The organism is Bradyrhizobium sp. WSM1253 (genome assembly GCF_000244935.1).
In the GTDB taxonomy this organism is placed as follows: domain Bacteria; phylum Pseudomonadota; class Alphaproteobacteria; order Rhizobiales; family Xanthobacteraceae; genus Bradyrhizobium; species Bradyrhizobium canariense.
In genome coordinates this window covers 6,422,686-6,538,028 of record NZ_JH600073.1, presented here as the reverse complement: position 1 = coordinate 6,538,028, position 115,343 = coordinate 6,422,686, and the positions used below count along the sequence as shown (strand labels likewise).

Genomic DNA, 115,343 nt, shown 5'->3' with positions numbered 1-115,343 from the left:
CAGAAGCTCGCGCATCGCGTCGAACCGCGTGCCAAAGCCTTTCCAGTCGCCGGACTTCAATCGTTCAACGGCCTGATTGTAGCGATCGAGCGCCTCCCGGGCCTGACTTGCCGACGGGCGTGTGACAAGCATTTCCTCCTTCGAGCTAGACACCGGCCGCATCGCGCCAGGCTCGATGAACAGCGCTGACAAGGCCTCGTCGAGCGTCTCCTTCATCACCACATGTTCACCGTAGGCTGCGATCACGCGTTTCAGCTCAGGCAGGTGTCCTTGCTGTGCCCGCAGATAGAGCGGCGATACGTAAAGGATCGAGTTCTCGATCGGAATCGCAAGCAAATTGGCACCGCGGATCACCCGCGAGCCCATCTGATTCCACAGCGTGAGCTGTTGCGAGATCTCCGTATTCTGATTGATCCGCGCCTCGATCTGGAACGGTCCGTAGACGAGCTTCTCCTTGGGGAATTCGTAGACAATCAATTTGCCATAGTCGGGCGCGTCGCAGCGCGCGGCGAGCCACGCGATCATGTTGTCGCGGCGGCTCGGTACCATGGGAAGCATGAGGAAAAATTCGGCCTGCGGTTCGCCGGGCAAGCGCATGATGATGTAATAGGGTGTCATCGTCGAGATGCCGTCGCCGCCCGGCTGGCGCGGGAATTGCCAGAGATCCTCGCGGTTGTAAAAAACGTCGGCCGCCTCCATGTGGTAGGCTTGGTACAGTCGGGCCTGAATCATGAACAGGTCTTCCGGATAGCGAACGTGCTTACGTAAGTCCGGCGGCATCGTCGTGAACGGCTTGAACAAGTTCGGAAAGATGCGCTGGTAGGTCGCTGCAATCGGGTCGCCTGAATCAATAAGGTAGAAGTCGACAGTCCCATTATAAGCATCAATGACAACCTTCACCGAATTGCGAATGTAGTTGAGATCGAGCCCCTGTGCGGGCTCTGCATACGGGAAATAGGCGTTCGTCGTGTAGGCGTCCTGCATCCAGAACATGCGCCCACTGCTGACGACCAGATAAGGATCATGATCGAGCCTGAGGAAGGGCGCGATCGTGCTCACCCGCTCCTTGATATTGCGCCGGATCATGATCCGGCTGTCGATCGTAATGTAGCCTGAGAGAAGCAGGTTCGGATCGTTGAAATAGTAAGCAAACAGCATTCGCGTGGCCATTGCCCCGATCGAGATGCCACCGGTGCCGCCATAGGCCGCATAGGCGTTCTCTTTCCCCTTCGGATAATCGAACTCCGGGATGCTGCTCTTGACGACGACGTAGTCGTCGGTCTGCTCGCCGAAGTAGATGCGCGGCTCGTCGATCCTGGGGCCGACGTCTGCGACAGGAGGAATATTCCGCAGATAGAAGATCGGCAGTCCTTCGGCGCTCTTGCGTGTGACCGGACTCATCACCGCGCCATTGCCGTGGGTGAACAGCACGTGGCGATTGACCCAAGTCTGGGCGTTCGGCGGCAGCAGGGAGGACCGCAGTTCGCGGGCCGAGAGCATCACGCTCTGGTAGGAGCCATCGAGCCAGTAACGATCGACGTCGAGGTCATGGAATTTGTAGTAGGTGCGGATTTCCTGCAGTTGCGCGTAGGTATCCGACAGCGGCAGCCAGTCCCACAGCCTGATATTTTCAATTGTCGCCTTGTTGGCTTCGAGCGCCCCGGGGGTAAGCTTCTGCTCGGCGGTAAACGGCCTGGCTGCGATCTGATCGAGATTGTATGCCTGCCGGGTGAGCGCGATGTTGTGTTCAATGTAGGGCTTCTCCAGCTCCAACTCGCTTGGTTTGACGAAGAACTGCCGGAACAGCCCAGGGACGACGCCGGACAGCACGAACGTACCGGCGCTGACGAGCACAATCGCCACGGCCGGAAGCCGGTAGGTGCGAACCCGGATGTTCGCCCAGGCGGTAAGCGCCGCGATGATCGAAAGTCCGATCATTAGCCACAACGCCGGCAGCCCCACATGCACGTCGGTGTAACTTGCGCCGACGACGACGCTATTGTCGCCGTAGAGCAGCAGATAGCAGTCGAGAACACAGGACCAGGCTTTTACCGCGAAGAGAAAACCAAGCAGAGCGGAACCATGAGCGATCGCTGTCGGCGATATTGATCGACGGTGAACGTCGTATTCGATGTCGCCGTGCACCCAGTAGATCGCCGCGGCGAAAAGCCCGCTCAGAACGAGCGCGAGGATCATCCAGTTCTTGATGAGGATATAGGCGGGCAGTGAGAAGAGGTAGAAGCCGATGTCCTTGTTGTAGAGCGGATCGTCTGCGCCGTAGGGCACCTGATAGACAAATCGCAGGAAGACGCCCCAGTTGCCGGCCTGGGCTGCCGCAACAAGAAGAGCGAGCAAAGCCGCAACGCCTGTGATCAACCAGGGCCACGACAATCGATCGCGCGCAAGCACAAGCAGATCCGGCGGCGCGTTGCCCGCGGCGCTCCACGACGGAGCGGCGACGAACTGCGTCGGCCGCTGTCGGGCAGAGCGTAGCGCGAGCCATCCGTTCAGCCAGAGGATGACGGTGGTTCCGATCCAGACTGCAAGAAAGACGACGGCTTCGGCGCCGATTGTGGTCCAAAAGACCTGGAGATAACCGATCGAGGCAAACCACAGCCAGCCGACCAGGAGGTCGCTCGCGAGCGCAAGCAGGACGAGGCAAATCCCAATGACGACGGCCGCAACAATCAACCCGACCATGGCACTTTGCCTCGGTATCTTGCCTCCGGGTCCAGTAATCCCGATCGTCATGGTTTCATTATAGCGGAAATGAGAGACGCCCGCCCGCCCGATTCGGGATTAGCGCCTCGAGGCGACGACAGGGCTGCCAGAACCTGCATCGCCGCCATCGCGGCAGCGCAAAGGGGCGAGGTCGGCTGAAGCAGCCGGCGCTGCCAGTCGGTCGTCAGGCAACATGGCGCTCTCGAAGCCGCGCCGCACCGCATCATATCGTGAAATAGCGCAACTTGGTTCGCCACCCTGTATAAAATTGCGAACCCGTATATAATTGCGGATGGAAGACCCGTGTTGGGTCTATAGGCAGCCGCCCATCCTATGGCGAGAGTCTGCCGGGGGTGGATGGTTTGCATCCTGCATCGGAGGTGATGTCATGGCCATTGCTCCCACGCTCCAGAAATACCTGGCCGCTGAAAACATCCAATACGAGCTGATCCCGCACGAACTCAGCATGACGTCCACGCGAACGGCTGAGACCTGCCATATCTCGGGCGACCGCCTCGCCAAAGGCATCGTGTTGCGGCGCAACGGCGAATACATGCTGGCCATCTTGCCCGCATCGCATCACCTTCGCCTGTCGGACCTGAGGACAAGTCTCGGCGACAATGTCCACATGGCCGATGCAAGCGAGATCAATCGGCTGTTCAGTGACTGTGCACACGGTGCCGTTCCTGCCGTCGGCAAATGCTACGGGTTGGATATCATCGTCGACGACAGCATCGAGGCACAGCCGGACATCTATATGGAAGCCGGCGATCATGAGACGCTGCTTCATATGGGTCACGCGCAGTTTGCGCGCCTGACGAGCAACGCACCGCACGGGCGTTTTAGCGCGCACGACTGAGGAATTTGCGCACCGCCCAATGCCTTTGCAATCCTGGGCGGGAACGCGGTTCGCGACGTCGCTGTTAAATCGTTGGGAAGGGTGACGGCGACAGCGTCGGCGTTTGTCTGCCGGATCGCCAAGGAGTGATGCTTTCTCCTGCGACACCGCACCCGATCGGTTGTACAGTTCAGAAAATGGGGGCGCTGCTGCATTGCATCAACGCACCTGAAACCCAGGAACGGAGACTCGCCATGAAGGTCAAAGACGTGATGCACAAGGGTGTCGACTGGGTCAGCCCTGACACCCCTATCACCGAACTTGCCAAATTAATGCGGGCGCACGACATCGGCTGCATTCCGGTTGGCGAGGACGACAAGCTGGTCGGGATGGTGACCGACCGCGACATCGTCTGCAAAGGGCTCGCAAGCCACAACTTCGATGCCGGCCGCGCGACAGCGCGCGATGTGATGACCGAAGGCATCCATTGCTGCCGGGAGGACGATGACCTCGCGAAGGCGATGCATCATATGGAGAAGCTGCAGGTCCGCAGGCTGCCGGTGATCAACAAGAGCAAGCGGATGGTCGGCATCATCAGTCTGGGTGACGCCAGCCATTCCGCGTCCGGTGATGTGCTGACCGACACCGTCAGGAGTGTTGCGGCGCATCACTGAAGTAGGGCCAGGGCCCCTCTCGCGATCACCGCTCGGTCCGACGTTGAGCTGAGCCCGAGCCATGCGTTTAACAAGGACCCATCGCCCGGCGCGAAAGCGGCGGCCCGACGTGCTCTACTTTGCGTCGGTGTGACCGCAAAATGATAATAATGCGGACACGGCGCGGCAAATGGAGGACGCGATGGCGTGGCGTGACGACAAGGCCCGCGCAACCCTGATCCGCGACGCAGCAGGCAGCGTGCCGCCGGGAAAGAGCTCCCGGGCCTTTGCCGAGCCTCTGTTCGGCTACAGCAATATCGAGGATCTCGACAATTACGATGCCGCCTCGCTCGCCCTCCTGGCGGAGCACGCCTGGGAGCATGTACAGCGGCGCACGTCGGGCTGCGCCGATATCCGCGTGGTCAATCCGACGTTGCCGAACGGGCGCGAGATTTCCGTGCTCGAGATTCTCAACGACAACATGCCTTTCCTGTACGACTCCACGATGGCAGAGCTCGCCGAGCAGGGTATCGAAGTCACACTCGTCGCCCACCCGATCATCGCAGTGGAGCGCGATGCTGAGGGCAAGCTGCTGCGCTTCTACGGCGAAGCACTGCCAGAGGGAGCAAGGGGCGCACGCGAAAGCCTGATTCACCTCCATATCACCCGCCTGGACGCCGACGCCGATCGCCAGAAGCTGATCGACGGACTCGCCAGGGCGTTGAACAACGTCCGCGCCTGCGTCACCGACTGGCGCGCCATGCGTGACCGCGTCGAGGAAGCGATCAAGACGTTCTCTTCCAATCCGCCGCCGCTGCCGATCGACGAGGTCGCCGAAGCCAACCAGTTCCTGCAATGGCTCTGCGCGGACAATTTCACTTTCCTCGGCGTGCGCGAATATCGCTTCTCGCCCGACAGCGATGCGTCGGACGACATCACGACCGGCGAAGGCCTCGGCATCCTCCGCGATCCGGATACGAAGGTCCTGCGACGCGGCAACGAAATGGTGGTGATGACATCGGAAATTCGCGAGTTCATGCACGAGCCGACGCTGCTGATCGTCATCAAGGCCAATGTCTCAAGCCTCGTCCATCGCCGCATCCGGATGGATTATGTCGGCATCAAGCTCTATGCACCCGACGGCCGGCTCGAGGGCGAATTGCGCGTCGTCGGCCTGTTTACATCAGGGGCCTATACCCGCTCGGTGCGGCAGATCCCTTATGTGCGCCACAAGGTTTCGCGGGTGCTGCAGCGCGCCGGCTTCGACCCGAACGGCCATTCGGGCAAGGCGCTCATGCATATCCTCGAAGATTATCCGCGTGACGAGCTGTTCCAGATCGACGTCGACTCGCTCTACAATTTCGTCATCGAGGTCCTGATCCTCTACGAGCGCCCACGCGTCCGGGCGCTAGCGCGCGTAGACAAGTTCGATCGCTTCGTCTCCATCCTCACCTTCATTCCGCGCGACAAATACGACACCGACGTCCGCACGCGCGTCGGAGCCTTCCTGTCGCAGGTCTACAAGGGGACCCTGTCGGCTTCCTACGTATCGTTCCCTGAAGGCGCGCTTGCGCGCGTCCACTTCATCATCGGGCGCTATGAAGGCAAGACGCCCGTCGTCGAGCGCGCCACGCTCGAAGCCGGGATCAGCGCCATTGCCGCGACCTGGGCCGACAAGCTGAAAGCCGCGCTCACCGCGTCGACCGACGGCATGCGGGCGCGCATGCTCGCCAACCGCTATGCCCAATCCTTTAGCGGCGGTTATACCGAGGTTTTCACAGCGGAGCAGGCCATCGCCGATATCGCGACCATCGAAAGGCTGACCCCAGCCCGCCCGGTGACGATTTCGGTGCACCGGGACAAGGGCGAGGACGATCCCAGGCGCTTCGGGCTGAAGGTGTTCTCCGACGCCGCACCGCTATCGCTATCCTATCGCGTACCGGTGATCGAAAACCACGGCCTGCGCGTGGTCAACGAACGCACTTATCAGATCGTGCCCGGTAACAGGCCCGAGCCGGTCTGGCTGCACGACATGACGATCGAGACCAGCGACGGCGAGCCGATCGAGATCAGCCCGGACTTCAGCCATCGCCTGGAAGCCTCGATCATGGCGGTGGTCGCTGATCGCGCCGAATCCGACGGATACAACGCCCTGATACTGCGCACGCCCCTCGGCTGGCGGGAAGTCTCGACCATCCGGGCACTGTCGCGCTATTTGCACCAGATCCGCGCCCCCTTCACCCAGGACTATATGTGGGAGACCTTGCGCAAGAACGCCGGGATCACAGCCAACCTCGTCGCGCTGTTCCAGTCCCGCTGCGATCCGCGCCTTGACCTTACCGATCGCGAGCGTTCGGCGCGCGAGACAACTCTCCTTGCCGAGATCGAGGAGCAGCTCAAATCCGTCACCTCGCTCGACGAAGACCGCATCCTGCGCCGTTTCACCAATCTGGTGCAGTCGACCATCCGCACCAATCTGTGGCAGATCGGCGAGGATGGGCATCCGCGTCCGGTAATCTCCTTCAAGTTCGACGCGCGGCGGATCGACGATTTGCCGGCGCCGCGACCTCTCTACGAGATCTTCGTCTATTCGCCTCGTGTCGAAGGCATTCACCTGCGCTTCGGCAAGGTTGCGCGCGGTGGCTTGCGCTGGTCCGATCGGCCGCAGGATTTCCGCACCGAGATCCTCGGCCTGGTCAAGGCCCAGCAGGTCAAGAACGCCGTGATCGTGCCGGTCGGCGCCAAGGGCGGCTTCGTGCCCAAGCGCCTGCCGCCGCCTTCCAATCGCGACGCCTGGCTCGCGGAGGGCACCGAAGCCTATCGCATCTTCGTTCGCTCGCTGCTCGAACTCACCGACAATCTCGACGGCGACATCATCGTGCCGCCCGGTTCGACCGTGCGGCATGACGGCGACGACCCCTATCTGGTCGTCGCCGCCGACAAAGGCACCGCGACCTTCTCCGACATCGCCAATGCGATTTCGGCCGAAAAGAACCATTGGCTCGGCGATGCCTTCGCCTCCGGCGGCAGCCAGGGCTACGACCACAAGAAGATGGGGATCACAGCGCGCGGCGCTTGGGAAGCGGTCAAGCGCCACTTCCGCGAGCTCGGCACCGATATTCAGACCATGCCTTTCACCGTGGTCGGCGTCGGCGACATGTCCGGCGATGTCTTCGGCAATGGCATGCTGCTCTCGCCGGCGACAAAGCTCGTGGCGGCTTTCGACCACCGCGACATCTTCATCGATCCCTCCCCCGATCCGACGATCAGCTTCGCCGAACGCAAGCGCCTGTTCGACCTGACGCGATCAAGCTGGCAGGACTACAACAAGTCGCTGATCTCGCAAGGCGGCGGCGTGTTCTCGCGCACGCTCAAGGCGGTCCCGCTCGCACCGGAAGTGCGGAGCCTGCTCGATCTCGACAAGCCGCAGGCTACGCCGTTCGAGGTGATGACCGCGATCCTGAAAGCGCGCGCCGACCTTCTATGGTTTGGCGGCATCGGCACCTATATACGCGCATCGGGAGAGAGCGACGATCAGGCCGGTGACCGCGCCAACGATCCGATCCGCATCGCGGGCGCCGATGTTCGCGCCCGGGTGATCGGCGAAGGCGCCAATCTCGGCGTCACCCAGCGCGGCCGCATCGAAGCGGCGCAGAAGGGCGTCAAGCTCAACACCGACGCCATCGACAACTCGGCCGGTGTGAACACGTCCGACCTCGAGGTCAATATCAAGATCGCGCTGGCGCGCCCCGAACGCGAGGGACGCCTCAGCCCCGCCGACCGCAACAGCCTGCTAGCTACGATGACCGACGAGGTCGGCACGCTGGTGCTGCGCAACAACTACCTGCAGACGCTGGCGCTCTCGCTCGCCGAGCGCAAAGGCGTGGCCGAGACCGGCTTCCTCACCCGCCTGATGCAGTCGCTCGAGCAGCGCGGTTTGCTGAGCCGCTCCGTCGAGTTCTTGCCGGACGACGCAGCGCTCACCGAGCGCACGCGGCGCGGCCAAGCCCTGACACGGCCGGAGCTTGCCGTATTGCTCGCCTACGCCAAGCTGACGCTCTACGAGGACCTGCTCCTCACCAGCGTGCCGGACGATCCTTATCTCGCCCGCAGACTGACCCTTTACTTCCCGCGCGAGGTTCCCGACAAGTTCCCGAGCGCGGTCGAGCTCCATCGTCTCCGACGCGAGATCATCGCAACCAGTCTCGTCAATGCCGTGATCAACCGCGGGGGCCCGGCCTGCGTCGTGCGCCTGACCGACGAGACCGACGCCGATATCTGGACCATCGTCATGGCGCAGGTGGCGGTGGACGCGATCTACGAGCTCAGGCGGCTCAATGACGAGATCGACGCGCTCGACACACGTATCGACGGGCAGTTGCAGCTCAGCCTCTACGCGGCGATCCAGGACCTCCTGCTCTCCCGCATGGTCTGGTACGTGCGCAATGTCGATTTCAAGGACGGGCTGGAGGCCGTTGTCGCGCGCTTCGGCCAAGCTATCCGCCAGATCGTCGCCGGGCTCGACACCACCCTGCCGACGGACTTGCAGCCCGCACGTGCCAAGCGTCGGCAGGACCTGACTGATGCCGGCGTCCCGGCCGGCCTCGCCTGCGAACTCGCCGATCTCGACTTCCTGGTCTCGGCACCGGATATCGTGACCGTGGCGGAGCGCACCAGCCGCAGCATCAGCGATGCCGCCGCGACATTCTTTGCCGCCGAGGCGAATTTCCGGCTCGACCGGATCATTGCCGCCGCGCGCAGCGTGCTGGCAAACGATTATTTCGAACGTATGGCCATCGATCGCGCCGTTGAGCAGATCGCTTGCGCCGAAAGAAGACTGGCAGCGCATATGCTGGCAACCGGCCAGTCCGGCCAGCAGGCCGTCGAGACCTGGCTCGCGGCTCACCCCGAAGCGACGCGCATCCGCCGCTCGGTCGAGGAAATTGCCGCCACCGGACTGACGCTCGCCAAGCTGACTGTGGCCGCGAACTTGCTGGGGGATCTGGTCAAAGCCTGAGGGCGTGCGAGGCAGGGATGTGAAATTTGGCCGGCGAAACGGAGGACTCCCATGATCCACGCGACTTGCCATACCGCCGATAATCTCCGCTGCATCGAGTTCGATGCCACAACTTGGTTCAACGAGGCTGACGCTCCGAGCATTATCGATTTGGCCCAACGAGGATGGGTCAGCACGGCGATTGCAGAGTCCCTTGAGCGCCGACGAGGATACGAACGCTTGCACGACCTCGTTGAGTATGCAGCAAAGCGACTGCAACCGGAATCCCAGGAGCACCCAACCTGGGAAACTTTCGAATGCGTCGTCGATGGACCCGACGCCGTGGCCTGGCTCGAGAAGAACCGGCTCGAAATTGTGGCGAGTATCCGCTAAGCCACGGGAAGCGCAGCAATGGCGATGATCGATTGGCGACGTCGTCAGCGAAACGGCAATGGCGCTCCCTAGCTAGAGCAACCGGCCAAGCGTGCTACGCAGCATCCTGTCAGTCGTGGCTTAACCCACTCACAGGGCCTGGCATAGCCCCGCGCCCCGCATGCGCCGATGCACGCTCGGGAACCTTATGCTCGAATCGGGCCGCTGTTAGATTCAATCTGCTGTCGCAGCGATCTCATTCTGTTCTCTTAGGACGAAATACCTTGATCCACCGCATGGTATTACTATCCACCACAAGCACGGAGTAAGAACCCAACGCATGACGCAAGAAATATTTTGGCGCGTCACGGCCTCCCGTTTGGCGGTGCCAAATCGGTGCCACGCGGTTTCGGTTTTAGGAGGAAAGCGTGCTTGCGGGCCCATCGCTTGAGAGTGGTCGGCGCACCAGGGCTCGAACCTGGGACCCGCTGATTAAGAGGCGTATGATTTATCTGTAAGATCAATGGCCATTCCGACAAAAGACTCGTTGAACGTGCATTAAATCCACAATTGGATTTCCATTTGTCGGAATGTCCCGGTACCAAATACGCGCAGCACGCGACAGGACGAGGCGTCGGGGGTTCGAGTCAGGAGACCGCTACATGGCTGGGCCCACTACTGTGGAGGCGCTGTTCTCTTACCGGAGGGCAGCTTAACTCCCGGCCTCGCACCTTGATAGCCCGCCAGAAGCCGCCGTTCTCGCGCGGTCCACGCACGTCCATGCGTCCACGTGAAATTCACGATTCCGACGGAGCCGCAGCCGGTCGCTCTCGTCGAACGACAGGTTGAGTAGGTGGCGACGCGGTCGAACTGGCGCGCTTTTTCGAAATACTGGCCTCCGATAGATTGTCTGCCGAGTCATCGATTGCCTCCTCCGAAATCCGAAGGGACTCGCGATGAAGGCGTTCAATACGAGGCTGCACCGGCGCAAACTGCCGAACATCGTGGCATTTCGGCATTGGTGTCTTCGGAACCGCGACCGAACGGCAAACAATGCCGCACAAACGCGCGAAAATGATCCGATAACGCCCATTGGAAGCTGAAGCATGTCTCAGTCGGTACACGTTCACGCCTTTCGCGATCTTCTGGACGACAGGGGCGTCGTTGACGATCCAGCGCGGATCGCGGCCTACACAACGGATCAGCGCCAGCTCTTCACGGGCTCGACGTTTGCCGTGCTGAAGCCGGCGACGACAAAGCAGGTCGCCGACATTGTACGGCTGGCGGCGCACCACGGTATCGGAATTGTTCCACAAGGCGGCAACACCAGCTATTGCGGCGGCGCGACGCCGGATGCCTCCGGGCGCCAGATTGTCGTGAGCCTCGAGCGGATGGACCGGATCCGCGAAATCGATCCCGTCTCCATGAGCATCTCTGTCGATGCCGGCGTCATCCTGAAGAACATACAGGACGCCGCGGCGGCTGCCGGACTTCTGTTGCCGCTCAGCCTCGGAGCGGAAGGCAGTTGCAGGATCGGCGGCAACATCGGCACGAACGCGGGCGGGCTGTCGGTCGTCAGGTACGGGATGACGCGCGATCTGCTGCTCGGAATCGAGGCGGTGCTGCCGGACGGGACGGTGGTGTCCGACATGCGCAAGCTGCGGAAGAACAATACCGGCTATGACGTCAAACAGTGCTTCGTCGGAAGCGAGGGGACTCTCGGCATCGTCACCGGCGCAGTGTTGCGTCTCGCGCCCTTGCCGACCCGCCGCGCTACTGCTTGGCTGAAGCTCGCGAGCGGCGCGCCGCTCGCTGAGCTTCTCGCCCTGGTCCGTCGCGAGTCCGCGGATCTGCTGACCACTTTCGAATTCATGGCGGCCCGATCCATCGCGCTCGCAACCGCAGCAATGACCGACCCCCCCTCGCTTGGAGCGGGCCCAGCAGGCGCCGTCCTCGTCGAGTTCGCCTCTTCCTCACGTCATCTCGATCTCGACTAACTGATGGAAGCCGTTCTGGCCGAGGCGATAGAGTCCGGATGGATCGAGGACGCATTGCTGGCGCAGAGCGGATCGCAGCGGACCGCGATGTGGCGGCTCCGCGAGACCATCCCCGAGGGCGAGAAATGCCGGAACGGATCGGTCAAGCACGACATCTCGGTGCCGCTTTCGTCTATTCAACACTTTCTGGATTTGGCCGGTTCGCAGGTGCGATCGTATGACGCCGACCTTGAGCTGTCCGTCTATGGCCATGTCGGCGACGGTAATCTGCACTATAACGTGCTCGTTCCTCCCGATGTCGACCGACTGGAGTTCACCGAGCGGATCGAAGGCAGCCTGTCGCTGCAACTCTACGACACGGCCGCGGCGCTCGGCGGCACGTTCAGCGCGGAGCACGGCGTCGGTCGTTTCAAAAAGCACCTTCTGGAGCGATACGGCGATGTTGGGCGTATCGCGGCGATGCGCCGGATCAAGACCGCCTTTGATCCGGCTGATATCATGAACGCCGGCGCAATCGTTCGTCCGCTGGGCGAGACGTCTGCCTCTTGAATCATCGGCGGCGCGCTGGCGATCTTTCGTCGCGGGTCGAACGGTGCATCGTCGGCTGGGGTACCTCGATTGCCCAAATCGCCTTGTCCTTAAAGAAAGAGCCACTCCGAAGGAGTGGCTCAGGTTGGGGAGGAATTCCTGATGCCGTCGCGTGAGCAGCTTGAGGTTTCTTCGTAGAACCTGACGAACTCGACCAACTCCTACCGTTTTGCGTCCATAAGCCGGCGGACTTGACGGCGCGGAAACATGGAGTCCCGCTCACTCGTCTGCCGGAACCTTGGCTTCGCTCGGTACGCGTCAGCCTGACTTCCGGCTCGATCTTCAGATGGCGGAGATGTTCAGCTTCGAGCCGTCAGTCAGACGCGACAGCCGGAACGGTGCAGGATCGACGCAAGGCGTGTCGTTGACGAGAAGCTGTGCGGCCAGATAGCCGAGCCCCGGGCCCAAACCGAAGCCGTGACCCGAGCAGCCCGCCGCGAGGACGAGGCCTTCCACCCCGTCCACCTTCGACACGACAGGCACTGCATCAGGCGTGCAATCGACGAAGCCGCCCCAGGCGCTATCGATCTTGATTTCGCCGAGTTGGGGGAAGGTTTTCCGGACACTCTTCACCACTTGGTTCACCAGCCATTTCAAGGGCGGAGGATCCAGCACGCGATTCTGCTCGAAGATCCGATCGTTGTTGGTCAGCAGCGCCGCCATTGAATCCGGCCCCGAAACGAACGATTGGCCGACACCAATCCTGACGTTCTTCAGGCGACGCAAGAACTGCGGCATGAATTCCCGGCTGTACCTGATCGCCTGGGGCGTGATTTCGAGGTTCGCCTTGCCGCTGATCGCAAGCGTATAGCTGCCGTCCAGTCGGCGCGTGATCGTGCAGTAGGGTGTCGAGACCGCCTCGCCGATGTTGATTGTCGGGGTAGAACGCAGCGCGGTCTGCCGGATGCTCGCTTGGGGGAAACTGATTCCGAGCGGCCGAAGGAAGCGCGAGGACCAGGCGCCGGCGGCGCACAGCACCGCGCTGGTTCTGATATAGCCCTTCTCCGTGTGCACGCCTGCAATCTTGCCATTGGCCAAGTCGAGCGCCCGCGCGGCGCATCCCTGGTGGATCGTGGCGCCCAGAGTTCTGGCCCCCTCGGCGATAGCCGGCGCGGCCAGCGCAGGTTCGGCCTTGCCGTCCCGCTCCGAATAGGTCCCACCGACCCATTTGCCGCGCGCTTCGGGGACGCGCTCGGCCACCTCCGCCCGGCTCAGCACCCGGGTGTCGACGTCGTACTCCCTGGCGAGCTCGCGCCACTTTTCCCAGCCCGCGAGCACAGCCTCGTCGTGGGTCGCATAGACGAGACCGCAGCGCCGAAATCCTAGGTCCCGATTGATATCGCGCGTGAGCTCGTCCCACAGCCGCATGGAGAGCACCGAGAGCGGCAGTTCGCGCCGGTCGCGGTTCTGCTGGCGGCACCAACCCCAGTTTCGGCTCGATTGTTCACAGGCGACGTGGCCCTTCTCGAGCAGCGCCACAGAGAGGCCACGCTTCGCCAGGTAATAGGCGGCCGTAGAGCCGAGGATGCCGCCGCCGACGATGACGACGTCGGCCTCGACCGGGAGACGCTCATCGCTGTGAATGCGCTCGACTTGGGGCGACATGTTCCAACGAACCTCAGCTGCCAAGAATGCGGAAGCAAAGTTCCGATCAGCCCTTCATCGCATCGTGCGCGCGATAGAATGTGCTGAAATCACCTAGAACTTCGCAAGATGTTCGGGTTTTTGAGCGCTTGTGCGATACGAGCTGCTCAAGCGCGATCGTCCCAGTTCGGCGCAATGGCGACGCGACCTGCTTGTCCACGGACACCGGACCGCTTTTCGATGCCCCAGCAAAATGGACCCAGACCGTCGCGATTGGGTCGGCGACACCGGGACGAGTGATGTCCTGAACCACGAGCGTCGGGCGTTTGTTCCGATCGCAGGCAGACGGTCTAGCCTTCGAGGTCGTGAGCGGTGCCGGCATCCATGGATGTGCCGGGTTCGAGCAGCACGACCTCGCAGATGTCGTCCAGCGCGACAGGGCAATGCTCTACCCATGCGGGACCACGATGAACTCGCCTTGCTCGATGATCTCGTCCCGATCGCGGAACTTCATCAGCAGGCGGCCCTTGTGCACGAGGAAGAGTTCGTCACCGCTCCTGTGAAAGCGCCAGGCGAACTCGCCCGCGAACTTGGCGAGCTTGATCTGCATGTCGTTAATCTGACCCGCGATCTTCGAAGACCAAGTCTCCTTGAGCTGCCCGAACGAGTTGGCCAGGTTCCTCTTGTGGAGTGGGGAGAGATGTCGGTTCAGGGAGGCCACGTCACGAATGATGGCCCCAAGCTGGCGAGCGACGTCCTTGTCGTCGGCCGGATACTTGCCGTCCAACGCGGCCGTGCCGATAGTGAAGCCGGCGGCTCCTGCGTCCTTCAGGATGGCGATCCGCTCAGGCGTATCAATCGAGCCGGCCACATAGACGGGCTTGGGCACCGCCGCGCACACCGCTTTGATGAGGGCCGGGACGTCTTCCTTGGAGCGATAGGCGAGCAGGTCGAGGCCATACACGCCCTCCCGCAGGGCGAGCGCCTTGGCGCTCTCAACGATCTCCTCGATGCTCCCTTCGAGCACGCTCGGGTGACCGGTAATGCGACCCGGGAAGGGGCAGTATTGAATGCCGGTGCCAGCAAGGATCGGCAGCACGTCGTCAAGACGTGTGCCGCCGAGCAAGACGTCGACGCCGATTTCAACCGCCGCTTTCGCCGAAACGATCTCACTTTGCCGGTCGAGTGAGACGACTTCGAGATAGGAGGTGGCGCCGTCTGCCTTGATGACCTGGTTGAGAACTTTGAGTCGATCGATCGGCAGGCCGATGTCCTTGAAACCGATGTGGCGAACGCCAAGGCTGAGGGCGGTCTTGAGTTGTTCAGAGGCGTCCTCGACGGTGCGATCGTTGCGCGTGAGCATGAAGATGAAGCGAAGGCCCATTAGACTACCCCTTCTTTGGTCTTAATTTGCGCGGCGACGAGCCTTCGCGCGTAAGTCAGGGCGGTCTCGAGACTGCCGGTGTCGGCGATGCCTCGGCCTGCAATGTCGAATGCCGTGCCGTGATCAGGGCTTGTACGGACGAACGGCAGGCCGAGCGTGATGTTCACACCCTTTTCGAGGCCGAGATATTTCACCGGGATCAGGCCCTGATCGTGATATTGGGCCACGACCACATCGAAGCGGCCCTTGCGGGCCTGCATGTAGACAGTGTCCCCGGGCCAGGGGCCACTGGCGTCGACGCCCTCGGCGCGGGCTGCTTCGATCGCAGGCCGTATGATCTGGATTTCTTCGTCGCCGAAGAGACCACCTTCGCCGGCATGGGGGTTGAGCCCTGCGACCGCAATGCGCGGCGCCGCGATCCCGAGGGCCTTGCCGCCCTCATTTGCGAGCCGGATCGCTGACATCTGGGCATCGAAATCCGCTTGGTCGATGGCCTTGCGCAGCGACGTGTGGATGGTGACGAGAACCGTGCGGATATCGTCGTTCGCCAGCATCATCGCAACGCGCTTCGCACCACCATAGTCGGCGAGGATTTCGGTGTGCCCGGGATAGCGAATGCCCGCGTTTGCCATCGCTTCCTTGTTGATCGGTGCGGTGACGATGCCGCTGACCTTGCCGGCCTTGGCTGCCGCGACGGCGGCGACGATGGCATCGAAGGAAGCTTGGCCGGACATGGCGCTGACGCTCCCGAGCGGAGGCGGCGCGATGATTTGCGTCGCCTCGACAACCTCAATGGACCGCGGCTCAGAGCGCGCCTCTTCAGGTCCGGCGATACGCCTGACCGTCAGCTCGAGGCCCAGACGGTGGACGATATTCTCCATCACGACGTAGCTGCCGAATACGACCGTGCCTTCGCCGGCTTTGGCCAATGTCTTCGCCACGATCTCCGGGCCGATGCCGGAGGCATCGCCCATTGTGATGGCGAGGGGAGCGGATTGGGTCATGATACAACCAGTTCTGATACCGAGGTGCCGAGGCGGAGCTGCGTGATCGCACGACGCAGCGTATCGTCGTCGCCAAAGCCGCCTGCCTTCATGGCGATCAGTAGCTCTCGTCCATCTCCGAGGGACGTGCGGCCAAGCGGAAAGCCCGGCTCGAGCTCTTGCAGGATCTCGAACTCATAAATGTCCAGGCCATCCAGGATCGCCTCCATGGTGTCCCCGCCTGTGGCGATCACCATGTCGAAACGCTCGTCGGCCAACCGTCGAGCCGCAGTTTGGGCAATGTCGTGCAGGACGGATCCGGGATCATTCATCCGTTCGATCGGAGCCCGCAGCAGAGCGATTCCAGGCTCCATTGCAATGCAGTCGGCCTGACGATGGCTGCGCGGATTGGCGCTGCCGATAGCAACAAGAATGTCGCCACAAACCGTGACGGTCACGTTCGACGCCACCGCAAGCGGCGCAAGACGCTTCGCCAGAGCAAGGGCCATGCCCGGAGAGCCCACCCATAGGATCGACTCCGGATCCGGCAGGGCGGCAACTTGTTTGTCGAGATCGGCCTGTGTCGCAGCATCAAGGATGACGACGCTTCCAATGGAGGCCGGAACGAGCTCAGCCAGCCGAGAATGTCGCGCAGGATGGACGGGGTCGCGACCGTATTCGGTCTCCGCGACAGGAATGCCGCCCACAAGCTGAATGCCGCTGACGGTTGTACGCCCAGCGCCGGGGAACGCCGGTGCAAAGACCAGCATCTTGCGGCCGCTTGCCACGAAGGCCGCTTCCATCTCGGCCGTCACATGCCCGCGAAGAGTCGAGTCCACGGTCTTGTAGAGGACATCCCGTGAAGCGAGCTGCTCGGCAAGTTCCGACACCCGCTGTGCCGCTTGCGAAGCTGGTACCGATCGCGATCCGCTATCGACGGCGATGATCTTTGCATCCTCTAGCGGCCTCCGACGTCGGCCGACAACGGCTCGCAGGCACCGCTCGACAAACGGACCGGCCCCATCGGCGGCGCTGGTCAGGTCATCGGCCAGAATACCGATTGTGTATTCGCCATTGGTTCGCATGGATCAATTATGCCAAGCTAATCCAGCATGAAAAGCGATAGTTTTTGCGCTACATCAGTGATATCAGGTCACCAATGAGGCGATCAGAAATACCTTCGTTGGACGACTTACGTGCGTTCGAGACCACTGCGCGGCTGGGGTCGGTTCGGCTTGCCGCGAACAGCCTTGCCTTGACCCATGGGGCTGTGAGCCGCCGTATCACCAAACTCTCGGAAGACCTTGGCTTCAAACTCTTTGAAAAAAGCGGACGTGGCTTGCGCCTCACGGCTTCTGGAGAAGTGCTCAACCTCACCCTCGGCCGTTTCTTCACCGAGCTGGCGACAACCGTTGAGAGCTTGCGTGCTGCCAACGCACAGCAGAATTCCCTCGTTCTCTCATGCGAGCCTTCAGTCGCTATGCGCTGGCTTATTCCACGGCTTGCAAACTTTCAGGCCGTCCATCCTAACATCGCTCTACATCTCTCAGTCGCCGGCGGCCCCGTCGAGTTTCGCCGCGATCGGATCGATCTTGCTATACGTCGGCTCGACTTTGCGTTCCCAGAGGCGTGGCACGTCCGGCGCCTTTTTCCTGAAAGGGTAGGACCGGTCATGAGCCCTCAGCTCGCGCCGGTGTTTGCCTCAGGAAACTACATCGCCCTAGGTTCGAAGACTCGGGCGGACGCTTGGTCGCGGTGGCTTTCCACCCACCCGTCGGTGCGGCGCCCCACGGAGATACGCTTCTACGATCACCACTTCCTCATCGTTGAAGCAGCATTGGCCGGATTGGGCGTTGCCCTCAGCCCGCGGGTCCTTGCAACGGACGACGTAGATAGAGGGCGGCTCATCGCACCTGCCGGTTTCGATCCTGACGACAGCCACTATGGCCTTATCTGGGCGGGAGAAACTGAACTGTCTGGGAAAGCGAACTATCTTGCTTCATGGCTGCAGGAACAGTGCAATCTGATCTAATGATTTAACTTCGCGCTCCTCAAGGGCTCGGCGCTACCTTGCATGCAGCATCTTAGTTTTGAACGGCTCGCCCTAGAGGTAGCGTTTCATTGATAAAATCCGAGAACAGCCTTGGTCTCGAGATATTCTTCCATGCCTTCGCAGCCGTATTCCCTGCCGTTCCCGGAACGCTTGTATCCGCCAAATGGTGCGTTCGGATCCCAGTCGGGATAGTTGAGATGGACCTGACCGGACTGGATCTGCCCAGCCACTTTCCTCGCGGTGTCCATATCAGTGCCCTGCACATGCGCGCCGAGGCCGTAGACCGTGTCGTTGGCGATCTCGATCGCCTCGTCAACCGAATCGTATGGAATGATAGACAACACCGGGCCGAAGATCTCCTCCTGAGCTATCCTCATGTCGCGACGGACGTTCGAGAAGATCGTCGGCCGCGCATAGAGGCCGATCTGAAGGTCGTCGGGCCGCCCCGGCCCGCCAATGACAAGCTTGGCGCGTTCCTCCAGGCCGACGTCGATCATAGTCTGGACGCGCTCGAACTGCGGCCGGTTGGCGATCGGACCATGGGTCGTGCATTCCGAAAGCGGATCGCCGACCACTATTTCGGAAGCAGCCGCCGCAGCGAGAGCCTCAACCTCCGCCATCTGCGAGCGGGACACAAGCATGCGCGTCGGCGCGCTGCAGGATTGGCCGAGATTGCGGAAAGCGGCGCCGACGCCGAGTGGAACGGCCCGGCTCAGCTCGGCATCCGGCAGAATGATATTTGGCGACTTGCCACCGAGTTCCTGGGCGACGCGCTTGACGGTGGGCGCAGCCGCCTGCGCAACGAGAACTCCGGCACGGGTCGAGCCGGTGATCGAGACCATGTCGACCTGCGGATGCGACGCCAGACCGGTGCCCACGACGGGACCGGTCCCATTGACGAGGTTGAATACGCCGGGCGGACAACCGGCATCGTCCATCACCTCGGCGAACAGCAAGGCGCTCAGGGGCGACAATTCGCTTGGCTTCAACACCACCGTGCAGCCCGCCGCGAGCGCCGGACCGACCTTGGCTGTGATCTGGTAGAGAGGCCAATTCCAAGGGGTTATGAGACCACAGACGCCGATCGCCTCGCGCATGAGGGCGGTGCTGCCGCGCGGGCTGATGAAAGAATAGGTCGCGAGATTGTCACGCGCGACGCGGATATGTTCGGCGGCCAGCGGCACCTGGGCGCGGCGCGCATAGGTGATAGCGGCCCCCATCTCGCTCGTGATCGCCTGCGCGAACAGCTCGAGCCGCTCCAGGAGCAAACCATGGATCCGGTCGAGCAGCGCTGCACGCTCCGGAGCCGGCTTGCAAGACCAGCCCGCGAAGGCTCGTCTGGCCGCGGCGACCGCGTATTCCACGTCCTCGTCGTTTCCGAGCGCGACTTCGGCGATTGGCTGCTCGGCCGCCGGGTTGACGACGACCGCCATCGCCGATCCGCTGGGCTTGCGCCATTCTCCGTCGATGTAGAATTTGCCGAGGAAGCCGGCTTCCGTCAGGTGTCGAACGGCCGAGGTCATTGGAAGCGATCCTTGATCCGGTAATAGGCGCCGACCAGCGGAAGCTGGGCATGCGCAAATCGCCGCCCGATTCTGTTTCAGGTTTACCAGCCGCGCATCCGCGGCCACTGAGCTTCGATTGCGTCACTTCCTGCCGAGATGACATTGTAAAGTTCGTGCTGTGACGCCATCGCGCAGGCATGGTTGGGCAGAATCCTGACCTTCGCCCCGATCGTGATATGCGGGAGGGCTGCAGCCGATCCGGGCCTGATGGCGAGGATGCCGTGCTCCTGGCTCGCCTGCGCGACGATCAGGTTCGGATAGAGTTGGCCGGACAGATCGCAGACGAGACCGTAACCTTGGTCGACCCGCTGCGCCGCGGTGCCCCGATCGCGTGACAGTGCCATCCAGCCCGCATCGACCAAAATCCATCCCTTCTCCGGCTTCGTGCCGATCACGGTGGCGAGAACCGAGATCGCGATGTCGTCGGTCGTGCAGACACCGACGCCGTGCATCACCAGATCGAAGAACATGTAGACGCCGGCTCGCATCTCCGTGACGCCGGTCAGGTCTTCGGCGAAATAGGCGGTCGGCGTCGAACCGACACTCACGACCGGGCATTCATGCCCCGCCGCCCGCAATGTCTCCGCGGCCGCCACGGCCACGGCCCTTTCGTTCTCTGCGGCCGCAACGAGGGCATCGGACGTGCAAAGGCTGTAGGATTCGCCGGCATGGGTGAGAATGCCGGCGAGCGTGACGCCGGCCTCGGCCAGGGCCGCCGCGACGGCGATGAGCTTGGGATCGGTGGCGGTCAGCCCCCCGCGATGACCGTCGCAGTCGATCTCGATGAAGGCGGAGGGCGTCACGCCGGCGGCGCGAGCGGCCGCACCCAACATCGCCGCCTGTTCAGGCGAATCGAGCAGCATCTTGAGGTCGACGCCGGCTTGACGGAGACGCATCGCCCTTTCAGCGGTGTGCGGTGCCACACCCACGGCATAAGTCATGTCGCGGAAACCATACCGCGCGAAGTATTCCGCCTCCGCCAAGGTGGAGACCGTGATCGGCCCCGGCCCGACGGGATAGACGCGACGGGCGACCTCGATGGATTTCGCGGTTTTCATATGGGGGCGCAGCACGACGCCAGCCGCGGCCATACGAGAGGACAGACGGGCGAGATTGCGATCCAGCCGGTCTTTGTCGAGCAGGAGGGCCGGCGTCGCCAACGCGCCGACCGTCGCGGCTATTTCGCATGGCGCGGCGTTGTGGACATCGATCCCGCGCATATGCCAGCGTTGCATCTCAAGGTCTCCTAGCCGAACGACTGGTTGGCGACCGCGAACCTGCGCGCTGGCCCGGTCGATGGCGTCTGCGCCCCCAGGACCATGGTGGTGGCGTCGCTGACCTGCTGCAGCCCGATGCTTTCGAGCCAGTCCCCGAGCTGCGAGGACGCAGAGGTGTCGATCCGGACGAAGACACTCCCGAGGGGCGCGAGCGCGGCCTCGATCAATGCGCGCGCATCAGTCGGGCTCTCGGCAACCACAGGGCCGATGACATGCCCGCGGCCGAAGAGACGGGAAATGGCGTAGCCGCGGGGCGTGCCGTCACGCAAGAGGACGTAGCCGTCGCCGACCTCGATCAGGCGGTTCAGCATCTCGCGCCTCGTCCAGCCGGAGGCCTCGTGATCGAGCTCCACGATCGCCCCGAAGTCCGATGGAACCATCAATCTGACGTTTGCGAGCGGCGGCGTGTCGCGGCGCTGGCGAGGAACGCCATGATGCTGGTGCAGCATGCCGATGCTCGCGAAGCCGCGGCGTGCGTAAAGCGCAAGGCCCTCTGCCGTCGAATTCAGCGTGATGATCCGTGGTCGTGCCGCCGCGAGCAGCGCGTCCATCAGCCGGGCCCCGTAACCCCGTCCCTGAACGGCTTTCGAGACGATGATCATTCCGGCGGAAGCATGGGTGTCGCCGTAAGGCCACCACAGCGCGGTCCCTACCACAGCACCCGCACTCGTCACCACGAAACCGCGGCCAAGCTGCAGCGCAAATTCCCAATCCTTGAGCAGATACGGCCAAGACATCTCCTGCGAGAGCTTCAGCGCACCTTTCAGGTGCGCTCTCGCGAAAGGGATCAGGGCCACGTCTTCGTTCGCGCGATCTCCGGCCTGGGTAGCTGCGGTTGCCATGATGCGTCGACGTCTCTCGCTTGGGTTACCGGACTAATCGTCAGTGCCTGACACGGCGAGGTCCGTCTGACGATGTTCACACGAATTGCAGCGTACCTTGGCTCCGACAGCATTACGCGATCAGACTGACGCAAAGTTCGGCAGGGTATTGCATTGATGATACGGTAGAAGAGACAATCTGCTGTCAACGGCTCGTGCGCCAAGGTCAGCTTCGCGCCAAGACCCGCCGAACCCGTGAGGGCCGACCGCAACTTTACTCGCGTCCGCTGACACCGGTCGCCATCCTCAGGCGTGCTTGCAACGTCGCGGTCGCTTTTGCGTTGCGAACCTCGTCGCATGACAACTCCGTAGATATGGCCGAGGCTGAAACACTCCTCGATCCGAAACCGACCCTTCAGCACGTCGCACCCTGCACGACGTCGGCGATGTAGTTCTTCACGGCCCGTCCATCCGGGGGAAGGACTTTGACTCGCCTCGGCAGCCCTTCTAGTCCATCGAACCGTTGCGGACGATCTGGCTGCCGGCCTAACGCTTCCTTGATCGTCGAAGCGAATTTGATTGGCTGTGCAGTTTCGAGCACAAGCATCGGCGTCTCGGGGTTCGCATGCATGCGCCCGACCGCCACACCATCCGCAGTGTGAGGATCGATCATTGTGTTGTAGCGGTCCCACGTGTCACGGATCGTCGCCAGTCGATCGGCATGGGTGCTCCTGCCGCTGCGGAATCCAAAACGCGCCGCCGCCGTTACGAAGCTGGGATCACCGCTGAGGTCGAACGAACCGCATTTCCGAAGTTGGTTCTCAAACAGCGATTTCGTCCGACTGGCGTTGCGACCGAGTAAATCGAAGATGAACCGCTCGAGATTTGATGCCTTGGAAATATCCATGGAAGGGCTCGATGTTTCAAGCGTGTCAGCTCGGCTTCTGGCGCGATAAACGCCGGTGCGGAAAAACTCGTCGAGCACGTCGTTTTCGTTGGTCGCAAGGACGAGACGGGATATTGGAAGTCCCATCATGCGCGCAACATGACCAGCGCAGATGTTTCCGAAGTTTCCTGAAGGCACGGAAAAGTCAACGCCTGCTGACCTCCCTTCGGAGACTTGAAAATAGCCGGAGAAATAATAGACGACCTGCGCGACCAGTCGGGCCCAGTTGATCGAATTCACTGCACCTATCTTATATCGTCGTTTGAATTCCAGATCGCTGGACACACATTTGACGATGTCTTGGCAATCGTCGAACACGCCATCTATGGCGATGTTGTGGATGTTGGCGTCCTGCAGGCTGAACATCTGAGCTTGCTGAAAGGAGTTCATCCGTCCGAGGGGCGACATCATGAAGATCCGCACCCCCTTCTTGCCGCGCATTGCGTATTCCGCAGCGCTCCCGGTGTCGCCACTGGTGGCCCCAAGAATGTTCAATTCGTCGTGCCGGCGTGCCAGTTCGTACTCGAGCAGATTGCCGAGCAACTGCATGGCCATGTCCTTGAACGCCAGCGTAGGACCGTTCGACAATTCCTGGAGGTAAAGCCGCGTCTCCAGCTTTCGAAGCAAAACGATGCTCGAAGCTCCAAATATGTCGGGCGTGTAGGTCTTTTCGCAGATTGCCTTCAGGTCAGCGGGCGGAATATCGCTGACGTAGAGCGACAGGACCTCGAAGGCGAGGCTGGGATAGGACAAGGAACGCCATGCATCCAATGTAGCGGCGTCCACACGCGGGTAGGTCTCAGGTACGTACAGCCCGCCGTCCTCGGCGAGGCCTTCAAGCAATGTCTCGCAGAACTGTCTGCGACCTGAATGTCCGCGCGTGGATACGTAGTGCATCGATGCTCTTCTTTCGAGAGGCGGCAGTGCCGCCAGCTCCATGACCCGGGTTGTACCTTTGAGAATGCCCGATGGAGCTTCCAGCCGTCAGCGGCGGTCGCGCCACAGCGCGAAATGATCCTGCATCCGATATCCCCAGATCATGGCGGGCATGAACCAGGGATCGCCACGATAGAGCGGGATGGAGTCCGGCGGACGGAAGTCAAAGGCGGTGCGCGCCCGTTCGTGGTTTCCCATCAGCTTGTGGGCCGCGTGCATCCCGATCCAAGGCGCCCAGACGACGCCTGAACCGCAGAAGCCAGTGGCATAAACCACACCGTCCTCTTCGAAGATGCGCGGGAGCATGTCGCGATTCATCGCCACATTGCCGAACCAGCTGTGCGAAAGGCGAACATTCTCGAGTTCGGGGAAAAGGTTCACCAGCCCCTTGCGCAGCAGGAGCTTTGGAGCCACCGGGTTACCGACACGAGAGCTGTCGCGCCCCCCTAACAGGATACGTTTGCCGTCGGGCGATGGGCGGTAATAGAACCCGATCTGGCGGTTCTCGGTCATCATCATGCGTTTGGGCATCAGCCGCGCCATGACGTCAGGTGCGAGCTCCTCGGTTGCAATGATCCGGCTGCGAACCGGGACCAGCCTGCGGCGCAGGAAGGGAACGGCGCTATCAGTATAGCCATTCGTGCAAACCAGAACCTGACGCGCCTGCACCGAACCGGCCGAGGTCACGATGCGGAATCCGGAGCCGTCCCTCTCAATTGAGATGACGGGCGTGTCCGCATGAACCGCGACGCCCGAAGCGAGCGCCACGCGAAGCAGTTCAGCGTGAAACTTCGCCGGTTGTAGCCCACCGATATCCATCCGGACTGTTCCACCCCGGTAGACATCGGTGCCGATGTAACTGCGCTGCTCGGCATAGGGTACGGCGTGAGACTCGATCCGCAGCCTCTTCGCTAATACTTCCGCGCTACGCGCCATCGTGTCGTACTGCTCATATCCGAACGCGCCCTTGAACTGCCCGACCAGTCGGAAATCACAGGCGAGCCCTTCAGTCTTGATGAAATCGTAAAGGAATTCGCGGGCGATCTTGCCTTCGGCCTCGATTGCCAACGCCTTGTCTTCGCCGAAGCGTCGGGAGATCGCCGCGTAATCCGGCCGTATGCTTGCGCTGGTTATTCCACCGTTGCGCGTCGAGGCGCCCTCGCCCGGAGTCATCGCGTCAAAGGCCGCAACCGAGCGTCCCTCGCGCGCCAGCACCAGCCCGGCCGAAAGAGAGGCATAGCCAGCGCCCACGATCAGTACGTCAAGTTTCTTGGGAAGAGTCTGTTGAGGCAGCGACCTAAGTGGTGCGGCTTCCCACCAATAGGGCGTGTCCTTCTCTGCGGCTCTGGGCTCGTGCATGTCGCTGACTTCTCGGGTGTTAAAGGTGGCCTTGGATTACTGACAAGACGGATTCTGATCAGCCAACGCGGTGCTTGCGACGTCTACGCTATCAGGAGGTTCTGCCGGATAGCCTTCAACGCTGTCCGCTGCCTGCCACCTGGGCTCAAGCCGTCAAATGTGGTCATCTCTAACGTCAAGCGCATCGCGCAACCCGTCGCCGATGAAGTTGAAGCTGGTCACTGCGATCGTAATCGCCGCGCCTGGAATGATGGCAAGCCAGGGAGCGCTGGCCAGATATTGCTGGGCGCCGTTGAGCAGATTGCCCCAGCTGGGCAGCGGTGGTTGGATGCCGTAACCGAGGAAACTGATATAGGCCTCCAGAAGAATCGCACGGGCGACGGTGAGGCTTGCGGCCACAATGATCGGACCGGTGGCATTGGGCAGAATTTCGCGAAGCATGATATGCCTGCCGCTCAGACCGACCATGCGCGCGGCCTGGACAAACTCGCGCTCGCGCAGCGAACGGACCTCGGCTTCGACGATCCTGGCAACCTCCATCCAGCTCGTGACAGCGATGATGACAGTGATCATCATCGGACTGGGCCGGAGCGTCGCCGCCAACGCCAGCACGAGGAAAATCGAGGGGAAGGAAAGAAAGCCATCCACCGTGCGCATCAGCGCCGCTCCGATCCAGCCGCCGCGATAGCCTGCGGTCACGCCAACGAGCGTTCCGATCAGCGTTGACAACAACATCGCGGAGAATCCCACCAGCAGTGAGACGCGCCCAGCCATCAACAGCCGCACAGCCAAGTCTCGCCCCAACGGGTCAGTGCCGAAATAATGATGACCACTCAACGGAGGAGCAAAACGGGCGCGCATATCAATGTGGAGCGAGTCGTAAGGCAAGGCATAGGGGCCCAAGACGCACGCCAACACGAGCAGGGCGATCATCGCGAATCCGAGCAGCGCCAGGTGGTGGCGCATGAAGCGGCGCACCCCGCGGCTGTGCCACCAGCGAATTGGAGGGAGGTGGGCGGCGATGTCAGTCATAATTGGGACTCCTGTTGACGGCACGAGCCTGCGTCTTCAGCTGAGACGAATGCGCGGATCGACGAGTGCGACAAGGATGTCTGCGACGAGATTGCCAAGCACGACAAGGATGGCTGAGAATATCAACAGCCCCATGACCATCGGATAATCACTGTAGCCGAGGCTGTCGAGAAACAGCCGCCCCATTCCCGGCCAGGTAAAGATGGTCTCAGTGACCAACGCGCCGGTCAGAATGCTCGGCAACTGCACCCCAGCCAGCGTGATCATCGGCAACAGCGCGTTGCCGACGACATGCTTCAGCAGGATGCGGCGCTCACTCAGGCCCTTGGCGCGAGCCGTCTTGACGAAATCCTGGCTCAGCGCATCGAGAGTCGCCGTGCGCATGTAGCGGCTCCAGACCGCGACATGGACCAGAGACAGCACCAAGCTTGGCAAGATCAGGTGATGCAAGTAATCCAGCACCGATCCGTCGCCGATCGTGTACATGTTCCCTGCAGGCACCCAACCGAGCTTCAACGTGAAGATATAGATGCCGACGAGGCCGAACCAGAAGGTCGGGACCGACAGCGCGACCATGGCGCCGATCGTCGCGCAATAATCGAACAGGGAATAGCGGTGGGTGGCACCGCGGATCCCGATCCAGGAACCAATGGCAATGGCCAGTGCCGTGGAGGTGCCCATGAGCAGCAACGTCGCGAAGAGGTGACGCCCAATCACCGCCAGCACCGGCGTGCCGTCGCGGAAAGAGTGTCCCCAGTCGCCTTGAACCAGCCGCCAAGCCCAATCAAAATACTGAATCCACAGCGGCCGGTTCAGCCCGAGCTGCTCTGCCAGTCGCTCAATGTCCTTCTGAGTCATGCCGGGATCCAGCCCGAACTGCGCGAGAGGACCCCCCGGCATGAAGTTGAGCACCGTGAAGCCGATGATCGAGACGATCACCAACAGCACGATGCTCTGCGAAAAACGATTGAGCAGGAACCCGGGCATTCGAGTCTCCATATTAACTTGACAGCGGCTAGTCGGTCGCCGCCCTGCGCCTATCCGGGCCCCGGGCGGCGATACGTCAACTCGCCCAAGACCAAGCCAGCGCGTTCCAGGATTCAGTGCGCGTGTTGACGTTCGGCGCGACCCCGGAAATGCCTTTCTTGTTACCCTGGACCGCATTGATCTGGTACAGCGGAAGGAAGGGCAGGTCGCGACGAACAAGCTCTTGTACCCGACGGTAGATCGTGCGCCGCGCGTCCGGATCGAAGCTGCGAACCCCTTGATCGAGCAAGGCATCGACCTCTAGATTTGAATACTGCGCATTATTCGAACCACGCCCGCCCTTCGTTCTAATCGAACGCGAGTGCAAGCGATTGGTCACGTCCGGGTCAGCACCGATCAGATACGTGCTACCGACGATCACGGAATCGAATTGCGATTGCTGCCAGAACTCGCCCCACATCACGGCGGCGGGCAAGTTCGATATCTTCATCTCGACGCCCAACTGAGAAAATGTCTGCTGCAAGAACTGCTGCACCTGCTCGCGAAGCGGATCGCCTGAAGTGGTCGAGCTGGCAAAGGACAGGCGGACGCCGCTTTTGGCCCGAATGCCATCCCGCCCGGGCATCCAGCCGGCTTGGTCGAGGATCTGGCGCGCGCGGTCCAGATTGTATGCGTGCGCTGGAAGATTGGGGTTATAGTAGATGGCCTGCCTCGGCATGAAGGTCTCCGTCGGAGTCGGCACGCCGTAATAGAGCCCCTGGATAATCGATTCCTTGTCGATGGCTGCATAGAGCGCCTCACGGACTGCAAGCTCCCTGAACTGTGGACGCTCCAGATTCAGGTAAAAGGACTCGAATGAGGCCTTTGGGACCAGTGTCACAACTCGGTTCGCCAGCGCCTTGGCTTCCTCGTAATGGTCAGCTGTGATGTACGGCTGCCCCATCAGGTCCACGTCGCCGCTCTTGAACTGAGTGTAGAGGACGGTGAGGTCGGGAATGTATTTGAAGATCAGCTTCTCGATGTGAGGGCCTTCTCCGAAATATTCGGAGTTAGCCACGAGCTCGAGATGATCGCCTGCGACCCGCTGGCCCCACTTGAACGCGCCGGTGCCAACAGGCGCCTGGTTGAAGGCAGCGTTGTTTGGATTGGCCTCCTTCTCGAGGATGTGCTTGGGCACGATGAAGGTTTCGGTGAGGAACGACAGATAAGGCGCAAAAACCTGTTCCATTCGCCACGAGATCTCCGTGGGCGAGATCACCGTGATGTCGCGCACGAGGGCATGGCCGGCGGTGCGCCAACTCCGGAAGTCCGGGTTGGTGATCAGTTCGAGGGTGAACTTCACATCCTCGGCCGTGAAGGGTTTGCCGTCGTGCCAGCGGACATCATCACGCAAACGAAGGTGCCATTTGAGACCGTCCTCCGAAATGCCGCCGTTCTTCTGGTTCGGTACTTCGACGGCAAGGTTGGGCTGAATCTCGCCTTTTGGGTCGATCCGGAACAGCGCGTCAAAAACCGAGAAATGGACACCATCATCGACTTCAATGTGTACCATCAGCGGATTGAAGACTGTCGGCTCTTGTCCAAGTCCGACGACGATGCGACCGCTCGGTTTGGCGGGAGCCTTCTGAGCGAAGGCGGGCGTACCCAACAGGCCTGGTGCAGCGAGGCCGGCAGCCCCGGCCACCATCAATCGAAGTGCATTGCGCCGTGAATAGCTCGAGTCAAAATAAGCTTCCGTCATGACCTCTCCTCGTTCTTGGCTGTGTCCCGCCGGTGTTCATTGACTCCCGCGAGCGCGCGAGCGCCCCTTGGCTGCTCGCCGGGGATGGCAGCGACGAGCTCGCGCGTGTAGGCGGATTTCGGGTCCAGGAAGATCTGCGACGGCGGTCCGCGTTCGATGATCTGTCCTCGATGCATAACCGCAATTTCATCGCAGATCTGGCTGGCGACGCGCAGATCATGCGTGATGAAGATCATCGAGACGCCAGTCTCCCGCTGAATCTGGTCCAGCAGCTTCAGGATCTGGGCCTGGATTGACACGTCAAGCGCGGAGACGGCTTCGTCGGCGATCAGCAATTTTGGTTTGAACATCAGCGCCCGGGCGATGCCGACGCGCTGGCGCTGCCCGCCGGAGAATTCGTGCGGATAGCGTTCAAAGGCGCCTGAATCCAGGCCCACATGGGACAGAAGCTCACGCGCCCGCTCACCAGCCTCTCTGTGCGGCACGCCGTGCGCGACCGGCCCTACTGTGAGAATTTGCCCGACCGTCGAGCGCGGGTTGAGCGACGCAAAAGGATCCTGGAAGATCATCTGGATTTTTGGCCGCAGCGGCCGAAACTCGGCCTCGGTAAGCCCGGCGACGTCGCGGCCTTCGAACAGAATCGAGCCACCGTCGCTCTCCATGAGCTTGATCAGCAGCCGGCCGAGCGACGATTTGCCCGAACCGCTTTCTCCGACAACGCCTAGCGTGCGGCCCTGCGTGAGATCGAACGAGACACCATTGACCGCAGTCACGATGCGCTGCGTGCGGAAAAGCGCACTGCCGCTGCGATAGGTCTTGACCAGACACTCGACCTTCAGGATTGACGCCCTGTCGGCGGCTTCCAACGGATTGCGGTCCTTGCCGGTCAGGTGCGGCACGGCCGCGATCAGGCGGCGCGTATAGAGGTGACTGGGCGACTTGAGCACTTGCTCGGCACTGCCTTGCTCGACGCAATGGCCCTTCTCCATCACCACAACGGAATCGGCAATCTCCGCCACGACTCCAAAGTCATGGGTGATGAACATCACGCTCATTCCCTTGCGGCGCTGAATGTCGCGGATCAGTTTGAGGATCTGCGCCTGCGTCGTCACGTCGAGTGCGGTCGTCGGCTCGTCCGCAATCAGGATCGCGGGCTCAAGAGCCAGGGCCATGGCGATCATCACCCGCTGCCGTTGCCCGCCCGAAAGCCGGAATGGATACTGGTGATACATGAGTTGCGGATCGGGAAGACCGACTTCAACCAACAAGTCTATGGCGCGGCTGCGACGGGATTTCGCGGTCCCAACGTCGTGCGCTGCCATCACTTCCTCGATCTGCGCGCCCACGGTCATCAGCGGATTGAGCGCTGAGAGCGGATCTTGAAAGATCATCGAGACGACGCGGCCGCGAAGGTTGCGGAGCTTATCGGGCGAAATGGCTACGATGTTGGTCCCATTCAGGTCGATCGAACCCGAGGTAACACGTATCGCCTTGGGCAGAAGCCCCATGATCGCATTGGCTGTGACCGACTTGCCCGATCCGGACTCTCCAATGATGCACAGTATCTGACCACGCTTCAGATCAAAGGAGACGTTCTCGACGGCGTGAGCCCGCTCCATCCCGGCCGGCAAGCTCACGGTCAGGTCACGCACCGAGAGTGCCACATCTTCCGAAGCTACAGCCTGAGAGGCAGAGGCCATTTGAACAGTCTCCCCTTTCAACGGCGTTGGGTCGTTCTGCTGCGGATTGGCTCTTCGGCCATTGTTGCCGCCGCGACGATCGGACAGGTCGAAAATTCGCCGCTCATTTTGCCATTCCCTGTTCGGAGAGTGCGACATGATTCAAAGCTTGGTGCTCAACAGCAAAAAAAGCTGTCGCTCAAGCCAAAACATCGGACGAGCGGCCAACTCGATCACTGAATCGAAGTTCTTGGAGCTAACAGTCCCATCCAGCTTGATTGCTCTTGTGGAGGTCTGTTCCTGGACAAGGCTCATCCAGCTTCCCTTTAGAACTTCTGCCATTGATCGACATTGACGCGGCATTCGCGAGTTTGACTGCTTCAATCACCCCAGAGTCGCCGAAACGCGCCGTATGGGCAGCAGGAAGTTCTGAAAACGAAGTGCCATCTGGCATTTCAGTCTGCGCCGCCAAACGTCGGAGATCAATTACCGAACCGGACTAGATTGAGATTGCCGCCGCGACGAGAGAACTCTCAGGCGGCCTGTCTTTTACGCACAAGCGCACTATCGTTGTGCACGGCACGGCCGCACGCGCTCAAAGCTTGATGCCCTGGTGCTTTGGCGAATGAGGTGGGCGCCAGCGACGTGTTCTCACAATAATAGCTTGAACAGAAGTCGGCAAACCGCAGAATATTCCGTCTAATCACAAATTCCCGCAGAGCACCTGCCGCGAATGCTCAGCTACGATAGGTCAAACGCCGGGAGTCCTCGCTTCATGAGTGCGCCGCTCATCCATATTGAATCAAGCCCGTCTCTGCCTCAAGAGGCTGACGTCGTCGTCATTGGCGGCGGCGTGGTGGGCGTGTTCACGGCGTACTATCTCGCCCGCCGCGGCGTTAAGGTCGCCTTGCTCGAAAAGGGGCGTGTCGCCGCCGAGCAGTCCAGTCGCAATTGGGGATGGTGTCGTCAACAGAATCGCGACGCGCGCGAGCTACCGATTGCCACCAAGAGTCTCGATCTTTGGGAGACAGTAGCACAGGAGACCGGGGAAGACACGGGGTTCCGCCGCTGCGGGCTTCTCTATCTGTCGAATGACGAAAATGAGCTGACCGGCTGGGCGAAGTGGCGCGATTTTGCAAAGACGGTCGGCGTTACGACACAGATGTTGAGCACGAACGAAGCGAGCGAGAGAGGCAAAGCGACGGGCCGCAAATGGAAAGGCGGCGTATTCTCTCCAACCGACGGAACGGCAGACCCTTCGAAGGCTGTGCCCGTGGTCGCGCGTGCGATCATGACGGCTGGCGGCACGGTGCACCAGCACTGCGCCGCTCGCGGCATAGAGCTCCGTGCCGGCCGGGTGAGCGGCGTAGTGACCGAAACAGGCACAATCCGGACCAACACGGTGGTCATGGCAGGAGGGGCCTGGGCCTCTTCGTTCTGCAACCAGCTCGGCATTCGCTTCCCGCAGGCGTCCGTGCGCCAGTCCATTCTCGCCGTGGCTCCTGGCGCAGCCGGCCTGCCTGATGCCCTGCACACCGCACTCGTGTCGCTTACGCGACGTAGCAACGGCGGATACACTGCGGCGATCGGCGGGCGTGCGCGCGTCGATCCAACGCCGCAGCAATTCAGGTTCGCTCGCGAATTCGTGCCTATGTTCGCGCGACGCTGGCGCAGTCTCGCCCCTGGAGCATTCGAGGGCATGCGCCAAGGTCATGAATCCTTGGCGAAGTGGGCGCTCGATGAGACGACCCCGATGGAGCTGAACCGGACACTTAGTCCCCGTCCCGACATGCGGCAGATTCGGCTGACACATCAACGAGCTTGCGAATTGCTGCCTGAACTCCGTCGCGTCGCAATCTCCAATGTCTGGGCCGGTTATATTGACAGCACACCGGATGGCGTTCCCGCAATCGGTGAGGTGGGGGCGATTCCAGGCTTTATCCTTGCGGCAGGGTTCAGCGGCCACGGTTTCGGGATTGGCCCCGGCGCGGGGCACCTAATCGCCGACATCATTACGGGTACTGCGCCGATCGTCGACCCGCGTCCATACAGGCCGGAGCGGCTGAAAACGGGTGCCTGGGGCAAGGTCGCCGAGTTCTGAAAAGCAATCTCGCCGCCCGGTGGGAAAGGAAGCTGGTTGGTGCTATGACAGTGCGTATGACGCTGAAGCCTCAAAGCCTTGACGCCGCTATGGCTCCCATCTCATGGCATTGCTTATGAAGCTCGATAAGATCGACATCAGGATTTTATGCGAACTGCAGAAGAACGGGCGGACTTCCAACGTCGAGCTCGCAGAGCTTATAAACCTTTCCCCGAGCCCCTGCCTGATGCGCGTCAAGAGACTCCAGACGGAGGGCTTCATCACCGGCTATTCCGCCCAGATCGACGTCTCCAAGCTCGGACAAACTCTGACTGTGTTCGCCGAGATCACGCTCAAAAATCATCGCCAGATCGATTTCGCGCGCTTTCTCACGACTATCGAAAAGATAGATTCAGTCGTCGAATGCCATCTGGTTTCGGGCGGATATGACTACCTCGTGAAGTTTATCACAGCGGGAATCAGCGAATATCAGGCGCTGATGGAACGTCTCGTCGAGATGGATATCGGAATCGACAAATACTTCAGTTTTGTCGTGCTGAAGTCCCCGATCGTGAAATCCCATCTGCCTCTCGAAAGCATATTCAATAGCTGAAGAACAATCCTCCACCTCGGGGGGCATGGACAGATCGTCGCGTCGCGCTACGGCTCAGGCTTTTGCTGGCCTCGGAATGACAGGCGCAGTGATCATCATTTCATCGCCGCGCGGACGTCGCTGTCTTCGAGGGTTTGGTCGAGCGTCATGCGAGTTCGTTCGATGATGCCGTCGATGTCCCCATCCGTGCAGCAGAGCGGGGGCGCAAAACCCAGCACGCCCTGGGCAAAGGCGCGGATGACGAGACCGTTGTCCCATGCGCGGTCGAAGATGCGGCGCGCCGCGTCGGCTTCCGCCGGCAGGGGCGTCTTGCGCTCCTTGTCCGTGACGAGCTCGATTGCGGCCAGCATGCCGCGACCACGGACATCGCCGACAAGTGGATGATCTGCAAGCGCGCGAAGGCCCTCCATCAGGCGGTGCCCGGCCTTCCGGCCGTTTGCCAACAAGCCGCTTTCGTAAAGATCCAGGCACGCGAGTCCGACCGCTGCACTGACGGGATGTGCGGAATAGGTGTAGCCGTGGCCGACCGCCGTCCTGCCGGCTCCGTCCGCAATCGTATTGTAGACGCGGTCGGACATGAAAACGGCTCCCATCGGCACATAGCCCGACGTCAGACCCTTTGCGGTGGTCATGAAATCCGGCACGACGTCGTCTTCTTCGCATGCGAAAAATGGGCCGACACGACCAAAGCCAGTGATGACCTCATCGGCAACGAACAAAATATCGTTCTCCCGGCAAACAGCGTGCATGGCTTTCAGCCAAGACGGCGGTGGCACGAGGACACCCCCTGATCCCTGAATTGGCTCGACGTAAAAAGCCGCAACGCGGTCTGCGCCCAGTTCGGCGATCTTGGCTCGCAGGGCCGCAACCGACGCAGCAATGATAGCCTGAGGATGGGAACCGACAGGATTACGATAGGCATAGTGCGACGGAATTTTGTGCTGCCAGCTATAAGGTACCCCAAAGCCCGCATGAAAGGAGGGGATCGCGGTCAAGCCGGACCCTGCCGTCGACGATCCATGGTAGCCATGCTCGACGGAAATGAACTGATCCTTCTGCGGCGTACCCTTGGCATGATAATAGTACCGAATAAATCGGATCGTGCTGTCGACGGCATCGGAGCCACCCAGCGTGAAGTAAACATGGTTCAAATCGCCAGGCGCTAATTCGGCCAACCTGGCGGCCAGCCGGATGGCTGGATCGGAGCCCAACCCGAAATAGCCCGTCGCATAGGGCAGTTCGCGCAGTTGTCTCGTGGCTGCATCAACGATGCTGTCTTGTCCGTACCCGGCATTGACACACCACAGGCCGGCGAAGCCGTCGAGCAATTGATGGCCCGAGACGTCGGTCAGCGTCGCGCCCTTCGCCGATCTTAACACCCGCACACCCAAGGCCTCGTGAGTGCGATAGGATGAGACCGGGTGAACCAGATGCGCACGATCCAGCTCGATCAGCGAATTGCTCAACATGTCGTCCTCCATATCAACCCGAAGGCAGATTAGGATATCCAGGACGGCAGTTCCTCCCAAGCCGCGCCCGGATCGCAGGAGTTTTGACTTTCGTTGGTGATCGATGCCGCAGCTTATGCCGGAGCAGGCCCGGCGCATGACGGTGCTGCTCAACGCGAGCGGTTGCTTGGCGCAACTCTCTGCCAAAGCTTCGATCCGGTACGACACAATCTGCTTCCGGCTTCAGCGAAAGCGGCGCTTTATCTTACGAGATGCTCCTTATGATGCTTGTCGTACCGGCGCGCGGTGCCGAGAAGATTGGAGGATTCCACGTCATGACCAAGTTCCGACCGAAATATATCACTTTCGATTGCTATGGCACGCTGACGAATTTCGACATGGCCGGTGCGGCAAGGCGAGTCTACGGCTCCCGGCTTTCTGCCACGACGATGGCAAGTTTCATCAAGGATTTCGCTGCCTATCGCCTGGACGAGGTTCTTGGCGCGTGGAAGTCATACTTCGAGGTCGTGCATAATTCGGTAGAGCGCGCGTGCAAGCGCAACGGTGTCGTATTTCGGCCGGAGGATGCCCAGCGCATCAATGAAGAGATCCACACATGGGGTCCACATCCCGACGTCCCGGCCGGTCTGGCCAAAGTCGCCACGGAGTTACCGCTGGTGATCCTGTCGAACTCCATGAAGAACCTCATCATGTCGAACGTCGAAAAGCTCGGCGCGCCCTTCCACATGATCATCACGGCCGAGGAGACCGGCGCCTACAAGCCGCACATGAAGGGCTTCGAGTACATGCTCGACAAGCTGGGCTGCGGCCCGGAAGATATTACCCACGTCTCCTCGTCCTTCCGGTACGACCTGATGACGGCCTACGACCTGGGCATCAAGAGCAAGGTGTGGGTGAACCGCGGTCACGAGCCCGCGAACCCCTTCTATGAATACACTGAGGTCGCGGACATCGGCGGGCTCGCCGCCGCAGTCGGCTTGGAGCCCCTTCGAAGAAGCGCGTGAAGGCGTATCCTTTTCGGGCTCTTTCGCGGCACGTAGACCTTCGAAAATTTCAGTAGAGACTGTTGCGTGATGAATAAAGGGGGCGGTTCAACCGCCCCCTTTTTCTGTGTTTGAACTACTCATCCGACAGAATTGTGTTACTTCGCTGTTGAGGCATCATGCTGTTTATCGCGCGGACGCGGTCCGCCGCAAAATCGAAGAACCCTTCGATTCCTCTCCTGAAACCAGGAATCGTCCCCTTATTCCAATCCGCCGACATGAAGCGTTTTGATCTCGAGATATTCATCTATCCCGAGCTGGGATCCTTCGCGCCCCAGCCCCGATTGTTTTACGCCGCCGAAAGGCGCGACCTCGGTCGAGATCAGGCCGGTGTTCAGGCCTACCATGCCGAATTCCAGCGCCTCGGCAACGCGCCATGAGCGCTTGAGGCTTTCCGTATAGAAATAGGCGGCAAGACCGAAGGGCGTGCCGTTCGCGATCGCGATCGCTTCGTCCTCCGTCTTGAAGCGGAAAAGCGGCGCGACTGGTCCGAACGTCTCTTCTGAGGCCAAGAGCATGTCAGCCGTTGCCTCACCGAGCACGACGGGGCGGGCATATTGCCTACCTTCCGGCATATATTCGCTCTGCGAGATGATCCTCGCGCCCTTGTCCAGAGCGTCTGTGATGTGCCGCTTGATCTTTTCTATCGCCGCGCCATTGATCATTGGTCCGATTTCGACGCCTTCTTCGGTGCCGGCCCCGACCTTCATTTTCGCAACCCGTCTGGCCAGCTTTTCTGCAAAGGCATCGTAAATGCCCGATTGTACCAAAATGCGATTGCAGCAAACGCAGGTCTGTCCACCATTACGAAACTTCGACGCAATCGCGCCCTCAACGGCCCGGTCGAGATCGGCATCATCAAAGACGATGAACGGCGCGTTGCCGCCGAGCTCGAGGCTGAGCTTCTTGATGTTGTCGGCGGCGCCTTTCATCAGCAATGCGCCGACGCGAGTCGACCCGGTAAACGAGATCTTGCGAACAGTTTCATTGGCCATCAATTCCTGGCCGATTTCCGCGGGCATGCCAGTCACTATATTAATGACGCCCGCCGGGATCCCTGCCTGCTCCGCAAGTACGCCGATCGCGAGTGCCGAAAACGGCGTAAATTCAGATGGCTTGATGACCACGGTGCAGCCCGCAGCAAGCGCAGGTGCCACCTTGCGCGTGATCATGGCGCTGGGAAAGTTCCAGGGCGTGATAATCCCGCAGACGCCGACCGGCTCTTTCAGCACCAGAATGCGGCGATCGGCAGTAGGTGACGGGATGGTCGATCCGTTGATCCGGCGAGCCTCTTCCGCAAACCATTTTACGAAGGATGCCCCATAGCGGATTTCTCCGAGCGATTCAGCAAGCGGTTTGCCCTGTTCCAAAGTCAGCAAGAGCGCCAGATCCTGCTCATGCTGCCGCATGAGCTCATACCAACGCTCCAAAAGTGCCGCGCGTTCTGCGTGAGTAGTCTTCTTCCAACGTTTGAACGCATCAGCCGCAGCGTTGATTGCAGCCGCAGTCTCGTCACGCCCCATGTCGGGGATAGTGCCAAGGACGTTCTGGCTGGCAGGATCGATGACATCAACGGTCGATTTCGCGTTCGCATCCCGCCAGTTGCCGCCGATCAACGCCTGCTGGCGAAACAGATCCTTGTCCTTCAATGCGATCATCTTCTTTTCCCTTCGGGGCCAACCCCGCCATCACAGCGATGCGTAATCGGCTCATGTTCCTTGTCCACGAGCGAGTCTGCTCGACGTGAGTTCGACAAGCACGCTGTTGGATTTGCCATCGGTGAGATCGAATCTTCTCATCCGAGCAATACAGGATCGAACGCCGCATTTTTCATCGAGAATTAAGCGCCTGGCGGCGTTGAATCGCATAAGACGCGACTCGAAAAGCCGATTATTCTGGCAGCGCGCCTATATTAGGAGCGCACTTCGAGCTTTGTGCTCAGTCATAAGCGCAGACGTAGATCTTTCGCACGGTCTCGATCGTGCGCCAGATGCCGACAAAGCCCGGCTTCATCACAAAGCTGTCGCCGGCGCGGTAAGTCTTCGTCTCACCACCCTTTTCCTCAATTTCGATGAGACCCGAGATGATGTGGCAGAACTCGTAAGTGGTGCCCTTAATGGAATGGGTCTCGCCGGGCGTTGCTTCCCAGACGCCGGTCAGCACCTTCTCGGCTTTGGAGGCGTCCTGCGCCCAGGTCTTGAAGGATGGATTGCCCGAAATGAGCCGTTCCGGAACAGGCAAGGCGTTCTTTGGTGCGAAGTCCGGATCGGGATCGATAGAAATCAGAAGGGACATGACATCATCCTTGGTTAATAGCCGAGTGTTCGATCGACAAGCCCGATCGGATTTTTTCCAGCGCGGTGGCGCCGGATGTTTTCTACGACGGATTGTGCCGCCGAATGCGGTTGCGTCACGGATGCGATGTGCGGAGTTATCATCACCTTCGGGTGCGACCAGAGCGCATGGCCTTCCGGCAGCGGCTCGGGGTCGGTGACATCGAGCATAGCTGCTGCAAGGCGGCCGCCGTCGAGCGCCTCGATGAGTGCGGCCTGGTCGAGCTGCGGGCCGCGGCCGACATGCAGCAGTCGCGCTCCCATCGGCAAAAACGAGAAGAGTTTTGAGTTCAGGAGGCCGCGGGTTTGCTCCGTCAGGGGCAGAAGACAGACGAGAATATCCGTTCCTCTCAGGAAACTGCCCAGCTGATCGTCGCCATGAAAGCAGGTGACGCCCTCGACCACATTTTTGCTGCGGCTCCATGCGGCAAGGGGAAATCCAAAGGGCTTGAGGCGATCGATTGCCGCTTGCGCCAGCATCCCAACGCCCAGGAAACCCACGCGGCGTTCGGTCGCCTGTGGGGTGACAAGATCTTGCCACCTGCCCCTTCTCTGCTGCTCCCGATATGCGAGCATCTCGCGATGGAGCGCCAGCACGCCGAGCACGACGTATTCCTGCATCATGCGTATGATGCCATCCTCGACCATACGCACCAGCATCACATGGTCGGGTATGATCTCGGGCACGAACTGGTCGACTCCGGCACCGATGGAAAAGAGCACCTCCAAATTGCGATAACGCGAGACGTCGTCCGGCACTTTCCAGGTCAGCAGATACCGCACCTTTTCCGGGTCGATGCTTTTCCTCCCCTGGTAGAATTCCAGATCGGGGAGCTCGCGCGCAAATATCTGGCGGAATATTGCGCCCCGAGCGGCATCGGAATTGAAAAGAAACCCCATCGAGGGACCCTTCGTGTCACGCGGCGAGATGCTCAATGACTTGTTGGCGCGCAGCGACCTCGCCGGACATCTACAGCCTAGCGGCAAGCAGAAGCTTTCTCTGCCGAATCTCGGTGCGCTATATGCCGAACATTTCGAACACTTGTACCAAAACAGGTGAAACCTGCTGGCCTTCCGTGCAATGCTGCGGCAAACACGTTTGCTGTCGCAACTGGGCAGCAGGTTCATAAAGCACGCCAAGCCATAGACTTTGGCATTCCGCGAAGGAATGAACTGAGATGGGACGATCCGTACGCCTGAAGTCCTTCGAATTGGTCGCGCGCGACATTCGAGACGTTGATGTGAAGCTGCTCCACGCGCTCTCGATTGCGGTCGGCTGGCCGCATCGGCCAAAGGACTGGGATTTCCTGCGCCGCGCCGGTCAAGGCATCGTCGCTGTTGACGGCATCGGGCGCGTTTTCGGAAGCGCAATGTGGTTCCCGCACGGACGCGAATTCGCCACCATCGGCCTGGTACTCACATCGCCGCGCACCCAAGCACAAGGTACCGGCCGATGGCTTATGGAACAGGTATTCGAACGGTGTGGGGATCGGAATCTTACCCTGAACTCGACCGATGCTGCCTATCATCTTTATCTGTCGCTGGGCTTCACCAAGGAAGCGGTCGTGTATCAGTGGCAGGGAGAGGTCGTATCACCCCTTCCACCGATATCAGTTCTGGATGGCGAATTGAGATCGGCGTCAGCCGAAACACTCAATGAGATTGCAGCGCTGGATGAGCGTGCGTTCGGCACGAGCCGCCGGGAGCTGCTTGCTCTGCTTTCGGAAGGTGCGTCAATCTGTGTACTGCGCCGCGACGGCAAGACAGTCGGCTACTCCATGAAGCGCGAGTTCGGGCGTGGTCACGTGATCGGTCCCATTGTCGCCAGCAATGATTATGACGCGATCCATCTCACGGCCGTGCATCTTAAGGATCTCACCGGCCGTTTCGCCCGCGTCGATACTCGGGAGCAGACGGGCCTATTTGCTGATTATCTTCAGCAGAGCCGCCTCGCTATAAGCGAGACGGTCACAACCATGTCCAAGGGACGGCGATTCCTGAACCGAAAGGAAAACGAGCCGTGGGTCTACGGATTGGCCGCTCACGCGTTGAGCTGAGCTGAGAAGCAAATCGTTGATCGGCGCTGGTTTCCGACGCCGGTGCTCGCCCTTATTCTACAGGCAACGGCTTGGCGCCGATTCACGGAAATGGTTGAGGTCACTAATGTGCTCTCGCCAATTTGGCCATATAGGCTCAACAAAATAGCCGTCGTTTTTGCCGATGTCGCCTCGACCTGAAGAAGCTGACGAGGGTCTCCGCCGGAAAGAGACTCGCCGGCAACGTCCTTAAGCGCGCGAACGTACAAAATTGTAGGTTTGCCCTCATTAATGGATATGGCATTCTCGAGGTTCGTAAGTAGAGCAAAACCCACTGTTTGACCTGTGGCAGGAAAAATGGGCCGAAGCCTCGGCGGACCACCGGACCGGGGAGCGTCGCGAAGCGCCCCCGATAGATTCACATCGGGGAGGCGCAACAGCCGATACCGACCTTCGCTTCAGGTGCAAACCGAAGCTCCGCGCCTTCTACTGGACATTCATACCGAAGCGCGCAGACCATCGTGAAGCACTGCCGCGCCCGCAATGCGGCTCGCGCCGATTTCGGTATCGATAGGCTTGAATTGCAGGTGCTGAAGGACGGTATGAAGAGCTGAACGCAGACCGGTAGATTTCGTGTTACAGGTGGAGGGGCTTCGGTCCTAATTATCCGACTCGTCGCACGGCGTGCGACCATCAAAAGCGTCGCACGAGACCCGGCTTGTTCTGCGGAGGAATTTAAAAAAGCCCTTGCGGGCCAATCTCTTAAGGGTGGTGGGCGCACCAGGGCTCGAACCTGGGACCCGCTGATTAAGAGTCAGCTGCTCTACCAACTGAGCTATGCGCCCGAAAGGCGGTTAAAGCCTTGCGAGGCCGGTCGTTTAGCAAAGCGATCCGGGTCTGGCAAGCGATGGCACGTAAGTTTTCCAAGGCTATGACAAGGGTATGCCAAGGGCGTGCCCACATCCCCCAAAAAAGCGAAAAGCCGCTGGATTCCAGCGGCTTCGCCAGGGTTGAGCGGGGCCACCCTTGCAGGCTCAGAGCCGGCCCTCGCGGTCCCCGTCCGAGCCGCCGTCGCGGTCGAAACGGTCACGGTGGAAGTGGTCCATACCGCGCTCCATCATGCGGTCCATGCCACGCTCCATGAAGTGGCCGCGCGGGCCGTCTTCGCCACCGCCGAACGGGCCGCGGTGGCGGGTCAGCACGGCGAGGCGCCGCTTCTGGCCCTCGTCCAGAGTCTTGTAGAGCGGATCGGCGGCATCGGCGATCTTCTTCAGGGCCGCCGACGTCGCCCCCATGTCCTCGGCGCGCTGGCGCAGGCGGGCGACCGGATCTTCCGGCCTGTCGGCATCCTTGTTGGCGTCCTTATTGGCGTCCTTGCCGGCATCGCCGGGACCGGCATTCATCCGCGCATTGGCGCGGTCCATGCGCAGCTTGGCGAAGTCGCGCACGGCGGCCTCGACCGGCGGCCACAGCTTCTCCTGATCGGCGTTGAGCTTCAGCCCGGCATGGACGGCGGCGATCCGCGCGTCGACCATGGCGGCGCGGTCTTCCGGGTTCATGCGGATGTGGCGCATGTGCTCGTGCATCCACGGGCGATGATAGTGGGCATAGACCGCGCCCGAGCCGGCGATGCTGAGCACGGCGATGGCGGCGATGGTGAACTTCCTCATGCGAACTCTCCTCTGGAAGGATGTCGTGAGGATGGGCGCAGCGCGGCTTACGCGCAACTTACAACTTGGACAGGGAGCGCGTTCTTTCGAAGATGTAACGCTCCTGAATTTTCGTTCAGTCGCAATCGGAAATCATTTGCAACAAAAGGGGCTTCCGCGTCCGACCCGGAAGCCCCATTCATCATCCGTTCAAATCAGTTCGTCGTGCTCTTCGCTTCCTTCTGGAATTCGTCGATCAACGGTTGGCCGATGCGGCCTGCGGCGTCCTTGTAGACCGGCTCCATGGCCTTACGCATCGCCTCATCCTGCTCCGGCGTGAGCTTGATGATCTCGCTCTTGCCGCTCTTCCTGATCTCGGCGAGCGCGTCCTCGTTCTCCTTCTGCGACTGCGTATTGTTGAAGTCGGTCGCTTCCTTCATCGCCTTCGTCAGCTGGTCGCGGATGTCGGCCGGCAAATCGTCCCAGAACTTCTTGTTCACGATCACGACGTAGCCGATGTAGCCGTGATTGCTCTCGGTGATGTACTTCTGCACCTCATGCATCTTCTGGGTATAGATGTTCGACCAGGTGTTCTCCTGCCCGTCGACGACGCCGGTCTGGAGCGCCTGGTAGACTTCGCCGAACGCCATCACCTGCGGCAGCGAGCCGAGCGCCTTGAACTGGGCCTGGAGCACGCGCGAGGACTGGATGCGGAACTTGACGCCCTGATAGTCGGCCGGCGTCACCAGCTTCTTGTTGGCGCTCATCTCCTTGAAGCCGTTGTCCCAATAGGCAAGGCCGGTGATACCCTTCGGTTCGAGCAGCTTGAGCAACCTGGCACCGAGCGGACCTTCCGTCACCTTCCGCAGCGTCTTCAGATCGGGGAGGATGTAGGGCAGATCGAACACCTCGAACTCGCGGATGCCGAGCGGGCCGAACTTGGAGTTGGACGGCGCCAGCATCTGGACGCTGCCGAGCTGGAGCGCCTCGAGCTCTTCCTTGTCCTTGTAGAGCGTCGAGTTCGGGTAGATCTCGACCTTGACCTTGCCGCCGGTGTACTTCTCGGCGAGCTCCTTGAATTTCTCCGACGCCTTGCCCTTCGGCGTGTCGGTGGCCACCACGTGGCTGAACTTGATGATGATGGGCGCTTGGGCCGATGCCGGCCCGGTCAAGCCAAGAGCCAGGACCGCGATGGACGCAGCGATCGCGAAGGTGCGCATAATCTCTCCCTGTTGTTATTTGGGCCGCCCGGCGCACGGGTGGCCAATGCCGTTAGCATCAATACAGGTCGACATCACCAACTGCTATTGGCCGTTAGCAGGGCAGCCATTCATGGTGAACGCCGCAAGCACCGCCTCTCCCGCTTCCGGAAGAGGCGGTGGTCGCCACCTCAGCTCGCGGCGGCGGTCGTCACGGTGTCGCGCTGGCGCTTCATGACGATTTTGTTGAGTGCGCCGAGATAGGCCTTTGCCGAGGCCACCAGCGTATCCGGATCCGCCGCGCGCGCGGTCATCGCACGTCCCTCATGCGACAGCCGCACCGAGACTTCGGCCTGCGCGTCGGTGCCCTGAGTCACTGCGTGGACCTGGTACAGCTCGAGCTTGGCTTCGTGCGGCACCAAGCGCTTGATGCAGTTGAACACCGCGTCAACCGGACCGTTGCCCTCGGCCTCCTCGATCTTGATCTGGCCGTCGACGTCGAGCTTCATGGTCGCGCGCTGCGGGCCATGGGTGCCGGCGATCACGGTCAGCGAGGTCAGCTTGATGCGATCGTGCGAAGCCGCCATCTCCTCGTCGACCAGCGCCTCGATGTCCTCGTCGTAGATGTCCTTCTTGCGGTCGGCCAATGCCTTCATCCGTGTGAACGCGTCTTCCAGCTGGTTGGGACCGAGCTTGTAGCCCATCTCCTCCAGTTTGTGCACGAAGGCATGGCGGCCGGAATGCTTGCCCAGCACCAGCGAGGACTGCTTGAGGCCGACCATCTCGGGCCGCATGATCTCGTAGGTGGAAGCGTCCTTCAGCACGCCGTCCTGGTGGATGCCGCTCTCATGCGCGAACGCGTTGCGGCCGACGATGGCCTTGTTGTACTGCACCGGGAACGAGGTCGCCGCCGACACCACTTTCGAGGCGCGGGTCAGCTGCGTGGTGTCGATCTTGTTCCAGAACGGAAATTTGTCGTTGCGGACGTTGATCGCCATCACGATCTCTTCCAGCGCGGCGTTGCCGGCACGCTCGCCGATGCCGTTGATGGTGCACTCGACTTGGCGCGCGCCGCCGACGACGCCGGCCAGCGAGTTCGCCACCGCCATGCCGAGGTCGTTATGGCAGTGCACGGAGAACACCGCCTTGTCCGAGTTCGGCACGCGCTCGATCAGCGTCTTCATGAAGTGGGTGTATTCGTCGGGCGTGGTGTAGCCGACGGTATCGGGAATGTTCACCGTGGTGGCGCCAGCCTTGATGACGGCTTCGACGATGCGGCACAGATAGTCCATCTCGCTGCGAGTGCCGTCTTCGGCCGACCATTCGACGTCGTCGATCTGGTTGCGGGCGCGCGCGACCATGGCAACCGAGGTCTCGAGCACCTGTTCCGGGGTCTTGTTCAGCTTCACCCGCATATGCAGCGGCGACGTCGCGATCACGGTGTGGACGCGGCCACGCTTGGCGAATTTCACCGCCTCTGCGCAGCGGTCGATGTCGGCCGGATGGGCACGCGACAGACCGGCGATAACGGCGTTCTTGGAGCGGCGAGCGATCTCGCTGACCGCCTGGAAGTCGCCTTCTGAGGTAATTGGGAAGCCGGCTTCGATGACGTCGACGCCCATATCGTCCAGCATCTCGGCGACTTCGAGCTTCTCCTCGAAGGTCATGGTGGCGCCGGGGCACTGCTCGCCGTCGCGCAGGGTGGTGTCGAAAATGATGACGCGGTCCTTCTCGGACTTGTTCACGATGGCCATTTCGAAAATTCCTTTTGAGCTTTTGCGCCGTCAGTCTTCTGGGCGCTTGAGGTGTCCGGTGATCTCGACCAACCCCTGAGCGCCCAGGCGCATGGCGCCCAGCCGGCCCTCAGGGGCAAGTAAGAAGGAGCCCGCCAATCAGGAGAGTGGGCAGCAGCGCGGCCGGGATCGTGGCGGCGGCCAGAGCCACCTCCCCCGAAATCCCATCGATTTGGCCGCGAATCAGCATTGCCAGACCCTTTTGAGCCCTCAAATCCTCGGTCAAAACCGTTGACGGTTGGTTGCCGGGAGGCTCGATGCGCCGTTTCTAGACGAGAAATGGCCGCAACTGCAACGCCAAAAGATGGACAGAAGGGCTGACATGATCGCACCGCCGGATGCGTGGAAGGACCCGGTGCCGGTGTGTCTGCCCGATTGGACCAGGCGATACCGTCGAGCTACGCCGTACGGCGGGCGCGAGCCCTGCTCTCCCAGCGGTTCAGCATCTGACCGAGCTCGCCGGTGGCAACCGGCGCAGCCCTGCCGGCGATCGCGATCTCGTTGGTGTTGGCGGGCTCGTTGGCACTGAGCCAATCCGGCTCGCTGTACTCACGCCAGCGACGCGCCTCGGCTCGCCTTTTGCGGGAGACGTAGTCGCGGGTGAAATAGCCGGCCGCAAATGCAATCCCGAGCAGCAAAACCAGTACGACGACAGCGACCACAGTGAACTCCGACTTACGCCCCCGAATAACGTTCTGCCAGCATCGCGCAGGAGGTCAAGGCTTGACATTTCCCCCGCTTGGCAATGTCCCGCAGGCAATTCCGGTAAACCCCGTCACGCCGGATGAATTTGTCGTTTCCATGTTCGACGTTGCAGCGCTTTTGCCGCCCCGCTCTCGCTGAGGATGCGTACCTCCCCCTCGCAACCGTCATCGGACCGGACTAACCTTGCCCTGCTCGGCCGGATCAACCGGCTAGCCGAACATGACCGGGAGGATGCGATGACACGCCAAAAGCAGCGTGACCAGGATGCTGCGCTTTCACGACGAACGCTCGTTCAGGGACTTGCGCTCGGCGCCGCCACTCTTGCCGGCGCCGGCTCCGCGCTGGCCCAGACCGGACCTGCCGCGCCGCCGACGACGATCACCACCCCGCCACGCGATTTCGGTCCCCACGGCGCGCCGACCACCTATTTCTGGGACCCCGACGTGATCGCGGTCGATCCGTCCTTCAACGATCTCGCGCAGCCTAACACGGCGATCAAGCGTCTCTATACGGGCCTGCTGTGGGCTGAAGGCCCGGCGTGGAGTGCACAGGGCCGCTATCTGCTCTGGAGCGACATTCCCAACAACAGGCAGATGCGCTGGAGCGAAGACGACGGTCGCGTCAGCGTGTTCCGCTCGCCGTCCAATAATTCCAACGGCAACTCGTTCGACTTCCAGGGCCGTCAACTCTCCTGCGAACATTTGACCCGGCGGGTGACGCGTTATGAACATGACGGTACCGCGACCGTGCTTTGCGACAATTACAACGGCAAGAAGCTGAACTCGCCGAACGATGTCGTCGCCCATCCTGACGGCAGCTACTGGTTCACCGATCCGCCCTATGGCGGCCAGCTCTACGAAGGTGAGCCCGACGCCCCGAGCGGTCCGAGCAATTCCGGCGGCAAGCTCAATCCGCGGATTGGCCAGCCCGCCGGCTTTGCACCAGGCAAGCGCGAGCTGCCGACCAATTGCTATCGCATCGACCCTAGCGGCCGTGTCGACCTCGTCGTCACCGAGGAGCAGGTGCCCGACCCGAACGGGCTGTGCTTCTCGCCGGACTTCAAGAAGCTCTACGTCGTATCAACCGGCAAGGGACCCGGCGACACCGGTCCCGGCGGCAAGGATGAGATTTTCGTCTTCGACGTCGGCGGCGACAACAAGCTGTCGAACCAGAAGCGATTCAGCGAGTGCGTGATCGACGGCGTGAAGTGCGGGCCGGACGGCGTGCGCTGCGACGTCAACGGCAACGTCTGGGCCTCCAGCAATGCCGGCCGGGCCGTCGGCTACAGCGGCGTGACGACGTGGTCGCCGGAGGGCAAGCTGCTCGGCCGCATCCGGCTGCCCGAAGTGTGCGGCAACATCTGCTTCGGCGGCCCCAAGCGCAATCGCCTGTTCATGGCCGCGAGCCAATCGCTCTACGCGGTGTATACCGCCACGCAAGGCGCAGGCCCGGGCTGAGCCCGCGCGCGCGATCGCAAGCACGGGCGTCGGCGTGGACCGCCGGCGCCCGCGGTTCCCTGATCGCAATCAAGCTACGCCCCGAGCAAATCTCCGCCATCAATCCAACGAAGATTGAATCGCGCGGCAAAGCCGCAGCGCGGTGCGAAGGCATGATGCTCTTCGTTCTCGCGTCCGACTTGAACCGGGAGTTGCGCGATGCGCCGTATGCCAAACGACACCATCATCGTCAGCGTTGGGGACCAGCAATTTGTCACTGAGTTCGGGGACCCGGGCCTGCCGAACGACGGCCGCGGCGGCAGCGACAAGATGATCGCGACCGTCGATGGGAGCAACGCGGTCCTGATATTCGTTGGGGACGACCAGACCCTGCAAGGACATTCTCACGGCGGAAACGACCAGCTCGCTGCGACCGTCACAGGCTTCGGGGACTACGTGTTCCTGGACGGCGATGCGCAGGCGATGTCCGGCGACGCCCATGGCGGCAACGATGTACTTCATGTCGATGCATCGACATCGATCTACGCGACCCTCGGTGTTTTTGGCGACGCCGAAACCGCCATGTCGGCCGACACGAGGGGCGGCAATGATGTCGTCGTTGCATCGATGGGAAACAGAGCGTCCGGCACGTTCTGCGGAGACTCCGGTAGTTCCATGAGCGATCATGCGCGCGGCGGCAATGATATCCTCAGCGTGACCCAGGTCGGCAGTTACGGCGGCGCTTCGATATCGGGCGACGCCCTCGTCTCCATGAGCGGCGATGCGCACGGCGGCAACGACATCCTCATCTACACCGTCGGTGCCGCCGCCCAATCCGGAGGCGCGTCTCTGGTCGGAGACGCCGGCTACATGAGCGACGATACCCGTGGCGGCAACGATATCCTGATCGCTACCGTCGACGGCAACCCGGACTCCACGTCCATCGTGCTCGTCGGGGATGCCTCGAACATGTCAGGCAATGCGCGCGGCGGAGATGATATCCTCCTCGGCAGCAGCCGCGACGATCTGCTGTATGGCGATGCACAGACCTACGCTCCGTTCACGGCCGGCTCGATCACGGGCGGCAAGGACATGCTGAATGGCGGTCGCGGAAATGACCAGCTCTGGGGCGGACCGAACGACGACAGATTCGTCTTCAACAAAGGTTCAGGCCTGGACGTGATCAACGATTTCGACCAGGGCAACAAGGCTGTCGGCAGCACGGCGCGCGAGCACGATGTGATCAATTTGCACGATTACGGCTTCGCAGACTGGGCGGCGCTAAAAAGCCTGATCAGCGATGACAGCACAGGAAATGCGGTGATCCACCTGACGGCGACCGATACGATTACGCTGGAGGGGGTCCATACCGCGGATCTCCATGCGAAGGATTTCATTGTGTAAGAGAGCATTCATGCGCGTTGTGATCTGCGGCGGCGGCGTGATCGGCGCCTGCACCGCCTGGTTTCTCCGCCGCCGCGGCATCGACGTCGTCGTCGTGGAGCGGGCGGACGTCGCGGCCGCGGCGTCAGGCAAGGCGGGCGGCTTCCTCGCACGCGACTGGTGCGAGGGCTCGCCGCTCGATGCGCTGGCGCGACGGAGCTTCGCGATCCATGCGCAACTGCCGGACGAGATCGCAGGCGATTGGGGCTATCGCCCGATGAGCGCTTATAGCGGCTTCGTTGCCGCCGATGGCCATCCGCGCCGGGATGCACCGTCCGCGCTCGGCTGGCTCAGCAACGGCGTCATCATCGCGCAGCGCATCGGCACGATGGAGTCCACTGCGATCGTTCACCCCAAGAAATTCACCTCAGCCGTGATGAACGCGGCGCTCGCGGAAGGCGCCGAGTTTCGTCCCGGCCAGGTGACCGGCATCATGCGTGATGCAGATGGCACGACCGCGACAGGCGTCGAGGTCGACGGCCGCATCGTCGAGGCGGACGCCATCGTGATCGCGATGGGACCATGGTCGCTGCTCGCCGCGCAATGGATGAGCCTGCCCGCCGTCTACGGCCAGCGCAGCCCGAGCATCGTGTACGACACCGGCACGGATGCGCCGACCGATGCGCTGTTCCTGGAGTCTGAAGAGAATGGCAGTGCCGTATCGATCGAGGTCTTTCCTCGCGCCGACGGCAGCACGCATATCACCGCTCTCTCCGACATCGCGCCGCTGCCGCTCGATCCGGCTGCCGTGACGCCGGACCACGACGCGATCGCGCGCCTGCAAACCATGTCCGAGCGGCTGTCGCCGCGGTTCCGATCCGAGAGGATCATTGCGCGGCAAGCCTGCTTCCGGCCGGTGACACAGGATGGCCTGCCGCTGATCGGCAAGGTGCCGCAAAGTGAAGGTCTGTACGTTGCGACCGGGCACAATGTGTGGGGCATCCTGAATGCGCCCGCCACGGGCGAGGCCATGGCGCAACTGATCGCGGAGGGTGCGACACGCAACGTCGACATCTCAGCATTCGATCCGGCCCGCCTCGCGCCGCTCGATCCGTCGCTGCTGCAAGCGCGCTGAGCCGACGCGACGGCATCGCCATTCAGCGATCGGGTTGCTGTGCGCCTGCGATAGCTGCGCATGCCTACCGACGAAATCTGCATGCCTGCGCGTGAAACGGGTCCGACAGCTTTCCTGCCCGCTATTTGCGCAGCGCTAGACTTTAGTCCGTGCCTCACAATCCTGGACGCGGTTTCACTTGCCGAGAATGTCTCCGCCGGTATAGTCGCGCGCATAATGGCTCATAAGAGGCCTGTTAAGGGAGAGAACAAGATGAAGAAACCGCTCTCTGTTGCGTTGCGGATAACACTCGGTACCGCCGCGGCCGCTGTGTTGATGACGTCAGGCGCGGCACTTGCGGCCGACCCGATCAAGATCGGTGTGATCGCGGAAGCGCAGGCGATTGCCGGCGCCTCCATCCCCCAGGCGGCACAGCTCGCCGCCGACGAGATCAACGCCAATGGCGGCGTCGACGGCCGCAAGATCGAGATCGTCTCTTACGACAATCACTCGTCCTCGGCAGATTCGGTGCGCGCATTCCAGCGCGCGGTAAACGAGGACAAAGTCAACGCGGTCATCGCCAGCTACATCAGCGAAGTCGTGCTGGCACTGGAGCCCTGGGCCTCGCGGCTGAAGACGCCGTTCGTCACGCCCGGTGCAGCCTCCAACGAAATCAGCAAGAGCGTGCATGCCGACTACGAGAAGAACAAGTACACCTTCCACGGCTATTTGACCTCCGCCGCGCTGGCGCTTTCCGTCTGCGACGGCGCCAAGGACCTGCTGGTCGACAAGATGCACATGAAGACCGCCGTCATCATGAGCGAGGACGCCGCCTGGACCAAGCCGCTCGACATCGGCTACGAGGAATGCCTGCCCAAGATCGGGCTGAAGGTGCTCGACCACATCCGCTTCTCGCCCGATACCACCGACTTCACGCCGATCTTCAATAAGATCGAAGGCTCCAAGCCCGACGTGATCATCACCGGCATCTCCCACGTCGGCGTGCAGCCGACGGTGCAGTGGAAGAACCAGCAGGTGCCGATCCCGATGTTCGGCATCGCCTCGCAGGCCACCAACGAGACTTTTGGCAAGGACACCAATCAGGCGGCCGAAGGCGTGCTCTACCAGGGCGTCTCCGGCCCGGGCGTCGCGGTGACGCCCAAATCGGTGCCGTTCGCCGAAGCCTTCAAGAAGAAGTTCGGCAATTATCCCTCGTATGCCGGCTACACCGCCTATGACGAGGTCTACTACATCGCCGACGCGGTGAAGCGCGCGGGCTCGACCGACGCCGACAAGCTGGTCGCCGCGCTTGAGACGACCGACTGGGAAGGTACGATCGGCCGCGTCCAGTTCTACGGCAAGGACGATCCGTTCACGCACTCGATCAAATACGGCAAGGGCCTGATCACCGGGCTGATGCTGCAATGGCAGGGCGGCAAGCAGAGCGCGGTCTGGCCCAAGGAAGTCGCCAAGGTCGACATCAAGTTCCCGAGCTTCATCAAGCTCTCGAACTAGCAGGACACGCTCCCGGGACCAGCTCCCGGGAGCTTCCACATGCGGCCCCCGCACGTTGCCCCAGCAACATCGTCTCTCATAAATCAGATTGCCAACCTTAGATGCGTGCTTTCCAGATTCTGATCGATGGCTTTGCCATCAGCGCTCTCTATGCTCTCGGAGCCACCGGCTTCACGCTGATCTTCGGCGTGTCCGGCGTCCTCAACCTCTCTCATGGGGCCATCATGGTGGCCGCAGCGGTAGCCGCCTGGGCCGCCGCCAGCATCCTGAATGTCGGCACCTATGCCGGCGCGCTGATCGGGGTCGGTGTCGCCCTCCTCACATCCTTTGCGACCTATTTCGCGGTGGTGAAGCCGATCCAGGACTCCCGTCGCATCCCGAATGAAGAGAAGGAGATCTTCGTCCTCACCGGCACGCTGCTGTGGGGGATCATGATCCAGGAGGTGATCGCTTATTTCTTCACCAACAACGCCAAGACCGTATTGCCGATCGTCGAGGGCGTCGTCGAGATCCTCGGCGTACGCACGCCCAGCAACGAGATCTTTACCGCGATCGTGTGCTGCTTCGTCATCGCGCTGTTGTGGCTCCTGGTGAACCGCACCCGCACCGGCAAGGCGGTGCTCGCGGCCTCGATGAACCCACGCGGCGTCACCCTGCTCGGCCTCGAGCTCACCAACATCTACGTCGTGGTGTGGGCGATCTACGGCATTCTCGCCGGCATCGCCGGCGTGCTGCTCGGAATGTTCCTCGGCGTCAGCTCCTACAGCGTCGGACCGCTGACCGCGAGCGCGTTCTCGATCGTCGTGCTCGGCGGCCTCGGCAGCGTCTCCGGCTCGCTGATCGCGGCCTTTGTGGTCGGTTATCTCGAAACGCTCACGGCCTATCTGGTCTCGCCGGCCTACCGCACCATTCCGGCGCTGCTGCTGCTCGTGTTCGTGATGTACATACGGCCCCAGGGCCTTCTGGGGAGGCGCTGAGATGGCCAGCTTCTTTACGACCCGCCTGTTCTTCATCTCGCTCGCGCTGGTGGTGATCGCAGCCACGCTGCCGCTTTATGTCTCGGGCTATGTGCTCGGCTTGCTCACCGTCGCCTCTTACTTCGGCGTGTTCGCGATGGCGTGGGACCTGCTGTTCGGCTTCGCCGGCGAGGTCAATTTCGGCCCGACCTTCCTGATCGGCGTCGGCGCCTACACCGCCGGCATCCTGAATGCCCAGTTCGGCTGGTCGGTTTACGCTTGCATCGTGCTCGGTGCGCTCGCCTCCGTCATCGCCGGCCTCGTGCTGGCGCTGCCGGCGCTGCGGGTGCGCGGACCGTATTTCGGCCTGACCACGCTGGTCGCGGTGCTGATGCTGCAGAATTTCATCGTGGTGTTTGCCGACCTGACCGGCGGCGAGATCGGCCTGACCATTCCCGACGTCATCTCCATTAACGCCGGTGTCAATTACTGGATTGCGCTCGGCTTCATGACGATCTCGGCGGCGATCCTCTATGGCCTCTCGCAATCGCCTGTTGGCCTGGTGCTGCAAGCCAGCGGCCAGGACCCGGTGCAGGCCGGTGCGCTCGGCTTCAACATCGTCAAGCACAAGCTCGCCGCCTTCATCGTCAGCGCGTTCTTCTCGGGGTTATCAGGCGCGCTGCTGGTGTTCTATTTCGGCACCGCCTCGGTCGGCACCGTGGTCGACGTCGCGGTCGGCGTCAACGTGATCGTCTCGGCCGTGCTCGGCGGCCGCCGCACCGTGCTCGGTGCGGCGCTGGGCGCGATCTTCCTGATCGTCGCCGGCGAATTCCTGCGCCCCACCGGCGAGCTCGCAACCTTCATCGTCTCGGCGGTCGCGCTCCTCGTCGTGCTGTTCTTCCCCGGCGGCTTCCTCGGAGCGGCCCTCTCGCGTGAGGCGCGCTCGTGATGGATATGCGAACTTCAAACAGGGCCGTGCTCGAAGTCCGCGGCCTGACCAAGCGCTTCGGCGGGTTGACGGCGGTGAAGAACCTCGGCTTCGAGGTCAATAGCGGCGAGATTTTTGGCCTGATCGGGCCGAACGGCTCGGGCAAGTCGACCGCGATGAAGAGCGTGATGGGCATCGAGCGCCCGACATCAGGCGAGGTGATCTTCGAGGGCGAGGACGTTGCCGGCCTTCCCGCGCACAAGATCGCGCGCAAAGGCTTTGGCATGGTGTTCCAGCATTCGCGGCCGCTGAACCGGCAGACCGTGCTGGAGAACATCATGGTCGCGCTGCTGCCGGACAGCCTGTTCATGCTGTTTCCGGACAAGGCGCTGGTCGAGCGTGCCAAATGGATCGCGGACCGCGTCGGACTCGGCAACGTGATGAACCGCCGCCCGCCGACGCTGCCCTTCGCCGACCTGCGCCGGCTCGAGCTGGCCAAGGCGATCGCGCGCGATCCGAAGGTGGTGCTGGTGGACGAGCCCTTTGCGGGGCTGACGCGGGCCGAGGTTGAAATCTTCTCCGACCTGATCCGCAGTTTTCGCGACGAGGGCCGCGCGGTGATGCTGGTCGACCACAACGTCAAGAGCGTCGCGGCGCTGGTCGACCGCGTGCTCGCGATGTATCTCGGCGAGGAGATCGTCACCGGCAAGGCCGATGACGTCATGAAGAACGAGACGGTGCGGCGGGTCTATCTCGGCGGCGCCATCGAGACCCATGCGCGGCCCGAGACCAGCTTCAAGGACAAGGTGCCGCTGCTCCAGGTCGAGAATGTCAGCGTGTTCTACGGCAAGGCGCAGGCGCTGGAGAACGTCTCGATCCACGTCCACGAGGGCGAGTTCGTCTCGATCGTCGGCCTCAACGGCGCCGGCAAGACCACATTGTTCAACACCATCTCTGGCTTCCTGCCCTATACCGGTGAGATCGTACGCAACGGCGAGAAGCTGCGCGGCACGAGCCCAGCGAAAATCGCCCGCAGCGGCCTCGTGCAGTGCCCGGAATCGCGCGAGCTGTTCGGCGAGATGAGCGTGCGGGAAAACCTCGATCTCGGGGGGCAACATCTGGCCGACGACAAGCGCGCGGCACAGCTGGCCTGGCTGTTCGAGCTGTTCCCGATCCTGAAAGAGCGTCAGGGCCAGATGGCGCAAACGCTGTCCGGCGGCGAGCAGCAGATGCTTGCGATCGGCCGCGCGCTGATGATGCAGCCGCAGATCCTGATCCTGGACGAGCCGACGCTGGGCCTCGCCCCCGTCGTCCTCGAACTCTTGTCCAAGGCCCTCACGAGGCTGCGGCAGACGACGTCGATCACGGTGCTGCTCGGCGAGCAGAACGTGACCTTCGCGCTTCCACATGCCGACCGCGTCTATGTGCTCGAGCATGCAAGGATCGTCTGGGAGGGCGATCCCGGCCGCTTCGCCGCGGAGGCTGGCGCCGATTTTCTCTGATTCGCCCATACCAACAACAAAACAAGCAAAGGGAAAAACGACCATGCGACCATCCCCGAATTTGAGCAGCAGCTTCCTCCTCGCTTCCGCGCTGGCGCTGTGCCTCGCCGCTCCCGCCTACGCGCAGTCGAACGACCCGATCAAGATCGGCGTCATCGCCGAAGTGCAGTCGATCGCGGGGGCCGCGACGCCCGGCGGCGCGCAGATCGCTGCCGACGAGATCAACGCCAAGGGTGGCATTCTCGGCCGCAAGATCGAGATCGTGACCTACGACAACAAGAGCTCCTCGGCGGACTCGGTGCGTGCGTTCCAGCGCGCGGTGAGCGAGGACAAGGTCTCTGCCGTGATCGCAAGCTATATCAGCGAAGTCGTTCTCGCGCTCGAACCCTGGGCGGCGCGGCTGAAGATGCCGCTGATCACGCCCGGCGCGGCCTCGAACGAGATCACCAAGGCGATCCACAACGACTACGAGAAGAACAAGTACACCTTCCACGGCTATCTGACCTCGGCCGCGCAAGCCCAGCTCGTCTGCGACGCCGCCAAGGATCTCCTGGTCGACAAGCTCAAGTTCAAGACGGTCGCGATCATGAGCGAGGACGCCGCCTGGACCAAGCCGCTCGACGTCGGCTACGAGGCTTGTCTCCCGAAAGCGGGCCTCAAGGTCGTCGAGCACGTGCGGTTCTCGCCTGATACCACCGACTTCACGCCGATCTTCAACAATATCGAGGCCAAGAAGCCGGACGTGATCGTCACCGGCATCTCGCATGTCGGCGTGCAGCCGACGGTGCAGTGGAAGAACCAGCAGGTGCCGATCCCGATGTTCGGTATCAGCGCGCAGGCGCTGAGCCCGACCTTCTGGAAGGACACCAATGGCGCCGCCGACGGCGTCCCGTCGCTGGCGGTCGCAACGCCCGATGTCGCCGTGACCTCCAAGACGAAGCCGTTCGCGGCCGCCTTCAAGGCCAAGTTCGGCTCGCCGCCGGCCTATACCGGCTACACCGCCTATGACGAGGTCTACTTCATCACGGAGGCGATCAAGCGCGCGGGCTCGACCGATCCCGACAAGATGGTCACTGAACTCGAAAAGACCGACTACGAGGGCACGATCGGCCGCATCCAGTTCTACGGCAAGGACGACGAGTTTACCCACGGCATCAAGTCCGGTCCGACGACCGTTTCGGGTCTGGTCTTCCAGTGGCAGGACTCCAAGCAGGTCGTGGTCTGGCCCGAGAAGATCGCGGACGGCAAGCTGAAGTTTCCGAGCTTCGTGAAGCTGTCGCAGTAACCGGCCCGCTCTGACGTCGAACCCATCGCTCCGCGGGAGCGGTGGGCTTTTCTTTGTCTTTCGCAGATGCGTTGTGCGGCGCACCGCCTATCGACCTTGGGTGATGTTGACTTTCCGCCGCCCCGCTCCCCATAATTCGAAAAAGAATAACAAGACCAAATCATAAAACGGTTTTGAGGGAGGATAGGATGCCGACTTCACGCAGGCAGCTGCTGAAGAGCTCGGCGGCTGCCGCCGCCGCACTCAGCCTCGATTGGACACGCGCCCAGGCGCAAGCCGAGAATTTGCGCATCGGCCTGATCTACGACCTCACCGGTCCGTTCGCCGCCGGCGGCTCGGTCGCCTCGTCGGTCGGCGCACAGATCGCCATCGACCTCGTCAACGAAAAGGGCGGCATCGGCGGCAAGACCAAGATCGTGCCGGTCGCGGCGGACTCGCAGAGCAAGGCCGACGTCGCGATCAACGAGGCCGAGCGGCTGATCAGCCAGGAGAAGATCGACATCATCAACGGCGTCTATTCCAGCGCGCATGCGGTGCCGATGGCCGCGAAGGTCGAGCAGCAGAAGAAGATCCTCTGGATCACGACCGCGGTCTCGACCGCCGTGTTCAAGGACAAGAACCTGCAATATGTGTTTCGCGCGCAGATCCATTCCGATCAGTACGGCCAGGCCTTCGCAGGCTTCGTCGCCGAGCACGCGCAAGGCAAGCTCGGCATGGACCCGAAGGACGTCAAGGTTGCGCTGATTCACGAGGACGGCCCTTATGGCGTCGGCGTCGCGGCGGCGGACGAGGCCTATGCCAAGCAGGCGGGCATCCAGGTCGTGATGCGCGAGGGCTATTCGGCTTCCGCCCCTGATCTGTCGGTGCTTGTGACCAAGCTCAAGCGCGCCAAGGTCGATGTGATCTCGCATGCCGGCTACAACCCCGACATCACCCTGTTCCTGCGTCAGGCCCGCGAGAGCGGCCTTCGGTTCAAGATGCTGTTCGGCGCGGGCGCCGGCTACAGCCAGCTCGACAAGCTGCGCGCGACCTTCGGCCCCGACATCGATAATTTCTGCAACATCGATCCGGTGCCCGCGCAACTGCTCGATCCAGCCAAGCTTGCGCCTGGAATCGGCGATCTGACCAAGACCATGGTCACGCGCTACCAGGCCAAGACCGGCGCCACCGACGTGCCGCCGCATTGCTCGATGGGTTTCAACCAGACCTGGATCCTGCTCAACAACGTGCTGCCGGTCGCCAAGGAGAAGTACGGCAGCTTCGAGCCCGAGGCCATTCGCAAGGCCGCGCTCGACGTCGACATTCCCGCCGGCGGCACCATCCAGGGCTATGGCGTGAAATTCTTCCCGCCGGGCACGCCGCTCTCCGGCCAGAACGAGCGCTCGACCCCGGTCGTGATGCAAAATGCCGGCGAGCACATCTCGGTGGTGTGGCCGACGAACATCAGGACGCGGGACCCGGTGTTTCCGCTGCCGAAGGGATCGACCTACGGGACGTAGGTTCAAGCCGCGCAGACGGTGCGTCCCTCTCCCTTGCGGGAGAGGGTGGCTCGCCGCGAAGCGGCGAGACGGGTGAGGGGTTGTCTCCGCGAGCTATCCTCTTGCAGCTGCGTTTGCGGATAGAACCCCTCATCCGGCGCTTCGCGCCACCTTCTCCCGCAAGGGGAGAAGGATTAGCAGCGTGCCTGCGGCTGGGTCAGTGAGTTCACCGCGGCTCTACAACATCACCCGCCGTCCCTCCTCCGCCGCCCAATAGCCCGCGTAGTTCACCTTGATCGTCTCATATGCCAGCGCCAGGTCCGACAGCGGCTGGCGTCCCGTCGCGGCGCATTCCATGAAGTCCTGGATCTCCTGGAGATAGCCGCGGGTCCACTCCTCCTCGAGGCAGACATATTGCCAGCCGGTTTTGCGGTCGACCTTCTCGGTGATGTAGACCGAGGCGAGCTTCTCCTCGGAGGTTTGGTAGCTCATCAGATGATTGTTCGGCGTGATATTGGCAAACAGCGAGCCGCCTGACGTGTAGGTCTCGATCAGATTGCGCACGCCGCCCATGATCATGTCGCCGGAGAACACGGTGGCCTTGGTGCCGTCCGAAAATGTCGCGGTCAGCGTGCCCCAATCCTCGACGTCAACAGGATTGGCCTTGATGTAAGTACGCTCCTCCGGCTTGAGGACGGCCGTGACATTGCCGACATCGCCACTGACGCTGGCGACGCGGATGGTTTCACCGCGCGCCTTGGCCTCGACCTGCTTGAGATACAGCACGGCGGAGAGCGGATGGCAGCCCATTCGGATCAGCGAGCCGCCGCCGGTCATCGCCCATTGCGCGGCATGGACCGCATGCGAGCCGGAATGGCTCTCCTCGCCCTTCATGAACAGGATTTTGTCTTTCGTCGCCTTGATGATCTCCGCGGTCTTGGTCACTGCGGGTGCGTAGATCCAGTCCTCGGCATACATGAAGAGCTTTCCGGTGCGCTCGATCGCGGCACGCGTGGCGCCCATCTCTTCCAGCACGCGCTCATACATCAGCGCCTTCGGCACGTGCTTGCCGATCGGCTGCCGGTCGCCGTCGCGGCCGAAATAGCCGGCGAACGGCTTTTCGCAGATGACATGCTTGCCGGCCTGCATGGCGGCGACGATCATCCCCGCATGAAGATTGGGCGGCGTGCAGATGTCGATGACATCGAGCTCGCCGTCCGCGATCAGCTCGGCGAAGCTGCGATGGACCCGTGGGATCTGGTGGCGGTGTGCAAATTCGACGACGTGGTCGCCGCGCGCAGCGACCGCCGCGACCTCGACATCCACGCCGTAGACGCGCCGGAACGCATACATATGCAGCTCCGACACGAAGCCGCAGCCGACGAGTCCCACCCTGATCCTGGCCATAGCGCCCCCTGACCCATGCTTTAGGCAGCACTATAACGCGCTGGCAGGTCTATTCCACCGAGACCCGCACCACGCCGGCACTCATCATGCCCAGCGCCTTGGCGGCAGGGACGGAGAGATCGACGATCCGACCGCGGATGAAGGGGCCGCGATCGTTGACGCGGCATTGAATCGAGCGGCTGCCGTAGGACACCCTCAGCACGCTTCCGAACGGGCGCGTCCGGTGCGCGCAGGTCAACTCACCTTTCCCGGCTTTTCCGTATCCGTAATAGGAGGCAAGCCCGCTTTCGGCCTGGGCGAAGGAAACTGCAGAAAGCGAAAAAGTAGCAAGGCAAGAAAACAGCGTGGTCTGCGCTCGCACGGCACCGCTCCCGGTTGGCCCTGCCCCGCGCAGCAACGTTTGTTGGTTCCCGTGGGTTCCTGGGCCGCCACCGGGCTACGCCCGGCGGCGCCATCACACATTGTTACTATTTGTGAAAGACCAGCGTGCGGACTTCGATGCTCTCACGCGGCGCCGCGTCGGCCGGCGTGGTCGGATCGACGAACGCGGTGTGCGGCCCGAAGCGGGTGCGGCCATCGGTTGCGGAATCGTAGCACTTGAGCAGCAGCGCTTCGTCCGCCGTCATCTCGGGGAAATAGAACCAGCGATGGTTCGGATTGTATTTCACCGAGTAAGTCTCGCCGCGGCGGTTGGGATAGATCAGATCGGAGGCAACGAGATCGTCGGGCGCGACCGTCGTACCGTCGGCCATCGCCAGCGGCGAGTCGCGCAAGGGACCACGGATCGGCCGCCACAAATTGATCACCTGGACGCGGCCTTTCAGCAACTCCTCGGCCTCATCGGGCAGATGTTCGCGCACGCGGTTGGCGCCTGAGACGGCGGTCTGGTCGACGTGGACGCGCGTTGCCGGCTGCCGCGGTCCGCCGTCGCGAATATCCGCGGCGCCCTCGACGCGCCTGCGCACGGTGTGGTCGAAGATGACGACGCGGTCGGCTTTCAGCGTTGCGCGCAGGAAGGCCTCGACGGCGGGATAGTAGACCGCCCTCACCTCTTCGTCGTTGCTGAAGTCCTTCACTCGGGTTGGATGCCGCACCAGCGCAAAGCCTTCGCGGTCGAGCGAGAAATTTTGCGCGATCAGTCGCGCATCGAAGATCGGGACCTGATGCGGCTCCGGCAACGACGTGCTCTTGGGCTCGCCAGGCGGCGGATCGAAGGCATAGGTGCGCGGCTTGCCGGAAACCGGCGCGAGATAGTTGAGTTCGGCAGTGACGAAGGGAAGCGATTCGATTTTTGTTTCTTGCAGGCCCATGGCCGGTCTCCCGATGTGGTCGTCCGGATGATTTTTGACGGGAGGGTGCGTGCTGCAAGGGAGTTGGTGCAAATAGCAATGCGGGTGTTGTCGCTGGCATGAAACGCAGAACGAACGTTTCGCGAAATCCGGCCGGGTTGGAATGCGCTCTGCCCGCCTCACGGATGCTTGAGAGCCTTGTGAGATCTCGTGCCCCGGACGCAGCGCATCACGCAGTGGTACGCTGCTGAGCCGGGGCCTATCTCACCGGGAGCATCTGTGCGGCATGGGTCCCGGCTCTGCGCAGTAGCGATCTCGGCCGCCTCGAGCTTCTGCTTGATCAGACCCCAGTGAAGGTAGAGGTCGATTGCGCTCTGCTCGTCCGCGACCAGCCGAACATTTTCGCGCCGGCCAGCATGAGACGGATCATTCCGCCGCCTCGCCGCGAACAGCCTGGCGCTTGGCGATCAGCTCGCGCGTCAGCGGAATCAGCTCGCGGCCATATTCGATCGCATCGGGAAGCGGATCGAAGCCACGGATCAGGAAATGGCTGACGCCGAGGTCGTAATAGTCGCCGAAGACCTCGGCCACCTGCTCCGGCGTGCCGACCAGCGCGGTCGTGTTGCTGTTGGCGCCCGTGAGCTTTGCGATCTCGGTCCACAGCCGCTTGTCGATGCGGCTGCCCTGGTCGGCGAGCGAGAGCAGCCGCCGCGCGCCAGCCGTGGCATGGCCGTCGGCGGGCTTGCGATAGCCGGTCTTGTCCTGGAGCGCGGTGGCGCGCGCAAGAATCTCTTCCGCCTTTTCCCAGGCCTGCTTTTCGGTCGGAGCGATGATCGGCCGCACCGAGAGGCTGAAGCGCGGCGTCGGACGGCCCCGCCTGACGGCCGCATTGTGAACGCGCGAGGTGACGTCGCGCACCTGCGCATAGGATTCGCCCCACAGGGCAAACGTGTCTGCATGCTTGCCTGCGACGTCGATCGCCGCGTCGGAGCCACCGCCGACGAAGGTGTAGATGCCGGCCTTCTGCAGCGGCTTCACCTGCGAAAAACCGTTCTCGACGTTGTAGTACTTGCCGCTGTAGTTGAACGGCTTCTCGCTGGTCCATTCCAGCCGCACCACATCGAGAAACTCGCCGGTGCGAGCGTAACGCTCGTCCTTGTCGTCGAGCGTGTTGCCGTCTTGCCTCAGCTCGGCTGCATTGCCGCCGGTGATGACGTGCAGCGAGACGCGGCCTCCATAGAGTTGGTCGAGCGTCGCCAGCTGCCGCGCGAGCAGCGTCGGCGCGGTAAAGCCCGGTCGCTGCGCAATCATCACTTTCAACGACTTGGTGATCGTTAGCACATGCTGAGCGACCTGGAGCGCATCGGGCGTAGTCGAATGGAACGCCAGCAGCGCGCGGTCGAAACCCGCGAGCTCATGCGCCTTCGCCACCGTCTCGATATAGGCGGGATCGAGCACCGGACCCTGGCGCACGATGATCTCGGAAGCATTGCTGTTGGCGATAAAGCCGATGAACTCAATCGACATGATGTTCTCCCTGAATGTTTGGCGGAAGGCTAGAAGCCCAATGCGGCACGGCCGAGGCCGGTGCGCGTGGAATCGTCCTGCGGCGTGTGCACGCGGCCGCACAGGACGTCGCGATAGTGCCGCTCCAGCGGATTGGCGCGGGACAGGCCGTGATTGCCGGTCAGCGACAAGGCATCCTCGACCGCGGCGACGGCGTTGTTGGTCACGGTCAGCTTGATGACGTTGGACTCGGCCGCGGAAAGCGCGACACCGTCATCGAAATCACCGGCGAAGGATGCGATCAGCCGCGCATTGACGGCGAGCCGAGCCTCGATCGCGCCGAGGATCTCCTGCGCCCGCGGCAGGGTCGCAAGCGGCGCGCCCAGGCTGGCGGGCGCGCGCTGCTTCAGGAACGCGACTAGCCAGTCACGTGTAGCCCGCGCAACGCCATCATAGATCGCGGCGACGAAGATCGTGTGCACGGTCGCCTGCGCGACATCGGGTACGCGCCAGTCGGCCGGCTTGCGCACGTCGATCTCCGCATCGAGAGGAATCACGACGTCCTCGAAGATGACGTCGTGGCTGCCGCTGGCCCGCAAGCCGTGATGATCCCATGTCTCGACGATGCGCGTGCCCGGCAGGCCCGCCGGCACCAGGAACTGTCCGACGCGCGGCTCGGCTTCGTCCGTGCGCGCCCAGACCAGATACCATTTCAGGATCGGCGATCCCGTCGAATAGATCTTGTGCCCCGAGAGCCGCCAGCCGGTCTCGGTGCGACGTGCAATGGTCGCGGGCAGGCCGCCGCGCGCGGGCGAACCCAGTTCGGGCTCGACGCGGAGCGCGTTGACGAGCGAAAGGCCTTCGACGCTCTCGCGCGCAAGCTTGCGCGACAGCCGCGCCGGCCAGGTCGGGCTCCGTGCCATCACCAGATGGTTGATGTAGTGCATCGACAGCACCAGCGCGGTCGACGGATCGGCCTTGCCGACGATGCCGAGGACGCGTGCGGCATATCGCGCGCCCGCTCCGGCCCCGCCATGGGCCGCAGGCACCGTCAGCGACAGCAGGCCCGCCTCGGACAGCTCGCGAAAGTTCTCGAACGGGAAGCTGCCGGTGCGGTCGTGCTCGGCCGCCCGCGCGGCGAAAGCCTCGGCCAGCACCTCGGCACGTGCGATGTAGTCGGGCTCGTGATGGGCCGCGCGCCCCTTGGCGATCGAACTCACCATGTCGCGTCCAATCCGAGCAGGCCGAGAATCTGGCGGCGTAAATCGGCCAGATACGGATCGCCGCGATGGCGCGGATACGGCCGGTCGACGCGGATGTCGGCCTTCACACGCGCCGGGCGGTCGCTGAACACGATGACGCGATTGGCGAGCACCAGCGCCTCCTCGGCGTCATGCGTCACCAGCAGCGTGGTAAAGCCCTTGCGCTGCCACAGCGAGACCAGCTCGGCCTGCATGGTGATGCGGGTCAGCGAGTCGAGCTTGCCGAGCGGCTCGTCGAGAATGAGGATTTTGGGATCGTTGACCAGCGCGCGGGCCAGCGCGACGCGCTGCGCCATGCCGCCCGAGAGCTGGTGCGGATAGGCATTGCGGAAGGACGACAGCCCCACGAGATCGAGCGCGGCATCGACGCGATGACGCTGGCTCTTCAAGATGCCCTGTGCCTCCAGCCCCAGCGCGACGTTGTCCCAGACCGTGCGCCAGGGAAACAATGTCGGATCCTGGAACACGACAACGCGCGACGGGTGCGGTCGCGTGATGCGCGCCTCGTCCTCGCGGAGCGTTCCGGATTTGGGCTTGTCGAGGCCTGCGACGAGGCGCAGCAGCGTGGACTTGCCGCAGCCGGAGGGACCGAGCAGCGCAACGAACTCGCCCGGCTCGACGGAGATGCTGACGTCGCTGAGCACTGGCAGCTCGGCGCCGTCGATGTCGAAGGCGTGGCTGACCTGCTCGATGTCGAGCGCGGCGCCGGCGGCCGGGTGAGCGTCGATCTCAGTCAGTGCAGTCGCGGCTACCATTTGACGGTCCCCTTCTGCCAGACCAGCAGGCGATCGCGGATCGAAAACAGCAGCGTGATCGCGCCGGAGCAGAGCAGCGACATCACGATCAGCGCCGCATACATGTTGGCGTAGGCGGCCCAGCCCTGCGCCCATTGCAGGTACCAGCCGAGCCCGGCCTTGACGCCGATCATCTCGGCAACGACGAGCACGGCAAAGGACGAGCCGAGCCCCATGAACAGGCCGACGAAAACGTGCGGCAATGCCGCGGGAATCGCGACCTTCAGCACCAGGAAGGACGGCTTCGCCCCGAGCGTGCGCGCAACGTCGTAATAGGCGTTGCTCACACTCGCGACACCCGACCAGGTCAGCACGGTGACCGGGAAGCCGGTTGCGAGCGCGATCAAAAAGGTCGACGCGCTCCAGCTCGATGGGAAAGTGAAAAAGGCGATCGGCAGCCACGCGGTCGCCGGCAGCGGGCCAATGAACCGCAGCACCGGATGCACCCAATAGCCGACCGCGCGCGACCAGCCGATCGAGACGCCGGTCAGGAACCCGACCGTCGCGCCGATCAGATAACCGCCCAGTTGGAGCTTGACCGAGGCGAACACGCTGTCGAGCAGTTTTGGCAGATCGTCGGTGTAGACCTCGATGATCGACTGCGGCGGCGGGAAGAACGGCAACGGCAGCCAGGCGAATTTCGCCGTCGCGACTTCCCACAGGGTCAGGACAACGCCGAGCACGACGAGCCATGGCGCGCGCTGGCGTAAGGCGCGGCCCGCCGAGCCGAGGTAGTCGGCGCCGACGGTCCCGAACAGCGCGATGGCCGCGATGACAAACGCGGCAATGCCGAGCGAGTGGGTCCGCGACCAGTCGCCCACGTCCTCCCACCACAGGCAGGACAGGCCGAAGGCAATCCACGCCATACTCGCGAGAATGCCGGCACCGGATTCCCGGATCCAGCTCGCAAGCCACGGTGCGCGCGAGAGACGCGGCGCGCCGGAAGCAAGGCCGTCAGACAGCGAATACGTCGACATAGATGCGCTCCGCGAATCTGGCCGTGTCCGTGCTCTGCTTGAACACCTGCACGCTCTTGAGATCGTCGGCATAGGCCTTGAGCTCGCGCTTCAAGACTTCGCCGACGGGATGATGATGATGGGTATGGTAGCGCACCATGCCTTCGATATCCGCGAGCGACGCCGTCTTCGGCGCGTAAGGCTGGAACGATTTCGCCGTCACGGATGGATTCTGCGCAGTGAACATCGCGGCATCGAGCAGCGCCTGCGTCAGGGCGCGCGCGACCTGCGGCTCCTCGCGCACCAGGCTGCCGCGCAGGCCGAGAATGCAGCAGCTCTTGTCGCGATATTCGCCGTCGAGATTGGAGGCGACCTCCTTGTACTGGGTGTCCTTGAGCCAGAGATAACCCAGCGGGTCGGACGACAGGAAGGCCTGCACCTCGCCCTTCTCGACGGCGACGTTGAGAAGGTTGCCGGGATAGGCGCGCCAGTCGACATCCTTGTTCGGATCGATGCCTAGCTTGGCGAGCTGAATGGAGAAGAAATTCTTGTCAGGACCGCCGAGATCGCCGACCGCGACGATCCTGCCCTTGAGATCAGCGAGCTTGTTCACGCTGGAATCGGCGCGCGTCAGCACGCGCATGCAGCCGCCATGGGTGCCGGCGGCGATCTTGACGTCAAAGCCCTGCTCCAGCGGTTTCAGCCAGCGCAGCGCCATGCCGAGACCGGCATCGCTCTTGCCGGTCGCGATGGCCTCGAGCAACTGGTCGGTCGAACCGGAATAGTTGATGAGCTCGATGTCGAGATTATGCTTCTGGAAGAAGCCGTGCTCGATGGCGACCGGGACCGGGGCGAGACAGACCGCGCCGGCGTTCCAGGACAGTTTCAGCTTGCGCGGCGCACCGGTGAGCGCGGGCGCATCCGACGCGGTCCGGCACAGCGGAAACTCCGAGAGATCGACGCCGGGCGCGATTGCCCGTGGCGCAAATGCCTGTGCCGCACCGAAGGCGCCGAGCGGCGCGGCGAAGGCCGCAGCTAACCCCGCCTGGAGCAAATGGCGCCGGTCGAGCCTCGATCCGCCGTGCTTGTCGTCGTCGTTCATCCGTTTCCACTCCTGCACTTGCACGGCTCCGCCATCGGCACAACGGCTTGCGTTGCGCCTGTTCCATGCGGAGCTGCGTCGAGAGAAAATCTTTTCGCCGGCGCCTGCTGCGCCGCCTTGATGCGATGCGCAAATCATGCGGCGCGTTCGCCGTGTCGTCAATGAAATGGAATTTCGAATGTAGCGCGAGGCGAAGTCATTCTCTCCATCGGCACCTGCGGGGACGATGAAAGGATTTCCACCGATGCATCGGTTGAAGGAGTGCGGGGCTACTCCCTCTCCTGCTTCATTCTTGCACAGCGCATACCGCACGTTCTCGAAATCAGCGCCCCTCTGGAACGTCCTTGCCGATCGCGCGCGCAATACGGTTGGCCATTTCATTGACTGGGCATCGCACAACCATAGACTTGATCGTCTCGCTGCATCGTTCGCTCACGCGTCGTGAGCAAAGCAACAGACAGGCCACATGAGCATCAACTCCCTCGATCATTCCGTCACGCGTCGGCTCGCTGCATCGCTGCTTGCCGCTGCCATCACCCTGTCGACTGCCGCGGCCTCGTTCGCGGCCGACGCAATCGTCCTGCGCGTCGGCGATCAGAAGGGCGGCAATCGTTCGCTGCTCGAGTTCTCGGGCTACGCAAAGGATCTGCCTTACAAGATCGAGTGGTCGGAATTCCCCGCGGCCGCGCCGATCCTCGAGGCGCTCAACGCCGGCGCGCTCGACGTTGGCTACACCGGCGATCTCTCCTTCCTTTCGGTCTATGCGGCCGGCGCCCCGCTCAAGGCGATCGGCGGCACCAGGTCGGATGCCAAGACGCAAGCCATTCTCGTACGCCAGGATTCGCCGATCAAATCGGCCGCCGACCTCAAGGGAAAGCGCCTCGCCGGCACGCGCGGCGGCTGGGGCCAGTTCCTGATCGACGCCACGCTGGAGAAGGCGCAGATCAAGCTGGAGGATGCGACCTTCGCGCCGCTCGGTCCGGTCGACGCCAAGATCGCGTTGGTCGCGGGCTCGATCGACGCCTGGGCGGTGTGGGAGCCCTACGTCTCGTTCGCCACTTTGAAAGACAAGGCCCGCGTGATCGCCGATGGTGAGGGCCTGACGCCGACCATCACATTCATCGTCGCCTCCGACAACGCCATCGCCACCAAGCGCACGGCGGTGCAGGACCTGGTGCAGCGGCTGAACAAGGCGCGGCTGTGGTCGCTGGATCATCTCGGCGAATATGCCAAGAGCACGGCCGAGCTGACCAGGCTGCCGGAGGACGTGCTGCTCTCGGCCTATACCGCGCAGCGCACCAGCCCGATTCCGATCGACGAGAACGTCGTGAAGGAGGTGCAGGAGGCCTCCGACCGCTCGACGCGCTATGGCATCCTGCCGAAAAAGCTCGACGTGAGCAAAGCCGTCGACCGCAGCTTCACTGCTGCGGCCGCGGGATCGAACTAGACGGAGCCGGCGGGATGCCCGGGCTTCGTCTCAACGCAGGCCCGCTGCATCTCGCCGCGATCGTGCTCGCGCATTTCGCCTGCATGAGCTTGATCGTATGGCTGTCGCTTTAGATGCCGGCCAGGCCTTAAGGAAAAGATCAGGACAACATAAGGAGCCCATAAGGACTTACGAGACGCCGCTGGCCTAGCATCGACCGTGTGATCGCGTCGGTAACAGGATGCCTCATCCCCGGCTTGTCCAGGCAATCACAACTCGCTCTCGGGTTGCCGATCCCGACCGGACGGGCTTACAGTGGCATTCACCCTGCGGCCGTCGACGCTTGCAATGGGAAGGCGACCTTCGGGCTGGAGATCAGCGCCATGTCAGCCGATCAGTATCTTCGTTACGATCCGTCCGTCGAACAAATCCGGCCGGAGGAAGCGGCGGCCGTCGAGGAGATCGTTGCCTCGATTTCGCGAACGAGCGATCGCACTTTTCACAAAGACAAGCACGGAACCCGACAGCAGCACGCCAAGGGCGCCGGCTATCTCCGGGGCGAGCTGATCGTCTACGAGGATTTGCCGGATCATCTGCGCCAGGGCCTGTTCAAGCAGGCTGGCCACTTCCCGATCATCGTCCGCCTCTCCACCGCATTCAACAGGAGCGATCGCGTACGCTCGCCGCGGGGGTTTGCCATCAAGGTCTTGGGCGTGACTGGGGCCAAGGCGCTCGGCGACGACGATTCGACGAACCAGGATCTTCTGCTCGTCAATCACCCCAGCTATTTCGCGGATGCGATGGCCTATATGCGCGCACAGCACAACGTCGAGCGCACCCTGTTCCTGCCTGATCTGGCGTACGTACCCATAGGCTTTCTCGCGCGCGTGCTGGTCGCCGCATCGGACAGAACAGGCATTCCGATCCCGATCGTCTTGAAAGCGCTCGGTGATGCCGGCAGCAACATCCTCGGAGAAACCTTTCACACGGAGGGAGCATTGCGGTTTGGCGACTATATCGCAAGGCTTCGCCTGGTGCCGATCTCGGCCTCGGTTCGCCAACTCACCGGCCAGCCCTGCCACGATTCCGATGATGCCGTGCTGAACAGCGTCGTTGCCTTCTTCAAGGACAATGCGGCCGAGTACGAATTATTTGCCCAGCTCTGCACCGACCCGGAGCGAACACCGATCGAAGATGCTTCGATCGACTGGCCCGAAGACGTCGCGCCGCCGCAAGCACTCGGCAAGATCACGCTTCCGCGCCAGACCGCCGACAGCCCCGCGCGTCGCGTCTATTCCGACGAGGTGCTTTCGTTCGACCCATGGCGATGTCTCGCCGCGCATCAGCCGCTCGGCTCGATCATGCGGTTGCGCAGGGATGCCTACAGTGCCTCCCGCACGCTGCGGCAGCAGCAAAATCAATTCAAGGTCAAGCAACGGCCCGGCGAACCGCGAGAGATCGCGGACCTGCCGGATTGAGCCGATCACCGTCCCTCATGATGAGGCCCGGTGTCCCGGCCTGCGTCGAAAAATGACGCCGACCGCAGCGGATCGCCGGGATCAAGCGTCTCTGCCAGCGATGCGATCACCTGGCTGGAGCGGTCCCGCCACTTGGCAGCCCTTTGCGCTTGTCCGAGGCTCTCATAGACCACCGCAGTCGTGCGATAAACCCGCCAGGCGGCGTGCGGTAACCTGGCATGGCGGAGAATCGAAGTGGCCGCCGCCAAATGCCCGCCGGCGAGTTGCGTATCCTGCTTCACGATCGCAATTCTCGCCATGGCCTCGTAGCACAGCGCGAGAAACGGCCGGTCGGGTGCCGCGCTCGTCACCTCGTGAAATTGGTTGGCCGAGCTCTGGGCGCGGTCCAGATCGCCAATCGCGATCCAATAGTCGCAGCAAGTCAGCAGATAGTGGGGGATGACCAGCGACTCCATCGGCACCCGGTCGACCTCCATTCGCCGCTCCATCGCATCGAGATGCTGCCGCGCCCGAGGCAGGTCGCCCATCCTGACATAAGCTCGCGCCAGCAGGTTCCTGCCGACGAAGAAGGTGAACGGATTGGCCTCGATCATCGGGCCGAGCGCATCCTCCGCACGCCGTGACGCGCTGCCATATTCCTCCGCCTCGGAATACAGCCATCCGATCGTGAGATGACACAGCGCGACGGCCTGCGGATTTGCATTCCGCTCCGAGATAGCCAACGCGGAGACGACGTTTCGTTGCGCCCGTCCCCATTCACCGAGATAAATCTGGGCAAACGCCTCGACCGATTCATAGAGGACGAACAGATAGACGTCACCGACCAGGCGGGCGAGCTCCTTTCCCCGGGTCGTCGCATCGCAGCAGGCCGGGTAATTCGCGCGCAGGAATTCCAGCACCATCTCCATCGAGCAGCGTCGCAGCCGCATGCTCAGATCCTGCTCTCCGGTGATCAGTGCTGATGCATGCTCGGCAAGGTCCGCATTCTCGCGATCCCAGCCGCGGAGCATCAGCTTCAAATTGGCAACGTTCCCCTGGACCAGAGCACTGAATGCGGCGTCGTCGATCGCCCTGCTCTTGACAAGAGCCTGTTCCGCAACAGGCAGGCTCTGGCGTCGATCGACGTAGAGACAAAATCTGCTGAGATCGACCAGTGCGTTCACCTCTTCGCGCACGTGCCCGTTCTCCGCCGCGTGCGCGACGACTGCGCTGAGATCCTGCAGGGAATTCAGGAAATCTCCACTGGCCCGCCAGGCCCAGGCGCGCTGAAGCAGCAACTTCAGACGTGTCGTTACCCGAACCTCCGGCGGCAGATGCGGCACCAGCTCCAAAGCGCGGGACAGGTAATTGGCGGCCTCGCGTGTGCTGAACCTTCGCGCCGAGCCCTCGGCCGCCGCGCCCAGATAATGCATCGCCTTCGGGAAATCGCGGCCCAGTTCGAAGTGGCGCGCGACAATCGCGGCGATCTCCGCAGCCTGCGGCCCGTAGCCCTGCTCGAGCCCCGCCCCAAGCAGCGCATGGGTTTTCGTGCGGCGCGCCGGCGCGAGCCGCTGGTAGAGGATCTCCTGGTACAGCGCGTGCTGGAACGCATAGCGACCGGAGACACCTCCGTTCGGCCACTCGGTCATGCCAGCCACGACGATAATGCGATCGGTCCGTGCCAGGTCCTCGCACATCTGCTCGACATCCAGCACGGGACGGTCCAGCGCACCGGCGATATGGAGCGCGGAAAACTCCGCTCCCGCCGCACTGGCGACCTCGAGCAGGCAGCGCTCGTCCACGGTGAGGTGATCGATCTGCTGCTTGATCATTCCTTCCAGATCGCGCGGCATGCTGTCATGCGAGGCCGCGTCTTCGCTGACCAGCCGCCAGCCCAATTCGTGCTCGACCAGCGCGCCTTGCGCCACGAGATGATCGAGCAGAGACGACACGAACAGAGGATGCCCGCCGGTTCGCGCGAAGATGCGCTCGACCAGCTCTCTGGCGAAATCGGCCGAGTTGAAGCGCAGCGAAAGATAGCGTTCGACGTCGATGCCGGTCAGTCGATCGAGCGCGAGCTCGGTGGCGTGTCCATGAATCCGCAAGTCCTGGTGAACGGCACGGATAGGATGTCCGCCGACGGCGACTTCCATCGGCCGGTAGGTGGCCAGCACGAGGATAGAAGCCCTCCGATCCCGCCGTGCCAGCCGGGAGAGCACATCCACGGTGGCAAAGTCGCTCCAATGCAGATCTTCCAGGATGATCACCCATGGTCGCGTGACGGCGAGATGTTCCATGAGATCGGCAAATTCGCGCAGCATGCGCTCCCGGGTTGCGCCAAAGACCTCATGCTGGAATGCGGCCCGGTCTGCTTCTCCGAGGAATCCGGGCATTTGCGCGAGCCAGGTCGGCGCGTGCTCGCGGATCGACGTCAGCAGCGATGCTCCGTCGGTTCGACGGCAGCACTCGTTCAGCGCTCCGATCAGCGGAAGAAAGGCCTCATGGGTGCCGAACAACTCGTTGCAACTACAGTGCAGCACGCCCAGTCCCTGCTGGTTCATCCTGTCGAGCGTCATCTGCAAGAGGGTTGTCTTGCCGATCCCGGCCTCGCCGGTGATGAAGACGACCTGACGCTGTCCGGTACGAGCGAGTTGCAACGCCTTGTCCAGCGTGTCGAGTGCGCCCGTGCGCCCGACCCTCCAGTGCCGCCGTCGATCGGCAGCCTGCTCCGTGACGGACGCCGCCTCCTCTTCGGGCGCCCGCTCGATCGCAGGCAATTCGGCGGTCGCGACCGCCGCAATGAAGCGATAGCCGCGCCGCGTGACCGTCTCGATGTAATTGGGGGACTGCCTGTCGTCGCCGAGCACCGAGCGTAGCGCGTTCACGGCAACGGCGAGGCTCGACTCGCTGACGTGTAGATCGGACCAGACTGCGTCGAGCAACTCTTCCTTGGTGACGAGTTCACCGGGCCGACCGACGAGATAGCAAAGAACCTCGAACGGCTTCGGCGCCAGCGCGATCCGCTCCCCGCCTCGCCACAATAGCGCGTTGGCCCGGTCGAGGCGGAATTCACCAAAGGCAAGCGCGTCTGTACGCACGGCTCCGACCCCCGGATGATCCCTGATCTTAAGGCAAAGCTCAGCCAAATGTAAGGGCACGCTAAAGACCTGCGCCCTGCGCCGGTACTAGCGTCGGCCTGTCCATTTCAGAGACGCCGGTAAGTCGTCGGACGGCCTTTTCATCACGCTGTCATTTCAGTCGACAGGCAGTCGATGCCTGAATTTTGGCAAGGAGTTGGCCATGAGCATTTTAAAACATTTGGCGATCCCGCCTCTCGCTTTGGCCATTCGCCATTACGACGTCAGGGTCATATTGGGCGTCACCGTCCTCAGCCGCATCTTCCTCGTCGCCATCTACCTTGCGTGCGGCGGCCCGGGCCTGTCCGAGTTCGATCTCGCCAACACGATCGCGCTGCCATGAGCTCGGGACCGCTCGAATGGTGCATCGAGATCGCGATCATCGTCGCGATCTGCATCGGGATTGTCGCGGGCGGGCATGGCCGGCTCGTCGTCCCGCATCACCGGGTTCAACGCGCGCAAGCCGATCGGGCCGCTTGCGTCCAGCAGCCCCCAAACCTCTTCAGCGTCGCCGCCCTGCGGCGAGCGGGTCCGCCCGTTTGATCGATCACCAATACGCGCGGTGATAGTGCCGGTAATACGGCCGGTAGTAGCCGTAACGAGGGCCGAAATACGGGCGGTAAGGCCGATAGTAGCGCGGATAAGCATAGGCTGGACCATAGCCGTAATAGGCCGGCGCATAACCATAACCGTAGCCATAGCCCGGATATCCGTAGCCGCCGTAGTAGGGCCCGCCGCCATAGTAGCCATAGCCGTAAGGCGCGCTGCTGGCGATGGCTCCTGCGATGATCGCGCCAGCGGCAAGGCCGCCGAGACCCCATCCAAAACCTCGGCCGCGCCAGTGCACCTGCGTGACGTCATCGCCGACGGCGGCCTTCATGGTTGCGACATTGGTGGGCAGCGGAGCCGCCGCGGCTTGCTCCATTCCTCCCGCTATGACCGCAGCGGCGAGCGAACAGGCGACTGCCGTTTTCCAGATCCTCATCGTCTTACTCCTTTCTGACGTTTGGCTTGGACATGGATCGCAGCGCCATCCTCGGGCATCCTGGCGCGAGGTCAAAGCCTCGAGTTTTGCGTGCACCGCACAAGACGCATGCCTCCATTCTGATCAACCGGGTCCCGACGGGCTCGACAACCTCACCGCGTGTGACACCGGCAAGACGGTGCCTGGGGCCCGATCACCGCGGCAAAGCATTAAGCTTCCGGCGCATTCGCAACCAACAACCACCTTCCCGATTTACTATTCGTGCCGTTACTATCGGTTCCAAATGAGCGCGGCCGGGAGGCTTCTCGCGAGCGCCAGAGTTGTGGGAGAATGACATGAGTGCCGCGAGACCCGAGCCGCTTGCCCGTCAGGCGCTGGCGTTCGTCCTGGCCGGCGGACGCGGCAGCCGGCTGCTGGAGCTGACCGATCGGCGCGCCAAGCCCGCGGTCTATTTCGGCGGAAAATCCCGCATCATCGATTTCGCGCTTTCAAACGCGGTGAACTCGGGCATCCGCCGCATCGCCGTCGCCACCCAGTACAAGGCGCACAGCCTGATCCGGCACCTTCAGATGGGCTGGAACTTCTTCCGCCCCGAGCGCAACGAGAGCTTCGATATCCTCCCGGCGAGCCAGCGCGTCTCCGAAAACATGTGGTACGTCGGCACGGCCGATGCGGTCTACCAGAACATCGACATCATCGAATCCCATGCCTGCCGCTTCATCGTCGTGCTCGCCGGCGACCATATCTATAAAATGGACTACGAGGTGATGCTGCGCCAGCATGTCGACAGCGGCGCCGACGTCACCGTCGGGTGCCTGGAGATGCCGCGCCAGGAATCTTCCGGCTTCGGCATCATGCATATCGACGAGAACGGATGGATCAAAGAGTTCCTGGAAAAGCCGAAAGATCCGCCGCCGATGCCCGGCAAGCCGGACGTCTCGCTCGCCAGCATGGGCATCTACGTGTTCGACGCGAAATTTCTGTTCGAGGAGCTCAAGCGCGACGCCGAGGATCCGAATTCCAACCACGATTTCGGCAGGGACATCATCCCCTACCTCGTCAAGAACGGCCGCGCCATGGCGCACCAGTACTCGACCTCCTGCGTCCGCTCCGGCAGCGACCCCCGCGCCTATTGGCGCGATGTCGGCACCGTCGACGCCTATTGGGCCGCCAATATCGACCTTACCGACGTAGTGCCCGAGCTCGATTTGTTCGACAGCGCCTGGCCGATCTGGTCCTATTCGGAGATCACACCACCGGCAAAATTCGTCCACGACGAGGAGAGCCGGCGCGGCCAGGCCGTGAGCTCGCTGGTCTCGGGAGGCTGCATCATTTCCGGCGCCTCGCTGCGGCGCTCACTGCTGTTCACCGGCGTGCGCGTCAACTCCTACGCCAATGTCGAGAACGCCGTGATCATGCCCTACGTCAATGTCGGTCGCGGCGCGCGCCTGAAGAACGTCGTGATCGATCGCGGCGTCGAGATCCCGGAAGGGCTCGTCGTCGGCGAAGATCCCGAATTGGACGCAAGACGCTTCCGCACCACCGAGCAGGGCATTTCGCTCATCACCCAGCCGATGCTCGACAGGCTCAATACATGACGCCTGTTCGCGTCCTCGCGGTCGCCTCTGAAGTTTATCCCATCGTCAAGACCGGCGGCCTCGCCGATGTCGCGGGCGCGCTGCCGATTGCGCTCAAGGCGCATGGCGTCGAGATGCGCACGCTGATGCCGGGCTATCCGGACGTGATGCGGGTGCTGGGCGGAGCCGACGAAATCCGGCGCTGGCCGGATTATTTCGGCGGACCCGGACGTCTGCTCGCCGGCTCGCATGACGGCCTCGATCTGTTCGTGCTCGACGTGCCGCATCTCTACGCACGGCCTGGCAACCCCTACGTGACGGTCGAAGGCGTCGACTGGGCGGACAATGGCGTGCGGTTCGCCGCGCTGTCGCGCATCGCGGCCGATATCGGCCACGGCCTCGTTCCTGCCTTCGTGCCCGACGTGGTGCATGCCCACGATTGGCAGGCCGGGCTGGCGCCGGCCTATCTGCACTACGACAATCGGCCGCGGCCCGCCACCGTGATGACCATCCACAACATGGCCTATCAGGGCAAGTTCGCGCCCGAGCTGATCGGTTCGATTGGCCTGCCCTGGCGCGCCTATGGCGTCAACGACCTCGAATATTTCGGCGGCATTAGTTTTTTGAAGGCCGGCCTGCAATTCGCCGATCGCATCACCACGGTCTCGCCGACCTATGCGCAGGAGATCCAGACCGACGAGGGCGGCATGGGGTTCGGCGGCCTGCTTCGCGCCCGCGCCAACGTGCTGAGCGGAATCCTCAACGGCATCGATGTATCCGTTTGGAATCCGCAAGAAGATCCGCACATCGCCTACCGCTTCGGCGCGGAGGACCTCACGTTCCGGGCCGCCAACAAGGCGGTGCTTCAGCAACAGTTCAATCTGGATTCCTCGGACGAAGCGCCATTGCTCGGCGTCATCAGCCGCCTGTCCTGGCAGAAGGGGCTCGATCTCCTGCTCGAGGCCATCCCGACCATTTTGCGCGAAGGCATGCAGCTCGCGCTGCTCGGCAGCGGCGACCGCGATCTCCAGGATCGCTATCAGGCCGTTGCGCGCGCGCACCCTGGCCGGATCGGAGTCGTGATCGGCTACGACGAGATCATGGCGCATCTGATCCAGGCCGGCGCGGACGCGCTCATCGTGCCCTCGCGGTTCGAGCCGTGCGGCCTGACCCAACTCTGCGCGTTGCGCTACGGCGCCGTGCCCATCGTTTCGCGCGTCGGCGGCCTCGAGGATACCATCGTCGATATCGGCGAGGCCGATAAATCGGGCCAGGACGCCACCGGCTTCAAGTTCGGTCCTGTGACTGCGGATGCTCTCGCCGGCACGCTGCGCAAGGCCAACATCGCCTTCCACGACAAGCTGACCTGGCGCCGCCTGCAACTGAGCGGCCTTGCGACCGACGTGTCCTGGCGCAACCGCGCCGGTGACTATGCCGCGCTCTATCGCGGCCTCATGACCGCGCGCGCCTGAGGCACGACATCGTCGAATCAATGCTATAGAGCCGTCATGGACCCGTTCTTGATCAAGCTGATCGGCTTTGCCGCCGCGACCTGCACCACCGTGGCCTACGCGCCGCAAGCCATCAAAGTGTGGAAGACCCGCTCCACCGGCGATATTTCGCTCGGCATGTTCCTGGTCATGGTGCTGGGGCTGGCGCTCTGGCTCGTCTACGGCCTGCTGTCGGGCGACGCGCCCCTCGTCGCCGCAAACGCCATCACCATCGTGCTCGCCGGCGGCATCCTGTTCATGAAGCTGAAATACGGGTGAGCTCGAAGCTGCGTAGGGCGGATTGGCCGAAGGCGTAATCCGCCGCCTTCATTGCGGCCCGATGGTGGATTACGCTTCGCTAATCCACCCTACGATTCATCCGAACACATACGACGCCATCGCGACATTCGCGACCTCGTCGACGAAGACGCGCTTGCCCGCGTCGCTGCCGGCGGCGCCGGCGGCTACCATCAGCGGCAGCAGATGATCTTCGCGCGGATGGGCCAGGCGCGCGCTCGGTGCATTCTCCCAGTCAACCAGCATCGCGTTGCGGCGCGCCGCGTCCTTGTGGCTGATCGCCTCGTTCAGATACGCCTCGAAATCATACGAGACCGGCTTCGACTCGGCACGGCCGAACCCGCGCATGTTGTGATAGGTCAGCCCGCTGCCGACGATCAGAATGCCTTCGTCCCGCAGCGAAGTGATGGCCTGGCCCACCCTGATGTGCTCGGCCGGATCGTAAGTCGATCTCAGCGACAGCAGCACGATCGGCATGTCGGCGTTCGGATACATCAGCCCGAGCGGCACGAAGGTGCCGTGATCGAAGCCCTGGTTGGGATCCTCCCGGCAATCGACGCCCGCGCGCATGAGCAGCGCCTTCACCTCGGCGGCGAGCTCGGGCCGCCCCGGCGCCGGATATTTGAGGTGGTAGGTGTGCTCGGGAAAACCGTGATAATCGTACACCATCGGCGGATGCGCCGAGGTGGACACGGTGAAGGCGTCAGCCTCCCAATGTCCTGATATGACGAGCACGGCCTTCGGCCTCTCCGGCAAGAGCTGCGGCAGCTGGCCGAACGCCCCGGCGGTTTTCGCATATTGCACCCGCCTGTCTTCCATGAACGGCCAGGGACCGCCGCCATGCGACAGGAAGAAGGTCGGAAATCGCACCATGAGCGAAGGCTCGTTTCATTGGCAACGCGCGTGCGAGCTGCCCGCGCGATCGGCCGCGAGCATAGGCAAACCCGTATGGTTAGCAAGACGTTAACGATTTTTCGCCCAGAATCCGGGGGGTAGCCGAAGGAGTCGGCCAGCAGCCAGGGACGTGAAATGAAGAAGTTTGCGTTGGGGGACGTGGTCAACAGCGACAAGGGCCGCCGCGGCGTCGTTCGCGCCGCCTACAAGTCGAAGGAAGGCCAGCAATTCTATGCCGTCGAGAAAGACGGCGCGATGGATTATCTGGAGGAAGACCGGCTGAGCCCGGCGCCGCGCGTCGAACTCGCGGCTTAAATCCAACTCAACCTGCCCTAACGCCCGAACCGGTCCAGGCGCTCCGACCAGGGGTCGTCTCCGCTCGCGATGCGATCGTTCGTGATCAGCAGCAGGCGATCGCTGCCTGCGGCCGCGTCCCAATGGGGCAGGTCCGCACCGTTGGGATCGCCGCTCTTGGCGAAATTGATCCAGTAGGCACGCATGCGATTTGCGACCTCGCGATCGGCTCGTGACAGGATGCCCGCACCCGGCATGCCTTCCACGCCGAAGATGAACTGCAATTCCCGCCCGTGACCGCCCTCGGGGTTGGCGCGCCGTGCCTCCGGCACATAGGCGAAGCGATAGCGAAAGGTGGGCGCACCGCTGGCGGCGTGCAGGCGCGCCAGCAGTCTCACCGGCTCGGAGAAGATCTTGTCGGTGTAAAACCTTGCCGCGCGGCTGGAAGATCTGGCGAGGTCGGAATAGAGCCTGCGCAGCTCATCGCTGGTGGTGCCTGACGATGCCAGCTCTTCCCGGATATCCAGCTCGTCGTCGAAACCGGTCTCGTCGTCGTTCGAGCCGATGATCAAGGGAATGCGGCTCTCATGTCCGGCCGCGAAGCCCGCGGCGACATCCTCGCTCACCAGACTTCCATCGATCGTCGGCCCAAAGCTGCGCGGTGATTTTTCCAGGAGATGTTTTTCGACGGCAAGCAGGCGTCGCGGCTCGGCTGCGCGCAAGTCGGCCTGTCGCCCCAGCGCCGCCATGAATTGCCGACCCACAATCTCGGCCTCTTGTGCCGAACGCAGGCGCGCACGGCCGGGGATCGATTGCAGAATGGCTCTCTGGAAGAGATCGCGCGATTGCTCAGACAGCATCAGCAGCGCGATCGAGGTCGCGCCTGCGCCACTGCCGAACAAGGTGACGTTGGCGGGATCGCCGCCGAAGGCCGCGATGTTGTCGTGCACCCAATGCAGCGCCGCGATCTGGTCCATCAGGCCGTAATTACCGGAGCCGCCTTCCGACAGCGCGGGATCGCTGAGCCAGCCGAACGCGCCGAGGCGAAAATTCACGGTCACCACGATGACGCCGGCTTGCGCGAGCCTGGCACCATCGAACAGCGGATCATTCGCGGTGCCGCTGACGAAAGCGCCGTCGTGGATGAACATCATCACCGGCAGCGGGCCGTCGACCCCAAACGGACGGAACACGTTCAGCGTCAGGCAATCCTCGCTCGAACCCGGCAGCGAGGGCTGAAGACACGGCGCGCCATAGGCATAGGCGGTGCGCATCTCCGAACTCTCGGGCGCGGCCTGCGGCGGACGCCAGCGCAGCGGCCCGATCGGCGCGGCCGCATAGGCCAGCCCCTTGAACGAGGCTATCTCGCCTTCGACGGCGCCAAGCATCTGTCCTTCGCGCGTCAGCGCAAATGGAAATTGGCCGACCGGCTGGGCCACGGCCGAGCCGGCGCAACAGAGGACGAGAGACGTCGCAAACAGCGCGAACACGGACCGCATCTTCGGAGCATCTCGATGCGCGGAAGGATTTTGGGCAGGTTATGTCCGTGGCCCGCTGCGAGGCAAGCGCCGCGGCTGCGCCTAGCTCCGCTTGGCCGCAAGCTCCGCCAGTGCGTGCCGTGCGATGATGCCGAGTTCACCGAGCGTGGTGTGACCGGACTGCGCTGCCTCGATCAGCCGCTGGGCGATGAACCTGCGGCTGTCGTGATCGCCGCCGTGCGGCAGTTGGCGGCACGTCTCCTCAAGGACGACGTCCATGTTCGCTTTGGTCCGTTCACTCAACTCTGTCATGACGCCCGTCGGCACGCGTGGCAAAAACAAGAGCATACACAGGTGGATCGACCCTGATTAGCCCGGGAAATCACGGCCATTGTGCATCGCGATGCGTGTGCTGCCGCAACATTCACGCGGCCATGATGACGCCGCAAATGGCTACCGAAGATTGCACATGCCGTGATGACAAGCCGAACCTGCAGCGATAGCCTGCCGGCAAAACAAAACAGACGGGAGGAAATGCCATGCCTGATGCAATGGTTGCTGCGCGTGCCTCTGACGCGGGGCGCGGAACCAGCCAGCAGGTCGATGTTGCCGTGGTCGGTGCCGGATTTGCCGGCCTCTATCTTCTCCATCGGCTGCGCAAGGCCGGCCTGACGGCGGTCGGCCTCGAAGAAGCCGGCGACGTCGGCGGCACCTGGTACTGGAACCGATATCCCGGCGCGCGCTGCGATATCCAGACCATCGATTACAGCTACACCTTCGATCCCGATCTCGAGACCGCCTGGACCTGGTCGGAGAAATACGCGACCCAGCCGGAGATCCTGCGCTATCTCGGCTTCGTCGCCGACCGCTATGATCTCAGGCGTGACATCCGCTTCAAGACCAAAGTCACGGAAGCGAAATGGGACGAGGCCACCGAACGCTGGCAGCTCACCACCGACAATGGCGCAGCGGTCTCCTGCCGCCATTACATCATGGCCACCGGCTGCCTCTCGGCGCCGAAGCCGCCGGAGATCGACGGCGTCAAGGACTTCAAGGGCGAGGTCTATTTCACCGGACGCTGGCCGCATGACGGCGTCAATCTCGCGGGAAAACGCGTCGCGGTGATCGGCACGGGATCGTCGGCCATCCAATCGATCCCGCTGATCGCCGAACAGGCCGCACACGTGACCGTGTTCCAGCGCACGCCGAATTTCGCATTACCGGCGCATAACGGCCCTGCGCCTTCCGATCGCATGAGCCTGCTGCAAGGCGATCGCGCGGCCTATCGCGAGCAGGCGCGCCAGTCGATGGCCGGCGTGCCCTATCCGCAGCAGACGGTCGTGAGCTGGCAATTAAGCGATGCCGAGCGTCGTGAGCGGTTCGAACGCGCCTGGGCGGCCGGCGACCTCGTCCACATCCTGACCCAGCTCTGGGCCGACCAAGCGGTCGACATCGACGGCAACAAGATCGTCCAGGACCTGATCCGCGAGAAGATCCGCGCCGCCGTCAAAGACCCCGAGACCGCCGCGGCGCTGATGCCGGACGATCATCCGTTCGGCGCCAAACGCCCCTGCCTCGATACCAATTATTACGCGACCTACAACCGGCCGAACGTCACGCTGGTCAATCTGCGTCAGGAACCGATCAAGGCGATCACCGCAAGCGGCATCACGACGTCGAGGCGCATCGTCGACGTTGACGTGATCGTGTTCGCGACCGGCTTCGACGCCATGACCGGCGCGATCCGCGCCGTGCACCCGATCAGCGGACGCGGCGGCAGATCGCTCACCGATGTCTGGGCGCAGGGGCCGCAGACCTATCTCGGGCTCACCGTCGCAGGCTTCCCGAACTTCTTCATGATCACCGGCCCCGGCAGCCCGTCGGTGCTGTCGAACATGGCAGTGTCGATCGAACAGCATGTCGACTGGGTGGTCGATCGTCTCGCAGCATTGCGCGACGCCGGCTTCACCACGATCGAGCCGACCGCGACGGCGCAGGCCGGCTGGGGCAGGCACATGGCCGACTGCTCGATGGTGACGCTGCACCGGCTCGCCAACACCTGGTACACCGGCGCCAACGTTCCCGGCAAGGTGCAGGGGCTGATGCCCTATACCGGCGGTGTCGGTCCCTATCGCAGCATCTGCGACGAGGTCGTCAGCCGGGGCATGCTCGGCTTCAAGCTGACCGGCCCCGATGTCGCCGCGCAATGCAATGACGGCGAGGTGGTGCGCCTCCAGCCAGATGTGCGGCTGGTGCTGAACCTGCTGGCGTCGCTCAACCTGCCGCCGATAGAGTCGATGGGCGCGCTCGGCGCTCGCGCCTTCGTCGACGAGTTCAACAAGGGCCGCCCGGCTGGACGGCCGATCGGCGAGATCGTCGACGGCACCCTGCCCGGCGCCGACGGCCCGCTGCCCTACCGGGTGTACCGGCCGGCAACACCGGGGCCGCATCCGGTCGTGGTCTATTTCCACGGCGGCGGCTGGGTGCTCGGCGACGAGCAATCCGACGAGCCGTTCTGCCGCGACATGGTGCGGCGGACCGGCATGATGCTCGTCAGCGTCGGCTATCGTCATGCGCCCGAGCATCGTTTCCCGGCCGCGGCCGAAGACGGCTACGCGGCGACGCGCTGGATCGCGGAGCACGCCGCCGAGCTCGGCGGCAGGCCGGGCCCGGTGCTGGTCGCGGGCTGGAGCGCCGGCGGCAACATCGCCGCCGTCACCTGCCAGCTTGCGCGCGATCGCGGCGGCCCTGATATCGCGGGTCAGCTCCTGATCTGCCCGGTCACCGACTGCAGCTTCGACCGCCCCTCCTACAACGACAATGCGACCGGCTATTTCCTGACCCGGTCGCTAATGTACTGGTTCTGGGACCTCTATTGCTCGCCGGCCGACCGCACCGATCCGCGCGTCTCGCCGCTCCGCGGCAAGGTCTCAGGGTTGCCGCCGGCCTTCGTCGTCACCTGCGAATTCGACCCCCTGCGTGACGAAGGCATCGCCTATGCCGAGAAAATGGCTGCCGCCGGCGTCCCGGTCGAGCAACTTAGGGCGCGCGGCCATTTCCATTCGTCGTTCACCATGGTGGACGTGGTGATCACCGGGGTCTCCGGCCGGGTGCAGATGGCCGAGGCCTTGCGGCGCTTCGCCGGGCTTCCGCCCGAAGTTGGTCGCGGCGATGAGACCAGCCACAGTCACACCGGCCCAGGGCATAGAATCGCCGCGGCCGCGAGCTGAAAGCGAACATTGGCCGGGAACTATTTCCCCGTCATCGCGTTTGGTGCTGTGGCATTGAGATGCAGTAATGGGTGTAGGCCCCGGTACGCAGGATCGTGTGCCGGGGTTCTTTTTGCGTGAGGCGGGACGATGGGGGACGTAGTTGGGGATTCAAAGGTCGATTTTGGTGTCCTTGCGGTGCTGCATAAATGGCCATCGCTTGCGAACCGGCGACGGTCGGACCGAGCGTCGTACCAGGTGATCGAGGGCACGCTCGACGAATGCATCTCGGCGTTCATGGCGAAGCCGGCGGCGACCCGGCATCTCTATGAGATCCGCACGATCGCGCAGCCGCCGCTGGTCACGGACATCCTCTCGCCTGAGCACATCACCGAGCTGGCGCGCCTGCGCGAATTTCTCTGATCTTCGCAGAAGCTTGCTGACCGCAGGAACCTTCTTCCGGTTTTTCCCGTTGATGGTGATCGGAAGCGAAGGCGTGAGTGCCTCACATGCTTGAAGCCGGCGTGCCAGCCCCGGTCGTGCCCTATGGCGCAGACCAGACCCTGTTCGTGGTGATCGACCGCCTCGACAAGGCGACCGAAATCCGTGTCGAGCGAAGCGATCTCGACGCCACGATTGGCGAACTCGTCGCCGGCTGCTTCAACGACCCCGTCAAGGTCATCTCCTTCAACACGCTCGAGCACTGGATGAAGGACATCTCGACCGACGTCGCCGGCGAGATTCGGGCGCGCTGCGACATCGATGGCGTGACGCTGCCCGACTATCTCAGCGACTTCGTCGAGAGCCATAGCTGAGCGTGCATGGAGGATGAAAATCAGGCGCGCCGGTACTTGCCGGCGATGACCTCGATCTCGCGGCGGCGTTCGCCCGCGAAGGTCAGGAGCTTTTCGATCGTCAATGTATCCGTGATCCGTTTGGCCAGCCGCTCGGCGCGTGCGGCCTGATCTTCGAGATACTGGATCGTGGTCAAACGCCGCCCCCAATTGCTTCGGTGGATTCCCGAATTGCTCGGTATCCATGGTGCGCTGGAGGCGGCTAACAGTCGGTTAAGCACAGCATTTCGGATCGATGTCACTGCAAATTATCGCACCACGTCGAGCCGGACATTGGTGACACCCTTGTCGACCATGCCGAGCGCCTCAGCCGCGGAGGGAGAGATGTCGACCACGCGTCCGCGAACATACGGCCCGCGATCGTTGATCCTGACGGTCACGAACCGGCCGGACGAGACATCGGTGACGCGCAGCTTAGTGCCGAACGGCAGGCTGGGATGGGCCGCGGTCAATTCGTTCTTGTCAAACCGCTCGCCGCTTGCCGTCTCCGTGTCCGAATAGAAGCTGGCGACGCCGTGCGAGACGCTTTGCTTTGCATCACCGTCGGGGACGCGCGCCCGGCTGATCGGACGCGGATGCAGCGCCGCCACCCTGTGCGGTCGTTCGACAGCGGCTTGGCGGTGGGTGCCGAGATCGGCCTTCTGGCGGCCGACCGGCGATTGCGCACACGCCGCAAGCGACGCCGCGCCGATGACGGCGAGCAGGATCCGGCACAGGGTTGCCGGCGAAATCCGGGCAGTTTCGGCACGTGCAAATCGAGACATGATGCGCCCTCCGAACGGCCCCGAGTTTCGGTGGGCAATGAGGGCAGAACCTTGTCGGAACGAAAGCGCGCCTGAGGCCGCAGCCGTTTCGCGTTTAGCTGTGACGATTCCACCACACTGGCTTGTCCTGAATCGAGACAGACTCGTCGGAGAGGCCCGATACGACGCGCCAGATCATCGGGCGCATCTGCGGCTGAACCTCGCCAGGCTCGGCGTCGCTCCTCGAGAGTCGCGCGAGCTCGCGCCAATAGAGCCGCCGCCAGCCGGTTTTCAGGCTGGCGAGAAAGTCGAGCTCCCGTTGTGTCAGCGTGCACATCATGAACCCGATCCGGTTGCGAGAGCCGCGTCGTCAGCCGACGAGGCCTCCCATCGGCCTGACGTCGGCGCTGCCCGGGAAGACGGCGTCTGCGAGCACCTTCTCCTCGACACGCAGATGATCCCTCAGCAGGCCCTTCAACACTGCGCGCAAATCCGTGGTCGGCTTGAGATCGCGATCCTCGAAGAGTTGCGCCGGCTTCAGGCCCGGCCAGTCCGCGATCACGCGGCCACCGGTGAGCCCGCCGCCGATCAGGAAAGCGACCGTGCCCGTACCGTGGTCCGTGCCCTGCGTACCGTTGATGCGCGCGGTTCGCCCGAACTCCGTGACAACGGCCACGACTGTCTCGCGCCACGCTTCGCCCATGTTGCTCTCGATTGCGGCAAAGGCGCCGTCGAGCGCACCGAGCAGATTGTAGAGCTGGCCCGAGGCCGCGCCCTCGGCGATGTGCGTATCCCAGCCGACGAAGCCCATGGCGCCGACGCGCGGACCGTCGGGCTTGGCGAGATAGCGCGCGGCCGTGCCGGCGGCTTCGGCGAAGTAGGCGCGGACGCGCGCGATGCCGGGCGGCGCCAAGGTCGGATCGTCAGACATCGGATCGCCCGTGCCCGATGCGCCGCCGAGCGAAGCGAGCTTCATGCGGGCCTGGAGCACGGTCGCAAGCTTCGGATCGGTGTGCTGGTAGAGATCGAGCAGGCGGTTCTGCGTGTCCTCGCTCGCCGGCAACAATCGCTGCGGCACCCATGTCATGACAGGCGCCGAACCGCGCACCACCAGCGGCGTCACGGAGCCGATGCCGAGCGCGCGGCTGCCGCGCGGGTCGACACGCCCGCCGGATTCCAGCGCGAGCAGCGCGCGGTTGAGCCATCCCGAGCTGGTCATGCCGGGCTTGACGAGCCCGCTTTCCAGCACGTCCTGGCCGTCGAAATGCGAACGCTCGCGATAGGGCGTCGCGGTGGCATGGACGATGGCAGCCTTGCCGCTCTTGTAGAGCCGATGCAGGTTCGGCATCGCCGGATTGAGCGCGAAGAAGGCATCGAGCGGCAGCGCTGGCGGCTTGCCGTCCAGCACCAGCGCACGATCGCCGCGCAAGGAAATCCAGTCGGGATCGCCGACCGGCGCAACCGCGCCGAGGCCGTCGAGCGCTCCGCGCAGCACGATGACCAGCAGTCGCGGATCGCGCCCTTCGGCGCGCGCGATCCCAGGCATCTGGCTCCACGCGAACAGCGCGCCGGACCCGACCAGAAGCTCGCGCCGCGTGGGCAAATGATTGACGACGCCCATGCTCACCTCCTCTGAAAATCCGCCGACATGAACAAGAGCGCCAACGCCTGCTGCCGGCTCTCGGCACGGCCGACCGCCTGCTTCACCTCGGGCGCGATCTCGGATCCGAAGACGTCCTCGATGATCGCCTGCGGATCGGCCATGCCAGTGATGCGCTCGGCGAAATTGTTGGCGACGTCGAGCCGCCGGCCGACGCCGTCGATCCAGCTGGGCTCGTCATCCGGATAGCCCTTCGGCGCCGACGGACGCCACAGCGCCTCGCCGAGCAGTTCCTGGCCGCCGGTGAAGCGGACGGGATCGACGACCGTGATGCCGGTCGCACGCACCATGCCGACGACCCATTCGCCGGGGCGCTTGAGCTTTGACGGCGGCCCGCGCCAGGCCTCGTCCGAGGACACCATCGCAATCGCGACCTGCTTGAGATCGCCCTCTGTGTCGCGAAAGATTTTTGCCATCTGCTCGACGAGCACCGGCGGCGGATCGTCGGCGACGAAATGGCGCGCGAGCTTGGTCGCGACATGGGTCGCGGTCGCGGGATGCGCGGCGAGATCGCGCAACACGGCGCGGCCCTGCTCGGCATCCTCCTGCTCGTAGCGCTTGCCGAGCACGGTCTGTCCGCCGGGCTCGTGCAGCCGCGGATTGAAGGTGAAATCGCCGCCGTGCTGAGGATCGGCGCCCGGCGGCACCAGCGTCCAGCCGGTCAGCACATTGGCGAAGCTGATGACGTCGTCCTGGGTGTAGCCGGCGCGCACGCCGAGCGTATGCAGCTCCATGATCTCGCGCGCGAAGTTTTCGTTGAGGCCGCTGCTACGGTTGATGCCGGCCGTCGAATTCGCGCCCATCGAACCAAGATTGTCGAGATAGACCAGCATCGCCGGATGACCCTCGACGGCCAGCAGGAGATCGACGAAGCGGCCGAGCGCATTTGCGCGAACGGCTTCGCGCTCATAGGCGCCGGACATGCTCTGGATCCGGTTGGCCGAGACGCAGAAATGGTTGGACCAGAACCACACCAGCCGCTCGGCGAAACCGATGTCGGCGGAAAGCGCAGCCTCCGTGCGCACCTTGGCTTCCTGCAAATAGATCGGACGTCCGGGATCGGGAATGGCGTCGGCTGCCTGCTTGGCCGCCATCTCGGCGGCGTCCTTGTCCGCTACCTGCCCTTGCGTCTGGTCTTCCGACATGGTCGGCGTCGCCGCCACCTGCTGCTTTTTAGCCTGCTGCTGGGCCTGCTTGGCGCGCGCCGTGCGCCGCGCATTGGCATCGGCCACGGTGCGATAGGCCTTTGCGCTGGAGGGGAGGGTGGCGGCGGCGTTCAGGACGAGCGGACGGTCGAGCTCGGCGATCAGCGCGCCACGCGGGTCGGTCCCGACAGCCGCAATCGATCCCGGACGCGGCCCCATTCCGAAGCGATGAAGCGCCAGCACAGAATCGGCCTTTGCAGAACTGCTCATACGAATGCCTAATTCTTTCGAGCCTGCCGACGGTGTCGGCGCGAAGCTACGAACCGTAATGCTACGTATTGTAGCATTCACGACGTGAGTCTGCAAGCATAGATTGAGCGACCGCCGCCACGAACTCGGGCGCCACCACTCCCGCAGAGCGGCAGCGGCGCTCGTCCTAAAAATTCGGCCCGAGCGCGATTTTCGTGATCGTGCCGTTTCTGACACCGATGCGCCATTCCGCCGAACCGTTGGCGAACTGGGCAACATAGATATCGCTGTCGAGCGCGGTGACGCCGCGGAAGGAGACCGCACGCAGCGCACCCAGCCGCGTCAGAATCGCCTGATCGAACGGAAGCTGCGCGCGTGTGATGTCGGCGACTTCCGACGTCATGCGCTCGTAGTCCGGCTGTCCCCGGCCGACGCCCTCGATGTAACGGCGCAGCATCTCCTCGCCATTGGCGATCGGAACGGCGCGCCGCGCTGCGCGACCCGGACGCGCGCCGAGGTTTGAGGCCTCGACATTGTGGAAGCGCGTTTGCCGACCCGGCACCAGGATCTCCATGCACCGTCCCGACTTGTCGGCAATCACCCACGGATTGTTCACGGTGGTGGTGGAGGCCCAGGTCATGTTGGGCCTGACGACGCTCTGCGTCTTGCGATTGCCGTCGGCATCGAGATTGAAAACCTGGATGTCGTCGCGCATCTCGTTATAGACCATGATCCTGATCGGCGAGGTGCCGGCGCGGCCGCGCACGTTCGCCTCCTCCGAGCAAGGCACGATGCCACCGAGTTCGTCGTTGCCGTCGGCTCGGAAGATCACATCGCCGGCCTTGCCGTCGGGCTCGATCAGCAGGCGGAATTCGGCCGTGCCGTTTTCGAATTTCGCGCCATAGATGTCGTAGCCGCCGGGACCGACGCCGCGGAAGAAGATCGATTCCAATCCGCCGAGCGCGACGAACGTCGCGTGCATTTCATTGAGCTGGCGGTGGATCTTGGCGGCGAGCGGCGCGCTCATGCGATCGTAGTTCGGCGTGCCGGCGCGCAGATCCTCGATCCCGCGCACGATCATCTCCTTGCCGCCGACCGCCGGGACCTGCTCCCTGAAGCGATCGGGGACTTCGGCAAGGCGGCGCGCGAAATCCGCTTCGACGGCCTGAGCCACCGCCGCATCGACGCGGGCTGCGAGGCGGGCGCCGAAAACCGCACTTTGGAGCAACACGCGCGAGACCCTCGACTGCTCGTCGCGCAGGAAGATCACGAGATGGTCGCCGCGAAAGGAGAAGGCATCAGTGCCCTCGGCCAGGACTTGCGTCGCCCCCTGCCCGGTTTCCTGCAGCCAGAGACGGTCGCCATCGCGGCGGACGGTGAGCACGCGGTTCGGCGCAATCCTATACCAGCCGACATATTGATCGAGCGAGGCAGGTTCGGTCGTCGGCGCCGGCATCTCGGCGACACGCACCGCGCGCACGTCGCGGCCGTTGATCCGCAGCATCAGTTCGGAGGAGCGGCGTTCCGCATCGAGCGGGAACGTGATCTCGCTCGACGAAGCCAGGTAGGACGCGGTGCCGTCGCTGCCGACGGTCAGGCGCAGCCGACGTTGCCCGGTGAGCTGGCCGTAGAGATCATCACCCTCGCGGAAGATGGCGAACACCGAGGCCGGGCCCATGGCGTAGAAATTGACGAAGGGGCGGTAATGTTGGGCCGGCACCTCTCCACTATCGCCGGCGAGCGGCGCAGGCTCTGGGGTGCGATAGGCGATCATGCCGGCGGACACGATCACGGCCGGGACGATCGCGGCCGCGATCCACAGCCGCTTGCGCCAGCCGACCGCGACCGGCATCACGGCAGTCGCGATGATGCGCTCGACGCGCGCGCGCACGGTCGAGGCCCGCGCCATCGCGAGCTCGACCGGCCGCGGGTTTACCGTGCTTGCGAAATCAAGCAGGATTTCCGCATAGGACAGCCGATCGTCGATCACCTCGATCGCCTCGGCGTCACTGATGATCTCGGCAAGTTCGGCAAGACGCGCGAGCTGCCACCAGGCGAACGGGCTGAACCAGAACACCGCGCGATTGAGGGAAGCGAGCAGGAGGATATGGAAATCGCGGTTGGCGACATGCGCGCCCTCATGCGCGAGCACCGCGAGCCGCTTCTTGGCGTCCCAGCCGGAAAATTGCGGCGGCACCAGAATGGTCGAGCCAAACGTGACGGGACCGCCGACCTCGCGGCTGACGCGCACATCGGCGTCGACCATCTGCAGACCGTTGATCGGTCTTGCCGCGCGCGCGAGGCGCCAGGTCAGACAGAGGCCGATGGCCAGCCGCAGCAGCAACAGGCTGGCAACGCCGGCATGGACGACGGTGGCGATCAGCCACCAATTGATCGAGACGCCGCTCTCCGCCGGAGAAGCAATCGCCGCGCCGGGCGCGATCGGCTGCATGGGCTGCGGCATCTCAAACATCGAGATATCAGCCGGCAGGACATCAGCCGGCACCGATACCGGCAATGGCAGCCGGGTGATCGTGACCGTCGGCCAATGCATCACCAAGGGCATCGCCAGCGATGCCAGCAGCACGACGACCCACGCCGTCATGTGGACGTGCGGATTCCGCACGCGAAACAGGTTGAGACCAAACCAGACGACGCCTCCCAGCACAAGGGAGCGTAGCGCCGCCTCCGCCAGAGTTGCGATCATTCTTTCTTCACTCCCCTCGCCTTCTTCGCCTTGGCCACCTGGTCGGCCAGCGTGCGCAACTGCTGCTGGTCGAGCATTGCATTGTCGACCATGCCGACGAGGACCTCCTCCATCGAGCCGTTGCAGAACCAGTCGACGATGCGCTGCACCGCCTTGGCCGCAACCCGCGCGCGCGCTTCGGCTGCGTGGTAGACATAGGTGCGTCCGTCCACCGTGTGCCGAGCATAGCCCTTTTCTTCCAGCCGGCGCAGCACCGTGCGGACCGTCGATTCCTTCAGCCGACGCGACAGCTTCTCGCGCACAACCTCGGCCGTGACAGGACCATGGGCCCAAACCAGTTGCATGACCTCGTGCTCGAGGTCGCCCAGGTCCGGCAAACGATCGTCCATGGCGGCTTACCTTGGTTTCGCATTTTCTTGTAACGCTACAGAGCGTCGCATATACGCCCGCGCCGCGCAACGGAGTTTCTACCTGAAATGGTATCGCGTGCTGACTTAACGAGGGCGCGTTGCGACCTGCGAGGGCGGTGCGCTCCCTCTCCCGCTTGCGGGAGAGGGTTGGGGTGAGGGTGTCTCCCCAGTGGGACTCCCCAAGAGGATAGAGTCCTCACCCGGCGCGCGGGACGACGCTTCGCATCGCCCGGGCACGCCGACCTCTCCCGCAAGCGGGAGAGGTGACTGAGCCAGCCGCCAGATCGAGGCAATCAAAATCATCAGGCCTCAGTACTGCGGCTCGTACATCTGGGACTGAACCAGTCCCTTCACGTCATTGGGCGCGGGTCCGTCCGCGAGCCCGCGCTGAAAAGCGACATCGGCGACGGCGGCGGCGATACGCACCGAGACCTCGCGGATGCGCGGCAGCGCCGGATAGAGGCTGCCCTGCGCGAGATCGTCCTTGCCGACGCAGTCGGCGAGCGTATGGGCGGCCGCCATGAACATCTCGTCCGTCACCAGCCGCGAGCGGCTGGCGATGACGCCGAGGCCGACGCCCGGAAAGATGTAGGAGTTGTTGCCCTGGCGCGGCACGAAGGTACGACCGTTGAGCTTGACCGGGTCATACGGACTGCCGCAGGCAAACAGCGCGCGGCCCCCGGTGTAGCGGTAGGCGTCCTCCGCCGAGCATTCGGCCTTCGAAGTCGGATTGGAGAGCGCGAACACGATCGGCTGCTCGTTGAGCTCGGCCATCGCCTTGAGCACGTCGGGCGTGAAGGCACCCCCGACCGCGGCAACACCGATGATCGCCGTCGGCTTCAGCGTCCTGATCGCCGTGAGGAAGTCGGCGATCGGCGCCTGGCCGGCATGGGCATAACGGAGCTTGTGGCCGGACAGGCCTTCACGGCCGCCGACGACGAGGCCGCGGGAATCCACCAGCCAGTTGCGGCGGAGCGCTTCTGCCTCAGAGGCGCCCTCCGCCATCATCGCGGACGTCACGAGATCGGCGATGCCGGTCGCGGCCTCGCCCGCGCCGAGGAACAGGATGCGCTGTTCCTTCAGCTTGCCTCCGTTGACGCGCAGCGCCGAAAACAGGCCCGCGAGCGCCACCGCAGCCGTGCCCTGGATGTCGTCGTTGAAGACGCAGGCCTCATCGCGGTATTTGTGCAGCAGCTTGAACGCCGAATGGTTGGCGAAATCCTCGAACTGGATCAGCACTCCCGGAAAGGTCTTTCGCGCGGCGACCATGAACTCGTCGACGAAGCTGTCATAGGCCTCGCCCGTGAGCCGCCGCTCGCGCAAGCCGAGATAATACGGGTCTTTCAGCAGCTCTTCGTTGTTGGTGCCGACGTCGAGCACGATCGGCAGGCACGTTTCGGGATGCACGCCGGCGCAGGCGGAATACAGCGAGAGCTTTCCGACCGGAATGCCCATGCCGTTGGCGCCGAGATCGCCGAGGCCGAGGATGCGCTCGCCATCGGTGACGACGATCAGCTTGGCCGGATAGGGCCAGTTCTTCAGGATCTCGGCGATCTGGCCGCGATCGCGCGAGGAGATGAACATACCGCGCGGGCGCTGGAAGATCAGGCCGTATTTCTGGCAGGCGAGCCCGACCGTCGGCGTGTAGATGATCGGCTGGATCTCGTCGATATTGTCGACGACGACACGGAAGAACAGCGCCTCGTTGCGGTCATGCAACGCATTCAGCGCGACATATTTCTCGAGATCGGTCGGCAGCGTGCGCAGATTGACGAGCACGCGCTCGACCTGGGTCTCCATCGTCAGCACGCAAGGCGGAAGCAGGCCGCGCAGGCCGAGCGCATCACGCTCTTGCCCGGTGAAGGCGGTGCCCTTGTTGAGCAGGGGATCGCGCAGCAGCGCCATGCCGTGCACGGAATCGGACGATGTCGAATGGGCGCTGACCCGAGCAGGTCTATTCACGAATTCCCCCAGGGAGTTTCTTATTGAAGGGCGGGCATTGTCGGCCAGCGCTCACTGGAGATCAAGGAGGCAGACGCCTGCGGCAAGGATCGTGATCCCGCACCGCAGCGAGGTTTTCGCGACAGACGGCCGTCGTGCACGAAAAGGTTAACGCCGCAAAGCTAGACACTCCTCTCATGTGAGGGTGTGCAAGACGCGCCGCGTTGGCGGTGGGGCTCCCTCTCCCGCTTGCGGGGGAGGGTTGGGGTGGGGGTATCTCCGCGTCGGGACTGTCGAGAATCGCGGCGGATGTCCCTGTGCGGTGAGAGCCCTCACCCGCCGCGCGCGGGACGATGCTGCGCATCGCCCGGGGCTCGTCGGCCTCTCCCGCAAGCGGAAGAGGCGGAACAAGCCCGCGCGATCTCACTCGCGGCCATCCTTCGAGACGGCCGCTGCGCGACATCCTCAGGATGAGGGAAGCGCGTGTGGCGCCGCGAGCTACTCCGCCTTGATGTCGGCGGCCTTCACGATCGGCCACCATTTCTCGATCTCGGCCTTCTGGAAGGCTCCGAGCGCTGCGGGCGTCTGCTGATCGGGCGGAGGAATCTCCTGTCCCAATTCGCCAAACCGCTGCTTGACGGCGGGATCGGCAAGCACGGCGACGATGGCGGCGTTGAGCTTCGCGACGATCTCCTTCGGCGTGTTCTTCGGTGCCCAGATGCCGTGCCAGTAGGAGATGTAGAGACCGGGCAGCCCCGCCTCGTCGACAGTCGGGATATCGGGCGCGGAGGCGAGCCGCGTCGGCGACGTCACCGCGAACGCCTTGATCGCACCGTTCTTGTAGTGCGGCAGCGAGTTCGAGGCCTGATCGAACATGATGTCGATCTGCCCGGCCACGAGGTCGATCATGGCGGGCCCCGCGCCGCGATAGGGCACGAACTGGAAGTCGGTGCCGGTTCTCTCCTTGAAGAAGACACCGGCGACGTGGGCACCCGTGCCGGCGCCGGCGGTGCCGGCAGTCACCTTGCCGGGGTTGGCCTTCAGCCACGCGATCATCTCCTTCAGAGTGTTGGCCTCGAGCGACTTCCGGCCGACGATGAGCTGCGTGCCCATCGCGATCGTCGCGACCGGCTCGAAATCGGCGATCACATCGTATGGCAGCTTGAAGATCGCGCCGTTGAGCACATGCGTGCCCCAATGGCCGATCGTGATCGTGGTGCCATCAGGCGTTGCACGCGCGACGCGGGCGCCGGCGATGCTGCCGGAGGCGCCGGCGACGTTTTCGACCACGATCGTCGCGTGCAACTCGGCAGCGACCCGCTCGGACAGGATCCGCGCCAGAGTATCGGTCGGACCGCCCGCAGCGAACGGCACCACGAGGGTGATGGGACGCGATGGAAACGGCTGGGCGTTTGCCGGTGTGGCCCACGCCGCACATCCGAGCAACACACAAATGACAATCACATGACCGCGCAGTCCAGCCCACCGCCCCCGCATCAGTCTCTCCCACCCTTTTGTCGCCCGCATGTTGTCAGCGCGCTGGAGCCGGAGTGAACGCTGCCGGGCCGGCAGAGGCAAGCTGGGATTGAGGCCGGACCGCTTAGGGCGTGGACTCATAAACTCGCGCTGCACTTCGTGCGAGGTCCGCTCTGGCCGCGGTACCGGCCGTGTTGGCGCACCTCACCCTAGGTCCGAGTTGGGCCAGTTGCGGAAGCCCCAAATTGGGCGCGGCACCGCACCGATCAGGGCGCGGCGGTGCCACCTCGTTTAATGATGCCGCGCTCAACGAAGGCCGCCGCATCCTGAGCAGTCATGTTCTGACTATAGAGCCGTCGCACTGCCGGGCTTAGCCGCTCGGCAAAGAAAACCACCATCATGTTATCGCCGGTAACCTCCTGCTGGCCGATTTGTTCGGCGTGCGAGATAGCCCGCTGCATTACACGCTGAAACGCCGCCGTCGGGCGGGATTCGCCGGGGATTGTGCCGGTTTCGACCACGATGGCTATCAACTCATTGTCGATGTAGTCAGTCAGACTTTTCTGGAGCGCCGCAAGATCGACATCGCACGCTTGCATCACCTTCGAAGCATTAGCGTCATTTGTCAGCGCGAGCAGCAGGTGTTCTAGCGTCGTATACTGGTGCTTTCGCGCATCGGCATAGCCGAGGGCGCGCTGCAGAGTGATTTCAAGTTCAGTAGAAAACCGAGGTGCCCGAGGCCTAATCCCCGCATCGACTGTGGTTGATGGCGCCGCATCCTTCATGCGCGGCGCGGTAACGTCGCCGCGAATTGCAGCTGCAAGTGTGTTCCAATCGGCAACGCCAAACGCCTTGGCAATCAGTTCAAGGCTTTGACTATTGGTAATCTTCGCACCGTGGTCAGCGAGAAAGGCCCGAGCCGTTTGCGCCATGGCTTTGGCGTGGCGATAATTGCGCATCATCTTTCATCCTTTGCTTTGAACGAAACCGAGGTGCCAGGAGCTTGCGTTGCTGACCCGTTCGTTCGGGCAAAGGTCTATGAAAGACCTATGATACGTTTACCATCCCCACACGGGCGCAAGCAGCAGGTCGTATCTACCTGAAGATAAAATGATCCAGATGAGAAACGCTGTCAACTGCCATGACCCGATAGATCATGTCCGGGTTGGGTCAGTAGCGGGCTTGGGCCGGCTGCGCGGGACAGGTCAGCTTCGGGCCCAACAAGCGACATTGCGCACCGTAACGGCAGTAGCACCCCTCATTCAAATCGATATGCTGAATGTGCCACAAGCGCACGCAGAGCGAGCCACTTTATCTTCGCGGAAGCACGCCATGACGCATATGCAACACTCGCGGACAAAGGCGCTGGCATTCGTCAGTGCAATCGGATGTGTTGTTATGACTGTCGCGCTCTCGACAGCTATCTATCCTGCTATCAAGAACCCTTCGATAGGGGGATTTTCGCAGATTACCTCTTGGTACAAGAAACGGATTGATGCAGTCGACCCTTCGGGCAAGGACCTGTCGGGTGCAGTCATCGCCATAGCTAAAGAGGGCAAGCTTGCCTATCTTCAACCCATTGGCTTCCAAGATCGCGCAAAGACCATTCCCATGACGACTGACTCGATCTTCTGGATCGCGTCAATGACCAAGCCGATCACCAGTGTTGCAGCCATGATGCTGGTAGACAACGGCAAGCTCGATCTCGATGCTCCGGTCGCGAAATACCTGCCCGAGCTGAAGACCATGCAAGTCGCGACCGCGAAGCCTAACCCGGCGTCAGGGAAGATCGACATTGCGCTAGAACCGCCGAAGCGACCAATGACCGTGCGCGACCTACTTCGTCATACTTCCGGCTTGGTCTATCCGCCGCAATATTTGGATGAGCCGATCAACAGGCTCTATGCTAGGGCCGCTTTCGAGCCGGACAACTCCCTCGGCGAGTTTGTGACAAGTCTTTCGAGCTTGCCGCTGGCCCACCAACCGGGTGAGGTCTGGGAATACAGCTGGGGCGTAGATGTTCTGGCGAGGGTTGTCGAAGTTGCTTCCGGCCAGCAGTTTGATCAATTCCTGCAGAGCCGCATCTTCAAGCCCCTCGGGATGGTTGACACCGGCTTCTATGTACCGAGCGAAAACCTCGACCGCGTGGTCGAGGCACCAACGACGCGTCCTCCTCAATTCGACATCACAAAACCGCGCAAGCTCCTTTCAGGTGGCGGCGGACTTGCCTCAACGGCTCTCGACTACTTGCGCTTCTGCCAAATGTTGCTCAATGGCGGTGAGCTCGACGGAGTTAGGATACTCGCACCTGAGACAGTGAAGCTGATGACCGCCAACGCCCTACCAAGCGATGTTAGATTTGTGGGCCGCAGTGTCGGCCCAGACGATGGGACAACATTTGGCCTCGGCTTTGCCATTCGCACCAGCGGCGGGTCGGCCGGCAGTTTTGGTTGGAGTGGAGTTTGGGGGACGCAGTTCTGGGTTGATCCGGCGCAGAAGATGATCGCTGTACAGATGATCCAGGTCGCACCAGAAAAGGTCAGCTATTATTTCACGGCGATGCGCAATCTGACGTACGGAGCGCTGAATATCTCGCAACCTTGAGTTCTTCGCGTCTTGTCAAATACCGAAGGCGACCGCTGCCGCGCGGCGACGTGCAGAAGCGGATTGCCGAGGTCGGCAACGGGTCACGAGCCGCCGATCACACGCAAGGTGGGAGACTTCCGCTTTGGATTGGTAAGCCGACGTTTATGAGCAGATACCCTAGCCGACCGCCCGCCGCGGCGTCAGGTTCGGAGCGCTGTCAGCCGGCGGCGCGATGTGCATCAGGATGGTCTGGGTGGCGGATGCGACCTCGATGCCGTTGTGCTGGAAACGCTGCTTCATGCGGCGGTTGAATTCGCGCTGCACCGGCCAGCGGCCAGCCTCGGTGCAGCGGATCTGGCCCACGATCGACACCATGGCGCCGTCGACCTTGTCGATGCCCCAGAGCTCGAGATCGCCGCGGATCAGGCTGCGGAATTCCACCTCGCGGCGCATCTCGTCGACGATGTCCTTGAGAATCTGGCCGGCGCGGTCGGTATCCTCCTTGTAGGCGACGTTGACGCTGACGGACGCATTGCCGGCGCCGCGGCTGGCGTTGGTGATGGTCGTGACCGCGCTGAACGGCACGATGTGCACGGCACCGTCGCCGGCCCGGAGCCTGATCGTGCGGATCGAGACGTTCTCCACCACGCCCGATAGCCCGGACACGCTGACGTTGTCGCCGACCTGGACGGTGTTCTCCAGCAGCAGGAACAGCCCGGTGATGAGGTCCTGCACCAGCTTCTGCGAACCGAAGCCGATGGCGATACCGACGATGCCGGCGCCCGCCAGCAGCGGTGCGACGTTGACGCCGATTTCGCTGAGCGCCGTGAGGCCGACGACAGTGGCGATCAGGCAGAGCAATGCCGTGCGCAGCATCGGCTGAAAGGTCCGCAGCCGCGCTGCGCGCGCATAGTGCCCGTCCCGCGACAGCGAATTGATCTGGCGGTCGAGCAGCGCGTTGCTGGCTTCCCAGATCGCAGCTGCAATGAATACGGCAAGTCCGATCGTCACCACCGCCGAGATCAGCCGGCTGCCGATCTGGCCGCCATAGAACCAGACGATGGCGTCGACGCCCCAGACTTCGAGCACGGCCACCAGGCCGATGAAGGCGATGACGCCGGATACGATCTTGCGCAGCAGTGGCAGATAGCGGTTGGCGCGGATCTCGAGGCCCGGAAAGCGCTGAAGGATTTCCGGCTTGATGCGGAAGCCGCGGTCGATCAGGCCCAGCGTCAGCATGATGGCAACGCGCGTGATCAGCGCCACCGCGATGGTGCCGACGAAATATTGCAGCAGCAACGAATAGCCGTTGCGAATGTTCAGCGCCCACACGGCCCACAGCGCCAGGTCGAGCGCGATGGCGAGATAATGCCAGCCGCCCGCAATGCGGTTGCGCAGTCCCGCCGCGATCCCCTGCCGGTCGGCCGGAGCGCGGATGGCTTCGGCGACCTGGCGGCGGCATTGCAGGATGATCACGACGATGAAGAGATGCACGACCAGCATCACCATGCGCAGGAGCGCGGCATAGCCGCCGCGATGCAGGCCGAGCAGCAGCGCCACATTCGCAAAGGCGATGCCGGAGACGCCGACACCGACGATACGGCGCGCCCAGATCTCGATATAGGCGGCGGTTTCGGCCCTGACCGGAAACAAGCCGAACGGTCCCGCCAGCACACGGACCACACAGATGAGCCCGCGCGAGAACGCATAGGCATTGACGACGGCGAGGATCACGAGGCGGACGGTGGTGGGCTCGCCGATCTCGGTGCCGAGCAGCGCCGTGGCGACCCCGACAAAGACCAACACGGGTAGCAGCTCGAGCAGGAAGCGTCCCAGCACGAGCGGCAGCCGCAGCATGATTTGCCAGGCCCGCGCCAGGCTGTGGCGGCGCATGTGCAGTTCGGGCGCCGGGGTGACATCGGCCACCGATGACGGCGGATCGGCAATGGGCAACACCTGCACCGGCAGGCGCGCGGTCTGCGGCATGCGTCCTTCCAGGAACGCGACGGGGCGCCGGATCAGACGGAACATCACCCATTCGGCGCAGAAGGCGCAGCCGAACACCAGCGCGAGCTTCCAACCAATCTCGATCAGGAGATTGTAGGCCGCGGGATCGTTCGCGGTCCGCACGATCCAGTAATAGAACGCCGGGAAGTGCGTGAGCGTCCTGGCCATATCGGCGACGTCTCGCGAAATTTCGCCGATCTCCTCAGACACGGTGAGCATGAGCTGCGCACCGAGGCCGTCGGCCGCGAGCGGGATCGGCGATTTTGGTTCGGGCGCGGGCTGCTGTGCACCGGACGCATTGGCGATCGCACGCAGCGTGTCGATCATCTGCGCGCGCTTCTTGTCATCCTGCAGCGTCTCCAGCGCGCGCTTGGCCTCATCGGGCGATAACGCGGCAGCGCTGTTTGCCGCAGGCGCAGGCGGCGCGGCGCGGACGCTGGAGAGAGACGAGATCGCGATCAAGAGCGCGGCGAGAAGCGCGAAGGCAAGCTTATGCGACACGAGGGATTCCCTGGGAAAAATGAATGCGACGGCGACGTCGGGACCGTCACCGCCGAAGCACATGCATCATGTCGGATCGACGCTATTCGCCCGGGCGCTGTGTCGGAAGTTGGCCAATGAGGCGACATTCTCTTGGCATTTGCCGCGGTGCAGGAAGCGGGAACCACGGTCTCAAGGCCGGACGTGCAGCGATTGGAATGCGGGCACGCGGCTGGAAGCTCGGCTGCGGCCATCCTTCGAGACGCCCGCCTGCGGCGGGCCCTCAGGATGAGGGGATGCGTATGCGGCAGCATTTCAATGCAGATGGATGCAGTTGAGCCTCATCCTGAGGAGGCCGCGAAGCGGTGGTCTCGAAGGACGAGGCGCTCGCTCAGGCGCCGCCGAGACGTCATGTGCGATCGTGCTGATATGCGATCACCCTGCGTCATTCCGGGAGTCGGCCCGGAATGACGCGATGAGGAGGAGGAGGAGAGAAGCAGGATATCGAAAGCGCGGCGGCCTCGTCACGGCCGTCCGACATGATCGCTGTGATGCAATCGGTGTGATGCAGAATACAGCGCCGGGCAGGTAGGGGCCATGCCACACTGATGCAGCCCACTAGACCTTGGCCCGGCGTGCCGTTCGCGTTTCTGCCGCTATGCGATAGTCCGAACGAGCTCCATCGCACTTAACGCGGCTGGTTCTGCGGAGGTGGTGTCATAGACCTCCCCTTGCTCTTGATGTGGACGTTGCGCGTCGCTTGTTTGCGACCATTGGGATGGTCCTCCCGTGACGCAAGACTGTCAAGCAAGATCAATGGTGCGCAAATCACATTTGAGGGCGCGTTCCATCTCACCTGCGAGGGATTCGCTGCAGCGAAATACGAGAAGTAGGCGGATTGCAAGAACCGCCCTTCCCGCCAATGTGGAGCGCGTCTGCTATGGGATGGCGCGCGGGGACTGAGGGTTTGGGGATGATGACATCATGCTCCTGTTTTGCCCGACGTGTCAACGATTTCGTTAAATCCGCAGGCGCTCGCGCTGGCCTTCAAGTCATTGATTTCGCTATCCCCGGCTACTGTGCATGGGGTTGTTTTCGCGTTTTTTGTTTCTTGCCCGCCTTCTCCTCGTTCTCCTCCTTCTCCAGCGCCTTGCGCACCTCGTCGAATTCGCCCAGCGAAGCCTTGTCGGCGCGGGGGAAGCGCAGATCGAGCTTTTCCAGCGCAGCGACGATGGCCGACCCGATCACGACGCGGGCGAACCATTTGTGATCGGCCGGCACGACATACCACGGCGCGTGAGGCGTTGCCGTGTGCCGGACGATGTCCTGATAGACCGCCTGGTAGCGCGGCCACAGCGCGCGCTCCTTGATGTCGTCCATCGAGAACTTCCATTGCTTGGCCGGCTCCTCCAGCCGGTCGAGGAAGCGCTCGCGCTGCTCGTCCTTGGACAGGTTGAGGAAGAATTTCAGCACCACGGTGCCGTTGCGACAGAGATAGCGCTCCCACGCAGAGATGTCCTCGAACCGCTCCTTCCAGATGCTCTTGGTGACGAGCTTTGGCGGCAGCTTCTCCTTGGCGAGTATCTCCGGGTGCACCCGCGTCACCAGGCATTCCTCGTAATGGGAGCGGTTGAAGATGCCGATATGGCCGCGCTCCGGCAGCGCGACCGCGTGGCGCCAGAGGAAGTCGTGGTCGAGCTCTCTGCTGCTCGGCGCCTTGAAGGCACTGACTGCGCAGCCCTGCGGATTGATGCCCTCGAAGATCGCCTTGATCGCAGAATCCTTGCCGCCGGCGTCCATCGCCTGGAACACGATCAGCACCGACCAGCGGTCCTGAGCGTAGAGCTTCTCCTGAAACGCGATCAGCCGCTTCTTGTTGGCGTCGAGAAGCTCCTGCGCCTTCTCCTTGTCGAGATCGCCCTTCTCGTCGGTCTTGTGGTCCTTGAGATGAAACTTGCCCGAACCGTCGTAGCGGAATGGCGTGATGTAGCGGTCAAGTTCCTGGGCGAGCGATTTGGACGGCTTCTTGCTCATGAGCGCGGGGCACCTTGCGTTGCGGCTTCAATCGATCGAGCAAGCTACCAAGGATGCCCTTCGGAAGGAATATGATGAAAAGCACCAGCAGCACGCCGTAGACGAGATTGTCCCAGCCGACCGCCTTGGTGCCAAAGCCGATGCGCAGGGTCTCGGCCAGCATAATCGTGATGATGGCGCCGAAGGTCGGACCGAGCGAAACGAACAGGCCGCCGACGATGGCTGCGAACACCATCTGGAGCGACACCGCGATGCCGCTGACGGTGTCGGGCGTGATGAACATCTGGTACTGGCAGTAAAGCGCGCCGGCCAAGGCCGTCATCAGCGCGCTGAGCAGCGTGATCTTCAGCTTCTCCGCCGTGACGTCGACGCCGGCGGCGGCCGCGGCGTCCTCGTCCTCCGAGATCGCCTCCAGCGCATAGCGGGCCATGCTGCGGTCCACCCAGTGCCAGAGCACGATGCCGAACAGCCAGACCCCGAGCGCGATCAGGTACCAGGTGATCTTGTCGTCGAATTGCAGCGACCAGAGCTTGTTGCCGGCGGCCCGGTTCGGCGTGTAGCCGAGCGACCCGCCGGTGTAATCGCGCGTCGCCGTGATGACCTGGAGCACGATGCCGGAGAGCGCCAGCGTCACCAGCACGAAATAGTGCCCGGTGATGCGAAAGCGAAAACAGGGATAGCCGACGATCAGCGCCAGGGCGCCGGCCGCGGCCATGCTGACGGGAATGCCGATCCAGGGCGACCATCCCAGGTGATTCCAGAGCAGCGCCGTGACATAGGCGCCGATGCCCATGAACCCGCCATGGCCGAGCGAGACCAGGCCGAACCGCCCCATCATCGACCATGACGTATAGGCGAACGACCAGATCAGGATCAGCACCATGATGTGCAGATGATAGGGATCGCGATAGACGAAAGGCAGCGCGACCAGCGCCGCCAATCCGATACCCCAAGCTGCAAGCCGTCCCCGCCCCATCATCGGCGCCTCGCAAGCAGGCCCGCGGGCCGGACGAACATCATGACGATGAAGAACGCGAAGGCGAGCACGTAGCCCCATTCGAGATCGGAGAACAGGCCGCCGAGCGAGATGATCTCGGCGAACACGAAGGCGGCGATGAAGCCGCCGATGAAATTGCCCAAGCCCCCGAGCACGCAGATCAGGAAGGTGATCGGCCCGAACGACAGACCGACGAAGGGATGCACATCATATTGCAGAACCAACAGGCAGGCGGCGAGCCCGGCCAGCCCACCGCCGATCGCGGATGTAATGAGATAGATGCGCTTGGTATCGACGCCCATCAGCGCCATGATCTGCCGGTCCTGCGAGATCGCCCGGATCGCGGTGCCGGTGAAAGTCCGCGTCATGAACAGATAGACCGCGACCATGCCGACTAGCGCGGCCAGGAAGGACAGAAGTCGTGCGTAGCTGAAATTCATGTCGCCGAAAGCGAGCACCGGCAGGCGGATGCCGAGGTTGCGGAAGTCGATGCCGAAGGCAACGGTGGCAAAGCTCTGCAGCACGAACAGCGCCCCGCCGGTCGCGAGCAACTGGTTGATCGGCGGCGCCGTGAGCAGCGGCGCGATCACGAGGTAATGCAGCGCCGCGCCGAGCAACGCGACCAGCAGGATGGTGAGCGGCGCGGCGAGGAAATAGCTGATGCCGTAATACTGCACCAGGAAATACATCGCGTACATGCCGATCATCACCAGCTCGGCGTAGCAGATCCAGGTCACGTCGATGACGCCGAAGATCAAATTGAGCCCGAGCGCGAGTAGCGCCAGCACGCCGCCGAGCAGGATGCCGTTGATCACGGCCTCCAGCAGGTAGATGTCGAAAATGTCCAGAAATGCTTGCATGCCCGCATGAACCTCACACCCCGAGATACGCTTCCTTGACCGTGTCGCTCGCCAGCATCTCGGCCGAGGTGCCCGAGGACCTGATCGTGCCCGCCTCGATCAGATAGGCGCGATCGACCACCCGCAGCACCTGCTGCACATTCTGCTCGACGATCAGCACGGTCAGCCCGCTGGCGCGGATCCGCTTCACCAGCTCGAACACCTGCTGCACCACGACCGGCGCGAGCCCCGCCGACGGCTCGTCGAGCAGCAGCAGCTTTGGATTCGACATCAGCGCGCGGCCGATCGCGCACATCTGCTGCTCGCCGCCGGACATGGTGCCGGCCATCTGGTGGCGTCGCTCCTTCAGGCGCGGAAATAGGTCGAACACCACGTCCAGCCGCTCGGGATAGTGCCCACGCGCCTCCTTCATGAAGGCGCCCATCTTGAGATTGTCGTCGACGGATAGCTGCGGAAACAACCGCCGGTTCTCCGGCACATGCGCGATCCCGAGGCTGACGATCTTGTGCGGCGGCGTCGCCACGACGTCGACGGCTTCCATTCTGATCGACCCGCGCGAGGGGCGGATCAGCCCGGAGATGACACGCATCAGGGTGGTCTTTCCGGCCCCGTTGGGCCCGATAACGCCGACGGCCTCACCCGCCCTCACGTCGAGATCGACGTCGAACAGTGCCTGGAAGGTGCCGTAGCCGGCATTGACGCCGCGGAGCTCCAACATCACTGCACCCCTGCGCGGCGGCGCGCTGCGGCGGCCGCGGCCTGCGTTGTCTCGGCGTCGGTGCCGAGATAGACCTCGATGACGCGGGGATCGCCGGCAACGGCACTCGGCAACCCTTCCGAGATCTTCTCGCCGTGATCGAGCACCATGACGCGATCGACGACGCGCATCAGCACGCCCATGATGTGCTCGACCCAGATGATGGTGATGCCGAGTTCGTCGCGGATGTTGCGCAGCATGTCGGCCGCCTGACCCATCTCGGCCTCGTCGAGGCCGCCGAGGCTCTCATCGGCCAGCAGAAGTTTTGGCGCGGTGGCGAGCGCTTTCGCCAGTTCGAGCTTTTTCAGACCGGCTGCGCCGAGGCCATCGACACTGGCATGGCGATCGGTCGGCAAGCCGACCATCGCCAGCGATCGCTCGGCCGCCTCCTCGGCCCTGGCACGGCTGTGGCGGCCCTGGCCGTAGAATCCGGCGAGCGCGACGTTCTCGAAGATCGTCAAGCGACGGAATGGTCGCGGGATCTGGAAGGTGCGACCGATGCCGCTGTTGATGATCCGGTGCGGCGGAAGGCCTGCGATTTCGGAGCCGTCGAACAGGATCGAACCGGACGTCGGCGCCAGCGTACCCGAGAGCATATTGAAGATCGTGCTCTTGCCCGAGCCGTTGGGGCCGATCAGGCCGAGGATCTCGCCCTGATCGACTTTGAACGACACATTGTTGACGGCGGTGAAGCCACCAAACCGCTTCACCAGCCCGTTGACTTCCAGCACCGTCCCGCTCTCCTCTCTGCGCGCCTTGGCGCTACTGGTTGCTGTAGGTGGTGCCCTTCGGCAGCGGCAGCACGGCCTCGCGCTGCGCCTGGCTCTTGGGCCACACCACGGAGGATTTGTCGTCGATGTATTGGATCACGACCGGGAACGAGCGCTCGTTCTGCCCGGCCATCGGCGTGCCCTCGCCGTAAAACTTGACACCGAAGCCGAGCATGGTGCCGCCCTCGGGAATATCGGTATCGAGCGCAGCCTTGCGCAGCGCATCCGGATCAACCCCGCCATATTTCTTGATTGCGCGCGGCAGCACGTCATTCATGAACACATACGTGTTGGACGCACCGATGCCGACATGCGCCGAGCGGATCGCGACGCCGGGCCGGATCTTGTCGAACTCCTCGCCGACCATCTTGATCACGGGCGGGAGCTTGGGATCCATGGTCTTCTGGTTGGCAAGCCAGATCGAGATCGGGTCGGTGTTGAAGATGTAGGTGGCATCCGTGCCCATGCCTTCCTTCAGCTTCTCGTAGACGCCGTAACCCGCACCGTGTCCCATCAGCGCGCCGAACTTCAGCCCCTGCTCGCGCGCCTGACGCAGCAACAGCGTGATATCAGGGTTGTAGCCGGTGTGGAAAATGACGTCGGGCTTGGCGCGCTTCAGCTTGGTCACCAGCGCGGAGAGGTCAGGCGCGGTGGCCGAATAACCCTCCTTCATCACGACGTTGAAGCCCGCCTTCTTCGCGCCGGCCTCGTTGCCCCTGGACACGTCGACGCCATAAGCGCCGTCTTCGTGAATGATGGCGACGCGCAGATCCTTCGGCTCCTTGTCGAACTTCGCCTTGGCGTTCTGCGCGATGAAATCCATCGTCATCATGCCGAATTGATCGCCGCTCGCCTGCGGGCGGAAGACGTATTTATAACCCTTCTCGTTGAACACGGCCGACGAGATGCAGGTCGTCATCCACATGAACTTCTTGAGCTGCTCGACGCGAGCGGCGACCGGCACGCATTGCGCCGAGGAGAAGAAGCCGAGCACCATGTCGACCTTCTCCTGCTCGAGCAGGCGGACGGATTCGTTGATCGCGATGTCGGGCTTGCTCTGGGCGTCGGCATAGACCGCCTCGATCTTGTAACCCTCGACGCCGGTCTTGGCGAAATGGTCGAGAACGATCTTTGCGCCGATATAGCCGAGTTCAGAGCCGCCGCCGGCGAGAGGCCCGGTCAGATCGAATACGACGCCGATCTTGATCTTCTTCTCTTTGCCTTGATCCTGGGCCTGGACGGACAGCGCCAAGCCCGTCGCTGATATCGCGACCAACAGCCCACGCACCAAACGGGCAGCCATGCGCACGCGCATCAGAACCTCCTTGGACGATTGTGCATTGCATTCTTTTTGGTTTTGTATTTTTACCCATCACATGGGCTGGGCGCAGCGATGTCAAGCCTCGCGCATCAGCGCGACGCGAACTGCTGCTCGACAAAAGCCGTGACAAATCGCGGCATGGACGGCGTGAGATCACTCATCCCGCGCACGAGATGGATCGCCGAGAGCTCTGGCTCGGCCTCCGCCGCCAGATTGGCTTCGATCCGCGCACGCGCCACATCACCCGGCATGTCCAGGTTGATAATTTGCAGCATCGCAATCGTTGGGCCAGTGACGACGCAGTGCCAGTCGGGCTCGATCCGATAGTCGGCCTCGGTCAGGCCGGTCTCTTCCTCGAGTTCGCGGATCACACTGCCGGGAATGTCCAGCGTGTCGCCCCTGACGTCGCCGAGATCGGGCGTGCCCGACGGGAAATAGATCCGGCCTGCATTGGCGGTGTGCTGCGCCATCTCGCCCATGACGAAGGCGCCGTCGGAGGTGAGCAGCGCGCCCATGCCAAAGCCGTTGAACACGGCCTTGTCGGGAAAGCCCCAGTCGCGCCAGGCGAGGAAGCTCGCGAAATCCGTCTCGAAATAGGTCGTAGAAAGATGGCCGTCGGCGAACATCGCATCGCGCCCGAGCAGGACGCCACCGTTCCAGAGTTTTGGTCGTTCGCGCTGCTTCTCGGCGAAATGCGCCGCGATCTCGTCACGCCGCTCCTCCGCGAACGGCCAGACGATCGGCCGCACGGCAAGATCAAGCGTCGTGACGCGATGGATTGTCAGTGACGTCATGACGCCTGGTTACCGAGACTTCGCGTCAGTTATTTGGCGCTCCCCGTGGTCTTCTTGGCCTGCTCGACATACTTGTTGGTGAAGGTCTTGCTGACGTCGATCTTGGCGCTCGCGACCTCGGGCGATCCGACGCTGAACACCGCGAGCACGGCGTCAGCGCCCTTCGGATCCATCTTGCCGGTCTCGGAGTACATCGGAATCGTGTTCTTGAGTGCCGCGAGATAGAGGTCCTTGTTCTTGCCCACCGTCTCCTCCGGCATCTTCGCCATGATCTCCTCGGGCGAGTGCGAGTGGATCCAGGCGAGCGTGCCCAGGATCGCGTTGGTGAGCGCCTGCGTCTCCTTCTCGTGGCCGGCGACCCAGGCCGCGGTCGAGTACAGCGCGCCGCCCGGATATTCGCCGCCGAAGGTCTCGAGCGTATCCCTTTGCGTGCGGGTGTCCGAGAGGATGCGCAGATCCTTGTGGCTGCCCTGGAGCACGGTCACGGACGGATCGAGCATCACGGCCGCGTCGATCTGGCCCTGCTCCATGGCAGCGACCGCAGTGGCACCGAGGCCGACGCCGATCACGGCGGTGCTGGCGGGATCGACGCCGTTCTTCTTCAGCATATACTTCAGGAAGAAGTCGGTGGAGGAGCCGGGCGCGCTGACGCCGACCTTCTTGCCGGCGAGGTCCTTGATCGACTTGATCTCGTTGGTGTGCGACGGCGACACCACCAGCACGAGGCCGGGATAGCGGTCATAGACGACGAATGCCTGAAGCTCCTGCTTCTTGGCCGCGAGGTTGACGCAATGGTCGAAATAGCCGGAGACCACGTCGGCGCTGCCGCCGAGCACGGCCTTGAGCGCGTCCGAGCCGCCCTTGAGGTCCACGAGCTCGACATTGAGACCGGCCTTGTCGTATTCGCCGAGCTGTTTTGCCAGCACCGTCGGCAAATAGCACAGGCACGAGCCGCCGCCGATCGCGATGGTGACCTTGCTTTGCGCCGCGGCAAGACCGGTGGTGAGCGTCAGCGCGAGTAGCGCGCCCGCGAGCTTGGCTATCGTGTTCTTCATTGGTTTCCTCCGTTCGGCTGGCGGCACCATAGAGCAGCGGGACTGGCTTGAGAAGCAGGACCGAAGGCGCTGGCCACCGGCCTTTCGGCGCAATAGCATGAGCCCACAAGAACAATTCTTGATGGGGAGGATCATCCATGAATCGCCTTGCAATCGGACTGTCGATCGCCACCGCTTTTGCCGCCGGGTGCGGCGCAACCCACCTGCTGCGGCCGGCGCTGGCTGCGGAAAACATCACTCCGCAGATCATCCATACCAGCGAGATGGAGGGCGACGCGCTCGGAAACGCGAACGCCGTCGGCTTCCGTTCCAAGATGTTCGCGAGCGCCGATGGCGCCACCATCTCGATCCAGGTCGGCAATGTGCCCAAGCACATGCATCCCAACACCAACGAGATCCAGTACATTTTAGAGGGCACCGGCACGATCTGGTTCGGCGACAAGGAAGTCACGGTGAAGCCGGGCGACCTCGTGATCATCCCGAAGGGGACGCCGCATGGCGGCACCAAGCCGATCAGCGGACAGGTCAAGGCCATCGCGATCAAGACGCCGCCGCAGGCGCCCGACGACACCAAGTTGCTGGATTGAACTTTCGCGATCCGGGCTCGCGCGACGCGCGGGCCCCTTTCGGCCTAGCCGCGCCCGTCCACGGTCGGCCGCCAGACCAGCAGCCTCCGCTCCACCAATGTCACCCCAAAGTCGATCAGGATGACGAAGGCCGACAGCACGAACATGCCGGCGAACACCCCGGCGACGTCGAAGATGCCTTCAGCCTGCTGGATGAGATAGCCGAGCCCCGCCGCCGATCCAAGATATTCGCCGACGACCGCACCGACCACGGCAAAGCCCACCGACGTGTGCAGCGAGGAGAACATCCACGACAGCGCCGAGGGCCAATAGACGTGCTGCATCAGCTGCCGCTCGCTCATGCCGAGCATGCGGCCGTTATCGAGCACGGTACGGCTGACCTCCTTGACGCCCTGATATACGTTGAAGAACACGATGAAGAACACCAACGTCACGCCGAGCGCGACCTTGGACCAGATGCCCAGCCCAAGCCACAGCGCGAAGATCGGCGCCAGCACCACACGCGGCAGAGCGTTGACCATCTTGACGTAGGGATCGAACACCGCGGCGACCAGCGGCTGGCGCGCGAACCAGAAGCCGATCAACACGCCGCCGGCCGATCCGATCACGAAGGCCAGGATCGATTCCGTCAGCGTGATGCCGAGATGCTTCCAGATCACACCGGACGAGAACCATTTGACGATCTGGGCGAAGACATCGACCGGATTGGAGAAGAAGAACGGCGGTAGCAGGATCTTGCCGAACACGGGCACGGTCGAGAGTAATTGCCACAGCGCGAGGCAGACCACCGCGACCAGCACTTGCAGCGCAAGGAGAGTGACGCGCGACATCACACCGCCTCCGCCGCTTGGGTGGACTGCGCATAGCCCTTCATTACCTCGTCCTTGAGCACGCTCCAGATCTCGCGATGAAGCGCATGGAATTCCTTGTCCAGCCGCACTTCGAAAATGTCGCGCGGGCGCGGCAGGCTCACGCGCCAGTCGCCGATGATGCGGGAGGACGGCCCCGCCGACATGATCACGACGCGGTCGGCGAGCGCGATCGCCTCTTCCAGATCATGGGTGACGAACAGCACGGCCTTGCGGTCGGCGTTCCAGAGGTCGAGCAGCAGGTTGCCCATCACCTGCCGGGTCTGCGCGTCCAGCGGACCGAACGGCTCGTCCATCAGCAGGATCTTTGGATCGCGGATCAGCACCTGCGCCAGCGCCACGCGCTTGCGCTGACCGCCGGAGAGCATGTGAGGATAGCGGTTGGCGAAGGCGCCCAAGCCGACCGAGGTCAGCCATTTCTGCGCCCGCGGGAGTGCCTCGCTACGCGGCGTGCCGCTGACTTCGAGCCCGATCGCGACATTGTCGAGCGCGGTCTTCCAGGGGAACAGCGCATCGGCCTGGAACAGATAGCCGGCATCCCGGTTCAGCCCGGCGAGCGGCTGGTCGAATATTTTGACGCTCCCGGCAGCCGGCTTGAGCAGCCCGGCCGCGACGTTGAGCAGGGTCGATTTCCCGCAGCCGGTCGGGCCGACGATGGCGACGAACTCGCCCTGCGCGACCGTCAGATGCGCCTTCTCCACCGCCGTATAGACCCGCCCGTCCCCCAGCTGGAACGCGACCTTGGCATCGTCCAGCGCCACTGCCGTAGGCGTTATCATGTGTTCCCTCCGAACTTGGCCCGATGCCTTAGCCGCTCGCGCGGCCAAGTTCAATCAAGCCGCCAAGCGTGCTACGCATGGGCCTTGTCATTCCTCCCTCCCTCCCTCCCTCCTTGGGGCGGGTCAGCGCAGTGAGCCCAGCCCGATGCCGTCCAGGCCGATGATCGGCTATGCCCACGTCACCAAGAGCTTCGACGCGCTCAAGGCCGTGGACGATGTGTCACTCGATATCGCCGAAGGCGAGTTTGTGGCCGTCGTCGGCGGCTCGGGATCGGGCAAGACGACGCTGCTGCGGCTCGCCAACCGCCTGATCGAGGCGGATGGCGGCACGATCACGGTCGAGGGCGATGACGTGCAGTCGGTCGATCCGGTCGCGCTGCGGCGCCGGATCGGCTACGTCTTCCAGAGCGGCGGGCTGTTCCCGCATCTGAGCGTCGCCGACAATATCGGGATCACGCCGAAGCTGCTCGGCGTCCCGGCAGCGGATATCGCGACGCGAGTCGATGAGTTGCTCGAGCTCGTGCAGCTCGACCGGGCCGCGCACCGCGAGCGGCTGCCGGATGCGCTCTCGGGCGGCCAGCGCCAGCGTGTCGGCGTGGCGCGGGCGCTCGCGGCACGGCCCCGGATCGTGCTGATGGACGAGCCATTCGGCGCGCTCGACCCCCTCACCCGCGATGCGCTCGGCGACGATTTTCGCGAGCTGCACCGCAAGCTCGGCCTGACCACCGTGATGATCACCCACGACATGACGGAAGCGATTTTGCTGGCCGACCGCATCGCGGTGATGCGCGGCGGAAAGCTGCTCGCGCAGGGCACGCCAGTGGAGCTTTCGAAAAGCAGCGACGCCTACGTACTGGAGTTGCTGCGGACGCCGCGACGCCAGGTCGAGCGATTGAACGCGCTGCTGCTACAGAGCGGGGCGGCATGAGCCTTTTCACCGATCCGCGCTGGGGCGAGGCGCTGGGGCATTTGCCCGACTATCTCGGCAACCACGTCAGGGTGAGTCTCGCTGCACTTGCGCTCGGCCTGATCGTCAGCCTGCCGCTGGCGATCCTGACGCGCAACCGCCCCACCCCGCGCGCCGTCCTGCTCGCGCTCGCCAGTATCGTGCAGACGGTGCCCGGGCTGGCGCTGCTCGCGCTGTTCTATCCGCTGCTGCTGCTCGCGGCCTCCCTGGCGCTGGCCTGGTTCGGCGTCTCCTTCTCCGCTTTCGGCTTCCTGCCGGCGATGCTGGCGCTGGCGCTCTATTCGATGCTGCCAGTGCTGCGCAATGGCATCACCGGCCTCAACGGCATCGATCCCGCGCTGATCGAGGCTGCCAAAGGCGTCGGAATGACCGCACGGCAGTCGCTCGTGATGGTCGAACTGCCGCTGGCCCTCCCCGTGATGATGGCTGGCATCCGTACCGCCGCAGTGTGGGTGATCGGCACCGCGACGCTGTCGACCCCGATCGGGCAGACCAGCCTCGGCAATTATATCTTTGCCGGGCTCCAGACCCAGAACTGGGTGTTCGTGCTGTTCGGCTGCTTTGCCTCGGCCCTGCTGGCGCTCGCCGTCGATCAACTGCTCGGCCTGATCGAGAGCGGCCTGCGCCGGCGCAGCCGCGTGCGTACCGCGCTTGGCGCGGCCGGGATCGCGGCACTGGTCGCCGCAACATTGGTGCCGACGATGGGGCGCTCGTCGCAAAGCTATGTCGTGGGCGCCAAGACGTTCGCCGAGCAGTACGTGCTGTCGGCGTTGATGCGGGACCGGCTGCAGGCGGTCGGTCTTTCCGCCGTCGCACGATCCGGTCTCGGCTCGAGCGTGATCTTCGAGGCATTGAAGGCCGGTGATATCGATCTCTATGTCGATTATTCCGGCACGCTCTGGGCCAATCAGCTTCACCGCACGGACATCAAGCCGCGCGCGGAGCTGTTGGCGGAGCTGAAAATAACCCTCGCGCAGGAGAAAATCACGCTGCTGGGAGAGCTCGGTTTCGAGAATGCCTATGCGCTGGTGATCCCGAAGAAGCGGGCGGAGGCGCTTGGCATCCGCACCATCGCCGATCTCGCCGCGCATGCTTCGACGCTGTCGATCGCCGGCGACTATGAATTTTTCTCGCGACCCGAATGGGCGGCGCTGCAAAAGGCCTATGGCCTCTCGTTCCGCGCCCAGCGCCAGATGCAGCCGGACTTCATGTATGCGGCGGTCGCCAGCGGCGAAGTCGATGTCATCGCGGGCTACACCAGCGACGGGCTGATCGCAAAATACGATCTCGTTGCTCTCGACGATCCCAGGCACGCGATCCCGCCCTACGATGCCATCCTGCTGCTGGCCCCGAAGCGCGCCGGGGACGAGCGGCTGCAGGCTGCGCTGAAGCCGCTGCTCGGCAAGATCGACATCGCGACCATGCGCGAAGCCAATTTACGCGCCGCCGGAAATGACGCGAATTCGTCCCCGGATGCGGTGGCCAAATGGCTGTGGGAGAAGGTGGGTGGGCGGTAAGCCGCGCCATTCGTTCGACGACGTTGGAGGACGCTACAACCCGCGGATCATCCCCGCATCGATCAGCAGCCGGTTCAGCCGGCTCGCTTCGGCACCGTCTTTGCAGCCGTAGAAGATGCCCTTGCAGCGGAGCATGATCTCCTTCTGCTCGGCGAAGGACGGATCGAGCGGGATGCCGGCGGCTTCCTGGATGACCAGCGGCAGATACGGACCATCGACCGTGTCCATCACGGCCTCGCTCTTCACCGGCTCGAAATTGACGGCGTCGATCGCGTAGTAGGTCGCGTAGAGACGTGGGTCGTAGGCGTCGAGCTTTTTGCCGATTGCACCCTCGTCGAGCCCGGGCTCGAGGATAGCAGGCGCAAACTCGGGCTGATGATCGCCGTAGCGCACGATCAGGAAAGGCTCGCCGGGAAAATTCTTCTTCAGGCCCGCGAGGAAAGCCTTGTATTGCTCGGCACTCATCGCCTGCCGGCGCAGATATTCGTCGATGGACGGCACATTGCCCGGTGCGGGCCAGTTCGGCAGCAGATCCGGGCGGAAGCGCGTCTCCCACGGAAAATGATTGGCGCCGAGGTAGATGAAGGTGAACAGCGGCTTGTTCGGCGTCCGCTCGCCCATCAGCCGGAGCGCCTTGTCGTAGAAGAAGCTATCCGGCTCGACATCCTTGGCGCCGAGATCCTTGGAGTCGAGGAAGCGTTCGACGCCGGTCGTCATCTGAAAACTGCGCGCGGCCATGAAGCCGCCATAGGCGGGGTAGAGCGACATCGTATCGTAGCCGCAGCGGCGCAGCGCCAGCGGCAGACCGCGCTCGACACGGCCTGTCGCGATGCGCGTCACGAAATAGGCGAAGCGGCCGAACGAACGCGACGACAACCCCGCGAGCACATTGTATTCGGTGAACCAGCTCGGCCCGCCATTGCTCTCGGCCAGAAAGGTGCGCTCCTTGCCGTCCCAGGATTTGAAATGGCTGCCGTAGCCAGCCGGCACCTTGATGCCCTGCGCGGCGCGGATGTCGAAGCTCGATTCATCATGGACCATGATGATGTTCGGCCGCCGGCCGGCGGGATGGCAGGCATCGACCAGCGGCATGTTGAGCCGTTCGTTGGTCGAAGCGGCCGACTCCATAAAGCCGTATTGCGCGAAGTCGGAGACCGCGCTGACGCCGGAGCGGAAGAACTTCGAGAGATAGCCGTCGTCGTAATAGCCGCGCCAGGCCTCGTCCGGATGATAGAGCGAATAGCCGACCAGCGCGGCGAGGCAGGCGAGCTTGCAGGCGAGCGCCGGCAGCCTGCGGATGCGGAATGGGTCGAGCCACCACAGCGCATACATCAGCGGCAGCGTGACGAGGCCGGCCCCGATCACCGACCAGCGCAAATTCGGGAAGATCGTGAACAGGAACGCGACCGTGTCGCGGTCGATCATCATCAGGTCGATGAAGTTGACCGTCATCTGCACGACGTCGTGCTTCAGCCGTGACAGCAGCACCAGCACCACGACCATGGTCAGCGACAGCGCACCCGAGAGCGCCGGACGCCGCAGCAGCATGATCCAGAAGAAGTTGAGGATGCCCCAGGCCAGCACGAAGGAGAGCCGTGCACCGAAATCCGTCTCGGTCTCGTACATCAGGACGAGCGCGGCGAGATGCGGCGCCGCAACCGCGAGCAGCCGCCAGATGCCGAGCGCGGCGACGCTCGCCAGTACGGCGGTCGTGGCAGAAGGACCTGGATTGGGCGCGGACGCCATCGACGACACGCAACTGCTGGTCCGGCACGGTGATGCCGAGCCGGCTGACCGGGCCTGCGGCGTTCGGCGCAGCCGGAAGGCCTGCACCGTGTCATAAAACTGTAATTGAACGGTCACGGACAAGCAACGCGTGTCGCGATCCGACCTTCGCTTAATGTTAGCGATGGGCGAATGGGCCGCATGGGCCAGCCACGCTTAAGCTTTGGCGATGCCCGCGATGAAGAGGTCGATGACCCTCTCCGCCATCCGCTCGATCTCGCCTCCTCCGGGTCGGCGGCGGGTGCCTGTTCCAGCGCCACCTCGATCTCGGCCCGAAAGCGCGGCTGCGCCTCCTCGGCCGCCGCTGACATGAACGCGCCGCGGTTGGGGAAGTGCCGGAATGATGCCCCCGGCGAAACCGCGGCCCGACGTGCGGCCGAGGCGGCTGAACGTCGGTCAGCCCTGCGGCAGCAGCCCGAGTCGCTTGGCGATGATGCGGTCGACCACACGCTTGGGCAGCGTGGCCGTCATCAAATGCCGCATCCGGTCCGGCGTGATCTGGTAGCGAACCTTGGGCCTCTCGGCGGTGAGCGCCTCGAAAACGACCTCGGCGATCCGCTCGGCCGGCAGCCCGGTCTCGCCGAGCTTCATCATGAACGCCCTGACCTTGTTCAGCGCCGGCAGATAAGGCGAGTTCTGGTAGACCGAGAGATCGATCTGCTCGGCCTTACTCCAGATCGGCGTCTTCACCGCGCCGGGGGCGACGATGATGACGTCGATGCCGAACAGCATCAATTCGCGGCGCAAGCTCTCCGACAGGCCTTCGATGGCGTGCTTGGAGGTGCTGTAAGGCGCCGACAACGGATTGCCGTTCTTGCCCGCGACCGAGCTGATCATCACGATCCGTCCTTTCGGCCCCTTCAGCGACGGATCGGCGCCGAGCAGCGGCCCAAAGGCCTGCGTCGCGATGACCGGGCCAATGACGTTGATCTCCATCTGCCGGCGGAAGTCGTCGACCGACAATTCGAGCACGGGCCCCGCCACCGCGACGCCGGCGTTGTTGACGAGACCGGCCAGCGTCTCACCGCCCAGAGCCTCGCGGACTTTTCGCGCAGCGGCGAGGACCGCCGCCTCGTCGGTGACGTCGAACAGCAGCGGCGTGAAGTTCGCACCGAATTCACCCATGAGCCGATCCGCATCGGCCTGCTTGCGGACACTACCGAAAACACGATAGCCGCGCCCGACCAGAAATTTCGCAATGGCCCAGCCGATGCCGGTGGACGCGCCGGTGATGACGACGGATCGCATGGTCTTCCCCCCAAGAGCTCCCGCATCATGCAGGGGAAAGGTGCTGGGGCGCAACGCCGTTAGTGGACAGGACCCGGGCCGGCACGCTCACGGAGCCTGTAGAACTGGAGTGCAGCCTTCGCCGTATTTGGACTCAACCGAAGGAAGCTCGCGAAGCACTGCTCCAATCGCTCTCGGCTCTCGTGAGCCTCACCGGGGTAAAGCGTCAGGATTGCCTTCGTCGTGTCCCAGGACAGACCGATCGCCTTCGCGAGGATGAGAATCTGCTCGGGCTGCGAACGGACCAGCGCACGCTCAATCGCTCCGATCGGCAGGTCGCTCATGAGCGATAGCGCGACAGCCGTCTTGTCCAAGCTTCGCTCGCCGATGAAGCCGAGTACGCGTGCCTCGTCCAATTGCCCACTCGAATACAAGGACGTCACCTCGGCCAACGCCCGGGCGTGCTCGCTGGAGCCTGCCCGCGCCATCGCTTGCAGCTCATCGGAGCCCTCCGCAATTGCACGCCGGGTCAGAGCTGCCTGGCGGGGATCGGCTGCCTCCAGCTTGGATCTCACCATCTCAGATGCATGGACGAACAACTTCAACATGGTCTCACGAGGAATATCGGGCCGAGCCCAGATGCACATCGCGAGCGCGCCATTGTCCCGCGCCCGGCTGAGGAGCTTGGACATTCCGTTAGTCGAGAAGCTGGCGCCGTCGTTGCCGGCGGTCCGCATGGCGACATCGTTGTTGCCGCGCTCGAGGAGGGCATCGGTGACGGGTTCCGTCAACAGGCTGCGGCCGGCGATAGCCAGCAGATGATCCTGGCTCTTGGTCCGCGCATTCTCCGCCAAGCTCGCCTCGTCGAGCTGTGGTGAGTGCTCCAGGACCGGCGCCGCCACCTCGGGCGCGTCGTCAAAGGCCAGCAAGCGGATCGTCCGACGCGGCGCATCGGGCAATCCTGAAAGCCGGCTCCCGAACGCCGCTCGCGCGGCGCATTCGATATTCTTGAGGAGCGCGCTCATCACCTCGTCGAACAGGTCGATCTGCTCGTCGGTGAACTTGCCTGAGCCGACCACGAAGAGATCGGCGACCTGGCGCAGGAGTTCGGCGCGCTTCGACAGCTCCCGGCTCGCCAGTGCGATCTCGAGCCGGTCGATCAGACCGTTCTCCAGAG

93 protein-coding genes and 1 tRNA gene (2 of these 94 only partly in view) are annotated in these 115,343 nt (G+C 63.0%); 34 read left to right on the top strand and 60 right to left on the bottom strand.

Annotated elements, in window-relative coordinates; all coding sequences use genetic code 11:
* Positions 1-2,700, bottom strand: the 5' portion of a protein-coding gene (locus BRA1253DRAFT_RS31780) for a UPF0182 family protein (protein WP_007601147.1). The gene continues 33 nt to the left of window position 1, outside the view; 2,700 of the gene's 2,733 nt are visible here — the first part of the coding sequence; its start codon is at positions 2,698-2,700; the stop codon falls past the left edge of the window.
* 409 nt (positions 2,701-3,109) lie between these two features.
* Here BRA1253DRAFT_RS31780 and BRA1253DRAFT_RS31775 point away from each other — a divergent pair, with 409 nt between their 5' ends.
* The 6 genes from BRA1253DRAFT_RS31775 to BRA1253DRAFT_RS45565 all read left to right on the top strand — a co-directional run bounded on the left by BRA1253DRAFT_RS31775 (position 3,110) and on the right by BRA1253DRAFT_RS45565 (position 12,126).
* Positions 3,110-3,580 carry an aminoacyl-tRNA deacylase gene (locus BRA1253DRAFT_RS31775; RefSeq protein ID WP_007601145.1) on the top strand — a complete coding sequence of 157 codons (471 nt, stop codon included), beginning with the start codon at positions 3,110-3,112 and terminating at the stop codon, positions 3,578-3,580.
* Positions 3,581-3,813: 233 nt separating this feature from the next.
* Positions 3,814-4,233, top strand: a complete 420-nt coding sequence (locus BRA1253DRAFT_RS31770; RefSeq protein WP_007601143.1) for a CBS domain-containing protein — start codon at positions 3,814-3,816, stop codon at positions 4,231-4,233.
* A 169-nt stretch (positions 4,234-4,402) separates the two neighbouring features.
* Positions 4,403-9,229, top strand: coding sequence for an NAD-glutamate dehydrogenase (locus BRA1253DRAFT_RS31765; protein ID WP_035994288.1), 4,827 nt, complete (start codon positions 4,403-4,405; stop codon positions 9,227-9,229).
* Positions 9,230-9,280: 51 nt separating this feature from the next.
* Positions 9,281-9,601, top strand: coding sequence for a hypothetical protein (locus BRA1253DRAFT_RS31760; RefSeq protein ID WP_007601140.1), 321 nt, complete (start codon positions 9,281-9,283; stop codon positions 9,599-9,601).
* A gap of 1,085 nt (positions 9,602-10,686) precedes the next feature.
* The gene (locus BRA1253DRAFT_RS45570; protein WP_245286005.1) at positions 10,687-11,577 is read left to right on the top strand and encodes an FAD-binding oxidoreductase; all 891 of its coding nucleotides are present in this window, start codon (positions 10,687-10,689) and stop codon (positions 11,575-11,577) included.
* 3 nt (positions 11,578-11,580) lie between these two features.
* Positions 11,581-12,126 carry an FAD-binding oxidoreductase gene (locus tag BRA1253DRAFT_RS45565; protein WP_245286004.1) on the top strand — a complete coding sequence of 182 codons (546 nt, stop codon included), beginning with the start codon at positions 11,581-11,583 and terminating at the stop codon, positions 12,124-12,126.
* 321 nt (positions 12,127-12,447) lie between these two features.
* Here the strand turns inward: BRA1253DRAFT_RS45565 and BRA1253DRAFT_RS31750 are convergent, their stop codons facing one another.
* The 4 genes from BRA1253DRAFT_RS31750 to BRA1253DRAFT_RS31735 all read right to left on the bottom strand — a co-directional run bounded on the left by BRA1253DRAFT_RS31750 (position 12,448) and on the right by BRA1253DRAFT_RS31735 (position 17,201).
* Entirely contained in the window at positions 12,448-13,770 is a 1,323-nt protein-coding gene (locus BRA1253DRAFT_RS31750) for an FAD-binding oxidoreductase (RefSeq protein ID WP_007601139.1), read from the bottom strand.
* A 427-nt stretch (positions 13,771-14,197) separates the two neighbouring features.
* Complete coding sequence (locus BRA1253DRAFT_RS46325; protein WP_007601138.1) at positions 14,198-15,133, bottom strand: hypothetical protein; 936 nt, start codon at positions 15,131-15,133, stop codon at positions 14,198-14,200.
* The gene (gene pdxA, locus BRA1253DRAFT_RS31740) at positions 15,133-16,137 is read right to left on the bottom strand and encodes a 4-hydroxythreonine-4-phosphate dehydrogenase PdxA (RefSeq protein ID WP_007601137.1); all 1,005 of its coding nucleotides are present in this window, start codon (positions 16,135-16,137) and stop codon (positions 15,133-15,135) included. The genes BRA1253DRAFT_RS46325 and pdxA overlap by 1 nt, the downstream gene beginning before the upstream one ends.
* Positions 16,134-17,201, bottom strand: a complete 1,068-nt coding sequence (locus BRA1253DRAFT_RS31735) for a four-carbon acid sugar kinase family protein (protein WP_007601136.1) — start codon at positions 17,199-17,201, stop codon at positions 16,134-16,136. The genes pdxA and BRA1253DRAFT_RS31735 overlap by 4 nt, the downstream gene beginning before the upstream one ends.
* A 44-nt stretch (positions 17,202-17,245) precedes the next feature.
* Between BRA1253DRAFT_RS31735 and BRA1253DRAFT_RS31730 the strand changes: the two genes are divergently transcribed.
* The gene (locus BRA1253DRAFT_RS31730; RefSeq protein ID WP_245286003.1) at positions 17,246-18,148 is read left to right on the top strand and encodes a LysR family transcriptional regulator; all 903 of its coding nucleotides are present in this window, start codon (positions 17,246-17,248) and stop codon (positions 18,146-18,148) included.
* A gap of 86 nt (positions 18,149-18,234) precedes the next feature.
* Here the strand turns inward: BRA1253DRAFT_RS31730 and BRA1253DRAFT_RS31725 are convergent, their stop codons facing one another.
* From BRA1253DRAFT_RS31725 to BRA1253DRAFT_RS31685, 9 genes are all read right to left on the bottom strand, one after another.
* On the bottom strand, positions 18,235-19,692 hold the full coding sequence (locus BRA1253DRAFT_RS31725; RefSeq protein WP_007601134.1) for an aldehyde dehydrogenase family protein: 1,458 nt from the start codon (positions 19,690-19,692) through the stop codon (positions 18,235-18,237).
* 83 nt (positions 19,693-19,775) lie between these two features.
* Positions 19,776-20,969 carry an alanine racemase gene (locus tag BRA1253DRAFT_RS31720; RefSeq protein ID WP_007601133.1) on the bottom strand — a complete coding sequence of 398 codons (1,194 nt, stop codon included), beginning with the start codon at positions 20,967-20,969 and terminating at the stop codon, positions 19,776-19,778.
* A gap of 11 nt (positions 20,970-20,980) precedes the next feature.
* Entirely contained in the window at positions 20,981-21,853 is an 873-nt protein-coding gene (locus BRA1253DRAFT_RS31715; RefSeq protein ID WP_007601132.1) for a GNAT family N-acetyltransferase, read from the bottom strand.
* Between the two features lie 394 nt (positions 21,854-22,247).
* Complete coding sequence (gene thrC / locus BRA1253DRAFT_RS31710) at positions 22,248-23,675, bottom strand: threonine synthase (protein ID WP_007601131.1); 1,428 nt, start codon at positions 23,673-23,675, stop codon at positions 22,248-22,250.
* Between the two features lie 87 nt (positions 23,676-23,762).
* Entirely contained in the window at positions 23,763-25,073 is a 1,311-nt protein-coding gene (locus BRA1253DRAFT_RS31705) for an FAD-binding oxidoreductase (protein ID WP_007601130.1), read from the bottom strand.
* A 153-nt stretch (positions 25,074-25,226) separates the two neighbouring features.
* Positions 25,227-26,105: an ABC transporter permease gene (locus tag BRA1253DRAFT_RS31700; protein WP_007601129.1), complete on the bottom strand. Its 879-nt coding sequence runs from the start codon at positions 26,103-26,105 to the stop codon at positions 25,227-25,229.
* A gap of 36 nt (positions 26,106-26,141) precedes the next feature.
* Positions 26,142-27,092 (bottom strand): ABC transporter permease, encoded by a 951-nt coding sequence (locus BRA1253DRAFT_RS31695; RefSeq protein WP_007601128.1) that lies wholly within the window; start codon positions 27,090-27,092, stop codon positions 26,142-26,144.
* A 76-nt stretch (positions 27,093-27,168) separates the two neighbouring features.
* Positions 27,169-28,833: a peptide ABC transporter substrate-binding protein gene (locus BRA1253DRAFT_RS31690; protein ID WP_007601127.1), complete on the bottom strand. Its 1,665-nt coding sequence runs from the start codon at positions 28,831-28,833 to the stop codon at positions 27,169-27,171.
* A complete protein-coding gene (locus BRA1253DRAFT_RS31685) occupies positions 28,830-30,533 on the bottom strand; it encodes an ABC transporter ATP-binding protein (protein WP_007601126.1) in 1,704 nt (567 codons plus the stop codon). Before BRA1253DRAFT_RS31685 ends, BRA1253DRAFT_RS31690 begins: the two co-directional genes overlap by 4 nt.
* Positions 30,534-31,287: 754 nt before the next feature.
* Between BRA1253DRAFT_RS31685 and BRA1253DRAFT_RS31675 the strand changes: the two genes are divergently transcribed.
* Positions 31,288-32,613: an FAD-binding oxidoreductase gene (locus BRA1253DRAFT_RS31675; RefSeq protein ID WP_007601123.1), complete on the top strand. Its 1,326-nt coding sequence runs from the start codon at positions 31,288-31,290 to the stop codon at positions 32,611-32,613.
* A 115-nt stretch (positions 32,614-32,728) separates the two neighbouring features.
* A complete protein-coding gene (locus BRA1253DRAFT_RS31670; RefSeq protein ID WP_018453188.1) occupies positions 32,729-33,205 on the top strand; it encodes an Lrp/AsnC family transcriptional regulator in 477 nt (158 codons plus the stop codon).
* A 95-nt stretch (positions 33,206-33,300) separates the two neighbouring features.
* Here BRA1253DRAFT_RS31670 and BRA1253DRAFT_RS31665 read toward each other — a convergent pair whose 3' ends face one another.
* Positions 33,301-34,674, bottom strand: coding sequence for an aspartate aminotransferase family protein (locus tag BRA1253DRAFT_RS31665; protein ID WP_007601121.1), 1,374 nt, complete (start codon positions 34,672-34,674; stop codon positions 33,301-33,303).
* Positions 34,675-34,988: 314 nt separating this feature from the next.
* On the opposite strand from BRA1253DRAFT_RS31665, the gene BRA1253DRAFT_RS31660 reads away from it, so the two are divergent.
* A complete protein-coding gene (locus BRA1253DRAFT_RS31660) occupies positions 34,989-35,678 on the top strand; it encodes a haloacid dehalogenase type II (RefSeq protein ID WP_007601119.1) in 690 nt (229 codons plus the stop codon).
* Between the two features lie 239 nt (positions 35,679-35,917).
* Here the strand turns inward: BRA1253DRAFT_RS31660 and BRA1253DRAFT_RS31655 are convergent, their stop codons facing one another.
* From BRA1253DRAFT_RS31655 to BRA1253DRAFT_RS31645, 3 genes are all read right to left on the bottom strand, one after another.
* A complete protein-coding gene (locus tag BRA1253DRAFT_RS31655) occupies positions 35,918-37,375 on the bottom strand; it encodes an NAD-dependent succinate-semialdehyde dehydrogenase (protein WP_007601118.1) in 1,458 nt (485 codons plus the stop codon).
* Positions 37,376-37,655: 280 nt separating this feature from the next.
* Positions 37,656-38,012, bottom strand: coding sequence for a cupin domain-containing protein (locus tag BRA1253DRAFT_RS31650; protein ID WP_007601117.1), 357 nt, complete (start codon positions 38,010-38,012; stop codon positions 37,656-37,658).
* A gap of 14 nt (positions 38,013-38,026) precedes the next feature.
* Positions 38,027-38,950: a glyoxylate/hydroxypyruvate reductase A gene (locus tag BRA1253DRAFT_RS31645; protein WP_007601116.1), complete on the bottom strand. Its 924-nt coding sequence runs from the start codon at positions 38,948-38,950 to the stop codon at positions 38,027-38,029.
* A gap of 278 nt (positions 38,951-39,228) precedes the next feature.
* On the opposite strand from BRA1253DRAFT_RS31645, the gene BRA1253DRAFT_RS31640 reads away from it, so the two are divergent.
* A complete protein-coding gene (locus BRA1253DRAFT_RS31640) occupies positions 39,229-40,107 on the top strand; it encodes a GNAT family N-acetyltransferase (protein WP_007601115.1) in 879 nt (292 codons plus the stop codon).
* Between the two features lie 748 nt (positions 40,108-40,855).
* Here BRA1253DRAFT_RS31640 and BRA1253DRAFT_RS31635 read toward each other — a convergent pair.
* The 5 genes from BRA1253DRAFT_RS31635 to BRA1253DRAFT_RS31615 form a co-directional block, all read right to left on the bottom strand.
* Positions 40,856-40,931, bottom strand: a tRNA-Lys gene (locus BRA1253DRAFT_RS31635).
* Between the two features lie 189 nt (positions 40,932-41,120).
* The gene (locus tag BRA1253DRAFT_RS31630; protein ID WP_007601114.1) at positions 41,121-41,756 is read right to left on the bottom strand and encodes a Spy/CpxP family protein refolding chaperone; all 636 of its coding nucleotides are present in this window, start codon (positions 41,754-41,756) and stop codon (positions 41,121-41,123) included.
* 194 nt (positions 41,757-41,950) lie between these two features.
* Entirely contained in the window at positions 41,951-42,955 is a 1,005-nt protein-coding gene (locus tag BRA1253DRAFT_RS31625; protein WP_007601113.1) for a TRAP transporter substrate-binding protein, read from the bottom strand.
* 170 nt (positions 42,956-43,125) lie between these two features.
* On the bottom strand, positions 43,126-44,688 hold the full coding sequence (locus BRA1253DRAFT_RS31620) for a 2-isopropylmalate synthase (RefSeq protein ID WP_007601112.1): 1,563 nt from the start codon (positions 44,686-44,688) through the stop codon (positions 43,126-43,128).
* A gap of 437 nt (positions 44,689-45,125) precedes the next feature.
* Positions 45,126-45,389, bottom strand: coding sequence for a hypothetical protein (locus tag BRA1253DRAFT_RS31615; RefSeq protein WP_007601111.1), 264 nt, complete (start codon positions 45,387-45,389; stop codon positions 45,126-45,128).
* 279 nt (positions 45,390-45,668) lie between these two features.
* Between BRA1253DRAFT_RS31615 and BRA1253DRAFT_RS31610 the strand changes: the two genes are divergently transcribed.
* From BRA1253DRAFT_RS31610 to BRA1253DRAFT_RS31570, 9 genes are all read left to right on the top strand, one after another.
* On the top strand, positions 45,669-46,889 hold the full coding sequence (locus tag BRA1253DRAFT_RS31610) for an SMP-30/gluconolactonase/LRE family protein (RefSeq protein WP_007601110.1): 1,221 nt from the start codon (positions 45,669-45,671) through the stop codon (positions 46,887-46,889).
* 198 nt (positions 46,890-47,087) lie between these two features.
* Positions 47,088-48,272, top strand: a complete 1,185-nt coding sequence (locus tag BRA1253DRAFT_RS31605; RefSeq protein WP_007601108.1) for a calcium-binding protein — start codon at positions 47,088-47,090, stop codon at positions 48,270-48,272.
* A 10-nt stretch (positions 48,273-48,282) separates the two neighbouring features.
* Complete coding sequence (locus tag BRA1253DRAFT_RS31600) at positions 48,283-49,386, top strand: FAD-binding oxidoreductase (RefSeq protein WP_007601107.1); 1,104 nt, start codon at positions 48,283-48,285, stop codon at positions 49,384-49,386.
* A 252-nt stretch (positions 49,387-49,638) separates the two neighbouring features.
* The gene (locus BRA1253DRAFT_RS31595; protein ID WP_007601105.1) at positions 49,639-50,880 is read left to right on the top strand and encodes an ABC transporter substrate-binding protein; all 1,242 of its coding nucleotides are present in this window, start codon (positions 49,639-49,641) and stop codon (positions 50,878-50,880) included.
* Positions 50,881-50,981: 101 nt separating this feature from the next.
* Positions 50,982-51,857 carry a branched-chain amino acid ABC transporter permease gene (locus tag BRA1253DRAFT_RS31590; protein WP_007601104.1) on the top strand — a complete coding sequence of 292 codons (876 nt, stop codon included), beginning with the start codon at positions 50,982-50,984 and terminating at the stop codon, positions 51,855-51,857.
* Position 51,858: 1 nt separating this feature from the next.
* A complete protein-coding gene (locus BRA1253DRAFT_RS31585; RefSeq protein WP_007601102.1) occupies positions 51,859-52,785 on the top strand; it encodes a branched-chain amino acid ABC transporter permease in 927 nt (308 codons plus the stop codon).
* Complete coding sequence (locus tag BRA1253DRAFT_RS31580) at positions 52,785-54,266, top strand: ATP-binding cassette domain-containing protein (RefSeq protein WP_007601100.1); 1,482 nt, start codon at positions 52,785-52,787, stop codon at positions 54,264-54,266. The genes BRA1253DRAFT_RS31585 and BRA1253DRAFT_RS31580 overlap by 1 nt, the downstream gene beginning before the upstream one ends.
* Positions 54,267-54,309: 43 nt before the next feature.
* Positions 54,310-55,551, top strand: coding sequence for an ABC transporter substrate-binding protein (locus tag BRA1253DRAFT_RS31575; RefSeq protein WP_007601098.1), 1,242 nt, complete (start codon positions 54,310-54,312; stop codon positions 55,549-55,551).
* Between the two features lie 188 nt (positions 55,552-55,739).
* Positions 55,740-57,050 (top strand): ABC transporter substrate-binding protein, encoded by a 1,311-nt coding sequence (locus BRA1253DRAFT_RS31570; protein WP_007601097.1) that lies wholly within the window; start codon positions 55,740-55,742, stop codon positions 57,048-57,050.
* A gap of 216 nt (positions 57,051-57,266) precedes the next feature.
* On the opposite strand, the gene BRA1253DRAFT_RS31565 is transcribed toward BRA1253DRAFT_RS31570, so the two are convergent.
* The 8 genes from BRA1253DRAFT_RS31565 to BRA1253DRAFT_RS31530 all read right to left on the bottom strand — a co-directional run bounded on the left by BRA1253DRAFT_RS31565 (position 57,267) and on the right by BRA1253DRAFT_RS31530 (position 65,345).
* Positions 57,267-58,436 carry a Gfo/Idh/MocA family protein gene (locus tag BRA1253DRAFT_RS31565; RefSeq protein WP_007601096.1) on the bottom strand — a complete coding sequence of 390 codons (1,170 nt, stop codon included), beginning with the start codon at positions 58,434-58,436 and terminating at the stop codon, positions 57,267-57,269.
* 49 nt (positions 58,437-58,485) lie between these two features.
* Entirely contained in the window at positions 58,486-58,797 is a 312-nt protein-coding gene (locus BRA1253DRAFT_RS31560) for a septal ring lytic transglycosylase RlpA family protein (protein WP_007601095.1), read from the bottom strand.
* A gap of 106 nt (positions 58,798-58,903) precedes the next feature.
* Positions 58,904-59,746, bottom strand: a complete 843-nt coding sequence (locus BRA1253DRAFT_RS31555) for a CmcJ/NvfI family oxidoreductase (protein WP_007601094.1) — start codon at positions 59,744-59,746, stop codon at positions 58,904-58,906.
* Positions 59,747-60,151: 405 nt separating this feature from the next.
* Positions 60,152-61,252 (bottom strand): LLM class flavin-dependent oxidoreductase, encoded by a 1,101-nt coding sequence (locus tag BRA1253DRAFT_RS31550; RefSeq protein WP_007601093.1) that lies wholly within the window; start codon positions 61,250-61,252, stop codon positions 60,152-60,154.
* A 29-nt stretch (positions 61,253-61,281) separates the two neighbouring features.
* Complete coding sequence (locus tag BRA1253DRAFT_RS31545) at positions 61,282-62,454, bottom strand: acyl-CoA dehydrogenase family protein (RefSeq protein WP_007601092.1); 1,173 nt, start codon at positions 62,452-62,454, stop codon at positions 61,282-61,284.
* Positions 62,448-63,248 (bottom strand): ABC transporter ATP-binding protein, encoded by an 801-nt coding sequence (locus tag BRA1253DRAFT_RS31540; RefSeq protein WP_007601090.1) that lies wholly within the window; start codon positions 63,246-63,248, stop codon positions 62,448-62,450. The genes BRA1253DRAFT_RS31545 and BRA1253DRAFT_RS31540 overlap by 7 nt, the downstream gene beginning before the upstream one ends.
* Positions 63,242-64,264 (bottom strand): ABC transporter permease, encoded by a 1,023-nt coding sequence (locus tag BRA1253DRAFT_RS31535; protein WP_007601088.1) that lies wholly within the window; start codon positions 64,262-64,264, stop codon positions 63,242-63,244. The genes BRA1253DRAFT_RS31540 and BRA1253DRAFT_RS31535 overlap by 7 nt, the downstream gene beginning before the upstream one ends.
* A complete protein-coding gene (locus tag BRA1253DRAFT_RS31530; protein WP_007601086.1) occupies positions 64,242-65,345 on the bottom strand; it encodes an ABC transporter substrate-binding protein in 1,104 nt (367 codons plus the stop codon). Before BRA1253DRAFT_RS31530 ends, BRA1253DRAFT_RS31535 begins: the two co-directional genes overlap by 23 nt.
* A 466-nt stretch (positions 65,346-65,811) precedes the next feature.
* Between BRA1253DRAFT_RS31530 and BRA1253DRAFT_RS31525 the strand changes: the two genes are divergently transcribed.
* Positions 65,812-66,792 carry an ABC transporter substrate-binding protein gene (locus tag BRA1253DRAFT_RS31525; protein WP_007601085.1) on the top strand — a complete coding sequence of 327 codons (981 nt, stop codon included), beginning with the start codon at positions 65,812-65,814 and terminating at the stop codon, positions 66,790-66,792.
* Positions 66,793-67,154: 362 nt separating this feature from the next.
* On the top strand, positions 67,155-68,249 hold the full coding sequence (locus tag BRA1253DRAFT_RS31520; RefSeq protein ID WP_007601081.1) for a catalase family protein: 1,095 nt from the start codon (positions 67,155-67,157) through the stop codon (positions 68,247-68,249).
* Between the two features lie 5 nt (positions 68,250-68,254).
* Here the strand turns inward: BRA1253DRAFT_RS31520 and BRA1253DRAFT_RS31515 are convergent, their stop codons facing one another.
* Positions 68,255-71,326: an AAA family ATPase gene (locus BRA1253DRAFT_RS31515; protein ID WP_007601080.1), complete on the bottom strand. Its 3,072-nt coding sequence runs from the start codon at positions 71,324-71,326 to the stop codon at positions 68,255-68,257.
* A 202-nt stretch (positions 71,327-71,528) separates the two neighbouring features.
* Between BRA1253DRAFT_RS31515 and BRA1253DRAFT_RS31510 the strand changes: the two genes are divergently transcribed.
* Positions 71,529-71,708, top strand: coding sequence for a hypothetical protein (locus tag BRA1253DRAFT_RS31510; protein WP_007601079.1), 180 nt, complete (start codon positions 71,529-71,531; stop codon positions 71,706-71,708).
* 204 nt (positions 71,709-71,912) lie between these two features.
* Here the strand turns inward: BRA1253DRAFT_RS31510 and BRA1253DRAFT_RS31500 are convergent, their stop codons facing one another.
* On the bottom strand, positions 71,913-72,350 hold the full coding sequence (locus BRA1253DRAFT_RS31500) for a hypothetical protein (protein ID WP_007601077.1): 438 nt from the start codon (positions 72,348-72,350) through the stop codon (positions 71,913-71,915).
* 335 nt (positions 72,351-72,685) lie between these two features.
* Here BRA1253DRAFT_RS31500 and glgC point away from each other — a divergent pair, with 335 nt between their 5' ends.
* The 3 genes from glgC to BRA1253DRAFT_RS31485 are packed head-to-tail and all read left to right on the top strand — an operon-like array spanning position 72,686 to position 75,696.
* Entirely contained in the window at positions 72,686-73,948 is a 1,263-nt protein-coding gene (glgC, locus tag BRA1253DRAFT_RS31495; RefSeq protein ID WP_007601076.1) for a glucose-1-phosphate adenylyltransferase, read from the top strand.
* Positions 73,945-75,399 (top strand): glycogen synthase GlgA, encoded by a 1,455-nt coding sequence (gene glgA / locus BRA1253DRAFT_RS31490; protein WP_007601075.1) that lies wholly within the window; start codon positions 73,945-73,947, stop codon positions 75,397-75,399. Before glgC ends, glgA begins: the two co-directional genes overlap by 4 nt.
* Positions 75,400-75,435: 36 nt before the next feature.
* The gene (locus BRA1253DRAFT_RS31485) at positions 75,436-75,696 is read left to right on the top strand and encodes a SemiSWEET transporter (protein ID WP_007601071.1); all 261 of its coding nucleotides are present in this window, start codon (positions 75,436-75,438) and stop codon (positions 75,694-75,696) included.
* Between the two features lie 96 nt (positions 75,697-75,792).
* Here BRA1253DRAFT_RS31485 and BRA1253DRAFT_RS31480 read toward each other — a convergent pair whose 3' ends face one another.
* Positions 75,793-76,587, bottom strand: a complete 795-nt coding sequence (locus BRA1253DRAFT_RS31480) for a class III extradiol ring-cleavage dioxygenase (RefSeq protein ID WP_007601070.1) — start codon at positions 76,585-76,587, stop codon at positions 75,793-75,795.
* Between the two features lie 156 nt (positions 76,588-76,743).
* Between BRA1253DRAFT_RS31480 and BRA1253DRAFT_RS31475 the strand changes: the two genes are divergently transcribed.
* Positions 76,744-76,923, top strand: a complete 180-nt coding sequence (locus BRA1253DRAFT_RS31475) for a hypothetical protein (RefSeq protein WP_007601069.1) — start codon at positions 76,744-76,746, stop codon at positions 76,921-76,923.
* Between the two features lie 17 nt (positions 76,924-76,940).
* Here BRA1253DRAFT_RS31475 and BRA1253DRAFT_RS31470 read toward each other — a convergent pair whose 3' ends face one another.
* Together BRA1253DRAFT_RS31470 and BRA1253DRAFT_RS31465 are read right to left on the bottom strand one after the other, a co-directional pair.
* A complete protein-coding gene (locus BRA1253DRAFT_RS31470; RefSeq protein ID WP_007601068.1) occupies positions 76,941-78,401 on the bottom strand; it encodes a carboxylesterase/lipase family protein in 1,461 nt (486 codons plus the stop codon).
* Between the two features lie 81 nt (positions 78,402-78,482).
* Positions 78,483-78,659, bottom strand: a complete 177-nt coding sequence (locus BRA1253DRAFT_RS31465; RefSeq protein ID WP_245286002.1) for a hypothetical protein — start codon at positions 78,657-78,659, stop codon at positions 78,483-78,485.
* Between the two features lie 260 nt (positions 78,660-78,919).
* Here BRA1253DRAFT_RS31465 and BRA1253DRAFT_RS31460 point away from each other — a divergent pair, with 260 nt between their 5' ends.
* The 3 genes from BRA1253DRAFT_RS31460 (at position 78,920) to BRA1253DRAFT_RS44675 (ending at position 82,404) form a co-directional block, all read left to right on the top strand.
* The gene (locus BRA1253DRAFT_RS31460) at positions 78,920-81,610 is read left to right on the top strand and encodes an alpha/beta hydrolase fold domain-containing protein (protein WP_007601060.1); all 2,691 of its coding nucleotides are present in this window, start codon (positions 78,920-78,922) and stop codon (positions 81,608-81,610) included.
* A gap of 129 nt (positions 81,611-81,739) precedes the next feature.
* Entirely contained in the window at positions 81,740-82,012 is a 273-nt protein-coding gene (locus BRA1253DRAFT_RS31455; protein ID WP_007601058.1) for a hypothetical protein, read from the top strand.
* An 86-nt stretch (positions 82,013-82,098) separates the two neighbouring features.
* Positions 82,099-82,404 carry a hypothetical protein gene (locus BRA1253DRAFT_RS44675; RefSeq protein ID WP_007601056.1) on the top strand — a complete coding sequence of 102 codons (306 nt, stop codon included), beginning with the start codon at positions 82,099-82,101 and terminating at the stop codon, positions 82,402-82,404.
* Between the two features lie 20 nt (positions 82,405-82,424).
* On the opposite strand, the gene BRA1253DRAFT_RS44670 is transcribed toward BRA1253DRAFT_RS44675, so the two are convergent.
* From BRA1253DRAFT_RS44670 to BRA1253DRAFT_RS31405, 10 genes are all read right to left on the bottom strand, one after another.
* On the bottom strand, positions 82,425-82,580 hold the full coding sequence (locus BRA1253DRAFT_RS44670) for a hypothetical protein (protein ID WP_198288273.1): 156 nt from the start codon (positions 82,578-82,580) through the stop codon (positions 82,425-82,427).
* 111 nt (positions 82,581-82,691) lie between these two features.
* Positions 82,692-83,207, bottom strand: coding sequence for a septal ring lytic transglycosylase RlpA family protein (locus BRA1253DRAFT_RS31445; protein WP_007601053.1), 516 nt, complete (start codon positions 83,205-83,207; stop codon positions 82,692-82,694).
* A gap of 94 nt (positions 83,208-83,301) precedes the next feature.
* Positions 83,302-83,526 carry a hypothetical protein gene (locus BRA1253DRAFT_RS31440; protein ID WP_007601051.1) on the bottom strand — a complete coding sequence of 75 codons (225 nt, stop codon included), beginning with the start codon at positions 83,524-83,526 and terminating at the stop codon, positions 83,302-83,304.
* A 30-nt stretch (positions 83,527-83,556) separates the two neighbouring features.
* Positions 83,557-84,807, bottom strand: coding sequence for a DUF1501 domain-containing protein (locus BRA1253DRAFT_RS31435; RefSeq protein ID WP_007601049.1), 1,251 nt, complete (start codon positions 84,805-84,807; stop codon positions 83,557-83,559).
* A gap of 2 nt (positions 84,808-84,809) precedes the next feature.
* On the bottom strand, positions 84,810-86,261 hold the full coding sequence (locus BRA1253DRAFT_RS31430) for a DUF1800 family protein (RefSeq protein ID WP_007601047.1): 1,452 nt from the start codon (positions 86,259-86,261) through the stop codon (positions 84,810-84,812).
* Positions 86,262-86,427: 166 nt separating this feature from the next.
* The gene (locus BRA1253DRAFT_RS31425; protein WP_007601045.1) at positions 86,428-88,947 is read right to left on the bottom strand and encodes a M56 family metallopeptidase; all 2,520 of its coding nucleotides are present in this window, start codon (positions 88,945-88,947) and stop codon (positions 86,428-86,430) included.
* Entirely contained in the window at positions 88,944-89,336 is a 393-nt protein-coding gene (locus BRA1253DRAFT_RS31420; protein ID WP_007601043.1) for a BlaI/MecI/CopY family transcriptional regulator, read from the bottom strand. Before BRA1253DRAFT_RS31420 ends, BRA1253DRAFT_RS31425 begins: the two co-directional genes overlap by 4 nt.
* Before the next feature lie 330 nt (positions 89,337-89,666).
* On the bottom strand, positions 89,667-91,319 hold the full coding sequence (locus BRA1253DRAFT_RS31415; protein ID WP_083869971.1) for an NAD-dependent malic enzyme: 1,653 nt from the start codon (positions 91,317-91,319) through the stop codon (positions 89,667-89,669).
* A gap of 477 nt (positions 91,320-91,796) precedes the next feature.
* On the bottom strand, positions 91,797-92,795 hold the full coding sequence (locus tag BRA1253DRAFT_RS31410) for a tripartite tricarboxylate transporter substrate-binding protein (RefSeq protein ID WP_007601040.1): 999 nt from the start codon (positions 92,793-92,795) through the stop codon (positions 91,797-91,799).
* 245 nt (positions 92,796-93,040) lie between these two features.
* Positions 93,041-93,736 (bottom strand): glyoxalase superfamily protein, encoded by a 696-nt coding sequence (locus tag BRA1253DRAFT_RS31405; protein WP_035994272.1) that lies wholly within the window; start codon positions 93,734-93,736, stop codon positions 93,041-93,043.
* Positions 93,737-94,106: 370 nt separating this feature from the next.
* Here BRA1253DRAFT_RS31405 and BRA1253DRAFT_RS31400 point away from each other — a divergent pair, with 370 nt between their 5' ends.
* Positions 94,107-95,378 carry a serine hydrolase gene (locus BRA1253DRAFT_RS31400; RefSeq protein WP_007601039.1) on the top strand — a complete coding sequence of 424 codons (1,272 nt, stop codon included), beginning with the start codon at positions 94,107-94,109 and terminating at the stop codon, positions 95,376-95,378.
* A 159-nt stretch (positions 95,379-95,537) separates the two neighbouring features.
* On the opposite strand, the gene BRA1253DRAFT_RS31395 is transcribed toward BRA1253DRAFT_RS31400, so the two are convergent.
* From BRA1253DRAFT_RS31395 to BRA1253DRAFT_RS31355, 9 genes are all read right to left on the bottom strand, one after another.
* Complete coding sequence (locus BRA1253DRAFT_RS31395) at positions 95,538-97,868, bottom strand: mechanosensitive ion channel domain-containing protein (protein ID WP_035995549.1); 2,331 nt, start codon at positions 97,866-97,868, stop codon at positions 95,538-95,540.
* 1,053 nt (positions 97,869-98,921) lie between these two features.
* The gene (locus BRA1253DRAFT_RS31390; RefSeq protein ID WP_007601037.1) at positions 98,922-99,881 is read right to left on the bottom strand and encodes a polyphosphate kinase 2 family protein; all 960 of its coding nucleotides are present in this window, start codon (positions 99,879-99,881) and stop codon (positions 98,922-98,924) included.
* Positions 99,841-100,860: a branched-chain amino acid ABC transporter permease gene (locus BRA1253DRAFT_RS31385; protein ID WP_007601029.1), complete on the bottom strand. Its 1,020-nt coding sequence runs from the start codon at positions 100,858-100,860 to the stop codon at positions 99,841-99,843. Before BRA1253DRAFT_RS31385 ends, BRA1253DRAFT_RS31390 begins: the two co-directional genes overlap by 41 nt.
* Positions 100,857-101,738 (bottom strand): branched-chain amino acid ABC transporter permease, encoded by an 882-nt coding sequence (locus tag BRA1253DRAFT_RS31380; protein ID WP_007601027.1) that lies wholly within the window; start codon positions 101,736-101,738, stop codon positions 100,857-100,859. The genes BRA1253DRAFT_RS31385 and BRA1253DRAFT_RS31380 overlap by 4 nt, the downstream gene beginning before the upstream one ends.
* 13 nt (positions 101,739-101,751) lie before the next feature.
* Positions 101,752-102,456, bottom strand: coding sequence for an ABC transporter ATP-binding protein (locus BRA1253DRAFT_RS31375; RefSeq protein WP_007601025.1), 705 nt, complete (start codon positions 102,454-102,456; stop codon positions 101,752-101,754).
* Positions 102,456-103,226 (bottom strand): ABC transporter ATP-binding protein, encoded by a 771-nt coding sequence (locus tag BRA1253DRAFT_RS31370; protein WP_007601023.1) that lies wholly within the window; start codon positions 103,224-103,226, stop codon positions 102,456-102,458. Before BRA1253DRAFT_RS31370 ends, BRA1253DRAFT_RS31375 begins: the two co-directional genes overlap by 1 nt.
* A 31-nt stretch (positions 103,227-103,257) precedes the next feature.
* Positions 103,258-104,580 carry an ABC transporter substrate-binding protein gene (locus tag BRA1253DRAFT_RS31365; protein ID WP_007601021.1) on the bottom strand — a complete coding sequence of 441 codons (1,323 nt, stop codon included), beginning with the start codon at positions 104,578-104,580 and terminating at the stop codon, positions 103,258-103,260.
* A gap of 95 nt (positions 104,581-104,675) precedes the next feature.
* The gene (locus BRA1253DRAFT_RS31360) at positions 104,676-105,380 is read right to left on the bottom strand and encodes a hypothetical protein (protein ID WP_007601019.1); all 705 of its coding nucleotides are present in this window, start codon (positions 105,378-105,380) and stop codon (positions 104,676-104,678) included.
* A 29-nt stretch (positions 105,381-105,409) separates the two neighbouring features.
* Entirely contained in the window at positions 105,410-106,435 is a 1,026-nt protein-coding gene (locus tag BRA1253DRAFT_RS31355; RefSeq protein ID WP_007601009.1) for an ABC transporter substrate-binding protein, read from the bottom strand.
* Between the two features lie 137 nt (positions 106,436-106,572).
* Between BRA1253DRAFT_RS31355 and BRA1253DRAFT_RS31350 the strand changes: the two genes are divergently transcribed.
* Positions 106,573-107,022: a cupin domain-containing protein gene (locus BRA1253DRAFT_RS31350; RefSeq protein WP_007601007.1), complete on the top strand. Its 450-nt coding sequence runs from the start codon at positions 106,573-106,575 to the stop codon at positions 107,020-107,022.
* Positions 107,023-107,066: 44 nt separating this feature from the next.
* Here the strand turns inward: BRA1253DRAFT_RS31350 and BRA1253DRAFT_RS31345 are convergent, their stop codons facing one another.
* Complete coding sequence (locus tag BRA1253DRAFT_RS31345; protein WP_007601005.1) at positions 107,067-107,852, bottom strand: ABC transporter permease; 786 nt, start codon at positions 107,850-107,852, stop codon at positions 107,067-107,069.
* Positions 107,852-108,670, bottom strand: coding sequence for an ABC transporter ATP-binding protein (locus BRA1253DRAFT_RS31340; RefSeq protein WP_007601003.1), 819 nt, complete (start codon positions 108,668-108,670; stop codon positions 107,852-107,854). Before BRA1253DRAFT_RS31340 ends, BRA1253DRAFT_RS31345 begins: the two co-directional genes overlap by 1 nt.
* A gap of 145 nt (positions 108,671-108,815) precedes the next feature.
* On the opposite strand from BRA1253DRAFT_RS31340, the gene BRA1253DRAFT_RS31335 reads away from it, so the two are divergent.
* Both BRA1253DRAFT_RS31335 and BRA1253DRAFT_RS31330 read left to right on the top strand, forming a co-directional pair.
* Entirely contained in the window at positions 108,816-109,598 is a 783-nt protein-coding gene (locus BRA1253DRAFT_RS31335; RefSeq protein WP_007601001.1) for an ABC transporter ATP-binding protein, read from the top strand.
* Positions 109,595-111,154: a glycine betaine ABC transporter substrate-binding protein gene (locus BRA1253DRAFT_RS31330; RefSeq protein WP_007600999.1), complete on the top strand. Its 1,560-nt coding sequence runs from the start codon at positions 109,595-109,597 to the stop codon at positions 111,152-111,154. The genes BRA1253DRAFT_RS31335 and BRA1253DRAFT_RS31330 overlap by 4 nt, the downstream gene beginning before the upstream one ends.
* 33 nt (positions 111,155-111,187) lie before the next feature.
* On the opposite strand, the gene BRA1253DRAFT_RS31325 is transcribed toward BRA1253DRAFT_RS31330, so the two are convergent.
* The 3 genes from BRA1253DRAFT_RS31325 to BRA1253DRAFT_RS31315 form a co-directional block, all read right to left on the bottom strand.
* Positions 111,188-112,900 (bottom strand): sulfatase-like hydrolase/transferase, encoded by a 1,713-nt coding sequence (locus tag BRA1253DRAFT_RS31325; protein ID WP_007600997.1) that lies wholly within the window; start codon positions 112,898-112,900, stop codon positions 111,188-111,190.
* 435 nt (positions 112,901-113,335) lie between these two features.
* Positions 113,336-114,187, bottom strand: coding sequence for an SDR family oxidoreductase (locus BRA1253DRAFT_RS31320; RefSeq protein ID WP_007600995.1), 852 nt, complete (start codon positions 114,185-114,187; stop codon positions 113,336-113,338).
* 59 nt (positions 114,188-114,246) lie between these two features.
* Positions 114,247-115,343: the 3' portion of a DUF2336 domain-containing protein gene (locus tag BRA1253DRAFT_RS31315; RefSeq protein ID WP_007600994.1), read on the bottom strand. Its footprint extends 4 nt past the window's final position; 1,097 of the gene's 1,101 nt are visible here — the last part of the coding sequence; its start codon lies beyond the right edge, outside the window; it ends in the stop codon at positions 114,247-114,249.

Excerpts from the sequence above, each read along its gene's own strand:
- BRA1253DRAFT_RS31775 (WP_007601145.1), top strand. The coding sequence starts at position 3,110 with ATGGCCATTGCTCCCACGCTCCAGAAATACCTGGCCGCTGAAAACATC.
- BRA1253DRAFT_RS31770 (WP_007601143.1), top strand. The coding sequence starts at position 3,814 with ATGAAGGTCAAAGACGTGATGCACAAGGGTGTCGACTGGGTCAGCCCT.
- BRA1253DRAFT_RS31765 (WP_035994288.1), top strand. The coding sequence starts at position 4,403 with ATGGAGGACGCGATGGCGTGGCGTGACGACAAGGCCCGCGCAACCCTG.
- BRA1253DRAFT_RS31760 (WP_007601140.1), top strand. The coding sequence starts at position 9,281 with ATGATCCACGCGACTTGCCATACCGCCGATAATCTCCGCTGCATCGAG.
- BRA1253DRAFT_RS45570 (WP_245286005.1), top strand. The coding sequence starts at position 10,687 with ATGTCTCAGTCGGTACACGTTCACGCCTTTCGCGATCTTCTGGACGAC.
- BRA1253DRAFT_RS45565 (WP_245286004.1), top strand. The coding sequence starts at position 11,581 with ATGGAAGCCGTTCTGGCCGAGGCGATAGAGTCCGGATGGATCGAGGAC.
- BRA1253DRAFT_RS31750 (WP_007601139.1), bottom strand. The coding sequence starts at position 13,770 with ATGTCGCCCCAAGTCGAGCGCATTCACAGCGATGAGCGTCTCCCGGTC.
- BRA1253DRAFT_RS46325 (WP_007601138.1), bottom strand. The coding sequence starts at position 15,133 with ATGGGCCTTCGCTTCATCTTCATGCTCACGCGCAACGATCGCACCGTC.
- pdxA (WP_007601137.1), bottom strand. The coding sequence starts at position 16,137 with ATGACCCAATCCGCTCCCCTCGCCATCACAATGGGCGATGCCTCCGGC.
- BRA1253DRAFT_RS31735 (WP_007601136.1), bottom strand. The coding sequence starts at position 17,201 with ATGCGAACCAATGGCGAATACACAATCGGTATTCTGGCCGATGACCTG.
- BRA1253DRAFT_RS31725 (WP_007601134.1), bottom strand. The coding sequence starts at position 19,692 with ATGACCTCGGCCGTTCGACACCTGACGGAAGCCGGCTTCCTCGGCAAA.
- BRA1253DRAFT_RS31720 (WP_007601133.1), bottom strand. The coding sequence starts at position 20,969 with ATGCAACGCTGGCATATGCGCGGGATCGATGTCCACAACGCCGCGCCA.
- BRA1253DRAFT_RS31715 (WP_007601132.1), bottom strand. The coding sequence starts at position 21,853 with ATGGCAACCGCAGCTACCCAGGCCGGAGATCGCGCGAACGAAGACGTG.
- thrC (WP_007601131.1), bottom strand. The coding sequence starts at position 23,675 with ATGCACTACGTATCCACGCGCGGACATTCAGGTCGCAGACAGTTCTGC.
- BRA1253DRAFT_RS31705 (WP_007601130.1), bottom strand. The coding sequence starts at position 25,073 with ATGCACGAGCCCAGAGCCGCAGAGAAGGACACGCCCTATTGGTGGGAA.
- BRA1253DRAFT_RS31700 (WP_007601129.1), bottom strand. The coding sequence starts at position 26,105 with ATGACTGACATCGCCGCCCACCTCCCTCCAATTCGCTGGTGGCACAGC.
- BRA1253DRAFT_RS31695 (WP_007601128.1), bottom strand. The coding sequence starts at position 27,092 with ATGCCCGGGTTCCTGCTCAATCGTTTTTCGCAGAGCATCGTGCTGTTG.
- BRA1253DRAFT_RS31690 (WP_007601127.1), bottom strand. The coding sequence starts at position 28,833 with ATGACGGAAGCTTATTTTGACTCGAGCTATTCACGGCGCAATGCACTT.
- BRA1253DRAFT_RS31685 (WP_007601126.1), bottom strand. The coding sequence starts at position 30,533 with ATGGCCTCTGCCTCTCAGGCTGTAGCTTCGGAAGATGTGGCACTCTCG.
- BRA1253DRAFT_RS31675 (WP_007601123.1), top strand. The coding sequence starts at position 31,288 with ATGAGTGCGCCGCTCATCCATATTGAATCAAGCCCGTCTCTGCCTCAA.
- BRA1253DRAFT_RS31670 (WP_018453188.1), top strand. The coding sequence starts at position 32,729 with ATGAAGCTCGATAAGATCGACATCAGGATTTTATGCGAACTGCAGAAG.
- BRA1253DRAFT_RS31665 (WP_007601121.1), bottom strand. The coding sequence starts at position 34,674 with ATGTTGAGCAATTCGCTGATCGAGCTGGATCGTGCGCATCTGGTTCAC.
- BRA1253DRAFT_RS31660 (WP_007601119.1), top strand. The coding sequence starts at position 34,989 with ATGACCAAGTTCCGACCGAAATATATCACTTTCGATTGCTATGGCACG.
- BRA1253DRAFT_RS31655 (WP_007601118.1), bottom strand. The coding sequence starts at position 37,375 with ATGATCGCATTGAAGGACAAGGATCTGTTTCGCCAGCAGGCGTTGATC.
- BRA1253DRAFT_RS31650 (WP_007601117.1), bottom strand. The coding sequence starts at position 38,012 with ATGTCCCTTCTGATTTCTATCGATCCCGATCCGGACTTCGCACCAAAG.
- BRA1253DRAFT_RS31645 (WP_007601116.1), bottom strand. The coding sequence starts at position 38,950 with ATGGGGTTTCTTTTCAATTCCGATGCCGCTCGGGGCGCAATATTCCGC.
- BRA1253DRAFT_RS31640 (WP_007601115.1), top strand. The coding sequence starts at position 39,229 with ATGGGACGATCCGTACGCCTGAAGTCCTTCGAATTGGTCGCGCGCGAC.
- BRA1253DRAFT_RS31630 (WP_007601114.1), bottom strand. The coding sequence starts at position 41,756 with ATGAGGAAGTTCACCATCGCCGCCATCGCCGTGCTCAGCATCGCCGGC.
- BRA1253DRAFT_RS31625 (WP_007601113.1), bottom strand. The coding sequence starts at position 42,955 with ATGCGCACCTTCGCGATCGCTGCGTCCATCGCGGTCCTGGCTCTTGGC.
- BRA1253DRAFT_RS31620 (WP_007601112.1), bottom strand. The coding sequence starts at position 44,688 with ATGGCCATCGTGAACAAGTCCGAGAAGGACCGCGTCATCATTTTCGAC.
- BRA1253DRAFT_RS31610 (WP_007601110.1), top strand. The coding sequence starts at position 45,669 with ATGACACGCCAAAAGCAGCGTGACCAGGATGCTGCGCTTTCACGACGA.
- BRA1253DRAFT_RS31605 (WP_007601108.1), top strand. The coding sequence starts at position 47,088 with ATGCGCCGTATGCCAAACGACACCATCATCGTCAGCGTTGGGGACCAG.
- BRA1253DRAFT_RS31600 (WP_007601107.1), top strand. The coding sequence starts at position 48,283 with ATGCGCGTTGTGATCTGCGGCGGCGGCGTGATCGGCGCCTGCACCGCC.
- BRA1253DRAFT_RS31595 (WP_007601105.1), top strand. The coding sequence starts at position 49,639 with ATGAAGAAACCGCTCTCTGTTGCGTTGCGGATAACACTCGGTACCGCC.
- BRA1253DRAFT_RS31590 (WP_007601104.1), top strand. The coding sequence starts at position 50,982 with ATGCGTGCTTTCCAGATTCTGATCGATGGCTTTGCCATCAGCGCTCTC.
- BRA1253DRAFT_RS31585 (WP_007601102.1), top strand. The coding sequence starts at position 51,859 with ATGGCCAGCTTCTTTACGACCCGCCTGTTCTTCATCTCGCTCGCGCTG.
- BRA1253DRAFT_RS31580 (WP_007601100.1), top strand. The coding sequence starts at position 52,785 with ATGGATATGCGAACTTCAAACAGGGCCGTGCTCGAAGTCCGCGGCCTG.
- BRA1253DRAFT_RS31575 (WP_007601098.1), top strand. The coding sequence starts at position 54,310 with ATGCGACCATCCCCGAATTTGAGCAGCAGCTTCCTCCTCGCTTCCGCG.
- BRA1253DRAFT_RS31570 (WP_007601097.1), top strand. The coding sequence starts at position 55,740 with ATGCCGACTTCACGCAGGCAGCTGCTGAAGAGCTCGGCGGCTGCCGCC.
- BRA1253DRAFT_RS31565 (WP_007601096.1), bottom strand. The coding sequence starts at position 58,436 with ATGGCCAGGATCAGGGTGGGACTCGTCGGCTGCGGCTTCGTGTCGGAG.
- BRA1253DRAFT_RS31555 (WP_007601094.1), bottom strand. The coding sequence starts at position 59,746 with ATGGGCCTGCAAGAAACAAAAATCGAATCGCTTCCCTTCGTCACTGCC.
- BRA1253DRAFT_RS31550 (WP_007601093.1), bottom strand. The coding sequence starts at position 61,252 with ATGTCGATTGAGTTCATCGGCTTTATCGCCAACAGCAATGCTTCCGAG.
- BRA1253DRAFT_RS31545 (WP_007601092.1), bottom strand. The coding sequence starts at position 62,454 with ATGGTGAGTTCGATCGCCAAGGGGCGCGCGGCCCATCACGAGCCCGAC.
- BRA1253DRAFT_RS31540 (WP_007601090.1), bottom strand. The coding sequence starts at position 63,248 with ATGGTAGCCGCGACTGCACTGACTGAGATCGACGCTCACCCGGCCGCC.
- BRA1253DRAFT_RS31535 (WP_007601088.1), bottom strand. The coding sequence starts at position 64,264 with ATGTCGACGTATTCGCTGTCTGACGGCCTTGCTTCCGGCGCGCCGCGT.
- BRA1253DRAFT_RS31530 (WP_007601086.1), bottom strand. The coding sequence starts at position 65,345 with ATGAACGACGACGACAAGCACGGCGGATCGAGGCTCGACCGGCGCCAT.
- BRA1253DRAFT_RS31525 (WP_007601085.1), top strand. The coding sequence starts at position 65,812 with ATGAGCATCAACTCCCTCGATCATTCCGTCACGCGTCGGCTCGCTGCA.
- BRA1253DRAFT_RS31520 (WP_007601081.1), top strand. The coding sequence starts at position 67,155 with ATGTCAGCCGATCAGTATCTTCGTTACGATCCGTCCGTCGAACAAATC.
- BRA1253DRAFT_RS31510 (WP_007601079.1), top strand. The coding sequence starts at position 71,529 with ATGAGCATTTTAAAACATTTGGCGATCCCGCCTCTCGCTTTGGCCATT.
- BRA1253DRAFT_RS31500 (WP_007601077.1), bottom strand. The coding sequence starts at position 72,350 with ATGAGGATCTGGAAAACGGCAGTCGCCTGTTCGCTCGCCGCTGCGGTC.
- glgC (WP_007601076.1), top strand. The coding sequence starts at position 72,686 with ATGAGTGCCGCGAGACCCGAGCCGCTTGCCCGTCAGGCGCTGGCGTTC.
- glgA (WP_007601075.1), top strand. The coding sequence starts at position 73,945 with ATGACGCCTGTTCGCGTCCTCGCGGTCGCCTCTGAAGTTTATCCCATC.
- BRA1253DRAFT_RS31485 (WP_007601071.1), top strand. The coding sequence starts at position 75,436 with ATGGACCCGTTCTTGATCAAGCTGATCGGCTTTGCCGCCGCGACCTGC.
- BRA1253DRAFT_RS31480 (WP_007601070.1), bottom strand. The coding sequence starts at position 76,587 with ATGGTGCGATTTCCGACCTTCTTCCTGTCGCATGGCGGCGGTCCCTGG.
- BRA1253DRAFT_RS31475 (WP_007601069.1), top strand. The coding sequence starts at position 76,744 with ATGAAGAAGTTTGCGTTGGGGGACGTGGTCAACAGCGACAAGGGCCGC.
- BRA1253DRAFT_RS31470 (WP_007601068.1), bottom strand. The coding sequence starts at position 78,401 with ATGCGGTCCGTGTTCGCGCTGTTTGCGACGTCTCTCGTCCTCTGTTGC.
- BRA1253DRAFT_RS31465 (WP_245286002.1), bottom strand. The coding sequence starts at position 78,659 with ATGGACGTCGTCCTTGAGGAGACGTGCCGCCAACTGCCGCACGGCGGC.
- BRA1253DRAFT_RS31460 (WP_007601060.1), top strand. The coding sequence starts at position 78,920 with ATGCCTGATGCAATGGTTGCTGCGCGTGCCTCTGACGCGGGGCGCGGA.
- BRA1253DRAFT_RS31455 (WP_007601058.1), top strand. The coding sequence starts at position 81,740 with ATGGGGGACGTAGTTGGGGATTCAAAGGTCGATTTTGGTGTCCTTGCG.
- BRA1253DRAFT_RS44675 (WP_007601056.1), top strand. The coding sequence starts at position 82,099 with ATGCTTGAAGCCGGCGTGCCAGCCCCGGTCGTGCCCTATGGCGCAGAC.
- BRA1253DRAFT_RS31445 (WP_007601053.1), bottom strand. The coding sequence starts at position 83,207 with ATGTCTCGATTTGCACGTGCCGAAACTGCCCGGATTTCGCCGGCAACC.
- BRA1253DRAFT_RS31440 (WP_007601051.1), bottom strand. The coding sequence starts at position 83,526 with ATGATGTGCACGCTGACACAACGGGAGCTCGACTTTCTCGCCAGCCTG.
- BRA1253DRAFT_RS31435 (WP_007601049.1), bottom strand. The coding sequence starts at position 84,807 with ATGGGCGTCGTCAATCATTTGCCCACGCGGCGCGAGCTTCTGGTCGGG.
- BRA1253DRAFT_RS31430 (WP_007601047.1), bottom strand. The coding sequence starts at position 86,261 with ATGAGCAGTTCTGCAAAGGCCGATTCTGTGCTGGCGCTTCATCGCTTC.
- BRA1253DRAFT_RS31425 (WP_007601045.1), bottom strand. The coding sequence starts at position 88,947 with ATGATCGCAACTCTGGCGGAGGCGGCGCTACGCTCCCTTGTGCTGGGA.
- BRA1253DRAFT_RS31420 (WP_007601043.1), bottom strand. The coding sequence starts at position 89,336 with ATGGACGATCGTTTGCCGGACCTGGGCGACCTCGAGCACGAGGTCATG.
- BRA1253DRAFT_RS31410 (WP_007601040.1), bottom strand. The coding sequence starts at position 92,795 with ATGCGGGGGCGGTGGGCTGGACTGCGCGGTCATGTGATTGTCATTTGT.
- BRA1253DRAFT_RS31405 (WP_035994272.1), bottom strand. The coding sequence starts at position 93,736 with ATGATGCGCAATTATCGCCACGCCAAAGCCATGGCGCAAACGGCTCGG.
- BRA1253DRAFT_RS31400 (WP_007601039.1), top strand. The coding sequence starts at position 94,107 with ATGACGCATATGCAACACTCGCGGACAAAGGCGCTGGCATTCGTCAGT.
- BRA1253DRAFT_RS31390 (WP_007601037.1), bottom strand. The coding sequence starts at position 99,881 with ATGAGCAAGAAGCCGTCCAAATCGCTCGCCCAGGAACTTGACCGCTAC.
- BRA1253DRAFT_RS31385 (WP_007601029.1), bottom strand. The coding sequence starts at position 100,860 with ATGATGGGGCGGGGACGGCTTGCAGCTTGGGGTATCGGATTGGCGGCG.
- BRA1253DRAFT_RS31380 (WP_007601027.1), bottom strand. The coding sequence starts at position 101,738 with ATGCAAGCATTTCTGGACATTTTCGACATCTACCTGCTGGAGGCCGTG.
- BRA1253DRAFT_RS31375 (WP_007601025.1), bottom strand. The coding sequence starts at position 102,456 with ATGTTGGAGCTCCGCGGCGTCAATGCCGGCTACGGCACCTTCCAGGCA.
- BRA1253DRAFT_RS31365 (WP_007601021.1), bottom strand. The coding sequence starts at position 104,580 with ATGCGCGTGCGCATGGCTGCCCGTTTGGTGCGTGGGCTGTTGGTCGCG.
- BRA1253DRAFT_RS31360 (WP_007601019.1), bottom strand. The coding sequence starts at position 105,380 with ATGACGTCACTGACAATCCATCGCGTCACGACGCTTGATCTTGCCGTG.
- BRA1253DRAFT_RS31355 (WP_007601009.1), bottom strand. The coding sequence starts at position 106,435 with ATGAAGAACACGATAGCCAAGCTCGCGGGCGCGCTACTCGCGCTGACG.
- BRA1253DRAFT_RS31350 (WP_007601007.1), top strand. The coding sequence starts at position 106,573 with ATGAATCGCCTTGCAATCGGACTGTCGATCGCCACCGCTTTTGCCGCC.
- BRA1253DRAFT_RS31345 (WP_007601005.1), bottom strand. The coding sequence starts at position 107,852 with ATGTCGCGCGTCACTCTCCTTGCGCTGCAAGTGCTGGTCGCGGTGGTC.
- BRA1253DRAFT_RS31340 (WP_007601003.1), bottom strand. The coding sequence starts at position 108,670 with ATGATAACGCCTACGGCAGTGGCGCTGGACGATGCCAAGGTCGCGTTC.
- BRA1253DRAFT_RS31335 (WP_007601001.1), top strand. The coding sequence starts at position 108,816 with ATGCCGTCCAGGCCGATGATCGGCTATGCCCACGTCACCAAGAGCTTC.
- BRA1253DRAFT_RS31330 (WP_007600999.1), top strand. The coding sequence starts at position 109,595 with ATGAGCCTTTTCACCGATCCGCGCTGGGGCGAGGCGCTGGGGCATTTG.
- BRA1253DRAFT_RS31325 (WP_007600997.1), bottom strand. The coding sequence starts at position 112,900 with ATGGCGTCCGCGCCCAATCCAGGTCCTTCTGCCACGACCGCCGTACTG.
- BRA1253DRAFT_RS31320 (WP_007600995.1), bottom strand. The coding sequence starts at position 114,187 with ATGCGATCCGTCGTCATCACCGGCGCGTCCACCGGCATCGGCTGGGCC.